Consider the following 111,628-nt stretch of genomic DNA (forward strand, 5'->3'; position numbering starts at 1 on the left):
CCAGCAGGCCGCCCTCTTCGGCCAGACCTGCTTCGACGCCGGCGACGCCAAGAACACCTACGGCACCGGCTCGTTCATGCTCATGAACACCGGCGGCGAAGCGGTCACGAGCGAACACGGGCTGCTGACGACGGTGGGGTTCCAGCGCTCGGGCGAACCCGTCCAGTACGCTCTCGAAGGCGCCATCTTCATCACCGGCGCCGCAATCGAGTGGCTCGAAGAGGTCGACCTCATCGAGGACGCGGCGGACACGGAGGCGATGGCCCGGTCGGTCGACTCGACGGACGGCGTCTACTTCGTCCCCGCGTTCACCGGACTCGGCGCGCCGCACTGGAATCAGCGCGCCCGCGGCACCATCGTCGGCATGACCCGCGGGACCGAACGCGAGCACCTCGTCCGGGCGACCTTAGAGTCCATCGCGTTCCAGACCCGCGACGTCGCCGAGGCGATGGAGGAGGACTCCGGCATCGACCTCTCGACGCTCCGCGTCGACGGCGGCGCGGTGAAGAACAACTTCCTCTGCCAACTCCAGGCCAACATCGTCGGCACCGACATCGTCCGGCCCGTCGTCGACGAGACGACGGCGCTCGGTTCCGCCTACGCCGCCGGTCTGGCCGTCGGCTACTGGGAGACCGTCGACGAACTCCGCGACAACTGGCAGGTCGACCGCGAGTTCCCCCCCGAGGACGACGCCGAGAACGTCGAGAAGCGGTACGGGCGGTGGCAGGAGGCGGTGGAACGTTCGCTGGACTGGGCACAGGAGGGTGGTGACTGATGCCGCTGGCCGACCTGTGGGCCGTCGAGTTGCTCATCGCCGCCTTCGCCGGCGGCGCGTTCGGCGCTGCGCTCGGCGCCCTCCCGGCGTTCATCTTCACCGGCTTCATGGTCATCGCCGGAGAAGCGGCCGTCGTCGCCAACGTCGACGCCGGTTCGATCACCGGTTCCGTCGCGTTCGGCGCGCCGTTCTCCCCGGCCATCAGTTTCGCCGGCGGCGCCGCCGCGACGGCGTACGCGGCGAAACGTGGCTACATGCAGTCGGGCTTCGACTACCACAACGCCAAGGACATCACGTTCGCCCTCGGGACGAAGCCGGACGTCCTCGCCGTCGGCGGGGTGTTCGGCATCCTCGGCTACTGGCTGACCGTCGCGTCCTCCACGTTCGCGCTCCCGTGGGATCCCATCGCGATGGGCGTCACGCTGTCGGCCCTCGCGCACCGCGTCGCCTTCGGCTACCCGATAATCGGCGAGGTGCGCGGCGACGGCCTGCTCGACATGTCGCCGTTCGAACGCGAGGAGATGCGCGTGATGGGAGAGAGCGCGACGAGTGACGCGACGGCGGGCGACGCCGCGACGGACGGGGGAACCGCGAGCGAGGCTGACGGTTCCTCGTCGGAACCACGGTCCGACGGTGGGACGGCGACGGGTAACCGCCTCGCGGTCGAACCGTGGCTCCCCCACCAGTACAAGTGGGGTAACGTCGCCGCGGTCAGCCTCGTCGCCGGCCTCCTCGGGGCGTACATCGCGATGGCGACCGGCAGCGCGTTCCTCGCGTTCGGTATCAGCGCGGCGTCGCTGCTGTTCCTCAACCTCGGCGTCGAGCGCATCCCCGTCACCCACCACATGACCATCATCGGGAGCGCCGGTGCGCTCGCGTCGGTGGGCGGTGCCGACGGGTCGCTCCTCGTCGCACTCGTCGCCGGCGGCATCCTCGGGACGGTTGCCGGCCTGTTCGGCGAGTTGTTCCAGCGCATCTTCTACGCGCACAGCGACACCCACTGGGACCCGCCGGCGGCCGCCATCGTCTTCGGGTCGTTCCTCATCGCGGTGCTCTACATCGCGGGCGTCTTCCCGGGTGCGTCGTACGTCCCGACGCTGGGATTCTGACGCGCGAGGCGACGGCAACCCCTCCACTTTTCCGCCGACTCACGCCGTAGCGTAGCGGCGGTCCCGGAAACCGCCGGTTCGGGTCGGTTCAGTTCAGTTCAGCTTGCGGTACTCGCGTGCGCCCTCGGCCGACTCGACCACGGAGTCGAGCGTCGCCTTCGAGGAGGTGGACTCGACGGCGGCTTCGAGCGCTCCTTCGAGGATGGGGGCGTCGGCGATGACCGCCTCCGTGTCCGTCATCTCCATGGCGAGTTCGGTGTTCATGACGGCGCTCCCGAGGTCCACGAGGACGACGACGCCGTCGCCGTCGTCCGCCGCCTCGAGGGCCTCCTCGATTCGGTTGGCGTTGGTGCCGACGCCGCCGTCGCCGTCGCCGCCCGCGGCCTCGATTCGCGCGTTCCCGCCGCCCATCTGCGCGGCGATGTCGCAGATGCCCTCGGCCGCCTTGTCGCTGTGCGAGACGACGACCAGCCCGATCATTGGGCCTCCTCGGGGTCCTCGTCCGGGACCGACTCGGCCGCCGGCGCCACGTCCGTCTCGCCCTCCAGATACTCCTCGGCCGTCGCCAGAATCTCCTCCATGATGAACAGCGTGCTGGTCGCGCCGGGGTCCTGGTGGCCGACCGACCGCCACCCGAGGAACGAGGCGCGCCCCTTCGTCGCCTTTATCGGGACGGTGAACGCGACGCCGCGTCTGGCCCCCTCGACGGCCTTGGCGAACGCCGTCAACGGCGGCAGGTCGTCGTGTTCGATGGACTTCTTGTACGTGTGGACCGCGGGCACCAGTGCGTCCACCATGGTCTTCGCGCCGATCGGCGCGTCACCCCTGTCCTGCACCTTGTCGAGGTACGCCTCGGCGAACGCGACGGACGTCTCCGTCGTGATTCCTCCCTCCAGTTCCTGACTCGCGGTCATGAGCGACCCGCCGTAGAGGGGGCCCGCCGCGCCGCCGACGTTGCCGATGATGGTGGTCCCCACCGTCTTCACCACCTCGGCGGGCGACATCTCCTCGAACTCGTCGGTCTTCTCGGCGACGGCGCTGAACCCGCGGTACATGTTGTTCCCGTGGTCGGCGTCGCCGATAGCCGAGTCGAGGTCGGTCAGATGCGACTTCTCGTCTTCGATGCGCGCCGCCACGTTCTCGATGGCTGTGATGAGTGCCTCACGCTGGACGGATTCGTCGGCCATACCGACACACACGGCGGCTGTTGGCTTGAAACTACGGCGAGAAAAACGGGTGGTGTCAAGGTCCGCTCGCGGCCGTCGGCGGCTACCTCACCGCTTCAGCGCGGGGGTGTCGACCGCGGCGCCGAGCAGTTCCTTCAGTTCGTCGTCCACGCGACAGACCGTGACGGAGCAGCCCATCATGTCCAGCGAGGTCATGTAGTCGCCGACCCACGCGTCCCACGTCTCCAGGCCGCGGTCGTCGAGTATCTCCTGCACCTTCCGGTTCACGATGAACAGTTCCGACAGCGGCGTCCCGCCCATGCCGTTGACGATGGAGACGACGTCGTCGCCGTCGTCGGGGTCGAGGTCCGCGAGGACGTTCTCGGTGAGGTGTTCGGCCACCTCGTCGGCGGTCATCATCTCGGTTCGCTCCGTTCCGGGTTCGCCGTGGATGCCGATGCCGAGTTCTATCTCGTCCTCGCCGAGGTCGAACGTCTCCTCGCCCTTCTCGGGCGTGATGCAGGAGGTGAGCGCCATCCCCATCGTCCGCACGTTGTCGATGACCTTCTCGCCGACCGCCTGCACCTCCTCCAGCGACCCGCCGTCGGCCGCCTTCGCGCCGACGGCCTTGTGGACGAGGATGGTGCCGCAGACGCCGCGGCGGCCCGAGGTGTACAGCGAGTCCTCGACGGCCACGTCGTCGTTGACGACCACCTGCGCCACCTCGACGTCCTCCATCTCGGCCATCTCGGCGGCCGTGTCGAAGTTCATCACGTCGCCCTCGTAGTTCTTCACGACGCAGAGGACCCCCTCGCCGGCGTCGCAGGCCCGTACCATCTCGTTCAGTTCGTCGGCCGTCGGTGAGGTGAACACCTCGCCCGCCGCCGCGCCGTCCAGCATCCCGTCGCCGATGTAGCCGGCGTGTGTCGGTTCGTGTCCGCTCCCGCCTCCGGAGACGACGCCCACCTTGCCGTCGACCGGCGCATCCGACCGAACGAGAACCTTGGTGCCGTCGAGTCGACGGACTCTGTCGGGATACGCCGCCACCATTCCCTCCAGCATCTCGTCCACGTAGTCCGATGGGTCGTTTACCAGTTTCTTCATGGTCCAAAATGATAGACGGCCGATTCCGTCAAAAGTGTTAGCTGTGGTTCACCTGAACGAACCGGGGTCACGTCGGGCGAAAATCGCCGGCCGTCGGGGCTACTCCGTTCGCGTGACGCCGATGACGATGGTGACGCCCTCGACGTCCCACTCCTCGGTCAGGTCGGCGTCCTCGCCCGCCGCGTCGAGGGTGGTCGCGCGGACCTCCTCGGCGACGAGGCTGTCGTGCCGATTCACCAGGTCGGCCACCCGGTCGTCCTGCACGTCGAGGCTGACCGCTATCTCCTCCTCGACGTCGAGGTCCAGGCGCTTGCGCATCTCCTGGATGCGGCGGATGACGTCGCGGGCGTAGCCCTCGGCCTCTATCTCCTCGGTGAGAGAGGTGTCGACGTAGACGACGCCGCCGTCGGTGCCGTCGGTCGCGTCGAACTCGGCCGCGTAGACGTTCTCGGGCGGTTCGGCGCGGTACTCGACCATCTCGTCGGTGAGTTCGACCGCCTCGCCGTCCACCTCGACGCCGGATTCGACCGCCTCGCGGGAGGCTCCCTTCACCGCCTGCATCACCTTCTGGGCGTCCCCGCCGAAGGCGGGGCCGATGACGCCCATCTGCGGGTCGGCGTACTCGACGAGTTCGTCGAACGTCTCGACCACCTCGACGGACCGGGCGTTCACCCGGTCGGCGAGGAGGTCGGACAACGCCTCGACGGCCTCGGCCACCTCGTCGTCCTCGCTGGCGACGACGACGCGCTGGACGGGCCATCGAAGCTTACGTTCGCCCTGCTGGCGGGCGTTGGCGGCCGCCTCCTCGACGTTCCGCAGGACCGCCATGTTGCGTTCGAGTTCCTCGTCGCGCCACGACTCGTCCACCGTCGGGTAGTCGAGGGCGTGGACGGTGGTCTCGCTCCCGTCGAGGTGCTGGTACATCCGTTCGGCGACGTACGGCGTGAACGGCGCGACGAGTCGCACCGTCTCGTTCAGGACCGTCGCCAGCGTCGCGTACGCGCCGCGTTTGGACGCGGAGTCCTCCTCCTCCCACATCCGTTCGCGGATGGCCTTCACGTAGAAGCGCGAGACGTCGCCCGTCACGAAGTCGATGACGGCGTTGAGCGCGTCGGACACCTCGTAGTCGTCCCACGCCGCGGCCACCTCGGCCTTCACAGTCTGCAGGCGCGACAGCACCCACTCGTCCACGACGGTGAGTTCGCCCGCGTCGAGGTCCGGGTTCGACGGGTCGTAGCCGTCCAGTTCCATGTACGGCAGGGGGAACCTGAACACGTTCCAGAAGATGTTCAGGTCCGACTGGGTGTCGTCGAGGCCGTCCCACTCGAACGAGAGGTCGACGCCCTGTTGGTCGTGGCTCAGGAGGTACGCGCGCAGGGGGTCCCGCCCCGCGCGGTCGATGGCCTCCTCCGGCGTGACGATGTTGCCCAGCGACTTCGACATCTTCCGGCCGTTCTCGTCGTTGGCGAACCCGTGCATGAGGACCTCCTTGTACGGGATCTCGCCGAGCGCGGCGGTTCCCATGCCGAGTTGTGACCAGAACCACCCGCGGGTCTGGTCGTGCGCCTCCACGATGAGGTCGGCGGGCCACAGTTCCTCGAACGCGGCCGTCTCGCTGGGGTAGTCGAGCGTGCCCCACGTCGCCACCGAGGAGTCTATCCAGACGTCGAACACGTCCGGGACGCGTTCGTAGGTGGTGCCGTCCTCGGTGATGGTGAGGGGGTCCACCGAGGGGCGGTGCAGGTCCAGTTCCTCGGGGTCGACGTCCTGGTCGGCGCGTTCGGCCAACTCCTCGCGCGTGCCGACGACGAGGAAGTCGCCGTCGTCGGACTGCCAGATGGGCAGCGGAATGCCCCAGTAGCGCTGCCGGGAGATGTTCCAGTCGGGGGCGTCGGCGACGAAGTCGCGGAAGCGGTTGTCGCGCGCCCACTGCGGGTGCCACTCGGAGTCGGCGATGTTGTCGAGGAGTTCCTCCTTCACGTCGGTGACGGTGATGAACCACTGGTCGGTGGCGAGGAAGATGATGTCCGTGTCGCACCGCCAGCAGTGCCCGTAGCGGTGGCGGTGTTCGCCCGAGTGCAGGAGGTGGCCGTCGGCGTCGAGGTCCTCGACTATCTCGGGGTTGGCGTCGCGGACGAACGTCCCGGCGTAGTCGCCGGCCTGCTCTGTGAACTCGCCGCGACCGTTCACGGGGACGAACACGTCGAGTCCGAGTTCCTGCCCGCGGGCGAAGTCCTCCTGCCCGTGGCCGGGCGCGGAGTGGACCAGTCCGGTCCGGTCGGCCTCGACGTAGTCGGCGGTGTACACCTCGCCGGCGCCCTCGAAGTCGGCGAACTCGGTCAGGCGGTCCGCGAGTGGGTGGTCGTACTCCCAGCCGACCATCTCGTCGCCGGACAGTTCCTCGACGACTTCGTAGTCCTCGTAGCGGCCCTTCTTCAGCACGTCCTCGACGCAGGGTTCGGCGACGTACAGCACCTCGCTCTCGCCGCCCTTCTCCGCGCGGACGGCCTGATAGGTCATCTCGCCGTCGACGGCGACGAACGTGTTGGCGGGGATGGTCCACGGCGTCGTCGTCCAGATGACGAGGCTCCCCTCCCTGCCTTGCAGGGGGAACTTCACGTAGATGGACGGGGACTCTATCTCGTCGTACTCGACTTCGTTCGCGGCGATGGCGGTCTGACACCGCGGGCAGTAGTTGACCGAGCGCTTGCCCTGTTCGACGAGTCCGCGCTCTGCGACCTGCTGGAACGCCCACCAGGCGGCCTCCATGTACTCGGGCGAGAGCGTCTTGTACGGGTCGTCCCAGTCCATCCAGACGCCGATGGACTGGAAGTCCTCGTCCATCGCCTCGCGGTTGCGTTCGGCGAACGACTTGCACTCCTCGATGAACGACTCCATGCCGTACTCCTCGATGTCCCGCTTGGTCTCGAAGCCGAGTTCCTCCTCGACTTTGACCTCGATGGGGAGGCCGTGCATGTCGTAGCCCGGCCGGTCCGTGACCCGGTGGCCGGTCATCCGCTTGTAGCGGACGATGGCGTCTTTCAGCGTCTTGTTCCACGCCGTTCCGAGGTGCATCTGACCCGACGTGTACGGCGGCCCGTCGACGAAGAAGAAGGCCGGGTCGTCCGCGTGCGCCTCCTTCGTCGCCTCGTAGGCGTTCTCCTCGTCCCAGTAGTCGCCGACCGCGGACTCCAGGTCCGCCGGCGTGTACTGGTCGCTTAGGTCGTCCATACAGGAGGACAATTCGGGAACGTATATCAAGTCCGTGGAACCGTGCGAACGGGTCGACGGGCGACCGACCGACCGACGCGCAACCGACCCCTGTCGACCTGCGGCCGGACCCCGAGGGCCGGCCTCCACCCGCACCCGCCCGCGTTCCACCGGACCCCGCCGACCTACGACCGGCGTCGCGGCGTCGCCGTGTGCCGTCCGATTCGGTCGCCCGTCTCCTCGTCGTAGACGGTCACCACCGCCGTCGACGGCGTGGCCTCCGCCTCGTACCGCGTCAGCGTCGTGGCGATGACCGCTTCCACGTCGTCGTCGAACGACAGCGACTCGGGGTCGCGCGGCGACCGGACCGTCGGAACAGAGACGGTGTCCCACCCGGTCCAGGCGAGTTCGCCGTGCAGTATCGTCGGCTGGACGCTGTACGCCTCCTCGACGGGCATCTTCGCCTCGAACAGGAGGAGGAAGCCGTTCGAGTAGTCGTCGTTCCGCACGTCGTTGTCCATCGACTGCTCTCGCTTCGGGTAGTGGTCGGTGAACAGGTCGTCCACGTCCGCGGGCGACTCGGTGAACAGTTCGGTGTGGGCGGTTCCCCGCGACGCCGCGGAGAGGCCGCCGACGAACCACGGTTCGTCTGCGGGGTGGAACACCGTCGTCGCGTGGTCCATGTCGATACGACCGCTCACCCGTCGCCGGACGGTCCCGAGACAACCGGTGAGGCCGGTGAGCGAGGCGGCGGACGCCGCGAGGAGGGCTCTGCGCTTCACGTCGTCAGCTGTCGTTCTGTCGATAAATAACTGCGGGTCCGGTCCGGCTCTTCGAACGCCGACGTGTCGTCGGCCGCCTCGTACTCGGTCTTGCTCGGTGCGCTACGGACGGTTCGCGTGAACCTTCGAGTCGGAACCGACGTCTTGGATATCGGTGTCGAACCCCGCTATCGTGTTCGATATCAGCTTGTTGTTCTCGCCGACGTTCAGGACGCCGACCGCACCCAGGTCCGAGTTCTCGTCACGGAGTTCGTTGTTCACGAGTTTGTTGTTGTTCACGCTGGCGAGGTACGCCCCGACGATCGCCTCGTCGACGCGGTTCCGCACGAACCGGTTGTTCTCCGCGGCCGCACTCGCCACCCCGATGTCGCTGTTGCGCACGTCGTTCCCGCGTACCGCGACCCCCGAGGAGGCGAAGACGAGGACCCCCGCCGACGTGGCCGAATCGTAGCTGTCACCGTACCGGTTGTCGGCGACGAGGTTGTCCCGAACCGTCCCGTCCGCACCGAACCCGATTTGAATCCCGTTCGGGCCCCACGCCTCGCCGACCCCACCGCCCGCTTCGACGGTGTTTCCGACCACGTCCACCGTCGGTGCGGGGTGGGTACCACTGTCCCCGTTCGCCCCGATGCCCGTCCGTTCGTACTCGCGCACCTCGTTCCCTCGAACCGTCACGCTGGAATCGCCGTAGGCGATAACGCCGAACGTCTCCTTACCCCCGACACCCATGTTCCGGACGGTGGTGTCCGAGACGCTACCCGAGACGTTCCGGACCAACACGCCGACGGAACGGTCGTCGGGTTGCCTGTCGTCGCCGTCGATTTCGAGTCCGGAGACGGTGACGGTCACCGCGTCGGAACCGGTCACCACACCACCGCTCTCGGTTCCACCGTACGCGAACACCACCGGTTCCCACTCGTTTCCGCTCTCGGGAACCGCGAACGCCGCCGGCGACGACGGGGCGCGAATCGTCGGGTCGTCTACCCCACGCAGGTGGAGACTCGTGTCGACGACCACCTGTTCGACGTAGGGGCCTCCGCTCCCCCTCACGCACACCGTGTCGCCGGTACTGGCGGCGTCGACGCCCGCCTGAACCGTCGGTTCGTCGTCAGGGACGACGACATCGCATCCCTTGGTTCCCGGCGGCCCACCACCGCGTCCCGGACGCGCACTCGCCGTTCCACCCAGACCAGCGACGGTCAGCCCACTCAGCCCGACGCCTTTGAGAACGCTTCGTCTGTCCACCAGTCGCCTCGATGACTCGTTCGACATCCCGCATAGCTATTGACTCACCGACACTTAGTTTCTCGTGTGCCTCGCTCGGCCGCGCGTTCTCCGACATTCGCCGCCTCAACGGTCGCACGGCAGACTCGTCGCTCGAAGCGTAGGTGACGTACTCGGCGACAGAGACGGTGGCCTCTCAGAAGTCCGGCAGGTCGTCGGGCGCCTCGTACTCGGACTCCCAGTCGATGTAGTCGTCTTTCAGCACGTCGCACACCGTCTGTCCCAACTCCGTCAGGCCGGCGTTGATGCTCGAAACCTGCTTCCACGAGGCGAGGTCGGGGTGGACCTCCCGTTCCTTCCAGTCCTGCGGGAGGCCCGGCGCGTGGTAGCCGACGCGTCCGGCGAAGTCGTCCCAGAAGAAGTCGAAGTCCGACCCGAGGCCGAGGTCCGTGACGATGGCCCACTCGCCGGCCGTCACCTGCGTCTCGGCGGCCCACTCCGCGAACGCCTCGGCCCACGCCCCCTCCCGGAGGAACGCGCCGAGTTCGTCGCGTCGGTAGTCGTTGTCGTCGCCGACCACGTCGGCGTCGTCGTACTCGTTCGGGTCGACGGACGGGCTGAGTTCCGGCGGCGTCGGGGGTTCGGCGTCGAGTGCCATGTCTCCCGGTTGGGCGGGCGAGGGTAAAAGCGGCGCCCCGCGACGTCGGCGACACGGCGTCGACGACGCGGCGGAGCGAGTGGGCGGGCGACCGTCGGCCGTCTCTCAGAACTCCGCGTCGTCGGGGCCGTCGGAGGGTTCCCCGAGGTCGAAGCGTTCCGGCGGTTGGCCGGCCTCGTCCAACACCTCGTCGGAGACGACGATGGGGCAGTCCACGCGGACCGCGAGGGCGACGGCGTCGCTGGGGCGGGCGTCGAAGACGAACTTCTTCGGTTCGCCGTCGTCGTAGCGTTCGGCGTCTATCTTCGCGAAGAACGTCCCCTCGGCCAAGTCGTCGATGCGGATGCCGTCGATGGCGCCGCCGAACTCCGTTATCATGTCCACCAGCAGGTCGTGGGTCAACGGTCGTTCGAACGGTTCGCCGGAGAGGGCGAGTTGGATGGCCTGCGCTTGGTCGGAGGTGATGACGATGGGGAGGAACTCCTCGCGGACTTCGAGGATGACCGCCGGAACGCTCCCGCCCTCGGCGTCGACGCCCACGCCGATTCCTTTCACCTCTGCCCGGTGGTTCATGTGGCACGGTTGGTCGGCGAGGTATGAATAGCTAGGCCACGCCGGAGCGGTCCGCCTCAGTCGCGCCGGAGGTACCAGACGACCGACCAGACGAGGAGGACCGAGAGGCCGCCGAGGAAGAAGAGGAGTCCGGGCGGCAGACCCGCGGCGGTGGCGGCGTCGTCGGCGACGCGCGCGGCCTCCATCGTCGTCGCGTCCGCGGACTCGGTCGCGCCGCCGGTCTGTCCGACGAACGGGAACCCGGCGACCAGCCACTGGACGAGGAGGCTGGCGACGGCGACGACGCCGACTGCTCCGAGGAGGCGACGGAGCGCACTCATCACGCCGGTCGTCCCCTCGCGGTCGGCCGCGACGACGACCAGCGGTCTGTCCGAGGGCGCGTACACCTTCATCTCGCGACCCTTCTCGGAGTAGACGGTGTCGACCACCTCGACGGCGCCGGCGTCTTCGAGGCGGCCGAGGTGGTACTGGACGTTCTGCAGGGAGGTGTCGACGGCGTCGGCGAGGGCGGCCGCGTTCGCGGGGTCCTCGTGGAGGGCCGCGAGGATGCGCCGCGCCGTCGCCGAGGAGAGGGCCGACAGCAGGTCGTCTGCCGCGTCGTCGTCGAGACCGATGACGCGGGGGGAGGCGTCTCCCTCGGCCGACGACGTGGAGGGCAGGAGGCGTGCCATGCGCCGGGCTACGCCGTCACGGGATACAAACTTGTTGTTCGTTCGGGGACGGAGCCGAATCCCCGACGAACGGTGATTTCGACGGCCGCGACCGGGGCCGGACCGCTACGAGAGGAACGTGGCGACGTCGGTAGAAGAGACCATCCCCACGTAGTCGTCGTCCACGACCGGGAGGTGTTTGATGCCGTACGTGGTCATCATCGCGGCCACCTCCTCCATGTAGAGGTCCGGCGACGCCGTCTCCACGTCCGTCGTCATCACGTCCGACACCTGCAGCGTCGACACGTCCTCGCCCTCGGCGACGGCGTCGAGTACGTCCGTGCTGCTGATTATCGCCCGCGGAGAGGTCTGAACGACGAGCGCGTTGATCTCCTTCTCACGCATCCGCCGCGCGGCCTCCATCACGGTCGCGTCCGGAGCGATGGTTTCCAGCGGCGTCGACATCACGTCTGCGACGGTGACTCTGTCTGCAGAACTCATACCGTGACGGACGGGAGCGAACGGTATAAAGGTAGGACGACGAGAGACGGCGACTCAGACGTCGTCGTCCGCCGGGGCGTCCACGACGGCCACGCGCAGGTCGTTCACGTTCGTGCCCGTCGGGCCGGTCTGTACCAGACGGCCCCGTTCCCGGAGGAACGGGAGCGCGTCGTTGTCGGCGAGGGCCGCCGCCGCCTCGCTCTCGTCGGACCGAGTCTCGACCGTCGCCGCGTCCACGACGGCGCCCGCCACCGCCGTCCCGCCGTCCTCGCCGTCGCTGTCGATAGCGGCGACGACCGCGTCGGTCCCGAGTTCGCGCGCGGCCGACAGACAGTACTCGAGGTTCGGCCCGCCCTCGCCGTCGCCGTCGACGGTGACCGTGCACTCGCCGCCGGTGAGGACGACGGCCGGCGCGTCGAGGGGGTCGCCGGTGGCCGCCACCTCCTCGGCGACGGCGACGTGCGTCTTCGCCGCCTCGCGCGCCTCGCCGCGGACCCGCGAGGAGAGTATCGTCGGCTCGTAGCCGCGGTCCCGCGCGGTCTCGCGCGCCGCCGAGAGCGCGGCGTGCGCGTCGGCGAGGACGTGGTTCGTCACCCGGTCGAACGCCGGGTCGTCCGACTTCGGCGTCTCGTCGACCGCGCCGCGAGCGCCGCGTTCGAGCCTGTCGCGAACGCTCTCGGGCACGTCGAGGTCGTAGCGGGCCAGCACCGACAGGGCGTCGTCGAAGGTGGTGTCGTCGGGCGCGGTCGGACCCGACGCGACGACGCCGAGGTCGTTGCCCACCACGTCGCTGAAGACGAGTCCGACCACCGTCGCGGGCGCGGCGAGACGGGCCAGACCGCCGCCCTTGAGCGTCGAGAGGTGCTTTCTGACCGCGTTCAGTTCGCCGATGTGCGCGCCGGAACGGAGGAGGGCGTCCGTCGTCGCCTGGAGGTCAGACAGCGAGATTCCGTCGGCGGGCGTCGGAATCACCGCGCTGGCTCCCCCGGTGACGACGGCGAGGACGAGCGTCCGGTCGTCCGTCTCCGCGAGGAGTTCCACGATTCGCGAGGCGCTCTCGACGCCCGCCTCGGAGGGGACGGGGTGTGCGCCCGGCAGGCGGTCGATTCGCTCCCCGCGGCCGGGGGCGGGCGTGACCACGACGCCGCCGTCGATTCGGTCGCCGAGGACCGCTTCGAGGGCGTCGGCCACGCCGTCGCCGGCCTTCCCCCCGCCGACGACGAGGACGCGGTCGAACCGCCCGAGGTCGTACGTCGCGTCCGCGACGCGGAGTTCGTCGCCCTCGACGGCGACGGCGTCTCTGACGACGCGGTCGGGTAAGACGGCCGCGACGGAGTCTCTGAGACACGCGATGGCCGTCTCGTGCGCTCGCGTCGGCGTGTCGGCGTCGAACGAGATACTGGTCATACCCCGAGATGCTCCGACAACGGTAAAAAGCGTGGGCGGAAATCGAAGGTAATGAGTCAGGAAGCGGCCGGCGAGGGTCGCGTCCGCGTCGTCGGGACGGCCCACGTCTCCGAGGACAGCGTCCGCGAAGTCGAAGCCGTCGTCGCGGAGGAACGCCCGGACGTGGTCGCCGTCGAACTCGACGAGGGACGGTACCGCCAGATGAAGGGCGGCACGCCCGACGACCTCGAACCCGGAGACCTGCTCCGCGGCAACACCGTCTTCCAGTTCATCGCCTACTGGATGCTGTCGTACGTGCAGGCGCAACTCGGCGAGAAGTTCGACGTGCAACCGGGCGCCGACATGCTCGCGGCCGTCGAGACGGCCGAGGAGTTCGGCATCGACGTGGCCCTCGTGGACCGCGACATCAACGAGACGATGCGGCGCTTCTGGTCGCGGATGTCGTTCGTCGAGAAGCTACAGATGGTCGGCGGCCTCGCGTTCGGACTCGGCGACAGTCGCGGCGTCGGCGTCGTCCTCGGCCTCCTCGTCGGACTGCTGGTCGGCCCGGTGGTCGGCCTGTTCGGTGGGTCGGTCGGCGTCGGCCTCCCCCTCCTCGCCCGCGTCACCGGCGGCGCACTCGTCTTCGCCGCCGTCGCGGCCGTCCTCTGGGTCGGGTCCGCGTCGCTCCTCGACACGGAGGACCGCCTGTTCCTCGCCCTCGGCGTCGGCGTCGCCGCCGGGATGGTCGGCGGCGTCGGACTCGGCGTCGCCGCCCCCGTCGTCGACCGACTGAGCCCGTTCGCCGTCCGCGTCGTCGGCAGTCTCTCCCTCGGCATCGGCGTCGGTCTGTTGCTCGCCGGCCTCGCCGCGACGCTCGCGACGGCGTTCGGCATGGGTCCCGACGAGGACGTCGAGGAGATGGACGAGATGGACATCAGCGCGATGACCGACACGGACGTGGTCAGCGCGATGATGGAGGAGTTCCGCGAGTTCTCCCCCGGCGGCGCGCAGGCCCTCATCGACGAACGCGACGCGTACATCGCGCACCGACTGGTCGGACTCCGGCAGTCCGGCCTGCACGTCGTCGCCGTCGTGGGCGCGGGCCACCGCGAGGGCATCGAGCGCTACCTCGCCAACCCACAGGAGTTGCCGCCGATGGAGTCGCTGACGGGGACGCCCTCCGGCGGCCTCCCGTGGGCGAAGATAGTCGGCACGGGCATCTCCGTCGCCGTCGTCGCGTTCTTCGGCCTGTTGGCGCTCTCGACGGCCGGTAACGACACGCTCCTCCGCCTGTTCGGCGCGTGGTTCCTCGTCAACGGTGCGTTCGCGGCCGGACTGGCGAAGGCGGCGGGCGCGCGGTGGCCCTCGGCCCTGGTCGGCGGCGCCGTCGCGTGGATGACCTCCATCAACCCGTTCCTCGCTCCCGGGTGGTTCACGGGCTACATGGAACTGCAGTACCGTCCGGTCAACGTCGGCGACATCAACCGCCTCAACGAACTGCTGGCCGACGAGGAGACGCCCCTCGGCGAACTCGTCGGCGACATGTTCGACGTCCCCCTGTTCCGACTCATCATGGTCGTCGCGGCGACGAACATCGGCAGTATCGTCGCCTCGGCGCTGTTCATCGGCTACGTGCTCCCGCTCTTCGCCCTCGACCTGGGCGGTCCGTCGGGCATCATCGACCTGATGTTCGAGGGCGCGCGCAACGGCTGGGACATCCTCGTCGGCCTCGTCTGACGGCGTCCCCGCGCACCGGCGAGGACGGCCGAACCCGCAAGGCCCATCCCGCCGCCGACCGAACGGTCGGCGACGCGAACACATGAGTACGAACACCTCGCTCAGTTTCAGCTCCAGTGAACTCCGTGACCTCGCCGTCGCGTGGGTCGCCCTCGGTCTCGCCTTCGCCATCTTCTTCGCCGGCGGCGGCATGCGCGCCATCGCCAACGTCGTCGGCGGCGGACTGGTCGGTCCGTTCCTCGTCAGCCTCCTCACCGCCGGCATCGGCTTTCTCCTGCACGAACTCGCGCACAAGGTGGTCGCCGTCCGCTTCGGCCAGGTGGCGGAGTTCCGCGCGGACTACGGCATGCTGTTTCTCGCCGTGATGAGTTCGCTCGCCGGCTTCATCTTCGCCGCGCCGGGAGCCGTCTACCACCGGGGCATGCTCACCGACCGCGAACACGGACTCATCGCGCTGGCGGGCCCCGTCACCAACCTCCTCCTCGCGGCGTTGTTCCTCCCCGTCCTCCTCGTCGGCGTCCTCGGCGGGTCGGAGTTCGTCGGCCTCGTCGGCTCCCGCGGCGTCACCATCAACGTGTTCCTCGCCGCGTTCAACATGCTGCCGTTCGGCGCGCTCGACGGCAACACCGTCGTCTCGTGGAGCAAGACGGTGTTCGTCGCCGTGTTCGTCCCCTCGGTGCTGTTGACGCTCGGTCTGTTCGTCTTCGGCGGCGGCCTGTTCTGACGGGTCACCGCTGGGTTTCGTTCGCCCGACGGTCGACGGCAGAGTGATAGTCCTCCCGCGAGAGACGCCGCCACGGGCCGTCGAACGACAGACGGCATGGACCCCCTCGAACTGCTGGGCAACGAGATTCGCATCGACGTCCTCCGCGAACTCGCCGAGGCGAACGCCCCGCTCTCCTTCACCTCACGAGACTCTGCGAGTACTTCGTCCGCGACGTGCCCGAGGGGTACGAGTTGGGCCACGCCGGGACGCGCGTCGTCGACGTCGCGGGCGGCGAGGGGACGGGTGCCCGGGACGCGGCGTCGGCGGACTCGGAGTCGGAGACGAGAAGCGAAACGTCGGACGCAACGAGGTGTCCGGTCTGCGACGACGACTACGAGAAGCTCTTTCACGCCCATCTGACGCCGCCGCGGGAGTGACGCGCGGCGCGAGCGGTGGGAAACGCCGTGCGAGCGGCGGGAATCGGTAAGTAGCGGCGGGAATCGGCGAGTAGCGGCGCGTGGCGGTGGACGAACGACGGAGGGGGGGACCTGTCGCGCCGAGAGGCGCGACGTTCGCGCGTGACGGTGGTGGGTAGGTTAGCGTCGTCAGTCTCGACCGTAGCCGTGGCCCGCGACGAGGGCGAACAGGTTACAGGCGAGCAGGCCCGCGAAGCGGAGCATCTCCGCCTGTTCGAGTCCCCCGGCGAGGAGGGGGAGGTACGTCAGCGGGAGCAGGATGGCCGCCCAGAACGTCACCGTCTCCGCGGAGCGGAGGGTGAGGCGGGCGGCGGAGTTGGCGAGGCCGATGCTACGTCGGACGGACGAGTTTTCGAGGGTGGAGGGGACGCTTGACATCGTTGGTTACCGTCAGCGATTCCTACGTGTCGACCCCACATATAATCGACAGAGACTTACCGTTATTTTCGGACCGTTCACAGTACTGTCGGACGTTTCACCGACGTTTCACGAACGCCTCAGAAATCCTTAGACCGTTTACGAACGGTTTTGCGTTAGTTTCTCAGAATCGTGTCAGCCCGTGTCGTGACGCGGTTCCGAAAGCGAGTTTCAGAGTGCCTAGCCGGGTAGTTGGAGCCGCGTACCAAAGACCCCTCCACGGGCCGTCCCCGGTTCGGTCACCGGTCGGGTCTGGCGCGCGGCGACGGGGCGTCTCGCGCGCGGTGGACGGGCACCTTTTTCCCCTCCGACCGCGCGCCTTCGGACATGACCGGGAACGACGCGGGCGAGGGCCCCGCGGACGAGGCTGACGAGGAGGAACTGACCTACGCGGACGCCGGCGTCGACATCGACGCCAGCGAGGCGGCGACGGCGGCACTGGTCGGTGCCGTCGGCGAGAGCGAGGGCGACTACGCCGGACTCCTGGACATCGGCGACCGCTACCTCGCCCTCGCGACGGACGGCGTGGGGACCAAACTCATCGTCGCGGAGGCACTCGACGACTACTCCACCGTCGGCATCGACTGCATCGCGATGAACGCCAACGACCTGGTCGCGGCGGGCGTCCGGCCCGTCGCGTTCGTCGACTACCTCGCCGTCGACGCCCCCGACGAACGGTTCGCCGAACAGGTGGGACGGGGCCTCTCGGCGGGCGCTGAGGCGGCGGGCGTCGAACTCGTCGGCGGCGAGACGGCCGTCATGCCGGAGGTCATCAAGGGACTGGACCTGGCGGGCACCTGCGCGGGACTGGCGCGCAAGGACGCCATCTTCCCCGGCGAGGCGGAGGAGGGCGACGCACTCGTCGGCTTCCGCTCCTCGGGTATCCACTCGAACGGGCTCACACTCGCCCGGGAGGCGGCGACGCGCGACCACGAGTACGACGACGACTGCCCGTTCGAGGGCTACGACACCGTCGGCGAGGCGTTGCTGGAACCCACGCGCATCTACACCGACCTGCTGGACCCGATGCGCGAACACGGCGTGCACGCGGCGGCCCACGTCACCGGCGGCGGGTGGACCAACCTCGAACGCATGGGGTCGTTCCGCTACGTCGTCGAGGACGCCTTCGACCCGCACCCGGTGTTCGAGTTCGTCCAGCGCGCGGGCAACGTCTCCGACGAGGAGATGCACCGCACGTTCAACATGGGTACCGGGTTCGTCGCGGCCCTCGCTCCCGAGAACGCCGAGGAACTGGCGGCGGCGACGGACGGCCGAATCGTCGGCCGCGTCGAGTCGGGGTCCGGCGTCGCCGTCCGGAGTCTGGAACTCTGACCGCAGGGCCGTGACTCCCCCGAGACCGCCCGCACCCGATGGTCTGCCCGTCCTCGGCAACACCGTGGCCTTCGCTCGGAGTCCGTTCTCCTTCACCGACGCCGCCGTCGCGGAACACGGCGACGTGGTTCGCCTCTCCATTCTGGGGAGCGACCGCTACATCGTCGCCCACCCCGACCTGTTCGAACGCGCCCTCGTGACCGACCGCGAGGCGTTCGCGAAGACGGACGACTTCCGCCTCGCGTTCGGCGACAGCGTCCTCGCCGTCGAGGGCGACGCGTGGCGCGAACAGCGCGACCTGCTGGACCCGTTCTTCTTCTACCGGCGGGTCGCGGAGTACGTCCCCGCGATGCGCGAACAGGCCGCCCGGCGCGCGTCGTCGTGGACGCCGGGCGAGACGTACTCGATGGTCGACGAGATGAAGGGCCTCACGTTCGACGTGCTGGCGGCGACGCTGCTCGGATTGGACCGCGACGGCGGCGGCGACGCGTTGCGGCGGGCCGCCGACGACCTGAACGCCCGCTTCGCACCAACGTCGTGGGCGCTGCCGGACTGGCTGCCGACGCCGAGTCGCCGGCGGTTCGACCGCGCCGTGACGACGTTGCGCGAGGAGATAGACCGACTCGTGCGCGCGGACCACGACGACGACTCCCTGCTGTCGGTCCTCGCGAACGCGCGCGAGGGCGAAGGCTACCCCCGGTCGGACGCCGCCGTGTCGGACCAACTGGTCGGCGTCATCTTCGCCGGCCACGAGACGACGGCCCTCGCCCTGACGTTCGCGTGGTACCTCCTCGCGCGAAATCCGGGCGTCAGGGAACGGGTCGAACGCGAGGTGGACGAGGTGGTCGGCGACGACCCCGTCCGGACGGACCACCTTTCGGAACTCACCGTCCTCGAACGGATCTTCCGGGAGTCGATGCGGCTGTATCCGCCGATTCACACGCTCCCGCGGGAGACGACGCGCGACGTCGAACTGGGCGGCTACCGGATTCCCGCGGGGTCGGAGGCGTTGCTCTCGGTCGTGAACGTCCACCGCGACGCCCGGTTCTTCGAGAGACCGGACCGGTTCGACCCGGACCGGTGGGACCGCGACGACCGACACGACTACGCCTACGTCCCGTTCGGGGCGGGGCCGCGGCGGTGCGTCGGCCGGACGTTCGCGACGATGGAGGCCAAGGCGGTGATGGCGGCGGTGATAAAGCGGTACCGACTGGAGTGGGCGGGCGACGGCGAGCTGGGTCTGAACCCGCAGATGACGACGCAACCGCGCGGCGAAGTGCCGATGACGGTGCGAGAGCGGTAGTCGGTCGAGGCGGCGGCGACGGCGGAGGAGGTGGAGACGACGGCGGAGGAGGCGGCGGCAATGGGGCCAGAGGAAGCGGAGGCCGAGAGAGACGGAGAGAGGCGGCGGCGGAACTCAGAGGCGGGCCGCGACGTCGGCTTCGGTGATGATGCCCACCGTCTGTCCGCCCCCGACGACGAGGACGGCCGAGTGGTGGTCGAGCGAGGAGTCGATCTCTTCGAGGGTCGCCTCGGGTTCGACCGTCGTGATGGCCTCGCGCATCACTTCGGCGACCGGGAGGTCACCCACGTCTTCGTCCTGCACACGCCTGATGTCCCCGTTCGAGATGATGCCGACGGGGCGGCCGTCGCGGATGACCGGCAGTTGCGAGAACCCCTCCTCGAGCATCCGGTCGCGGGCGTCGCGCACGGAGTCGTCGGGCGAGACGCTGACGACGTTCGTGTTCATCAGGTCGTCCGCGCGGACGACGCTCCCCTCCGCCTCGTCGAGTGCGTTGACGATGCGCCGGAGGGTGGAGAGGCGCGGGTCCACGTCGCCGCCTTCGATTCGCGCGATGAGTGGCTGGGAGACGCCCGCCATCTCGGCGAGCGTGCTCTGCGTGAGGTCGAGTTCTTTCCGCCGTTCCCGGAGGTCGTGCGGGGTCGGGAGTTCCATACTCCACGATAACCGCAGGTTATATGAAAAAGGTTCCGGACGGTCAGGCCGCGGCGTCTTCCTCGTCGGCTTCCGTCTCGACGACGTCGATGACCGACAGCGGAACGTCGCGAAGCGCGCCGCCGACTTCGCTCTTGGCGATGCGGGAGGCGTGCTTCTCGCCGTCGGCGTTGAACACGTCGATTTCGAGCAGAAGCCCGACGAGCGCCGTGTCCGCGGCGATGAACGCCGAGTCGAACGGTTCGCCGCAGGCGGGACAGCCGGTGACGCCGACTTCCACCTCGACGTACTCCTTGTCCTTCTCGTTCAGTCGCTTGCCCGCCTCGCTGACCGCGACACCGATGGCGTCGTCGATGTCCTCGACGTCGCGGACCAGCCACGCGGCCTCCATCGCGACGAGATAGTTGCTCATACCCTCCAGTAGCGCCACGGGGTTTCGTGTCTTGTGGTTCGTCCGGCCCCGTGACAACCACAGTTATTCATCAAAGATGATGATATTCTTCCGCGTACGGAACGGAAATCTACGCCATAAGTTATACAGACGAGGGGGAACTGGGACCGGATTCCTACGCCGTGAGCGGCGCCGAGACCAGTCGAGTTGTCACCGAAACAACTCCAGTTTAATCGGCAGACAGCGTCGGGGTATTCGAATCGGAGCGGTCGTAACGTATATATACACCCGGCTCGCCCGCTCAGCTAACGCGATGCTCAACGCGATGCACCGGTCAGTCACGTTCGCCCTCTACCAGTTCACCCTGGCACTCGGCATCCTGCTCATGCCGGTCGCCCTTCTCGCACGTCGGGCAGGCCTCCACCTGCCGGTCGACCGGGCGGTCGAAGCCACGGGTGCAGCGTACGAACGCGCGGGTGGGAACGCACGGACGAACTGACGCCTCCTCGCGGTCCGTTTTTCACGCCCCCGAGCGACCGCGCCGTCGACGGTCACTTCGGCGGTACCGAGGCGCTACGGGGCCGCTATACGCGGAACGGGCAACAGCAGGGGGAAGGGTGGCATTTATCAGCGCCGGGGCTCAAAAAGGGGTAATGCGTACTCCCACGAGCGACGACATCTCGGGCGGTCTCGACCCCCTGAACGGCGACCACTCCGGTGTGTTCGCCCCGGAACTCGGCGAGTTCCCCAACGCCGAACAGCGCGCGGGCGAGTCGACGGCACAGGAGACGAAGACGGGGACGACGACGGTCGGTCTGAAGACCGAAGACGGCGTCGTGCTGGCGACCGACATGCGCGCCAGTCTCGGCTACATGGTCTCCTCGAAGGACGTCCAGAAGGTCGAGGAGATTCACCCGACGGGCGCGCTCACCATCGCCGGGTCCGTCTCGGCGGCGCAGTCGCTCATCCGCTCGATTCGCGCGGAGGTCCGACTGTACGAATCCCGTCGCGGCGAGGACATGAGCATGCAGGCGCTCTCGACGCTCCTCGGTAACTTCCTCCGCTCGGGCGCGTTCTACGTCGTCCAGCCCATCCTCGGCGGCGTCGACGAGGAGGGACCGCACATCTACAGCATCGACCCCGCGGGCTCCATCCTCGAAGAAGAGTACACCGTCACGGGCTCCGGGAGCCAGTACGCCCTCGGCGTCCTCGAACAGGAGTACAGCGACGACCTGTCCATCGAGGAAGCCAAGCGCATCGCCGCACACGCCGTCGAGAGTGCACTCGAACGCGACCTGGCCTCGGGTAACGGCATCAACATCTGCGTCGTGACCGAAGACGGCGTCGAGATAACCCAGCACAAAGAGATCGAAGACCTGCTGTAGGTCGGAGCGTCGCGGCCTCTCCTCTCCGTTCTCTTCGCCGTCCAGCGGCGCGTCCGCGCCGAAAGCGGCGGCGCCGGCAGTTACAGCCAGTCCGCGAACGTACCTTCCAGCAGCGTCTCGGTCTGGTTCCCGATGTACTCGCGTTGCATGGCGAAGACGGCCTCGGCGAAGTCCTCGCCGTCGTCGAGGTGGCTCTCGACGCGTTCGACCTTCCACCCGGCGGGCGTCCGTCCCGACGCCGCGCGGACGCGGAGCGGTTCGACGTACCGGTCGGCCTCCGCCTGCGAACACCCCGCCGACTTCAGCCCGTCGACGGCGTGCGCGAGGATGTCGTCGTACACCTCGGCGGGGTCCGTCGTCTCGTGGCCGTCGTTGGCTATCCACCGCTGCTCGCCGTCGAAGCCGTCGCGCATGGCCGTGTAGAAGTTCTCCTTCGCCGTCTCCCAGTCCTGGTCGACGACCGGGTGCTGGCGCTTCGGGAGGCTCTCCATCAGGCCAGCGAACGCCGCCTGAAAGGCGATGGAGTCGCGGACGGTCGGCTGTGCGGCGATGGGGCGGAACTCGATGCGGGCGTTCGCCGACGACCGCGTCGCGCCGTCGAACACCGGGCGAACCCACCGCCAGAACGTCCCGTGCTTGCGCCGGAGCGTGGCGAACGAGTCGTCGAACCGGTCGCCGCGCGGGACGGGCATCGGAACGACGCTCGGGTCGGTGGCGACTCTGTCCACCGCCTCCGCCACGTCCGAGAGGTCCTCGGGGAAGCGGACCTTCTGTGCGTCTTTGCCGTTCAACACGGACTCGAAGACGGTGATGCGGTTCCCCATGTAGCCGTCGGCGAGGATGTCGCGCGGGTCGGCGTCGTCGTAGAGGTCCGGCGGGAAGAACGGCGAGTTGACGCCGAGGGCGAGGAGTGGCCCGGCGACGCGGAGCGCGTAGTTGAAGTAGACGGGCAGGTCGGCGGCGTGAGCGACCTGATAGTGCGGCTGGATGGAGGTGATGAGCGACTCGGGCATCACCGTATCGGCGTCGAGTTCGACGTGCGGGGCGTCGAGGCCCATGTCGTCGGCCGCGTACTGCCCGTTGGCCATCGCGTGGTAGCGGACGGAGTCGCTCATGTTCGTCGCGATGCGGATGCCGTCGTCCTCGATGCTGTCGGTGAGGTACCCCCGGGCCGTCTCGCCCGTCGGCGGGACGGTCCAGAGGCCGTCGCTGACGAGGCGCATCCCCTCCGAGGAGGTGCACTGGAGGGCGGCGGTGAGACGGGCGAGCACCTCCGATTCCTGCGCCCTGAGGCCGTGCGGGTTCAACGGCTGCGGACTCGTCGTCATCTCGGCGTTGTGGAGGCCGAGTTCCTTCTCGAACCCGATGAGTTCGAGGAGGCGACGGGGGACGCGCATCAGTCCGTTCGCCATGTCGTCGTCGGCCGAGGACCACCGGCCGTCCGCGACGGCGTAGAACTCGTACTCCAGCCCGACGATTGACTGGTGGTTGTCGAACGTGCCGGCCGCCAACTCGGATTTGACCACCTCGGCGTCCGCCTCCGCCTGCGCCTCGTACTCCTCGGCGTCGACGGCGAGCACGTCTCGAACCCGGTCCGCAAGCTCGTCGCTCATACCCTCCCGTGTGCGTCCGTGCGGCTTGAATCCCGCGGCTCCGTCGTCCCGTGGCACGCCCTCCCGAACGAGGGGTCGCACGGCTTCGAGGACCGCGGGCGGCGACCGATTCGGCGGACTTTTTTCCGCCGGGAGTTCAGAGACCGACGATGCAGTTCGCCGAGTTCGCCGCCCGAGCGTCGGAGATGGAGACCGAACCCGCGGACCTCGCGACCGTCGCGTTGGTCCGTGACCTGTTCTGCGACGCCGGAGACGACCTGACCGTCGTCGTCCGCTTCGTCCAGGGCCGCGTCTTCCCCGCGTGGGACTCCACGACGCTCGACGTCGGCCCCCGACTGCTCCGGGAGGCCATCGCGCGCGCCGCCGGGCAGAACGTCACGGCCGGAGACGTGGAGGACCGACTCGCCGACGCGGGCGAAATCGGCGCCGTCGCCGCGGGCTACGACTTCGGCGGCCAGCGGGGACTGGCGGCGTTCGCTGGCGGGGGCGGCGACGGCCTCTCGGTGCGCGAGGTGGACGAGACGCTCCGCGAACTCGCCGCCGCCTCGGGGGCCGGCAGCGAGGACCGGAAACTCAACACGCTGTTCGGCCTGTTCAACCGCGCGAGCCCGGAGGAGGCGAAGTACCTCGCCCGCCTCGTCCTCGGGGAGATGCGCATCGGCGTCGGCGAGGGTACCGTCCGCGACGCCGTCGCCGAGGCGTTCCTCGCGGGCCCCGAGGTTGACGACGACGAGGGCGACGAAGACGACATCGCGACCGGCGGAGACGCCGACGACGACGCGGAAGACGGCGCGAGCGGTGACGGGACAGACACCGCGGCGGAGGAGTCGGTGAGCGACAGAGCAACCACGCACGCGACGGCCGACGAACTCGCCGCCGTCGAACGCGCCCTGCAGGTGTCGAACGACTACGGCATGGTCGCGCGAGTCGCCCGCGAGGAGGGCCGCGACGGCCTCGAAGCCGTCCGCCTCGAAGTCGGCCGACCCGTGCAGGCGATGCTGGCGCAGGCCGGGACGGTGACGGACGCTCTCGAGGCGTGGGACGAGGCGGCGGTCGAACGCAAGTTCGACGGCGCGCGCGTGCAGGTCCACGTCGCGAGCGGTGACGAGGAAGAGGGGGCCGCCGCCGACGTGTCGCTGTTCTCCCGCAACATGGACGACGTGACCGACGCCCTCCCCGAAGTCGTGGAGTTCGTCGCGGACCACGTCGACGCGCCGGCCATCCTCGACGGCGAGGTGGTCGCCGTCGACGACGACGGGGAGCCGTTGCCGTTTCAGGAGGTGCTGCGCCGGTTCCGCCGGAAGCACGACGTCGACCGGATGCGCGAGGAGGTCCGCGTCGAACTCCGCGCGTTCGACTGCCTGCACGCCGGCGGCGAGGACTTGCTCGACGCGCCCGTGACCGAACGGCACGCCCGCCTGTCGGAGTTGGTCCCCGAATCGGCCGTCTCCGGCCTCCTCGTCTCCGACGACGAGGGAGAGATAGCCGCGTTCGAGGAGGCGTCGCTCGACGCCGGCCACGAGGGAGTCATGCTGAAGAACCCCGACTCCACCTACTCGCCGGGGGACCGCGGGAAGAACTGGCTGAAGCGCAAGCCCGACGTGGAGACGGTGGACCTCGTGGTGACGGGCGCCGAGTGGGGCGAGGGCCGCCGCGCCAACCACCTCGGCACGTTCCTGCTGTCGGCCCGCGACGGCGACGACTACGCCACCATCGGGAACGTCGCCACCGGCATCACCGACGAGGAGTTGGCGGACCTGTCGGCCCTGCTGGAGCCCGAAATCGTCAGCGAGGACGGACAGACGGTCGAGTTGAACCCCGCCGTCGTCTTCGAGGTGGGCTACGAGGAGATTCAGCGCTCGCCGACGTACTCCTCGGGGTACGCGCTCCGCTTCCCCCGGTTCGTCGCCGTCCGCGAGGACAAGACGCCCGCCGACGCCGACTCGCTCGAACGCATCGAGCGACTGGCCGAGTCCCAGTAGCGGCGGAGCGTCGCCGGTCGGCGTCCCCGTCCACGTCCGAGTCCGGAGCCGTCGCCCTCGGGGTCAGACGTACCGCGACAGCGCCTCGAACGCGCGTTCGGCCGCCTCGTCCGGCCGGTCCGGGTAGGTGTACAGTTCGAGCGTGACGAACCCGTCGTAGCCGACGCCGTCGAGGGCGTCGAACACGGCCGCGAAGTCGAGGTCGCCGTCGCCGGGGACGAGGTGGTAGTGCTTCCCGCGGACGCCGCCGGCGATGTCTTCGAGGTGGACGCCGGTGATGTGACCGGCGGCCTTCTCGATGCTCTCGCGGGGGTCCTCGCCGTAGACGGCGGCGTGTCCCACGTCGAGGTTGACGCCGAGTCCGTCGCGGCCCACGTCGTCGATGAGCGTCAGCACCTCGTCGGTACTCTCGACGAGGAGTTCGGGTTCGAACTCGATGCCGACGTCCACCCCGCGCGGTTCGGCGTAGTCGAGGATGTCGTGCAGGGAGTCCAGCAGGTGGTCGTACGCCGTCTCCGGCATCGTCCCCGGGAGGGGGCGACCGCTGGCGAGGCAGACGGCCGGCGCGCCCGTGGCGTCGGCCAGGTCGACGGCGCGCTTCGTGTAGTCGACGCGCCACGCGCGCAGGTCGGCGTCCGGGTTGACGACGCTCGGTTCGAAGAACGACGACGGCGGCGCGTCGTCGTAGTAGCCCGTCGCCGTGTTCGCGTTGACGTTCGAGACGGCGACGCCGGTGTCGTCGAGGGCGTCGGCGAGGGCCGCCTCGTCGTCCGCGTCGAACTCCGGGAAGTACGCGTGGGGCGCGTCGCCGAGTATCTCGACTCCCGCGTAGCCGTGGCCGGCGATGCGCCGGACGGCCTCGGGGAGCGTGTGGTTCGTGTAGGCGTTCGTCGAGAATGCGAGTTTCATCGTTGGGTCGTCAGCTCACGTCGAAGTATCTGGACAGCACCGTGGCGGGGACGAGGAACGCGGCGGCGGCCGCGGCGAACGCCGGCCCCGCGACGACGGCGACGGCGGCGTCGAGGAGGACGATGCCGAGGACGCAGGTGCCGACGGCGGGACCGACGTTCGCGGGCGTCGGGTCGGCCATGGCCGGGGCGAGCGCTCGCCAGTCCCACGCGAGGAAGCACGCGGCGACGACGGTGGCGAGGAGGCCCGTCGCCGTCGTGCCGAGGAGGGTGGCGACGACGGCGACGACCATCGCGGCCAGCGTGGCCGCCGCGGCGGTGAGTGCCACGGCCGACGCCTCGCCGCCGCCCGTCTCGGCCTCCGCCATCCGGGTCAGCGCGGCGACGTAGCCGACGACGGCCGCCGGGAACAGGAGCGCGACGCCGCCGAACGCGGCCGCTCCGGCGACCGACAGGCCGAGGGCGACGTTCAGTCCGCGGGCCGCGCCCATGGCGAGGAACCCCGCGGGGCCGCCCTTCAGGAGGCCGTCGTAGAGGGCGACGGCGAGGGCGAGCGTCGCGGCCGTCGCGCCCGGGACGGCCCCGCCGACGGCCGTCGCGAGGACGACGCCGGCGAGGAGGAGTCCGACCCCGAGCGAGAGCGCCTCGGTCCGCCCGACGCGACCCGAGGGAATCGGTCGGTTCGGGCGGTGTCTGCGGTCTTCGGCCGCGTCGGCCACGTCGTTGAGCGTCGTGCCCGCGGCGTAGACGAGGACGGACGCGAGACAGAGGCCGACCACCGTCGGGAGCGACGCCGTCGCGCCGAGGGCGACGGCGAGGGCGACGCCCGCGAGGACGTCCGGCGGGGCGGTGAAGACGTTCGGGAGTCGAATCAGGTCGGCGTAGTCGCTCGCGACTCGCCGGACCGACTCGACTCCGAGTGCGTCTCCGACGCCCGTCGCCATCCGTCAGGCCCACCCGTGGTCGCGGAGGTAGTCCATCGCCCCCTGCGCCGTCTCGGCGGCCGTCTCCTGGTACGGGTAGAGTTCGACCGTCACGTAGCCGTCGTAGCCCGAGTCCTCGACGGCCTGCAGGAAGCCGTCGATGTCCATCGCGCCGTCGCCGAGTTGGGTGTGTTCGTGCGTGCGGTCGGCGGGGATGTCTTCGAGGTGGTAGTGCCGCGTGTACGGCGCGAGCGTCTCGACCAGTTCCGCGGGGTCCTCGCCCACGCAGAACAGGTGCCCCGCGTCGAAGTTGCAGGTGATTCGGTCTGAGTCCACGCGGTCCATCAGGTCGAGGAACTGGTCGGACGTCTCTATCAGGAGGTCGGGTTCGGGTTCGACCATCACGTCCACGCCCACGTCCTCGGCCTTCGCGGCGAGTTCGTTCAGTCCCTCGACGAACGTGTCCGTCGCCCACTCGCGGGACTTCCCCTCGGGAATCGGGCCGCCGGGTTCGATGGATATCTTGTCGCAGCCGAGTTCGGCCGCGGCGTCCAGCGAGTCCAGCGTGTAGTCGACGCGGCGGCGGCGGTAGTCCTCGTCTACCTCGACGAACGAGGGGTGGTGGAAGTCCTCGATGGCCGTCAGCATGAACGCGTTACAGTTGCTGATCTCGAGGTCGTTGGCGTCGAGGGCGGTTCGCACCTCGTCGTACTCCTCGCCCGTCGCCTCGGGCGGGTAGAGGAACGGCTGGTCGAACAGGAGTTCGATGCCGTCGTAGCCCGCGTCCGCGACGGCCTCGATGGCCCCGACGGTGGAGTACTCCCGGAACGCGTTCATCGAGAAGCCGAACTGGAGCGACATGGGTCACTCGGCCTCTGCGCCCTGCGGGGGGTTCTCGTCCGCCGACTCCGCCGCGACGGCGTCCGCGTAGTCGAAGTGCGGCGACTGCGAGAAGAACTCCAGGGGGTTCTCGAACAGCAGTTTGCGCACCTCCTCGCGGTCCCAGCCGGCGTCTATCATCGCGTCGCGGGCCTTCGGGACGGCGAGTGGGTCCGAGTCGTCCCAGTCCGCCGAGGAGTTGATGATGCGTCGGTCGGTGCCGTACTCCTCGAGCAGGGGCATGACCTCCTCGATGGATATCTTGCCGGGGTAGAGCGTGAACCCGAGCCAGCAGTCCGTCGCCGCCGTCGTCTCCATCGTGTCCGGTTCGTTGTGGTCGATGATGATGCGCTCCTGCGTGACGCCCATCTCCTCGATGATGTCCACCGTGCGTTCGGCACCTTTCGGCTTCTCCGTGTGCGGGAGGTGGATGATGACCGGCTGTTCGTGTTCCTCGGCGAGTCTGAGTTGCTCGCGGAAGGCCCACTCCTCCTCGTCGGTCTGGAGGTTGAAGCCGATCTCGCCGACGCCGACGACCCGGTCGCGTTCGAGGTACTCCGGCAGGCGGTCGATGACCGCCTCGGACATCTCGCGGTCGACGGCCTCCTTGGGGTTGATGGAGACGGTGACGTAGTGGTCCATCCCCGCCACCCGGTCGGCGCGTTCGGTCTCGAAGTCGATGATGTGCTCGAAGTAGTCGAAGAACGATTCGGGATACAGCTTGTCCGACCCCGACCAGAACGAGGGTTCGATGACGCACTCGATGCCGGACCGTCGCATCTCACGGTAGTCATCCGTGGTCCGCGAGGTCATGTGCGCGTGTGAGTCGATGAGGCGCATGGGCCACACTCCGGACCAGTCGGGCTTTGTTACCGGCATCCTACAGGTTTAGGCGCCGAGAAAGCTCGTGATACGCCCCCGGTAGCAGTCGGTTAACGAGCCGTTCGAACGAGGGTATTCGACCGATTTCGGCGGCCTCCCGCGTGAAGCAGACGCATAACTAACCGCGTTCCGTCCGCCGTCCAGTACATGACGCGAACGCGAACGGGTGTCTGGTTCGTCGGCGCCCGCGGCAACGTCGCCACCACGGCCATCGCCGGGGCGCGCGGCATCGCCCGAGACACGACGGACCGAACCGGGATGGTCACCGCCCGGGAGCCCTGTACCTCACTCGAACTCCCACCGGTCGAGGGGTTCGTCTTCGGCGGCCACGACATCGCCGACAGACCCCTCCATCACACCGCGACCGAACTCGCCGACTCGGACATCGTCGACAGGCGGACGCTCGAAGCCGTCGCCGACGACCTGCGGGAGATAGACGACCGCATCGAGACGGGCACCGCCCAGAACTGCGGGAGCGCCGTCTCCTTGGCCGACGGCGACACGCTGGACCGCGACCACACCGTCGGGGAGGTGGTCGAGCAGATTCGCGCGGACTACGCCGACTTCGTCGCCGAGACGGGCGTGGACCGTCTGGTCGTCGTCAACCTCGCCTCCTCGGAACCGCCCGTGAGCGAACCCGAGCGGTACGACACGCTGGCCGCCTTCGAGGAAGCCGTCGAGTCGGACGACGCGGACCTGCCGGCGAGTTCGCTGTACGCGTACGCCGCCCTCTCGGCGGGCCACCCCTACGTCAACTTCACGCCCTCCACCGGGAGCGAACTCGGCGGCCTGCGCGAGTTGGCCGAACGCGAGAACGTCCCGCACGTCGGCCGCGACGCCAAGACGGGCGAGACGCTCCTGAAGACCGCGCTCGGGCCGATGTTCGCCGGCCGCAACCTCGACGTGATGTCGTGGGACGGCTTCAACATCCTCGGCAACGGCGACGGCAAGGTGTTGGAGGACGACGAGAACAAGGCCGGGAAACTCCAGAGCAAGGGCGGCGTCCTCTCGAACATCCTCGGGTCGGAGATGCACAACCGGGTTCGCATCGACTACACTCCCTCCCTCGACGACTGGAAGACGGCGTGGGACCACGTCCACTTCCGCGGGTTCATGGGGACGGAGATGAGCCTGCAGTTCACGTGGCAGGGCGCGGACTCCTCGCTGGCCGCCCCCCTCGTGTTGGACCTCGTTCGCCTCGTCGCCCACGCCGACGAACGCGGCGAGGGCGGCGTCCAGACCCACCTCGCCTCGTTCTTCAAAGAGCCGATGGACGTGGACGAACACGACCTCTCCCGGCAGTTCGCCATGCTGGAGGCCTACGTGAACGACCACGCCGACGGCGCGAACCCCGACCCGGCGACGCCCGTGCGGACGGACGGCGCCGGCGGTGACGACAACACGACGGACGGAGACGACGACGCTCCCGACGACACGGCCCGCGGCGACGCGGGGGGCGAACGATGACCGGGACCGACCGCCCCGCAGAACGGGTCGTCGTCCTCGACGTGGTCGGCCTGCAACCCGAACACGTCGACGGCGAGACGACGCCGAACCTCGCCGGCCTGTTCGGCGACGGCGCGACGACGGGCGTCGTCCCCCCGTTCCCGTGCGTGACGATACCCTCGCAGACGACGCTCGCGACCGGCCTCTCGCCGTCGACCCACGGCGACGTGTCGAACGCCGAGTACGACCGAGAGCGCGACGCGGTCGAACTCTGGGGTCGCGACAGCGGCGACCGACGGCGCGTCTGGGAGATGCAGGGCGACAGCGGACTCACGACCGGCGCGCTGTTCTTCCAGCACCTGTACGGCACCGACGTCGACGTGGCGGTGACGCCGAAACCCATCGAGGACGAGAACAACGACCTCATCGAGATGAACTGCTGGACGAACCCCGACGGGTTCTACGACGAACTCCGCGAGGAGTACGGCCACTTCCCGCTTCACAACTACTGGGGGCCGGCCGCCAACGCGGAGAGCACGAAGTGGATTCTCTCGGCGGCGCGCGAGGCGACCGACCGCTACGACCCCGACATGCTGTGGGCGTACGTCCCCCACCTCGACTACGCGGGACAGAGTCACGGGCCGAATTCGGAGGCGTTCGCCGAGGCCCTCGCGGAGGTGGACGAACTCGTCGGCGACTACCTCGACTTCCTCCGCGGGACCGACCGCTGGGAGGAGACGGCCGTCGTCGTCGTCAGCGAGTACGGCTTCCACGAGGTGTCGACGCCCGTCTTCCCGAACCGAGCGCTCCGCGAGGCGGGCCTGATGGCGACGCAGGAGGCGGCGGAAGGCGGGCTGATTCCGGACCTCGCGGCCTCCGAGGCGTTCGCCGTCGCGGACCACCAAGTCGCGCACGTCTACTGCGACCAAGACGCCGTCGAACGGGCGCGCGAGGCCCTCGAACCGCTCCCGGGCATCGAACGGGTCCTCGACGGCGACGACCAGACCGCCTACGACATCGACCACGCGAACGCGGGGGACCTCGTCCTCGTCGCCGACCCCGACGCGTGGTTCACCTACTACTGGTGGGACGAGGGCGAGGACGAAGCGATGCCGCCGTACGCCGACAGCGTCGACATCCACGAGAAACCCGGCTACGACCCCTGCGAACTGTTCCTCGGCGAGGACGGCTTCGTCTCGACGGACCCCTCGAAGGTCCGGGGGTCCCACGGGCGCGTCGACTCCGAGACGACGCCGTTCTTCGGCGTCGGCGGCCCCGCCGCGCCGTCGCTCTCGCTGGACGGCGACATCGACATGCGTCAGGTCGCGCCGACGGTGCTCGACCTCCTCGGCGTCCGCGACGACGTGGCGATGGAGTTCGAGGGCGCGTCCATCCTCGCGGCGTCGAACGCGCTCGGACCGGCCGACGACTGACCGGTCGGGGACGCGAGGCCGGGCGAGTCGACTTCCCGTAGGGCCCGAACGCATCGCGGCCGCCTCGAAGCCGAAACTCGTTATTCCCCGGGCGCGCTACGGTATCGTATGACCGTCTCCTTCCGGAACCTCGACGTCTCGTGGCTCGGCTACGCCACGGCCAGAATCGAGTCGGAGTCGGGGTACGTCGTCTACCTCGACCCCGGCCGCTACGGCGTGCTGGACGACTACTACGCCCGCGACGGCGACCTGATCTGCGTCACCCACGACCACCACTACGACAGCGACGCGATACGCTCGGTGGCAAAGGAGGACGCCACCGTCGTCGTCTTCGAGGCGGTGGACGCGGACAACATCGACCGCGACGTCGAACCGGTCGCGGACCTCCCGTACGAGGTGGTCCGCGTCGGCGAGGAGGAACACCTGACGGTCGGCCCCGTGGACCTGTGGACGGTCGCCGCGTACAACGAGGCCGACGGTCCGCACACCAGAGACGACGGGAGCCTCGTCCACCCGCCCGGGTTCGGCTGTGGGTTCCTCCTGTCGGTGGACGGCACCACGGTGTTCTGGCCCGGCGACAGCGACGCTCTCGACGGCTTCGAGCGGTTGTCGGTCGACCTCTTCCTCGCCAACATCGGCGGCAGCGTCGTGATGGACCGCCACGAGGCCGCCGACCTGGCCGAGGCCCTGAACCCCGGACTCGTCCTGCCGATTCACTACGACACCATCGACCTCCTCTCGACCGACCCCGAGGCGTTCGCGGCCGACGTGGCCGCCCGCGGCGTCCCCGTCGTCCTCGAAGACCCGACGGACCACGCGGTCTGAAGTGCGGGTCCCGCGGAGGGCGTCCCGAGGTGTGGCCGCCGAATCCGCGGCAACCGTTTTGCCCCGTCCGCCCCTCGGGTAGGAGACGATGACGCCGCTCACCCCGACCGTCGACCACGGCCACCTCGAACGACGCATCCCGTACTACCGCGCCGGCGACGGCCCGCGAACGCTCGTCGTCCTCCCCGGACTGAGCGACGCGTTCGCCGGCCGGCCGAACCGGGCGACGGCGGAGTACCTCGCCCGCGTGACCTACGCCGGACTCACCGACGAGTTCACCGTGTGGACGGTCGGCCGACCGAAGCGTCTCGACGCCGAGACGACGACGCGGGAACTCGCCGGGTCGGCCGCGACGGCCCTCGACGAACTCGACGGCGGCCACGTCGTCGGCCACTCGATGGGGGGACTGCTCGCCCAACACCTCGCCGCCGACTACCCGGACCTGGTGGACCGACTCGTCCTCGCGTCCTCGGCCGCGCACGTCGGCGACGCCGGCCGGGCGATTCTCGAAGACTGGCAGACGTGGGCGCGGACGGACGCGTGGGGGAACCTGTACGCCGCCTCGGCGCGCGAGTCACACACCGGGTGGCGACGGCGAGCGTACCCCCCGCTGTTGCGCGCGGCCGGGTCCCTCCTGTCGCCGCCGTACCCCGGCGACGTGGAGACGTCCATCCGGGCCTGCCTCGACCACGACGCCTCGGATAGACTCCCCGACCTGACGACGCCGACGCTGGTCGTCGGGGGCGACGAGGACCGCCTGTTCCCGCCGGCCCTGTTGCGCGAGACGAAGGCGATGCTCCCGGATGCGACGCTCGCGGTGCTGTCGAACACGGGGCACGCCGCCGTCTCCGAACGGCCGAAGACGGTCAACCGACTGCTCTCGCGGTTCCTCCGCGGCGAGTCGCTCTGAGCCTCAGATGACGCCCATCGCGTCCAGTCGCTCGGGCAGGTAGGTCTCCGTCACGAAGTCGAGGCCCCGGGAAGCGAGCGCCTGCTGTTCGGCCTTCTTGTCGATGTCGAGTTGGAGTTCTATCTGCTCCTCCCAGTAGTCGGTCATGAACCGCGGGTCCTCGAGTTCGGATTCGAGGGCGTTCACGTCGGAGTCCGACAAGGGGTCGGTCGGCAGGTCGTACTCGACGATGTCCTCCGGTTGGATGCCGACGAACTTCGCCTGCGGCGTGGCGAGGTACTCCGAGAGGTGCGCGGACTTGATGGAACCGTACGCGACGGAGCCGTAGATGCGGTACGACCACGGGTCGCCGTCTGTGAAGACCACGACGGGCAGGTCGAGTTCGTCGTGGAGGCGCTTCGTGATGCGGCGCGTCGCCCGCGCGGGTTGCCCCTTCAGGTGGACGACGAGACAGCCGTACTCCTCGTCGAAGCCGTTCTCGATGAGACGGTCGCGCATCCCACCGGTCTCCACGCAGAGGACGAAGTCGATGTCGTGGTCGAGGAACTCGATGGTGTCGGGGTTGTTCGGAATCTGGTAGCCGCCCTCGCCGACGTCCTCCTGACAGTGTATCTCGCGCTCGCCGCGACGGGTCTGCTCGCGGAGTTCCAGCGGCCCCATCAGGGTCGCGCCCGACTCCTCCGGGCGCATGTGGAAGTCCTCGCGGGTGACCTGCGAGACGATTTCGAGGTCCTCGATGAGCTGGTTCGACTCGTCTTGGTCGTTGAACTGCGCCTCTTCGGTGTCCCAGGACTCCGAGAGGTAGTACAACTCACGGAGGGTCGAGGAGCGGTCCTCCTCCAACTGGTTGACGAGGAACTCGATGGCGTACGTCGCCTTCAGCAGTTTGCGCGCGCCGCGGACGCTGTTGGCCGACCGGGTGGACTTCCGGTCGCCGTACACCCACACCTTCGACTCCTCGTCGAAGACGATGTTGCTCTTCGTCCGCGTCGGGATGTCCATGTGCGGGATATCGCCGTCGGCGAACTGGTCGTAGAACTCCGCGGCGAGGTCGATGAGTCGTTCCTGCGCGAGTTCGTCGTTCTGTTTCGTGCTCATTGTTGGTCGGGTTCAGGTGTTGACTGTCAGTTTCTCCGCCTCGACGCCGTCGACGTTGATGTCGAACGACGCCTCCGAGGACACGGTGTAGGTGAGTTCCGCGGTGTCGCCCGCCGACACCGACGGGTTCCACTTGACGAACCACTCGCCGTCCAAGTCCACGACGGTGGCGTCGTCGGGCACGTCCGTCGGTTCGACGGTGACGATGTCGGTGATGTCGGGGGTCTCCGAGCGGTCGGAGTGGTTCTCGACGACGAGGGTGACGGTGTCGCCCTCGACGTGGCGTTCGACGCTCACGTTGTTCATGATGCGCGCGAGTGCGCCGTCGATGTTCGGCCGTTCGCGGTGGGTCACCTCCGCGAGTTTGTCGGCCATCTCGGGCAGGATGCGCCCGAGGACGTCCTGTTTCTTCCGGCGCTTCTGCATCGACCGGCGCTTGTTCAGGTACGACTTCAGTTCGCGCGCCGCCTCGCGGATGGCGAGTTCTATCTCGTCCTCTATCTCGGGGATGTTCGCGAGGGCGTCCTTCGACTCGGAGGTGAACGGCACGTTCGTGGACGCGACGTGGACCATGATGACCGCCGGCCCACTCGGCATGCCGGAACCGCCGGGTTGGTCCAGCCCGTAGTTGCGCCAGCCGATTCGCTTGACCACGTCCGTCGTCGCGCACGCCCCGCGCTGGTAGACGAGGGGGACGCGGTTGGCGAAACGGAGCAGGTCGACCGACCCCTCGGACGCCAACTCGCCGCCGTAGGCGATGCCCGCCTCGACGATGAACGGGTCGCCGCCGTGGACTTCCGCGTCGCGCGTCGCCGCGGCGTAGAAGTCGGCGTCGTACTCCTTCCGGAGGCCGGCCTCGACCAACTCGGCGCTGATGGGCGACAGGCAGTTCGTCGGCGGCGCGAGGATGTCCGCCTCGCGCATCCCCTCCAGCAGTTCGGAGGCGGTGTCTCTGTCGTCGGCGACTTCCCGCACCTTCGGCACGTCGTCGGGGACGGTGCGCATGACCGCCCAGAGCGACTCGCAGACGTTCTCGCGGGCCGTGTCGCCGAACGACACGTCGTCGGAGACCAGCAGGTCCGCCGACCGGTCCACGTACTCGCGGACCTGCTTCTTCGTCGCGCGGTGGACGGGCGAGGCGTCGAACTTCTCGGCGACCCGTTCGGCGAGTCCGTGGACCGTCTCGTCGTCCTTCCGCGTGCTCGTCGCCTCGTCGACGAGGGCGTACAGGTCCGACGTGCGGTCCGTCGTCAGCGTCGCCCACGCCGCCTCGACGGCGTTCTCGCGGACGGTGTCGCCGAACGTGACCCCGAACTCGTCTTCGATGTCGTCGGCGACGGTGTCGACGATGTCCGCGACTTCGAAGTGCGTCGTCCGTTCGCGGTTCCTGAGCGTGTCGCCGACGCGCCCGGCGAACGTGTCCGTCGCCTCGGCACCCTTGTTGGCGACGGCGTCGGCGATGGCGGCGTCCACGTCGGTGTCGTCGTCCTCGGGGACGCCCCACCCCATCTCGCGGCCGAAGTGTCTGTCGCGGAAGTTGTTCAGAATCTTGTCGGCCGTCTTCGCGCCGACGCGGGTGAACTCCTCCTGCAGGAAGCCCGAGACTGAGTACGACTCGGTGCGCGAGAGCATCTTGATGAGCGTCCCGAGTTCGACGCCGTGCGGGTGCGGTCGAATCTCCTCCGTCTCCGCGGGGAGGTCCGCCCCCTCGACGCGTTCGTAGCGGAGCGGTTCCTCCAACCCCGGTTCGTCGAGGACCAGTCGGGCGTGCGGGTTGACGACGGCGGTGTGCTTGACGTAGTCGTGGAGTTGCTGGCGGGCGCGCATGTTCGCCTCCATCTCCACCTCGATGCGCGTGCCGTGCGTCGGGGAGAGGTCGGACTCGCCCGGTTCGAGTTCGCGTTCGACCTGAATCTCCGGTTCGTTCGTGTCCGTGTCGATGATGAGTTCGAAGTACTGCGCCGCACTGTCGCCCTGCGTCCGCGAGGTGACTTTCGCGGGCTTGCCCGACGTGAGTTGCGAGTAGAGAACCGCCGCGGAGATACCGATACCCTGCTGTCCGCGCGACTGTTCGCGCGCGTGGAACCGGGAGCCGTACAGCAGTTTCCCGAACACCTTCGGAATCTGCTCTTTGGTGATGCCCGGCCCGTTGTCCTCGACGACGAGCGTGTAGTAGTCGCCGGACTCGCGAATCTCGATGGAGATGTCGGGCTTGATTCCCGCCTCCTCGGTTGCGTCGAGGGCGTTGTCCACCGCCTCCTTCACGGCGGTGACCAAGCCTCGCGCCCCCGAGTCGAACCCGAGCATGTGCTTGTTCTTCTCGAAGAACTCGGCGATGGAAATCGCGCGTTGGCTCTCGGCCAACTCCTCTGCGATTCCCGCGTCCTCGCCGAGCGTCGACTGGAACGAGGTCATTCTGTGGGGGAAGGTTCTGGACGGGCGCTTAAGTACTGTTCGGGAGTGAGGTGAAAGTGAAATCCGGCGCGACGAGCGCCGAAAGAACTACGTTGGTGAACGAGAGCATGTCACACGAATCGGGTGACGCGGTGGAGACGTGGGCGCGTGCGCACACACCGCACCGCGTTCTCACCACTTTAGTAAGTTCTCACGCGGGCGCGCGTGCGAGGGTTTAAGGGGGGAGATGGCTAAGCCGGAACCAGATAGTATGTCACGCGAAAGTGAGTACGGGGCCGGGCAGATTCAGGTCCTCGAGGGCCTCGAAGCCGTCCAAAAGCGCCCGGCGATGTACATCGGCTCCACCGACTCACGGGGGTTACATCACCTCGTCTACGAAGTCGTGGACAACTCCATCGACGAAGCTCTCGCAGGCTACTGCGACGAGATTCGAGTGGAGGTCCACGAAGACGGTTCTGTCTCCGTCTCGGACAACGGCCGGGGGATTCCGGTCGACACACACGAACAGTACGACCGACCCGCCGTCGAGGTCATCATGACCGTCCTCCACGCCGGCGGCAAGTTCGACAACAAGTCGTACCAGGTGTCCGGCGGCCTCCACGGCGTCGGCGTGAGCGTCGTCAACGCCCTCTCGGAGTGGTTGGAGGTCGAGATAAAGCGCGACGGTGCCCTCTGGACGCACCGCTTCGACCACGGCGAACCCGTCGAGGGCGCGTTCGAACGCGTCCGCGACCTCGAACCCGACGAGGAGACGGGGACGACGATTCGCTTCCGTCCGGACGACGAGATATTCGAGACGCTGGCGTTCGAGTTCTCCACGCTGGAGAACCGCCTGCGCGAACTCGCGTTCCTCAACTCCGGCGTCGAGATCGGGCTGGAGGACGAGACCACGGACGAGACGAACGCCTTCTACTACGAGGGCGGCATCCGCGCGTTCGTCCGCTACCTCAACGAGACGAAGTCCACGCTCCACGACGACGTCGTCTACTACGACGACGAGGACCAGAACATCGAGGTCGAAGTCGCCATGCAGGCCACCGAGGAACTGCAGGGCTCCATCCACGCCTTCGCCAACAACATCAACACGCGCGAGGGCGGGACGCACCTCACCGGGTTCAAGACGGCGCTCACCCGCGTGGTCAACGACTACGCGCGGAACAACGACCTGCTGGACGACCTCGACTCCCTGAAGGGCGAGGACATCCGCGAGGGCCTCACCGCCGTCATCTCCATCAAACACCCCGACCCGCAGTTCGAGGGGCAGACGAAGACCAAGTTGGGCAACAGCGAGGTCCGCGGCATCGTCGAGTCCGTGACCCACGAACGTCTCGGGACGTACTTCGAGGAGAACCCCGGGACGGCGCAGGCCGTCGTCATGAAAGCCGTCGAGGCGGCGAAGGCCCGCCGGGCGGCCAAGAAGGCCGAGGAACTCACGCGTCGGAAGTCGGCGCTGGAGTCCACCGCCCTGCCGGGCAAACTCGCCGACTGTCAGAGCAAAGACCCCTCCGAGTCCGAACTGTTCATCGTGGAGGGCGACTCCGCGGGTGGCTCCGCCAAACAGGGCCGGGACCGACACTTCCAGGCCATCCTCCCCCTGAAGGGGAAGATTCTGAACGTCGAGAAACACCGGCTGGACCGCATCCTCGAGAACAACGAGGTCCGTGCGCTCATCACCGCCATCGGCGCGGGCATCGGCGAGGAGTTCGACATCGACGACGTGCGCTACGAGCGCATCATCATGATGACGGACGCCGACGTCGACGGCGCGCACATCCGGACGCTGCTGTTGACGCTTCTGTACCGGCACATGCGGCCGCTCATCGAGGCGGGCTACGTCTACGCGGCCCAGCCCCCCCTGTACCGCGTCCGTTACCGCGGCGAGACGTACGACGCGATGACCGAGGCCGAGCGCGACCGAATCGTCGAGGAGAAGTGCGACGGCAACCCGACGCAGGTCCAGCGGTTCAAGGGTCTCGGCGAGATGAACCCCGAGCAGTTGTGGGACACGACGATGAACCCCGAGAACCGGGTCCTGAAGCGCATCACGCTCGACGACGCCGCCGCCGCCGACCGGATGTTCAACATCCTGATGGGCGACGCCGTCGAACCGCGGAAACAGTTCATCAAAGAGCACGCCACGGAAGCGGAGTGGGTGGACATATAGATGAGTTCTGACGCACCTGACGAGTTCCGACCGGACGCGGGCATCGCCGCGGAGGTCAAGACCGCACGTATCGAACAGGAGATGGAGCAGTCGTACATCGACTACGCGATGTCGGTCATCGCGGGGCGCGCGCTCCCCGACGTGCGCGACGGCCTGAAACCCGTCCACCGCCGCATCCTCTACGCGATGGACCAGGCGGGCGTCACCCCCCGGTCCTCGCACCGGAAGTCCTCGTCCATCGTGGGCGAGACGATGGGTGACTACCACCCGCACGGCGACAGCGCCATCTACGACGCCCTCGCGCGCATGGCGCAGGACTTCTCGATGCGGTACCCCCTCGTGGACGGCCAGGGGAACTTCGGCTCCATCGACGGCGACCCGCCGGCGGCGATGCGGTACACGGAGGCCCGCATGTCGCCAATCGCCGAGGAACTCCTCGCCGACATCGACAAGGACACCGTCGACTTCCAGTCGAACTACGACGACCGCAAACAGGAACCGGTCGTCCTCCCCGCGTCGTTCCCGAACCTGCTCGTCAACGGCTCTTCGGGCATCGCCGTCGGGATGTCCACGAACATCCCGCCGCACAATCTCGGCGAGGTCATCGACGCGACGACCCACCTCATCGAGAACCCCGACTGTACGGTCGAGGACCTGATGGAGTTCGTGCAGGGGCCGGACTTCCCGACGGGCGCGAACATCGTCGGCCGGAACGCCGTCCACAAGGCGTACAAGACCGGCCGCGGCCGTATCCGCGTCCGCGCCGAGTTCGAGGTCGACGACCAGGGCGACAACATCGTCATCAGCGAACTCCCCTACCAGGAGAACAAGGCGCGCCTCATCGAGCGAATCGCCGACGACGTGAACGAGGGGAAGATAGAGGGAATCCGCGACCTGCGCGACGAGTCCGACCGCGACGGTATCCGCGTCGTCGTCGAACTCAAGCGCGGCGCGAACCCCGACGTGGTGAAGAACCAGTTGCTCGAACACCACCTCGAATCCACGTTCGGCGTCATCAACCTCGCCCTCGTCGACGGGCAACCGCGGGTGCTCACCCTGAAGGAGACGCTCACGGAGTACCTGAAGCACCGACGCGAGGTCGTCCGCCGTCGCTCCGAGTACGAACTCTCCGAGGCCGAGGACCGCGCGCACATCCTCGAAGGCCGCCTGAAGGCCCTCGACAACATCGACGACGTGGTGGAGACCATCCGAAACTCCGAGAGTCGCGACGACGCGAAGGCCGCACTCCGCGGGGAGACGACCGTCGAAGTCGACGGCGAACCGCTCCCGACGTTCGACTTCTCGGAGGAGCAGGCCAACCACATCGTCGCCATGCAACTCGGCTCGCTCACCTCGATGGAGGCGGCCGAGATAGAAGAGGAGTACGAGGACGTCCAGGCGACGATAGAGCGCCTGAACGAGATTCTGAGCGACACGTCCGAACTCGACGCGGTCATCGAGTCCGAGTTGGAGGAGATAAAGGAGGAGTACGCCGACGAACGGCGCACCTCGTTCATCGAGGACACCGGGACGGTGACCCACGAGGACCTCATCGCCGAGGAGGACGTCGTCGTCGTCGTCACCGAGGACGACTACATCAAGCGGATGTCGTTGGACTCCTTCCGCGCCCAACACCGCGGCGGCAAGGGCATCATCGGCACCGACCTGAAGGAGGGTGACCGGGTGTCGTCCGTCTTCGTCGCGAGCACGCACGACTACCTGCTCTACTTCACGAACCACGGGCAGGTGTACAAGCTGAAGACGTACCAGATTCCGGAGATGTCCCGGACCGCCCGCGGGAAGTCCGCCGTGAACCTGCTGGAACTGGACGACGGCGAGGAGATAACCGCCGTCGTCAACACCGCCGACATCGACGAGGAGACGGACAAGTACCTCACGATGGCGACGCGGAACGGCTACGTCAAGCGCACCAGCGTCGAGAAGTTCCAGAACATCCTCTCGACGGGCATCATCGCCACGAAACTCGACGAGGACGACGAACTCGCCGACGTGGAGGTGACCGACGGCGACCACGACCTGATACTCGCCTCGAAGGAGGGGATGTCCATTCGGTTCGACGAGGACGACGTGCGCGCGATGGGTCGGTCCGCCCGCGGCGTCCGCGGGATGAAACTGGAGGGCGACGACGAACTGGTCGGCGTCGCCGCCGTGAACGAGGACCTGCACAACTGGGTGCTCACGGTCACGCAGAACGGGTACGGGAAGCGGACCGACATCGAGCGCTACCGCCGCCAGTCCCGCAACGGGAAGGGTCTCATCGACATCAAGACGAACGACAGGAACGGCCCCGTCTGCGCGATGGAGACGGTGGGCTACGGCGACCACCTGTTCGTCATGAGCGAGTCGGGACAGATTCTCCGCACGCCCGTCGAGGACATCTCGACGGTCGGTCGCAACACGATGGGCGTCATCGTGATGGAGATGGACCCGGGCGACCACGTGGCGAGCGTGGACGTCCACCAGGTCGGGTCCGACGAGGTGGACGCCGAGGCAGCGGAATCCGCAGAGGACGAGGCCGCCGACGCGGCCGACACCGACGACGCGGACGAGTAGGCTCCGGTCGACGGACTGCGGCGCTCTTTTCGCGTGTCGACCGACCGAAACGTCGAGTAACCGCCGGCGACATTCACCGGAAACCCGGTGTGTTCGGCGTTACAGGATGCGCTTGCCGAGCCCACTGGCCGCGAGTTCGGTCGCGAGGGCGGCCGTCTCGTTGTGTTCGTCGAGGATGGGGTTCACCTCGACCACTTCCATCGACCGGAGGGCGTCCGTCGCGGCGACCCGTTCGAGCGCGAAGTGCGCCTCGCGGTAGGTGACGCCGCCGCGGACGGGCGTTCCGACGCCGGGCGCCTCGCGGGGGTCGAGCCAGTCGAGGTCGAGGCTGACGTGGATGCCGTCGGGGGCCGAACAGGCCACGTCGAGAGCGTCGTCGACGACGGCGTCGATGCCGCGTTCGTCGATGTCGGACATGGTGTAGGCGGTGACGTCGCTGTCGTTGATGGCCTCGCGTTCGGTCGGGTCGAGGTCCCGGAGGCCGACGATGGCGACGTGTTCCTCGCGCAGGCCGTCGGCGTTCGCCCACGGCGTGTCGGCGAAGTCGCCGACGCCGAGGAGGGCCGCCAGCGGCATGCCGTGGACGTTGCCGGAGGGCGACGTGCTCGGCGTGTTGAAGTCGCCGTGCGCGTCGAACCAGACGAGACCGATGTCCGCGTCGCGCGCGGACCCCGTCACCGACCCGATGGCGACGGAGTGGTCGCCGCCGAGGACGAGGGGGGTCTCGCCGGCGTCGAGTGCGTCGGTCACGCGGTCGGACAGGGCGGTGACGACTTCGCGCGTCTCCCGGAGGAACTTCGCGTCGCCCTCGGATGGGGCCTCGGCCTCGGGGTCTCTGACCTCCGCGCGGGGGGCGGCCACGTCGCCGTCGTCCGAGACGGAGACGCCCGCGGCCGCGAGTTCGTCCGCGAGTCCGCCGTACCGGATGGCGGAGGGGCCCATGTCCACGCCGCGTCGGTTCGCGCCGTAGTCGGTCGGTGCGCCGATGATTCGGACGGGTCGCGTCATGGTCGCACCTGCGAGGACCGCCCGGGTAGTGGTTGCGGTTCAGCGCCCGAGCGCGGCCCCTCCGAACGGACCGGCGACGCCGAACGCGCCGAAGCCACCCGACGGTTCGATGTCGGCGGGACCGACAGCACCGACCGGCGGGTCGGTCACCTCATCGCGGACGAGTCCGGTCGCGCGGTCGTACAGCGCCGAGAGCCAGCGGACGAGGCGGGGGGACTCGGTGCCACCGGATTCGGCGACGGCGCGCTGGTAGTCGAGCGTGTGGACCTCGACGGTGACCGCCTGCCCGGTGCGCTGTCGCAGTCGCTCTCGCACGTCGGCGGCGAGGTCCGGGTGGACGGCGTCCGCGTCGCTGGCGACGGTGACGGTGACGCTCTCGGGCGAGCGGAACAGCCCCGGATCGTCGTACTGGGTGGCGACGCCGACGAGTTCGAGGCTCCGGTACTCCTCCTCGGAGAGCGTCGTCTGTACCCCGGCGTTCACCTCCTGTTCGAAGGTGACGTGGGTGTAGGTGGCGGCGGCAGTCGCCGCCGCGACGGCGACGAACGCGACCACGACGAGCGCGTACGCGCCGGTTCGGAGGCTCGGTCCCAGGTCGCGCCACGTGTCGGCGACGACGGAGGAGCGGTAGCCGAGGGCGACCAGCGCGACGTACGCGGCGATGTTGATGAACACGATGTTCATCAGGAGGAGGACGACGGCGCCGAGGACGAGGACGGGCTGGAACCAGACGGTGCCGATGGCCGCCGCCGCGACGGAGGGGACGATGGCGGCGGCGACGGCGACGCCGGCGATGGAGACGGGGAGGTCGGTCGCCAGCGCCAGCGCACCCGCGGCCCCCGCGGCGACGGCGACGGCGAGTGCGAGCAACGACGGCGTGACGAAGAAGCCGACCTGCTGGACGCGCGCGACGGCGAGCGTGGCCGGGACGAACAGCGACTCGCGGACGGCGTAGGTGACGACGACGGCGCTGAGGTAGGCGGCGACGAGGCCGAGACCCTGCGAGACGACGCTGCGGACCAGCATCCCCCGGTCGTCGATGACCGCGCCGACGGAGGCCGACAGCGACGACCCGGCGAACGGCGCGATGACCATCGCGCCGACGACGACGATGGCGGAGTTCAACAGCAGTCCGGCGGTCGCCAGCGTCGCCGACAGAGCGGCGAAGGCGAGGTAGGTCGCCCGGCCGGGCGTCAGGTCCTCGGCTCGCTCCCGTATCTCGGGGTGGGAGATGCCGCGGTTGCCCTGCGGCCCCTCGACGAACTGGTCGTCGAGGTGGTCGTTGACGGTCTGCGAGGCGTCGGCGTCGACGACGACGGTGTAGGCGTCGGCGTCCAGACCGCTGTCGCGGAGGTGGGCGAGGACGGCGTCGACGGCGCCATCGGCGACGGGGAGTTCGAGGAACGCGCTGTCGACGCGTTCGTCGTCCGGGAGGAGAGCGTACTCGGCCTCCAACTCGTCGAGGGCGGCGACGACCGAATCCCGGTCGGCGTCGGCGAGACGGGCGCGGATGAGTCGCACAGAAGAGAGACGCGTGCGCGACCGTTGAGCGTTCTGGCCGAACCGGGCGTTCGCGGCGGAGACGCCCGGACGGCCGGAGGCCCGGAACGGTCGGAGACGCGACGGCTCGGTCGCTGCGGCGAGTCGCAGCGGACGACATCGCCCAGCACCCTCAAGACGACGACCCCCGTTCGTGAACTCGATGCGGTTGATTAAGCTCCTCGTCGCCGAGGAGTCCCGGTCGACGGTTCTCGACGTGCTGGAGTCGGAGAACATCGACTTCGTCGTCACGAAGGACGCGTCCGAGCGCGGAGACGACGTACTCGTGGAGTTCCCCCTGCCGACGCAGGCCGTCGAGTACGTCATGACCGAACTCCGCGAGGCGGGCGTTGACGACCGCGAGTACACGGTCATCGCCAGCGCGGAGACGGCGAAGACGCGCAACTACCACGAACTCGAAGACCGGTTCGTCGCCGGCGTCGAGGAGGACGACGCCGTCGCCCGCGAGGAGATTCGGGCGAAGGCGCTCGACATGCACCGGAACAAGCTGACGTACTACTCGATGACGCTGTTCAGCGCGCTGGTCGCCGCCGCCGGACTCCTGATGGACTCCCCCGCCGTCGTCGTCGGCGCGATGGTCATCGCCCCGCAGGTCGGCTCCGCGCTCATCGCGGGCGTCGGCATCTCGCTGAACGACCGGCGCATGATTCGCATGGGCTTCACGCAGCAACTGTTCGGCTTCGCCGCGGCCATCGCCGGCGCGTTCGTCCTCGGACTCGTCCTCCAGTCCGGGCAGATAGTGACCGCCGTCCTCGACGTCTCGACCATCGGGCAGATAACCAAACGCATCTCGCCGGGGTTGCTCTCGGTGCTGGTCGCCCTCTGTGCGGGCGCGGCGGGCGCGTTCGGTCTGGCGACGGCCCTGCCCGTCTCGCTGGTCGGCGTCATGATAGCGGCGGCGCTCATCCCCGCCGCCGCGGCCGTCGGCATCGGGATGGCGTGGGGCCTGCCGAGCGTCGCCCTCGGCGCGATTCTCCTGTTGGTCGTGAACGCCGTCGCGGTCAACGTCTCGGCGTTCCTCGTCCTCTGGTATCTCGGCTACCGGCCCGAGGCGTGGGCCCCGGAGGAACGGGCGGCGACGGACGGCACCGAGGCGACGACGACGGCAGATGGGGGAGACGACGGCGGCGACGGGTTCGGCGCGTACGTCCCCGCGGCAATCGCCCTCGCGTCCCTCCTCGTCGTCTTCGTCGGCGCGGGCGGGATGCTCGCCGGACAGGTCGCGTTCGACAACGCCGTCAACACCGCCGTCGAGGACGCGATGGAACAGGAGGAGTACGCGGAACTCGAACTCGCGTCCGTGCGGACGGAGGTGGGCATGATTCGGTTCCTCGACCGGACGCCGGAGGTGAGCGTCGTGGTCAGACGGCCCGCCGACGTGCCGTACCCAGACCTCGCGGAGTCTGTCAGACAGCAGGTCCAACAGGAGACGGACCGCGAGGTTCACGTCTCCGTCGAGTTCGTGGAGGGACAGACCGCGGGCGACCAACGGACGCGCGTCCGTCGGCCGTCGGCCTTACCGGACGCCGCGTCGCGGCCGCGAGTCGCGCCGGCTCACTTGTAGGGGTCGCAGACGCGGGAGACGCCCTCCTCGAACGAGATCTGCGGCTCCCAACCGGTCGTCTCGCGAATCTTCGTCGCGTCGGCCTTCGTGTCGTGGACGTACACGTCGAGGGGGTTCTCGACGTACGTCGGTTCAACGTCGGTCCCCAGTTCCTCGTTTATCATCTCGACCATCGTGTTGAAGTCGTACGACTCCCCCGTGCCGAGGTTGTAGATGCCCTGGAGTTCGTGGTCGCCGGCGAGTTCGATGCCGCGGACGATGTCGTCCACGTGCGTGAAGTCGCGCGTCTGCGACCCGTCGCCGAACAGTTCCGGCCGTTCGCCGTTCGCTATCTGGTGGGCGAACTGCGCGACGGTGTTGGCGTACTCGCCCTTGTGTTCCTCCGCGCCGCCGTAGCCCTGATACACCGAGAAGAAGCGCAGGCCGGCCAGCGTCATGTCGTAGTGGTGGTGGAAGTACTCCCCGTACTGTTCGCGGGCGAGTTTCGACGCCTCGTAGCACGTCCGCGCCTCGACCGGCAGGTCCTCCGGCGAGGGGTCGGTCCGAGAGCCGTAGATGGAGGAGGTGGAGGCGTAGACGACGGTGTCACAGCCGTCTTCGCGGGCCTGTTCGACGGCGTTGACGAACCCCTCGACGTTCACCCGCGTCGCCTCGCGCTTGTTCTCCTCCGCCATCGTGTACGAGGAGTACGCCGCGAGGTGGAACAGCACGTCGACGTCCTGCGTCGGCAAGTCGTCCTCCAAGACGCTGGCGTCGACGAACTCGACGGCCTCCGAGAGGTTCTCGGGCGTCCCCAGATGCAGGTCGTCCACGGCCACCACGTCGTTCTCCGCGGCGAGGTGGTTCGCGAGATTCGAACCGATGAATCCGGCACCCCCGGTCACCAGTACGCGTTTGTCGTGCATACGGCAGGGAGGTGCGGCGAGACACAAAGCAATACCGAAACGAAGGGTCCGCATCCGGGCCGTCTCGTTCCGAATTTGTGAAAATAGCACACGGTAGTGGACGAAAATTATGGTACGGCGACGTGATTACACGAACTATCCATCGGATTTAAGGACGTATGCGGCGAACGTTCCTGCATGTCATCTATCGAACTGACGTCCAGTCAGAAGACGATTCTGACGGCACTGATCAACCTCTACAGGCAGACGGAGGACGCTGTCAAGGGAGAGGACATCGCCGAAGAAGTCAACCGCAACCCGGGCACCATCCGAAACCAGATGCAGAGCCTCAAGGCCCTGCAACTGGTCGAGGGGGTTCCGGGTCCGAAGGGCGGGTACAAGCCGACGGCGAACGCCTACGAGGCACTCGACGTCGACCAGATGGACGAACCCGCGACGGTCCCCCTGTTCCACAACGACGAGGCCGTCGAGGGCGTCAACGTGGACGAGATAGACCTCTCGTCGGTTCACCACCCCGAACTCTGCCGCGCCGAAATTCACGTTCAGGGGTCGGTCCGCGACTTCCACGAGGGCGACGAGGTACGCGTCGGCCCGACCCCCCTCTCGAAACTCGTCATCGAGGGAACGGTCGACGGCAAGGACGACACCAGCAACATTCTCATCCTCCGCATCGAAGACATGCGGGCACCCGAAGGCGAAGCGTCTCACTGAGGCTCTCCTCTCGAAGCGCTCGAATCGAGCGTTCTCTCTTCCGCCAGCGTTAGCTCTCTTCTCACGACCCGTCGACGCTCGCCGTCTCGCCGGTCGTCCGCCGCGGGCGGACGGTCGTGGCTCTCCGAGCGACTCGTCTGCGGAGGTCGGCGAAGAGACGAGTGACTGGTGAGCGAAAGAGCAGGAGCGACTGGCGAGCGAAAGAGCAGGAGCGACTGGCGAGCGAAAGAGCAGGAGCGACTGGTGAGCAGAAGAGAGGAGAGAAGAGAGAGAGAGAAACCGCGTCGGCTACCGTGCGGTCGCGTCCGCGTCTACAGACTCTCCCACGCGTCGATGGCGTGGCGAGCGTCCGTCACGTCGGCGATCCACTTCGCGGCGATGCCCTTCTTCAGCGACCGGGCGGCCGGGCCGCCGAAGACGTTGATGGGGAGTTTGCCGACGCCGGGGACTTTCACCGCGTGAGCGACGGCGTCGTCGCCGACGGAGACGACGGTGCCGCGGTCCTCGTGCGTCCACGTCTTCAGCGGCTGCCCCTTGACGGCGCGCGCGACGTTCTCGCCCGCCACGTCCGCGGCCTGCCAGGCGGCCTGCGCCGTCGGCGGCGCGACGGAGTCGGTGCCCTGTTCGACGAGGGCGGAGTCGCCGACGGCGAACACGCGTTCGTCGCTCGTCCGGAAGTCGGGTTCCGTGAAGATGCGGTTCGAGCGCTCGTCCTTCTCCACGTTCGCCTCCGCGACTTCCTTCTGACCCGTGATGCCGCCGGTCCAGATGAGGACGTCGTAGTCGAGTTCGTCGGGGTCTTCGTCCTCGCCGCCGCCGAGGTAGACGTTCTCCTCGTCCACCTTCGAGATGAACTCGCCGGTGAGGATGTCGATGTCGAGCGCTTCGAGGCGCTTGCGGAGGGCCCCCTGCAGTTCGCGGTCGTTGCCGGGGAACACCTCGTCGAGGCCCTCGACGAGAGTGATGTCGATGGGCGCGCGCTGTTCGTCGCGGTACTCGGCTATCTCGCCCGCCGTCTGGATGCCGGAGAGACCCGCACCGCCGACGATGACCTTCGCCGGGTCGTCCTGCGAGGCGTCCTCGGCGGCCGCCTTCACGTCGCTGTGAATCTCGCGGGCGTCGTCGAGACTCTTCAGTTCGAGGGAGTACTCCTCCAGTCCGTCGATGCCGTAGAAGGCCGTCGCGGACCCGAGGCAGACGAGGAGGTAGTCGTAGTCGACCTCGCCGTCTTCGAGTTCCACGGTTCGCTCGTCCACGTCGACGTTCTCGACGTGGCCCTTGACGAACTCCGTCTCGGGCGCTTTGATGTCGTCGATGGGGATGGCGACCTTCGACTCGGCGCTCGGGTCGCGGATGCAGCGGTGCACCTCGTGGAGGACGAGGTGGTAGTCGTTCTCAGAAACCCAGGTGAGTTCCGCGTCGGGACCGAGTTCTTCTTCGAGTCGTTTGACGGCACCGGTGCCTGCGTAGCCGGAGCCGAGGACGACGACCTGCGTGCTCATGCGAAACTGTCCGTAGGCATCGGATAAATGGCCTGCGAAACGTCCTTCACCCCAAATCGACAGACTGCGACGCGGCGCGGCCAAAATTGCCGGTGAATCGCTGTCGGATATATCGTGCCACTCGTGACCACGACTCGACCGACGGCGCGCCGGTACGTCGTCGGCCGCGGCGGGTCCCTCCGGTCGCCGGCCTCGCGTCGTGAGCGGTCGGGTCGCGGACCCGTCGCCCCGTCAGTCGAGCGACAGGCCGGCGTGCCAGCGGTCGACGCCCGCCTCGCGCTTTCGCTCGTCCATCTTCGCGAGGAGGTGGACGGCGAGACTCGCCGTCTCGGCGGCGCGGGACTCGCCCTCGGTGCGGAACTCCCCGGTGACCCGGTTGGCGTAGACCGAGCAGACGGCGCCGGCGCGCAGGCCGTAGACGTTCGCGATGGTCAGGAGTGCGGCCGCCTCCATCTCGATGTTCTTCACGTTCGCCTCCCGCAGTTCCTCGACCAGTGACTCCGACCCCGCGGCGCGGAACCCCTCGAACCCGGGGCGACCCTGCCCGGCGTAGAAGGAATCGGCGCTCATCGTCAGGCCGACGTGGTAGTCGTAGCCCAGTCGTTCGGCCGCGGCGACGAGGGCCGAGACGACTTCGTGGTCGGCGACGGCCGGGTAGTCCTCGCGGACGTACTCCTTGGAGGTGCCCTCCTGCCGGACGGCACCCGAGGTGATGACCAGGTCGCCCACCTCCATCTCGGGCTGAATCGCGCCGCAGGAACCCACGCGGATGAACGTCTCCGCGTCGACGCGGGCGAGTTCCTCGACGGCGATGGCCGCCGACGGACTGCCGATGCCGGTGGAGGTGACGGAGATGGGCGTCCCCTCGTAGGTTCCCGTCGCCGTGCGGTACTCGCGGTGGTACGCCTTCTCCTCCGCGTCGTCCCAGAGCGCGGTCACCTTGTCGACGCGTTCGGGGTTCCCCGGCAGGAGGACGGCGTCCGCCACGTCCTCTCGCGTCAGTTCGATGTGGTACTGGACCTCGTCGTTGGGGTCCTCGCTGTCGTCCATACCCTCACCTGCGCGGAGCGTCGTTGAAGGGTTTGTGCTTCCACGCGTCCGCCGGGGCTCTCATTCCCGGTTCGCCTCGGCCGCCTCCAAGGTGTCCAAGGAGATGGTGTTCGGCAGGAGTTCGCCGAGCGCGTACTCCGTCGTCTCCTCGCCGCCCTCGTCGCAGACGACGACGAGGTCCTCGTCGCAGAACTCCGCGAGCGTCTGCCGGCACATCCCGCACGGGGTGACGCCGTCCCGGGCGCCGGAGGAGACGGCGAGGCGGTCGAACTCGCGGTGACCGTTCTTCACCGCCTCCGCGACGGCGACTTCCTCGGCGTGCAGGCTGTTCGAGTAGTTCGCGTTCTCGATGTTACAGCCGACGAACACCTCGCCGTCGACCGTCCGGAGGGCGGCACCGACCGTGTACTCGGAGTACGGGACGTACGCCTGTTCGAGGGCTTCGCGGGCGCGCGTGACGAGTGATTCGGGCATGCGAGGCGGGTTTCGGTGGTGGACGTTTGTAGTTTGCCGTGTCGGGTCGCGTCCGGTCGACCGGTCCCGTCCGCTCGTCGGTTCGACTGCGACCGTCGTCGGTGACTCGTCGTCACCGGCCGCGGCCGTCAGTCGTCTCCGGCCCCGGCGCCGACGTCGACGGTATCGACTTCGATGCTACCCATGTCGGGCGTGCCCCGGTCACCACGAGCGGATTGAATCTTGCCCAACGCGACGGCGCAGACGTAGATGCCGACGGCGACGAGGACGATGATGCCGCCGGCCGTGACGCCGGCGTAGAAGGCGACGGCGATGCCCAGCAACACCGCGAGTTCCGCGAGGACGACCGAAACCACCAGCGACTCCGAAAAGCTCCTCGACACCTGGGTCGCGCCCGCGACCGGAACCACGAGCATCGCCGCGACGAGGATGACGCCCATGATCTGCATCGCGCCGACCACGACCATCGCCGTCAGCATCACCATCACCCGGTTGTACCAGTTGACGGAGATGCCGGAGACGGCGGCCGCCGTCTCGTCGAAGGTGACGTACAGGAGTTGGTTGCGCGTCAGGGCCACCGTCCCGACGATGACGGCGAACAGCACCAGGAGAATCGCCGCGCTCTGGGGCGACACCGTGGAGAGGTTGCCGAAGAGGAACTGGTTGACCCCGACGGCGAGTCCCCCCGCGTTGAGGCTGATGAGCGTCGTCCCCAGCGCGAACCCCGTCGACAGGACGATGGCCATCGAGACGTCGTTGTAGGCGTCGGTGACCTCGGAGATGAGTTCGATGAACAGGGCTGCGATCATCGCCACGACGACGGCGGTGAGATACGGCGACACCCCGAGGTCGATGACGGCGTTCAGGAACAGGCCGACGGCCACCCCGGCGAACCCGGTGTGGGCCAGTGCGTCGCCGATGAGTGCGAGCTGGCGGTGGACGAGGAACGTCCCGATGAGCGGCGCCATCACGCCGACGCAGAGGCCGACGAGGATGGCCCGGTGCATGAACCGGTAGCGCGGACTCAGCATCTCGAGGTTCGTGAGGTAGTACGTCCAGTCCATCAGCCAGTACCACTGCTCCAAGAGCCACAGGAGGACGCCGAAGACCGGGTCGCCGACGGAACCGCTCTGCATCGGGAGCAGCAGCGACGGGTCCGCAGCGGCTGTGGCGCTCGTCACGAGCGTGGCCGCGACACCTGCGCTCATCCGTCCACCTCCGCGAGGAACCGCGCCTCGGTTCCGAACGCACGGGCCAGCGCGTCGCTGTCGACGAACTCGTCGGTCGGCCCGTCGAAGTAGACCTCGCGGTTCAGGCAGACGACGCGGTCGGCGTGTTCGACGACCGCCCCGAGGTCGTGTTCGATGAGTACGACGGTGATGCCCTCGGCGTTGAGTGCCGCCAGCAGGTCGTAGAACGCGTCGACCGACTCGGCGTCGACGCCGACCGTCGGCTCGTCCAGTACGAGCAGGTCGGCCTCGCTCGCCAGCGCTCGCGCGATGAACGCGCGCTGGCGTTGGCCGCCCGAGAGGTGCGTGACGCGCCGGTCGGCGAACGCGCTCATGCCGACGGTCTCGAGTGCGTCGTCGACGAGCGTCCAGTCCCCGCTCGACAGCCGGCCGAACCCGACGTGGGGGAATCGGCCCATCTTCACCACCTCGCGGACGGTGATGGGCATCTCCTTCGCGGCGCTGGCCTGCTGGGCGACGTAGCCGATACGCTCGCCGTCGTCGAAGCGGACGGCGCGTTCACCGAACAGGCGGGCAGTGCCCGTGTCGGGGGCGAGCAGGCCCAGCATCAACTGCATCAGCGTGGACTTTCCCGAACCGTTCGGTCCGACGATGGCGACGTACTCGCCCGGGTCGATGGCCAGCGAGACGTCCTCGACCACGGGCGTCGCCGTGTAGCCGAAGGTGACGTCCGCGAGGTCGACGACCGGCTCGCTCGCCGTGGCGTCCGTGTCGGTCTCGGTGGCCGTCCCCTCGGCCGTGCCGCCCGTCTTCGCGGGGTCGGTATCCTGCGTGCTCATATCGGTTCGAAGTTCCGCCACTCTTCGAGCCAACTCTCGGAGGGGGCCGCCTCCTCGGGCGTCTCGTTTCCGAGGACGATTTCGAACGTGGGCATGTTGATGTTGTAGGCGATCTCCTCGTAGCCCCAGTTCTCCTCGACCCACTCCTCGCGAACGCCGGCGTAGGGCGTCACGGGGAAGTACGCCTCGACGGCCGTCTCGCGGACGAGCTGCTGGGCGGGGCGCTGGGACTCGAAGACGCCGTTGGCGATGTATTCGATGTCGTTCTCGCGGATGACTCTCGCCGCCTCGCTGATGTCGGCGGGCTTGACGTCGCCGCTCGCCGCGAGACTCGTCACCAGCGGCCGCATCCGCACGCCGTAGCGCACCCCGATGTACTGGAAGGCGTTGTGCGCGGCCAGTTGGACGATGTCGCGGTCGGCCCGGTCGAAGATGGCCTCGTAGTCCGAGTCGATCTGGTCGAGCACCTCGGACTTGTACGTCTCGGCGTTCTCGCGGAAGGCGTCGGCGTGTTCCGGGACGAGGTCGGCGAAACCGTCGGCGATGTTGTCCACGGACTGCTTCGCGCGCCGAGGGTCGAGCCAGAAGTGCGGGTCCTTCCCGCGCTGAGCCCCGACGCCCTCCTCATCGCGGTCGAGTGACGCGGCCAGGTCCACGAGGTCGATGCCCTTCCGGGCGTTGATGAGCGCCGTGTCGACGTCGTCCCCCTCGAGTGTCTGGATGGCGCGGTCGGCCCACGGCTGGAAGTCTTTCCCGACGTGGACGAACGCGTCCGCCTCGACGATACGCTGGGTGATGCTGGCGTTGGGCTCCCAGCCGTGGCCGTGTAGCCCCGTCGGGACCAAGTTCTCCACCGTCAGCGGGGTTCCGTCGGCTATCTGCCGGCCGAAGTCGAAGAAGCTGAAGAACGAGGCCACGGCGACCGGTCCGTCGCGGCCGTCGTCGCCGTCGCTCCCGGCCAGTCCCGGCGCGCTCGGCAGCGCCGTGCACCCGGCCAGACCCGCGAGCGCCGCGGCACCGCCGGCTCGGAGCGCGTCTCGTCGCGTCACCGCCCGATGTTGACGCAGTTTTCGTGTCATCTGTGTTCACCGAAACTATCGATTAGACGCATCTAATTCTTTGTTTCATGGAGACATACTTGTAGGTTGTGCTCTCAAAACTGTAGTGAGCCGTCCGTACGGGCGCTGGAGAGAGTCGGCTTCCGATTCGGCGCGTCGGCCGACCGAAGTGGGGTGCGAATTGGACCAGACCGAACCGGACCGGAAGGGGAAGCGACAAGCCTACCCGCCACGTACTCGGAGTGTGCCACCGGAATCCGAACCAGCCGTCGAGACGCCGGCCGGCCGGGAGGGACTCGGGCGGTCGATTCTCCTCGCCGTCGGCGTCGGCGTCGTCGCCATCTCCGGACTGCTCGGCTTCTTCATCGGGAGCAACGGCGCGGAAGCGGTCCCCGAGGCCAACCTCCTCGGCGGACTCCTCGTCCTGCCGACGACGCCCCTGTCGATGACGCTGTACGGCGTCGTCCTCTCCACCGTCGTCCTCGCCGTCCTGTTCGGACTCGTCGAACTCGCCTCGCGGATGGAAGACGAGCGTCGATAGCGGGTCGGCGTCGCCGCGACGCCCCGAGAGGCGCGGCGCTTTTACGAGTGCGCGACCGACCATCGACCATGCGCAGTTCCGCCACCGCGTCCGCGGACGACGACAGCGAGGAGGCGGCGTTCGACGACGAGTTCGACCCCGACGACCCGTTCGACGGCGAGGACCCCCTCGAACCCGACGCCGGCGGGAAGAATCGAAAGCGCGCCGCGTTGGCCGTCTTCCCGTTCCTCGCCATCGGCCTCGGGAACGTCGTCCTGCTCCTCGGGTGGGGAATCGAACCGCTGTGGGCGTTCGCCATCCTCCCGCCCATCCTGTTCTGTTCGGTCCTCGCGTACATCGTCTTCAGCACGGACTTCCTCGACGACCGGACCTGACGCGGACCCGGTGCCCCGTCCCGTCCCCGGCGTCTACCCCCCGGTGTCGTACTTGTACGTCGTCTCCTCGGGGTCGATGCCGAAGTCCTCGGCCGTCTCCTCTATCTCCACCTCGCCGGGGTCGGGGGTGTCCGCGGGCGTGGCCGTCTTGAACCGTTCCCGCAGTTCCTCGGGCATCCGGAACCGCCCGGGTTGGACGCGCATGGCGATGGCGTCCTCGCCGCGTTCGGCGCGGACCGTCTCCAGTCGCTCCCGGAGCGTCTCCGGCAGGTCGTCGCTGTCGACCGGTTGGAAGCCGAACGTGAGGAAGTAGTCGGGTTCGACCGTGAACGTGTAGACGCGGTCGAACGACTCGTCGCTCGCCTTCGCCAGCAGACGTTCGACGACGTGCGCGCCGACGCCCTGGTCGCGCCACTCTTCCAGCGTGAAGACGAACGCGAGTTCGCACCACTCCTCGTCGTCGACCTTGTGGACGCGAATCCGGCCGAACCCGGCCTTCCTGTTCGTCCGTTCGTCGAGGGCGATGACGTAGTCGCGGGAACGGAACGCCGGGTCTTCGAGTCCCGACTCCTCGATGCGGTCGAGTAACCAAACCTCTTCGCGGTTCTTGGCGTCCCGTACGTACATAGCGGGAGGTAGGCGGGCGGCCGGAAAAGGATTTGTGGGGCGTCGGACGCCCCGGCGAGCGCCTCAGTAGGGGATGAAGATGAGGCCGACGGCGAGGAACGGAATCAACAGCAGCAGCATCGTGACGCCGTAGCCGAACATGTCGCGGGCGCGGATGCCCGTGATGCCGAGGAGGGGGAGCGCCCAGAACGGTTGCAGGAGGTTGGTGTGCGCGTCGCCGACGGCGTAGGCGATGGTGGCCTGCCCCGCGGGCACGCCGAGTTCGTTCGCCGCCTGGAGGACGGTGGTGCCGATGACCGTCCACTCGCCGCCGCCGGAGGGGACGAAGACGTTGATGACGGCGGCCGTCATCCACGCGACGGCCGGGAACGTCGCCGGCGTCGAGAGGGAGACGAGCGCCTCGGCCATCGTCCCCGAGAGCCCGGAGTTGTTCATCATGCCGATGATGCCGGCGTAGAGGGGGAACTGGAGGACGATGCCGCCCGTGGAGGTGATGGCGTCGTAGAACTGCTCTTGGTACGCCTTCGGCCGCGTGTAGAGCGCGAGGCCGAGGAACAGGAACAGGAAGTTGACGATGTTGAGGTTCAGCGCCGAGAGCCCCTGCGTGGCGAACGAGTAGGCGGCGAACGCGACGCCCGTGAGGGCGATGACGCCGCCGACGACCCGACTCTGATTTATCTTCTCGCCCAGCGTCGAGGGAACCGTCGCCGGCCCCGCGTCCGCGCCGACGGCGTCCGGGTCGGTGACGGCGGCGTCGTCGCCGCCGTCGGCGGCCGAGTCGAACAGTTTCGACTCGGCGACGTAGTTCGTGATGCCCTCGGCGTTCGACGGTTGGGGCGCGAGGAGGTAGAGGACGAGGGCGGTGTAGAGGATGCCGGTGACGACGAGCGTCAGCGTGTACGGGTGGAACACCGTCTCCGAGGTGGGAATCAGACCGGAGACGATGCCCTGTTCGACGAAGACGTTACCCGGCGTGTTCATCAGGAGGGGCGCAGACCCCGCGAGTCCCCAGTGCCACGTCAGCCCCATGCCCATGTAGCCGGCCAGACAGAGCAGCGGGTAGTGGACTCGCAAGTCTCGTTTGGCGGCCTGTCGGCCCATCTCGCGAGCCATCACCGCGCCGACGATGAGGCCGAGCCCCCAGTGGACCCACGCGACGACCATCGAGATGAGGCCGACGAGGACGACGGCCTGCTTGCCGTCGTTCGGCACTGCGGTCAGCCGTTCGATGCCTCGCTGGACGAGCGGGTGGTACGCGAGCGCGTAACCCGTCACGAGGATGAGCACCATCTGCATCGCGAAGCTGAGGAGCACCCAGAAGCCGTCGTACCAGTACGTCACCATCGCCGCCGGGTTCGCCCCCTCGACGACCACGCCGCCGACGAAGACGACGTAGCTCAGGAGGATGGCGAACAGGAACGGACTCGGCATCACCCGCTCGACGACGTTCGACATCCGGGCACCGAAGCGCTGAATCGCGGAGCCGGAACTCGTCTCTGTGGACATAACGGCAGGAATGGTGGACGAAACCTAGATAAACGTTCCGGATAAATTCGAGAGTCGGATTAACGTTCGGGAAAGTTACTTCCCACGACGCGGACAATCAGGGTACGTCATGGAGATACCCGACACGGACGAGGTCGTCCACGAACCGTCGCAGGAGTTCGTGGAGTCGACGAACGTCCACGCGTTCATGCAGGAGTACGGCATCGACGACTACGACGAACTGATTCGGCGCACCTGCACCGACGTGGACGGGGTCGCCGAGTCGGGCGTGGACTGGTTCTGGGACGAACTCCCCGACTACCTCGGCATCGACTTCTACTCTGACTACGACACCGTCCGCGACGACACGGACGGCCCGCAGTTCTCCGACTGGTACCCCGGCGGCACCATCAACGTCGCGCACAACGTCCTCGACAGGCACGCCGCCCCCGACGCGGCGGCGCGGAACGACGTGGCCCTCATCTGGGAGGGTGAACCCGGCGACGAGCGCAAGATAACGTACCACGACCTGCACCGGGAGGCCAACCGCGTGGCGAACGTCTTGGAGTCGTACGGCATCGAGACGGGGGACACGGTGGGCCTCTACATGCCGATGATTCCCGAGGTGGTGTCCATCCTCTACGGCTGTCTCAAAGTCGGCGCCATCGCCGTCCCCATCTTCTCGGGGTTCGGCGTGGACGCGACGGCGACGAGAATCGAGGATTCGGGCTGTTCGGTGCTGTTCACCGCCGACGGCTTCTATCGCCGCGGCGGCGAGGTGACGCTGAAGGACGGCGCTGACGCCGCCATCAAGCAGGCCGGGCAGGTCGAACACACCGTCGTCTACGACCGACTGGGCATCGCGGACAGACAGGACGAGTTCATCAAGTGGACCGGCCGCGACGACTGGTGGAGCGAGACGGTCGAGGAGGCCGACAGCCACTACGAGACGAAGGAACTCCCCTCCGCGCAGGAGTCGATGCTGCTCTACTCCTCGGGGACGACGGGCGAACCGAAGGGCATCGTCCACACGCACGCGGGCGTCCTGCTGCAGACGGCCAAGGAGATACACTTCGGCTTCGACCACAAGCCCTCGGACCGCTTCTTCTGGGTGTCCGACATCGGGTGGATGATGGGGCCGTGGACGCTCATCGGCAACCACGCGTTCGGCGGCACCGTGTTCATGTACGAGGGCGCGCCGGACCACCCCGAACCCGACCGGTTCTGGCAGATGATCGAACGGCACGGGCTCACCACCTTCGGCATCTCGCCGACGGCCATCAGAGCGCTCAGGAAGTACGGCGACAAGTGGTTGGACGACTACGACCTGTCGTCGCTCCGCCTCCTCGGGTCGACGGGCGAACCGTGGGACCCCGAGTCGTGGATGTGGTTCTACGAGAACGTCGGCGGCGGCGACACGCCCATCATGAACATCTCCGGCGGCACCGAGATATGCGGCTGCTTCCTCATGCCGATGCCGACCCAACCGCTGAAGCCGTGTTCGCTCGGGGGGCCGGGACTGGGGATGAACGTCGACATCGTGGACGAGACGGGCGAGAGCATCGCCGACACGCACGAACGCGGCTTCCTCGTCGCCCGCGACTCCTGCCCGTCGACGACGAAGAGCCTCTGGTCCGGCGACGAACGCTACCTCGAGGAGTACTGGTCGACGTTCGAGGACCCACCGCTGTGGGACCACGGCGACTGGGCGCAGAAGGACGAAGACGGCTTCTGGTTCCTCCACGGGCGCGCCGACGACGCCCTGAACGTGGCCGGCCGGAAGGTCGGTCCCGCGGAGATAGAGAGCGTCCTCATCGAACACGACGCCGTCAACCGGGCCGCCGTCGTCGGCGTCGACGACGAGACGACGGGCACCGCCGTCGTCGCCTACGTCGTCCTCGAAGACGGCGTCGAATCGAGCGAGGAGTTGCGCGAGGAACTGCGCGAGTTGGTCGGCGACGAACAGGGCAAGCCGTTCCGCCCGCGCGAACTCAAGTTCGTCTCGGAGTTCCCGAAGACCCAGTCGGGCAAGATAATCCGCCGCGCCATCGCCGCCGTGCACCAGGGCGACGACCCCGGCGACCTCTCCAGCATCGAGAACCCCGACGCACTGGACGAGATACGCGAGGCGCGCTGAAAGGGGCGACGGCGCTCCGCGAAACGAGGCGAGAGCGCACGACGGCGGTTCGCGAAACGAGGCGAGACTCGGGGGGCGAACGCCCGGTCCTCAGAGCACGTCCGCGACGGCGATAGACCGCGCTTCGGGACCCGTCCCGACGCTCACGTCGCCGACCGTCCCCGCGTCGGGGAACACGACCACCGCGCCGGCCAGAATCGGCGCGAGGAGGCCGGCGGCGACGACGCCCGGTCGGTCGAACGAGTCGCGGACGACCACCGCGTCGCCGGGGGCGACGTCGCACCCTTCGACGACGGCGACGGCCGCGTCGAGGAGGTCCGCGTGGGCGTACGTCCGTCCGTCGGCCCGGAGGACGGCGTCCGACGGCGACACCTCCGACGGGTGGACCGCGGGGTTCTCGCTCCACACCTCCTTCTCCCAGTGCGTCGTCTCCGGTCGGTCCGGCGCGCCGCCGTAGACGGCGAGTTTGTGTCCCGGCGGGAGGTCGAACTCGGCCTCGCGTTCGACGCCGACCACCGTCGCCCGCGGGGGCGACGACGCGTCCGCGCCGAAGGCGGTGACGGCCCCCAACTGCGCCGCGCCGTAGAACGTGAGGACGGGTTCCGGGAGGAAGTCGGGGGCGACGGCGACCCCGTCGCCGGCGCGGACGCCGAGGTAGCGGAGGACGTTCCCCGCCTTGTACGTCGTCGTCACGAAGTCGTAGTAACTGTACGAACGGCCGGAGGCGTCGTCGCGGAGGGCCGGCGCGCCGGTCCGGCGGTCCCGGGCGACCAGGTCGCCGACGACCCTCGCGTCGGCCACTCGCTGCGGCGGTGCGTCGGAGGTCACGTCCGCAGAGAGGGCGGCGACCGGCAAAGGTCCGTCGTCCCGCCGCGGCGGTCCGATTCGGCCGGAACTATCGAACGGACTACGTGTCCCGGTCGGCGCGCGGGGTGCCGATATACTCGGCGAATTGACAATCTCCTTCGAGCGTAAAATGACATAATAGGAATAGCTCCCCAGTATCGTGTGGTGGCATGACATGTCAATGAGAGCCGTGGTCTATCAGGGACCGAAGGACGTAGCGATAGAGGAAGTCGACGAACCGGAGATAGAACACCCGAACGATGTCCTCATCGACATCACGACGACGGCCATCTGCGGGTCGGACCTCCACATGTACGAGGGTCGGACCGCCGCGGAACCGGGCATCGTCTTCGGGCACGAGAACATGGGTATCGTGACCGACGTCGGCGACGGGGTGGACACGCTGAAGGAGGGGGACCGCGTGGTCGCGCCGTTCAACGTCGCCTGCGGCTTCTGTGAGAACTGCGAGGACGGCTACACCGGCTTCTGTACGAACGTCAATCCGGGCTTCGCCGGCGGCGCGTACGGCTACGTCGCGATGGGCCCGTACAAGGGCGGACAGGCGGAGAAACTCCGCATCCCGTACGCCGACTTCAACGCGCTGAAACTGCCGGAGGGCGACGAACACGAGGACTCGTTCTCCCTCCTGGCGGACATCTTCCCGACCGGGTGGCACGGAACCGAACTCGCCGGTCTGGAACCGGGCGAGTCCATCGCCGTCTACGGGGCGGGACCGGTGGGTCTGATGGCGGCCTACAGCGCCAAGATAAAGGGCGCCGCCGAAATCTACGTCGTCGACCGGGTGCCGAGTCGCCTCGAACTCGCCGAGAAGCACTGCGACGCGACGGCCATCAACTTCGAGGACGGCGACCCCGTCGAGCAGATAATCGACGCTCACGGCGACGAAGTCGACAGAGGCGTCGACGCCGTCGGCTATCAGGCCATCGACCCCGAGAAGGTGCGTGACTCCGACGAACCGTACGACCCGGCCAAGGAGAACCCGGCCGTCGTCCTCAACCAACTCATCAAGACCGTCAGGCCGACGGGCCAACTGGGCATCCCCGGCCTGTACGTCCCCTCTGACCCCGGCGCGCCCGACGAGATGGCCGCGCAGGGTCGCCTCGGCATCGACTTCGGGAAACTGTTCGAGAAGGGACAGCGTCTCGGAACCGGTCAGTGCAACGTCAAGCAGTACAACCGGGAACTCCGCGACCTCATCATCCAGGGTCGCGCGGACCCGAGTTGGGTCGTCTCACACCGCGTCGGCCTCGACGAGGCACCCGAGATGTACGAGGCGTTCGACAAGCGCGAAGAGGGCGTCACGAAGGTACTCCTCGAACCGTAGCGTCGTCCGCGTCAGCGTCCGCACCCGCGATTTTTTCGCTCGGTCTCAGGCCCGCACCCACGCCTTCGGGTGGTCGTCGCGCAGGTGGTCGTGGTACATCTCGACCATCTCCGGATACGTCGTCGTGAGGGCGTGCCACTCGCAGTGGTCGCACTTGCCTCTCACGACTGCACGGTAGCCTGACAGCATCTGTTCGGTCATCACCTGCAACAAATCGCAGTCGGTGATATAGTTTTGGGTGAGAATGTCAGCCGTGAGAACTGATGCCGCGGGTGTCGGGGGCAATAGCCATGTTCGTTCGGTGAGAAGACGGGTCCAACATGTGTCTCTACTGCATGATGGACGAGGGTTGGTCGCGCCTCCTGGAGTACGACGACGTCTACCAGTCGGCGCAGGCGGCCGCCGCCGAGAGGGAGTCGAACTACGGCTTCGAGGAGGAGTGGGACGAACTCCGAGAGCAGGTCACGCCGTCGGGAACGGGTCGCTGAACGCCGCCGCGTCGGTCTCTTCTGTCGCCTCCTCGTCGGTCAGGAGACAGCCGTCCAGTTGCTCGCGAATCGCCGCCTCGTCTAACTCGGTGCCGATGAAGACGAGTCTGGTCGCCGGGTCGTCCTCGGCCCGCCACTCGCCGATGGGGCCCGCCGTGACCGACGGACCGGCGCGGTTCAGTCCCATCACCGTCTCCGGGCGCGTGGCGAGGAGGAAGAAGCCCTTCGCGCGGTAGACGCCGGACGGCCACTCGTCTATCCACGCGTCGAACCGTTCGGGGTGGAACGGACGGGTCGTCTCGTAGCAGAACGAGGAGACGCCGTGACTCTCGCCGTCGGCGTGGTCGTGGTCCGCGTGGTCTCCGCCGGTGTGGTCGTCGTGGTCACCGTCGGCGTGGTCGTGGCGCTCCGCGAGATGTCGTTTCCACCCGGCGGAGCGTCTGACGGCGTCGAAGTCGAACAGGCCGGTGTCCAGCACCGTCTCCGGGGAGACGTCGGCGTGCGTCGTCCGGTGCAGTTCCGCCCGCGGTTGGAGTTCCCGGACCACGTCTTCGACGTCGTCGAGGGCGTCGTCGGGGACTAGGTCGCACTTGTTCAACAGGAGGACGTCGCAGAACTCCACCTGGTCCACGAGGACCTGCGCGAGTTCGCGGCCGCCGGCGTCGCTGGCGTCCGGGCGGTTCGTCTCCGGGTCGAACTCCTTCCAGAAGCCGTACGCGTCGAGGACCGACACCAGCGTGTCGAGGCGGTACCGGTCGCTCACCCGGTCTTCCTCCAGAAACGTCTTCGCCACGGGGTACGGTTCGCTGATGCCCGACGCCTCCACGAGGAGGCAGTCGAACTCGCGGTCGTCCGCGAGGCGGACCACCTCGTCGGCCAAATCGTCGTTCAGCCGACAGCAGATACAGCCGTTCGTCAGGTCGACCACGTCGCCGTCGGCGTCGCCGGCGACCAACTGAGCGTCCACGTTGACCTCGCCCATGTCGTTGACGAGGACGGCCACCTCGTAGCCGGCTTCGTTCCGCAGGACGCGGTTCACGAGCGTCGTCTTCCCCGCGCCGAGCGTTCCGCTGACGAGTGTCACGGGAGTTCGGTCGTCGCTACCGGCGGTCATCAGCGCACGTTGGGAGAGGAGCGAAATAACGTTCGGGAGCCGTCGGATTCGAAGAACCGACCGGGAGCGACGGCGTCGCGAGCGACGACGCCCGACGCGTCGCCGACTCGCGGCCGCACCGCGGGCGGCCTCTCGGGAGTCGGTCTACGGCGCGCCGACCACGACGAGCCAGCTCTCTTCGGAGCCGTTTCGAAGCTGTCTCGTGGCGTCGGGCGAGACGCGCACGGCGTCGCCCTCGCTCAGTTCCACCTCGTCGTCGTCGACGACCAGCGTCGCGTGACCGCGCGTGAGGTAGTACACCTCTTCGTGACCCTCGTCCGCGTGGTCGTGTTCCATACCGACCCAGTCCGGTTCGGCCTCCACGAGGGTGAACCCGAGGTTCTCGGCGTCGAGTTCGTCGCGCATGAAGTGCATCGCGTCGCTCTTGGCCTCCACGTCCCCGTAGTTCGCTCTCGTGTAGGACATACGTGCGGTGGTACGAGTGGCGGCCATTTGCAACTACTGGCACCGCCACGATAGGTGACCGGTCGACGCGAGAGAGTGTCGCGGACGGCGAGAAACGCGAACGGCGAGCGAGGTGCGGTGATTACAGCGAGTTCTTTATCTTCTCGAAGAAGCCCTCTTTGACGTTCACTTCCTCGCCGCCGGCCTCCGCGAACGCTTCGAGCGCCTCGCGCTGTTCGCTGTTCAGGTTCTCCGGCGTCACGACCTGGACCTGCACGTGCAAGTCGCCGCTCCCGCGCCCGCGCAGGTGCGGCATCCCCTCGTCGCGGATGCGGAACGACTCGCCGCTCTGCGTCCCCTTCGGCACCTCCAGTTCCGTCGTCCCGGTGACGGTGGGCACCTCCACCGTCGCGCCGAAGACGGCCTGCGGGAAGGAGATGGCGAGGCGGTGGTACAGGTCGTCGCCGTCGCGTTCGAAGTCGTCGTGCTCGCTGATGGACACCTCGATGAGCAGGTCGCCGTTCGGGCCGCCGTTCTCGCCGGGCGCGCCCTCGCCCTCCATCCGGAGGGTCTGCCCGTCGCGGATGCCCGCGGGGATGGTGACGGTCAGCGTCGCCTCCTCGCGGACGACGCCGTCGCCGTCGCACCGCGAACAGGTCTCGCTGTACGTCTGCCCCTCGCCGCCACACCGGCGACAGGTCTGCGTCTGCTGGACGCGGCCGAGGGGCGTGTCGCGGACGGTGGTGGTCTGCCCCTGTCCGTTACACTGCGGGCAGGTGTTCACCTCGGCGTCGTCGGGGTGGCCATCGCCGTCGCACTCGGGGCAGCGTTCGGGCCGGGTGACGGAGAACTGCTTCTCGACGCCCTCGTACGCCTCTTCGAGGTCCAGACTCACGCGGGTGCGGAGGTTCTGGCCCTGCCGCGGGCGGTTGCGCTGTTGGCCCTGCCCGCCCATGCCGCCCCCGCCGCCGAAGAACTGGTTGAAGATGTCCTCGAAGGGGTTGCCCTGCCCGCCGCCGGCACCGCCGAACGGGTTGCCCTGTCCCCCCATCCCGCCGGCGCCGCCGCCGACGCCGCCGCGCTTCTCGGCCTGTTCGAACCGCTCGTGGCCCATCTGGTCGTACTGCCGGCGCGTCTGTTCGTCGGTGAGGACCTCCTTGGCCTTCTTCACCTTCTTGAACTTCTCCTCCGCGTCGTCCTCGTCGGAGACGTCCGGGTGGTACTCTGCGGCCTTCTTGCGGTAGGCCTTCTTGATCTCGTCCTCGGATGCGTCGCGCGAGACGCCGAGTACGTCGTAGAAGTCCTCGCTCATTCGTTATCTGGGTTACTCGATTGAACTACTTCAAAAGAACGGGTCGGTGGCGACAGAATCTCGGTTGTCGGTGTCGGCGAGGCGTCAGTTCTCGTCGTCTTCGTCCTCGTCGTCCACGTCCTCGAAGTCGGCGTCGACGAACTCGTCGTCGTCGCCGTCGGGACCACCGTCCTGACCGCCCATGCCGCCCATACCGCCCATACCGCCCGCGCCGCCGGGTCCGGCACCACCGGGTCCGGCGCCGCCGCCGGCCTGAGCGCCCTGGGCCTGCGCCTGCTGCTGGTACATCTGCTTGCCGATCTCCTGGAGTTCCGTCGAGAGCGCCTCCGTCGCGCCTTCGAGGTCCTCCTTCGTCGCGTCCTCGTCCTCGAGCGTCGCCTCCACGTCGTCCATCGCGGCTTCGATGTCCGCGCGCAGGTCGTCGTCTATCTGTTCTTCGTTCTCTTCGAGGAGCGTCTCGGCGCGCTGGACGGCGCTCTCGGCCTCGTTGCGGGCCTCGATGCGCTCGCGGCGCTGCTGGTCCTCTTCGGCGTGCTGCTCGGCCTCCTCCTGCATCTGGTCTATCTGCTCGTCGGAGAGGCCCGCACCGCCCTCGATGGTGATGGACTCGGCGTTGCCGGAGCCCTTGTCCTCGGCCTCGACGTTGACGATGCCGTTCTCGTCGATGTTGAACGTGACCTCGATCTGCGGCGTTCCGGCGGGCGCCGGCGGGATGCCGGTGAGTTGGAACTCGCCGAGCAGTTCGTTCTCCTCGGCTATCTCGCGTTCACCCTGGAAGACGCGCACCTGCACGGAGGTCTGGTTCGCGGCCGCCGTCGTGAATATCTTCGACTCCTCCGTGGGGATGGTCGTGTTCTTCTCGATGAGACGCTCGAACAGGCCGCCCTTCACCTCGATACCGAGGCTGAGCGGCGTCACGTCGAGCAGGACGATGTCGTCCACCTCGCCGCCGAGGACGCCGCCCTGAATCGCGGCGCCGAGGGCGACGGCCTCGTCGGGGTTGACGTTCTTCTTCGGCTCGATGTCGAGCATCTCCTCGACCTGCTCGTGAACCTGCGGCATCCGCGTCGAACCGCCGACGAGGATGACGTCGTCGATGTCCTCCTTCGTGTAGCCGGCGTCGTCGAGGGCCTGCTCCGTCGGACCGACGGTGCGCTCGATGAGGTCCGAGGTGAGCGACTCGAACTTCGCGCGGGTGAGCTTCTCCTCGAGGTGGACCGGCCCGGAGTCCGTCGCCGTGATGAACGGCAGGTTGATGGTCGTCTCCTTGCGCGAGGAGAGCTCTATCTTCGCCTCCTCGGCGGCGTCCTTCAGGCGCTGGAGCGCCTGCCGGTCCTCGCGGAGGTCGATGTTGTGGTTGTTCTGGAACTCCTCGGCCAGCCAGTCGATGATGGCCTGGTCCCAGTCGTCGCCGCCGAGGCTGTTGTCCCCGTTCGTGGCGACGACTTCGTAGACGCCGCCGCCGAGGTCCAGGACGCTCACGTCGAACGTCCCGCCCCCGAGGTCGTAGACGAGGACGGTCTGGTCGGAGTCGTCGTCCAGCCCGTACGCCATCGAGGCGGCGGTCGGTTCGTTGATGATGCGTTCGACCTCGAAGCCGGCGATTTCGCCGGCGTCCTTCGTCGCCTGTCGCTGTCGGTCGTTGAAGTACGCGGGGACGGTGATGACCGCCTTCTCCACCTCGTCGCCGAGGTAGTCTTCGGCGTCGCGCTTTATCTTCTGGAGGATCATCGCCGATATCTGCTCCGGCGTGTACTCCTCGCCCTCGATGTCCACGGTGTACCCGTCCTCACCCATGTGCCGCTTGATGGAGCGGATGGTGTGGTCGGGGTTCTGAATCGCCTGGTTCTTCGCGGGCTTGCCGACGAGACGCTCGTCGTCGTCGGTGAACGCCACCACGGAGGGAGTGGTGCGGTCGCCCTCGGCGTTCACGATGATTTCGGGGTCGCCGCCCTCCATCACCGCGAATGCGCTGTTCGTGGTACCGAGGTCGATACCGAGAATCTTGTTGCTCGCCATCTTGACGGCAACTACTGGTCTAAATCGGTTAAAGGTTACTAGACGGGAGCGTCGGCGTCGCTCGGGTGGGTCGCCGCCGTCGGTCGGTTTTTTAGTTTCCGCCCGTGCGATGTGACAGGGTTTTTTATCGAACCGCAGTCAGTCGTTCTCGTTCGACACGTTACCGTGTGCCGAGGGTGAACGGCCGCCGGGACGCGGCGACGACGCCGACACGCCGCGGTGCGGAGTCGACCCGCCGCGGTGTGGAATCGACTCACCGAACGGCCGCCGGCCCCTCGTCGAGGGCGGCGAGAACGTCGTCGAGGACCGCCTCCCGGCCGGACGAGGCGAAGAACTCGTGTCCGCCGTCGTACGCGCGGAGGTTGGCCGCGGGCGTCCGGTCGCCGATGGCGCGGACGCCCACGACGCGGTCCGAGAGGGTGCAGAACACCACGTCGCCCTCGCGGAACGCGGGCAGTCTCGCCTGCGCGTCCACGACGGTCCGCAGGAACGCGGGCGAGACTCCCCGCGGCCCCTCCTCGAACTCGGCTTCGGACTTCAGGTCCCCGATGGCCGAGACGTCGCGGTCCACCGTGAACAGTCGTCGCGCGGTGGGGAGACGCAGGACGTACGGCAGTACCACGGACTCGAACCCCTCGTTCGGGGCCGTCCCCCACCACGGACTCAAGAAGACGTTCCGCGGGGGGTCGTCCACGCGTTCGGCGAGGTGTGCCGCGACGAGTCCGCCCGTGCTGTGACTCAGCACCGCGTCGAAGTCGCCGTCCTCGTAGTACGACTGCACGGGGGCGAGATACTGGTCCTCGAAGTCCCACCCGTTCGTCGGGATGGTGACGGCGTGGACGCGGTACGTCTCGCCCAGTCTGTCCAGCAACCACGAGACGTGCTCGTGGTCGGGTTCGTTCCCCCACCCGAGGACGAACAGCAGGTCTTCGTCGCCGTCGCCGTGGACCGAAAAGCGGATGCGGGGCGTCTCGCGGAACCGATTTCGAAACGGAAGTCGCACGGCGAGTGGGTGACAGCGAGCGGACAAAATAGTACGCCAAGCGGCCAGTCTCGGTCGACCGAAGCGGCGCTTACTCCTCGTCGCCGGTGCTGACGGTAATCTGCGCCTCGCGGATGACTTTCTCGGCCATCTCGTAACCCGGTTGGTAGACGTCGGCGACGGTGCCCTCGGGTTGGTCGCTCGCGACGCGCATCATCACCTCGTGACGCGTGGGGTCCACGTCGGTGCCCGGTTCGGGGTCGATGGTCGACACGTCCTCCGTCGCGAGGATGCGGTCGAACTCTTCGAGAGTGGACTCGATACCCGGTCGGATGTCGGCGTCCTCGTCCTGGTCGAGGGCGCGGACGAGGTTGTCGCGGACGGTGACGACGCGTTCGACGAAGTCTTCGGTGGCCGTCTCGCGAATCTGGTCCTGCCGCTTCTTCGCGCGCTTCTTGTAGTTCTGGAAGTCCGCCTGCGTCCGCTTGAGTCGGTCCTGGAGTTCGTCCGCCTCCTCGTCCTTCTCGGCGAGTTCGGTCTCCAGTCGCGCGACGCGGCTCTCGAGTTCGGCCACCTCGTCGGCGAGTTCCTCGTCGTACGCCGCGACCCGCGACGAGACGCCGTCTTCGGCGCCCGCCTCGGCGGCCTCGTCGTCCATCGCTTCGCCGCCCGCCATCTCGCCGTCCGTCGCCTCCGCGCCCACGGCCTCGGCTTCCCCGTTCCGTTCCGCCTCTGCCGCGGCGTCGGCGTCTTCACTCTCGGAAACACGGCCCTCGGGGGACTCGTCGGTCATGTCTGACCAAAACGGGTGACGCGGCTTAAGGTTGTACGACTCGGCCGACGCTTCGCCCGCACGCCCTCACTGATACATCCGGAGCGGTTGCGCCTGCGTGCTCTCCTCGTCGGCCTGTTGCATCCGCCGCGCGAGCTGTTCTTTCGCGTTGCGAATCTCCTCGGCCCGTTCGACGAGGTTCTCGACCGGCACCTCGACGCCCGTCAGCGGTTCGATGCCCTGCTTGATGACGACGCGGGACGCCTCCGGGTCGGGGAACCGCGGGTCGGACTCGACGACCAGCCCGATGGCCGTGCGCTCGTTCTCGATGGCGTGGTGCAGCAACGCGCCCGTCGGCCCGGAGATGAGGCCCATCTCGTCGGGGGCGTCGAGGCCGACGTCGGCGAGTCGGTCCGCGCCCGCGCCCGCGGCGACGGCGTGGAGCGCCGGCACCTCGTCCGTCTTCTCCGTCGGGAGGCCCGAGAGGAACAGCGGGGTGACTCGCATCTCGTCGAACCAGTCGGAGAGGCAGGTAGCCAGTTCCGTCGCCGCCCCCGGCGCGATGGGCACGTCGGCCTGCAGGACGAGCATGTCGTGCTCCTCGTCGGCGTAGATGCGGACGGGCGTCGAGAGCGACGGGTCGTCCTCGTGGTAGACGGCGACCTTGGGGACACCCTGGCAGTAGACGTTCGCGTAGTGCACCATGTCGAACGCCTCCACGAGGTGGTCGGCGGCTATCTTGCCGACCAGACCGACGCCCGGCAACCCTTCGACCATCGTCGGTTCGGTGAGCGACACGCTATCGTCGAGGACGTCTATCTTGGCCATGGTCGGGTCTTGGCGCGCGCCTGACGTAAAACCGCGGTGGGGCGGCGTCTCGGACGCCGAACCCCACGCCGGCCGGAGTCACCGACGGGACGCGCGGTCCGAAACCCACAAGCGCCCCCCTCCGGTACGGGTGGGTAATGAACCCCTTAGAGCGGTACGCGCCGCTCGTGGACGACGAGGAGGCGTTCTTCGCCGCCTGCGACCGGTCGCTCCCCTCGGTCGTCCGCGTCAACACCATCAAGACGACGGTGGACCGCGCGCGTACGGCACTCGACGCCGAAGACGTCGGCTACGAGGTCACCGACTGGCACCCCGGCGTGCTGAAACTCGACGAACGCGGCCCCGGGACGACGTGGCCCTACTTCCACGGCTGGCTCCACGGGCAGGAGGAGGTGTCCGCCCTCCCGGCACTCGCACTCGACCCCGACCCGGGCGACGTGGTCTGGGACGCCTGCGCCGCCCCGGGGAGCAAGACGACGCAACTTGCCGACCTGATGGACGACACCGGCGTCCTCGTCGGCAACGACAACAACCTCGGCCGCCTGTCGGCGCTTCGGCACAACGCCGAACGCCTCGGCGTGAGCAACCTCGTCGTGACGAATCAGGACGCGCGGAACTACTCGCTGAAGCCGTTCGGCGAGGGGACGGACGACCCCGCCGCCGTCGACGCCTTCGACCGGGCCCTCGTGGACGCCCCCTGCTCCTGCGAGGGGACGATTCGGAAGAACCCCGACGCCCTCGACCGGTGGACGATGAACCACGTCCACAGCGTCGCCGGCATCCAGAAGGGCATCCTGCGCCGCGCCGTGCAGGCGACCCGTCCCGGCGGCACCGTCGTCTACTCGACGTGCACGTTCGCGCCCGAGGAGAACGAGGCGGTTCTGGACCACGTCCTCGGCGAGGAGGACTGCGAACTCGTCGAGTGGGACACCCCCGAGGGGTTCGAGACGGCCCCCGGCGTGACCGAGTGGGAGGACGACGAGTACGACCCGTCGGTCGAACTCGCCCACCGCGTCTACCCGCACCACAACGACACGGGCGGGTTCTTCTGCGCGAAACTGGAGGTGACGGCATGAGCGACGAACGGAGCGGCGAGGACGAAGTCGGCGCGGAGACGACGGACCAGACGCCCGAGAACGACGGCCAGCGCTTCGACCGCCTCCCCGCGACGGCCGCCGAGCGCGTCGTCGCCGGGCGACCAACCCGCGAGGAAGTCGTCGAGTGGTGGGAGCAACGGTACGGCGTCCCCCCGGAGACGTGGGACGGACACACGTTCTGGGAGAAGGGCAACGGGAAGATATGGGCGTTCGCGGCGGACGTCCCCTCGCCCTCGCCCGTCGAGGGACTCGGCCTGCGAATCCTCCGCGCTCGTCAGGAACACTGGAAGCCCTCGACGAACGCCGTCCAGCGGTTCTGCGGCGAGGCGACCGAGAACGTCGTCGTCCTCGACGACGAGGAGGCCGAGCGGTTCGTGCGCGGCGAGGACCAGGAACTCGAACGGTGGGACGGCGACTGGGGCTACCTCGTCGCCGCCCACGAGTTTGAGGGCGCGACGGAGCCCATCGGCGTCGGCCTCTACCTCCACGGCGAACTGCGCTCGACGGTGCCGAAGGGGCGGCAAGAGGACCTCTCCTGACCGGACGGTCGCCCACCTCTCGTAGCCGCCGGCCGGCCCTCAGCCCTCTTCTTCCGGCAGGTTCGCCCACACGTCGCCGTTCTCGTCGACCGTCACCCGCGTCTCGGCGAACCACAGGCTGAGCGAACACGCGCCGTCTCCGTTCGGCGGGAACAGTGCGTCGAGGGCTTCGGGGTCCACCGTCCGTCCCAGCGGTGGCAGGTCGACTACGTCGACGCCTCTGAGCGCCGCCACGCAGTGCAGCAGTCGAGACGTGACGCTCTCGTCTGTCTCACTGTCGTTCGGCGAGTGGACCTCGCCGCCGGAGGTGCGTTCTATGTCCATCGACGAGGTCAGTCATCCGCTCCTCCCATGCTTCCGGCGCAAACGGTCGAGGGCGGCGACGCGACGTCCGGAGAGATATAGTCCGAGAAGACGCCCTGAGAGACACGGTCGCCACCGTCCCACGAGACGAGGTCCGCGTCGGCCAACTTGGGGAGGTGGACGTGGTGGAGTCGCGCCCGGGTGCGCGCCAGTTCGGCGGCGTCGGCGTCCCGTCCACCCGCCAGATACCGGACGAGTTCGTCGAGCGACGTCGGTCCGTCCGTTTCCACGACGCGCCGGTAGACGCGTCGTCGCTGTTCGTCCGCCAGCGTCCCGAGAATCGTGTCCCACTGAACTTCGCTCTCCCTGCTCATACACGTACGAATGGGAAAGATTTCAGTAATACCCACCCCCTGTTATTTCAGGCGATTAAAGAGGGAGAGGCCGTAATATACGTCACCTATTTGAAGTCATCGGCCGAGCGTGGAAGCAACACCTTGGTCAGTACACTGTTCGCGCCGCGGCGGACGTTCTCCGAGGCGGACTGTTCGGAGATGCCCAGTTTCTCGCCGACGTCGGTGAGCGTCGTCCGCCGCGGAACCTCGAAGTATCCTCCCTCGACGGCGGTGACGAGTGCGTTCCGCTGGGCGTCGGTCAGTTCGAACGCGTACCCGTCCGGTTGCTCGTCGGCCAGCGTGTACACCCGGTTGAGCGTGAACGTGATGTCGTTCTCCGAACAGAAGTTGTGGAACGCCGTCAGTCCGGAGTGGTCGTCGAACCGGATGCGGAAGAACCAGCTCTCGTCGCCGCGGGCTTCCAGAATCGTCGCGTCCGTCTCCGCCATCCCGTAGAGGAGACTCTCGATGTCGGCCTCCCACTCGACGCGGTAGAGCGCTCTGTCGCCGACGACGTCGAGCGTCTTGAGTTGGCGGACGTAGTCGCTGGAGCGAACCGACTCCTCGAACGCCCCGAAATCCGGGCCGTGCATCCAGATGTACGGCATGACCCGGCCCGACGCGGGGACGATACGCTCCATCTCGACGTGGGTCCCCGGGTGGCGAGCGAGAACCTGTCCGAGGATGAACTCGTCGGAGTCGATAGTAAACTCGGCGATGACGACCATGGGAACGGGTACGACTCCGGGCGGTATGAATGCAGGTGAGACGGGGAGAAGCACGTCGAGAGAGGGAGAGGCGGTCCCCGAGACGGTGGGGAGCGTGCGACGGCGTCGAGCGCTCCCCGCCGCGGCGTCCGGACTCACTCCTTCCGTCTGAGCGTCCCGCCGCCCAGTCCCTCCCACTCGACGCGATAGCCGAGGCGGGAGAGGACCGCGGAGGCGTCCGTGAGTCCACGCGCCGTCAGCAGTTCCTCGGCGTCCGACAGCGACGTGCCGGCGTCGAGTTCGTCGCCGATAGCGTCCAGCACCGCGGGCCGGACGAGCGTCCGTCCGACGAGTTCGTGGTCGGGGAACGACACCGCGTCGAGAGCGTCCTCGCTCACGCCGTACGAGTCGGCGAGGGCCGAGAGCGACACCGCGTCGGCGTCCGGGGAGAGTTCGGCCGGCAACGCCGCGGCCGCCGCCGCGACCAACTCCGCCTCGTAGGCGCGGAGGACGTCCACCACGTCCTTCACCCGGACGGACCCCGAGTAGGTGACGACGCGGTGGTCGAGTTCGGCCACGTCCTCCGCGACTGCCAGCGACTCGTCGACGGCGACGACGAGTTCGACGTCGTCGTCGACGGTGGCGAACTGGTCGAGTTTCTTCTCGACGTATTCGGGCGTCCAGAAGCCCATTATCTCGAAGAAGACGCGGAAGGGAGATTCGTCGCCCGACGCGCCGATATCAGCGTCGTCGTCGCCGGGACGGTAGACGAACGCGAAGTCGGGAATCATCGCCCGCGCGCCCGCCGCGAGCGGTTCGGGTTCCCGCACGAGGTCCCAGTCGAGGTCCAGCCCCTCGAACCGCGCGGCGAAGTCGGCCTCCACCCCGCTGTCGTACGTGGGTTCGGTCACCGGTTCGACGTCCGGCACCGACACGTCGGCGTCCGAGAGCGTCAGTTCGCGTTCGGTGCCCCGGTCGTCGATGGTCGCCGTCAACCGCCACTCGGCCGTCCCGGCGACGGTCCGGAGCAGACGCGCGAACACCGTCCCGTAGCGACGCGTCCGACGGAACAGCGCGTCGGGGCCGGTGACGACGAGTTCGCGCGTCTCGCCGTCGCGGCGAATCTCGTACATCAGGCCGAGGCGCTTGACCGCCGAGACGAGGCGCTTCGGGTCGGAACTGCGGACGCGGACCTCAGTGGCGTCGAACAGCGCCGTCTGCGCGAGCGAGAGGTCGTACTGCGTCAGGAGCGAGTCGGGCGACCACCGCGCGTCGAACTCCGTCAGCACCTCGTTGACCTCCCGGTCGGCGTACAGCGACCGCTCGACGGCCGCCGAGTCGGTTCCGAGGCGGTCCGCGACGCGTTCGACGACGGCCGTTCGCGCCGCTTCCGTCGTCGGCACCCCGGCGGCCTCCGCCTCCTCGAACGTCGCCCGGCGGACCCGGACGGGCGGGAGGGGGGCCGACACCTCGAACGTCGCCTCCCTGTCGAGGAGGGCGGCGAACCCGCGGACGAGTTTGAAGTCGTCCGCCTCGCGTTCCAGCGACGAGAGGGCGTCGTCGAGGCGGTGGCGGGGTTCGCCGACGTGCCCCTGATAGACGCCGAGGACGCGCGCGGCGAGGGGCCGCGACTCCCGGCCCACGAACTGCGGGTGGTAGCCGCCGCCCGCCCGGGAGACGCGGAGGAGGTCCTTCGTCAGCACGGCCGAGCGTTGGCGACGCCGCGACAAAAGCCCGACGACGACGGGTCCACGACGGCCCGAACCCGGCGACGCGGCGAAGGGGAAGGCTCATGCCGCCGGGCGAGATGTCCGCGTACATGGAGACTCGCCGCGCCGTCCTCTCCGCCCTCTCGGCGAGCGTCCTCGCCCTCCTCGGCGGGTGTCTCGGGTCGCCCCCGCGCGGGACGGGCCCCCGACGCCCGCCGGACCCGCCCGCGGGGCAGTCCCGCCGGACGCCGGACAGGCCCGACCTGTACGTGGAGACGTTCGACTTCGAGGCGACCGAGAGCGGTGCCCTCCGCGTGTTCGGCGACGTGGGCAACCGCGGCGGCGTCGAACGCTCGGCCACCGTCCGAGTGCGCGCGACCGTCGGGGGCGAGACGTACACCCGCGAGACGACGCTGTCGGTGCAACCGGGCGAGACGGCGTCGTTCTCGGTGACGCTGTCGGTGTCGCAGGAGGCGTTCCTCCGCGGCGGCGAACTCGACGTGAGCCTCGTCTGACGCTCGCTCGCCTCACCGGCGGCGGTCGGCCACCCGTTCCTCTGCGGTCTCGGCGCTGACGAGTTCGTACAGTATCGCGGTCCTCCCGTCGGTCTTCGGGCGGAGGATGCGCCCCAACCGCTGGGTGAACTCGCGTTCGGACCCGCTGCCGGCGAGGAGGACGGCGACGTTCGCGTCGGGCACGTCCACCCCCTCGTCCAGCACGTTCGCCGTGACGACGCGCGAGTACGTCCCGTCGCGGAAGCGCTCCAGCAGTTCGCGTCGCTCCGCCGCGCCCGTCTCGCTGGTTATCGCCGGGAGCAGGTAGCGCTCGGAGAGGCGGTAGACGAGGTCCGTGTGCGCGGTGAAGACGATGACCCGGTCGTCGCGGTGTCTATCGAGGAGGCGACCCAGCGTCTCCACCTTCTCGTCGGCGTTCATCATGATGCGCCGGGCGCGTTGCTTCGCGAGGAGTGCCTCCCGCGCCCGCGGGTCCGACCCCGACCGCATCACGAGTTTCCGGTAGTCCGCCCCCGATGAGAAGGAGAGGTTCGACCGCTTGAGGTAGTCCACGAACGTCCCCTGCGCCTCCTCGTACCGGTCGCGTTCCTCGGGCGTGAGGTTCACCTCGACGCGCCGCACCTCGTAGTCGGCGAGGTGTTCGCCCGCCAACTCCTCTACCGTCAGGTCGTACACCTTCGGCCCGACGAGTTCGGCGACGGCCTCGTGTGCGCCGTCCGGCCGTTCGAACGTCGCCGTCAGGCCGAGGCGGGCGGGTGCGGTCAGCAGTCGGGCCACGTCGCGGTAGCCCTCGCCGCCGAGGTGGTGCACCTCGTCGAAGACGACGAGGCCGAAGTCGCCGCCGACGTCCTCGGCGCGCAGATAGGCGGAGTCGTACGTCGAGACGGTGACGGCCTCCTGCGTCTGTTCGCCGCCGCCGAACTGCCCGACGGGCACGTCGAACTCCGTCGCCAACTCGCGTCGCCACTGGTCGAGGAGGTCCACCGTCGGGACGACGACGAGGGTGGGGACGCCGAGTGCGGCGATGGCCGCGACGGCGACGACGGTCTTTCCGGCCCCGGTCGGCAGTTCGAGGACGCCGCGGTCGCCGTTCTCGCGCCACGCGTCGAGTGCGTGCTGCTGGTAGTCGCGCAGGTCGTAGGCGTGCGAGAGGTCCAGACGCGTCGCCGGGCGGACGCGGTCCTCGTAGGCGAGGTCCCGGGCGTCGAGTTCGGCGCGGAGGTCGGCGTAGCGGTGGGCCGGCGCGCGGGCGACGAGTCCGCGGTCGTCCCACGTCACGCCCGGGAGGGCCGCGGCGGCGACGGCGGACTCGTCAAGGCCGCCGACGCGGACCGTCCCGTCCTCGAACGTCAGCGTGAGCACACGCGGTTCTCGGGCGGCATCGGATATAAACGAACGGACGCGGAGGCGGCGGACCCGCGGAACCGGCTACGGGGGGAGGAGTCGGCGTCTCTCTCGGAACTCTCGGCAGCGGATAGGTCTGGTGTGCGAGAGACACCGCGCGTCTCGCTCACGCGTGGTGCTCGTCAGCAGTCGTGTCTCCCGGTCGCTCGTGGTCGCCCGTCTATATTCCGAGCCACTCGTCGTTCCGAACCTGATATCCGTTGGCCCGGCAGAACTTCGCCGCCTGACGGCGTACCCCTCGGGACGACGGGAGCTTCTCTTTGTCGTGGATCTGCTCGGTGACCCAGTCGCTGATGGCTCGAATCCCTTCGTCGTCGTCGTCGGCGTCGATCGCTTCGAGTTCCTCGAACGTCGTCTCGTACGCTTTGCGCTGTGACCAACTGAACTCCGTATTCGAGAGCGTCTTGCTGGCTTCCACGATCCGTTTCATCGCCGCGGCAACTGTCGGTCGTTGGACCAGCACTCGGACGGCGTCCGGGGAGTCGAACGTCTCCTCGTCCGTCTCCGGTATTAGTTCCCCGAGAGTGTAGCTCTCCTCGACCGATTCGATCGTTCGGTCGCCGACCGCCGCGACGATATCGCGTCCCGTCGCCGGGAACGTCAGCACTTCGAGTTCCGCCTCCAGATCGCCGAGTTCCCCAGCGTCGACCGGTGGCTGTACTTCGTCGCCGCGCTCCAGCTCTGCGTCTATATCGCGCTCTCGTTGGCGTCGCTCGGCGTCTCGTGCTTGCTTGTCTCGGCCGCTCTTGTTGTCTGCCATCCGTTAACTAGGGTCTCTGGACGCATAGTCCTGTGGTCGGTTCCAGCGACTCTCGGACGGGACCGCAAGCAACGAAAACCGAATTCAGCGAACACCCCCAACAGGGCTAGTGAGTCATCGAAACAAGGGGTACCGGTGTTCGAGTGCTGCGTACACGCTCTGTCGCCAGTTCCGCCGAAACTCGGCGCCGGTCGAGGGAGTCCGACAGCGTCGCGCCGGCGGGACGGCGAGATCCTTTTTATCCGCCGGGCAGACCTTCGAGTATGGCAGACGAACTCGAAGACGCGGTGGCGACGTTCCTCTCGGACGTGGACACGGCGCACGGCGAGTACGAACGGGGCTACGTGGACGCCGACGCGACGCTGGAACTGGTCATGAACCACGTCGAGGACCTTCGCGAGGCGTACGAGGAGTGAGAGGAACGGGCTGACTCGACTCAGAGGAACAGCGCGGGTATCGTCTTCCGGAAGATGTTGAGCGAGATGACGAACAGGAGACCGACGACGAACCAGTTGAACCGCCGTTCGTCCACCTCGACGCGCCGGAGGTACGTCCCTCCGAGGAGGCCGACCAGCGTCACCACGGCGACGACGCACCCGAGCCACAGTCGGTAGGCCGTCAGGAGGCCGGTGAACAGCGCCATCTGGACGATGCGGACGGTGAAGACGAGGCCGAGCACCATCGACAGGCCGCCGATGTAGCGCTCGGCGTCGCGTTCGAACGTGTGGAAGTAGGCGGGCAGGAGCGGTCCGAGGTTCGAGACGGCCAAGAGGAATCCCTCCAAGAAGCCCGCGGTGGAGAGGGCGACCGGGTGGTGCGCCTCCTCGACGGTGACGAAGTTCCCCAGCAGTTGGAACAGGACGTAGCCGAGGATGACGAGGCCGATGAGGAACGGGACGATGGGACCGGCGCTGAACTCGGCGAGGAAGAAGACGCCGAGGACGGCGCCGACGCCGGCCAGGAGCATCAGCGCCCACTCCTCGCGGACGAACGCCAGTCCCGTGTCGGTCTCGCCGATCTGGAACATGTTTATCATCCACGGCGGGACGGCGAGGACGACGACGGCGAGCGTCGGGTCGATGACCGACGCGAAGATGGGCGTGGCGACCAGCGCGTACCCGAACCCGAGCATCCCCTTTATCGCCCCCGCGAGGACGGCGACGACGACGAACAGGGCGAGGGTCGCCGCGCCGACGTCCGCCTGAACTCCCTTCGTGACGTTCGCCGCGCCGGGGAAGAGGACGACGGCGCCCGCGAGGACGGCGAGTGCCGCGAGCGCCATCGTCACCTCGCGGTAGCGGAACGCGCGGAGGTTGGCGAGGAACTGTGCCGGGTCGACGTGCGTGTCCTGTGTGGCCATGCGTTCGGGTCCCCAGTTGCCACCGCTACGGTCCGCACGCCCTTTCAGTGCGCGACGGCGGCCGGAGTTGTGTCGAGACGAGTCGGAACCGAAGCGGCGATGTCGCGGCGTCGTCACCGCTGGGCCGACGCGACGCGGAGAGCGACGAATCCCGCGCGTCACACGTAGCAGCCGACGTTGCCGGTTCTCGGGCGACCCGGACGAATCGTGTGAGGGAAGAACTATCCCGGCGGGCGACGCGGGAGAGAGTATGTCGGAGTTCTCAGACCGAATCGAGAAGGTGTCGATAAGCGGAATCCGCGAGGTGTTCGAGGCCGCCGGCGAGGGTGCCATAAACCTCGGCCTCGGCCAACCCGACTTCGCCGCGCCCGAACACGCCCGGCAGGCCGCCATCGAGGCCATCCGGGACGGCCGCGCGGACGCCTACACCGAGAACAAGGGGATGCTGTCGCTCCGGGAGGCCATCGCCGCCAAGCACGAACGCGACCAGGGAATCGACCTCCACCCCGACGACGTCATCGCCACCGCCGGCGGTTCCGAGGCCCTCCACATCGTGATGGAGGCGCACGTGGACCCCGGCGACGAGGTCATCATCCCCGACCCCGGGTTCGTCTCCTACGACGCGCTGACGACACTGGCGGGCGGGACGCCCGTTCCGGTCCCCCTCCGCGACGACCTGACGCTCGACCCCGCCGCCGTCGAGGAGGCCATCACCGACGACACCGCGGCGTTCGTCGTCAACAGTCCGGGCAACCCGACGGGCGCGGTGTCGCCGCCGGAGGACGTCCGCGAGTTCGCCCGCATCGCCGACGAACACGACGTGCTCTGCGTCTCCGACGAGGTGTACGAGTACACCGTGTTCGACGGCGAGTTCCGCTCGCCCGCCGAGTTCGCCGAGACGGACAACGTCGTCGTAGTCAACTCCGCGTCGAAGCTCTACTCGATGACCGGGTGGCGGCTGGGATGGGTGTACGGCTCCTCCCGGCGGGTCGAACGCATGGTCCGGGTTCACCAGTACGCGCAGGCGTGCGCCGCCGCTCCGTCGCAGTTCGCCGCCGAGGCGGCGCTGACCGGCCCGCAGGACATCGTCGGCGAGATGACCGAGTCGTTCCGTCGGCGCCGCGACCTCGTCGTCGAGGGTCTCGAAGACATCGGCCTGACGGTGCCGACGCCGAAGGGCGCGTTCTACGCGATGCCCGAGGTGCCCGAGGGCTTCGTGGATGCGTGTCTCGAACGCGGCGTCATCGTCGTCCCCGGCGACGCCTTCGGCGCGAACGGCGAGGGCTACGCCCGCCTGTCGTACGCCACCGACGAGGACTCCCTCCGCGAAGCGCTGGACGTCATGGCCGACGCGTACGACGCCGTCGTCTGAGCGCACCCTCGGCCGGCGATAGTATCCGCATAATCGCCGCCCGCGGGGCCCCTGCCGGGTCGCTCGACGACGGGATTAATCTGAATCAAAACGCGTCGTTCGTTTTACCGTGAAAGTTTTCTCAAATTACCACAGTAGAGAGAGTGTATACAGAGAAAGAACGAACCCTAACCGGTTAGGCCGTACACTGATGCGCGAACCACCGTTCCGTACAGGTGATGGCAGACGGGGCCTAACCCCGTCGCCGACCACCACGAACGATGACCGACACAATCGCAACCCTCGCTGACTCCGACCGACGCACCGTGCTGTCCTGCCTCGACGACTACTACACCGCCGTCGACATCGAATCGCTGGCGGTCGACGTCGTCGCCGCCCGGGACGGCACGCCTCGCACCGAAGTGAGCGAGGAGGAACGCGAGAGCGAACTCGTCCGCCTCCACCACGTCGACCTCCCCAAACTCGACGAGGCCGGATTCGTGGCGTTCGACCACGAGGCCGGAACGGTCACGCGTCGCCGTGGTGACGCCGTCACCGCCTCGCCCGTCTTCTCGGACTGAGGGCGTCGAGGTACACTTATACGCCATCGACGCGAAATAGCGCGTAGCCGGGGCGTACGCAGGACTCTGCCATGGACACGTAGGTCCTCGACTCGGCCCGGTTTTCCGTGACGGTGACCGCCCAGCGACTGCGCTCGGCGTCGTCGCCTCCGCGTTGGTGTCGACGCGGACGACTCCCGCGCACCGTTCGTCCTCAGTTCGCGGTGCTGACTATCTTTATCACGTCGCCCTCCTCCAGTTCGTGGCTCTCGGAGATGCGACGGGCGGACCGAGCGTCGACGGCGTGCAGGTAGCCGTCGCCGATGTCCGAGTGGACGGCGTAGGCGAGGTCCTTCGGCGTCGACCCGCGTTCGAGGAGGAAGGCGTCGGGGAGCATCTCGCCCGCGCCGTCGGTCCACTTCGTCTCGTTCTGCACCGGGTAGGCCGTCACCATGTCGAGAACGTCGTAGACGGCGGTGTCGATGGCCTCTTGCACGCCCGTCCCGCCGTTTTCCTCGACGACCGTTCGAATCTTCTCCAGGCCGTCCGCCTGCGCGTCGGAGACGTCGCCGACGATGTCGAAGTCGCCGTCGCCGGGCAGGTAGTCGACGACGCCCGCCTCCGCGGCGCGGCGCAGGGCGAGTTCGCCGTCCGCGGTGGCGGCGACGACGGGTTTGTCCGACTCGCGCAGGCGTTCGAGGTTCTCCTCCGGCGCGACGTCCGCCTTGTTCGCGACGAGGACGATGGGTTTCGTCCGTGCACGCACGTCACGCGCGAGTGCCACCCGGTCCTCGTCGGTCCACTGCTGGGGGTCGTCGGGGTACTCCAGCGACCGGAGCGAGGCGGCCACGTCGTACTCCGTCGCGCCGAACCCCGTCAGCATCTCCGCGAGGGCCTCGTCGATGTCGAAGTCCGGCGACCGGGACTTGCGGACGACGGACTCCCAGTTGCCCTCGATGATGCCCGCGAGCCACTGCTCTAGCTCCTCCTCGACGAAGTCGGCCTCCTCGACGGGGTCGTACGTCCCCACCTCGACGGGTTCGCCCTCCTCGTTCGTCCCGCCGGAGGCGTCGACGACGGCGAGGATGACGTCCGCGTTCGTGAGGGCGTCGAGGAACTGGTTGCCCAGTCCCCGGCCCTCGTGGGCGCCGGGGACGAGTCCGGCCACGTCCAGCAACTCAACGCCGACGTAGCGGACGCCCCCCTCGCAGTTGCCGCACCGTTCGTCCCTGTCGAGGCAGGGGCATCGCGTCCGAGCGTAACTCACGCCGCGGTTCGGGTCGATGGTGGTGAACGGGTAGTTGCCCACGTCCACGTCGGCCATCGTCGCCGCCCTGTAGAAGGTGGACTTGCCCGCGTTGGGCTTGCCCGCGAGAGCGATAGAGAGCATGGTCGAAAGAGGACCGACTGCCGGAACATCCTTTCGGTCGAAACAGGTGGCGGACCGGGCGGGAGTTCGGTCGCCGAAGAGCGCGGTGGACGCTACTGGTGCGGGAGCCAGCGCTCTCGGTAGCGGTACGCCACGCCGCCGACGAGGGCGACGGGGAGGACGAACGCGAGGACGTACGGGAGAGCGTACGCGACGCCGACGACGAGGGCGCGGGCGACGACGACGACGCCGTCGACGGACTGCAGGAACGCCGAGAGGACGGGCGTGTCGTACCAGCGGTCGGGGGCGACCCGGTTCGGCGTCGGCCGGGGTTCGCGCAGTTCGACCGTCAGCGTGGAGTAGGCGACGCGGTCCTCCAGGGACTGTTTCTGCGCCTCCAGACGCTCGATCTCGCCCTGCACGCCGGAGAGTTCGCGCTGGACGGCCAGCACGTCCTCCGTGGTGTTCGCCTGTTCGTACAGGTCACGGAGTTGGTCGCGTTGCGCGCGGAGGTTCTCCAGTCGCGCTTCGAGGTCCACGAGGCGGTCGGTGACGTCCTCGGTGTTCGTCTGGACGACTTCCACGTCGCCCTCGGCCTTCGCGTCCTCGACGAGGGCGTCGAAGTCTTCGGCGGGGACGCGCAGGACGAGTCGGCCCGTCGTGTACGTCTCGTTGCCGACGCCGTGACGCTCCTGCGTCGTGTCGGAGACGAACCCGCCGTAGCCCGCGACGGCCGCGGTCAGGTTCGCCTTCGACCGCTGGAAGTCGTCGACTTCGACGCGGACGGTGCCGGTCTTGATGAGCGCGCGGTTCTGGACGTTCGCCTGCACGGAAGCGTCGCCGCCGGACCCGCCGGACCCCCCCGAGGACGTCGCCTCGGGCGCGGCGGTGGCCGACACGGCCGCGCCGCCGTCTGCCCGTTCCATATCGGCGCTGCCGCCGGCGTTCCCCGCACCGTTGCACCCGGCGAGGGCGACGAGTGCGACCACGGCGACGAGGAGGAGCGTTCGTCTCTGTGACATTCTGTCGAAGCGTACGGCGACCCGTCAAAAAGAGTTGCCGTAGGGACAAGTGACCGTTTGAGCTTAGCTCGGGTCGGGAGACGACGACACGGCCTGTGGTCTCGCCGTGTCGGGAAACGACGACGCGGCCCGCCTCACTCCGCGTCGCGGGACACGTCGGCGCGGACGATGCGCATGTCGCCCTTCGCCCGCATCGTCCCGTCGACGGCGGCGTTCTCGTGGAGTTCGAGTTCCGAACAGGAGACGTCGCCGAGGATGCGCGCGTCGCCCTCGATGGTGACGGTGCCGTTCCGCGTCGTCACGTCGCCGTGGATTCTGGTGCCGGGGCCGACGGTGATGTCGCCGCGGGCGCGGAGACTGCCGAAGATGTTGTTGTCCTCGCCGACGGTGATGGACTCCGCGCGCAGGTTGCCGTGCAGGCGGCAGTCGTCGCCGACGTGGGCGGGGGTCGACGCCCGCCACGCGTCGTCGGAGACGGTCGACCCGCGCGGGACGACGAGTGGGTCAATCTCGCTGTCGCCCGTCAGCGACTCCGCGAGTTCGTCGGCCGCCTCGTTCTCGCCCAGTCGGAGCAGTTGCGAGAGGACGATGAAGTAGAAGACGAGCGTCGGCACCGGGTTCCGGATGACGATCCATCCGCTGGCCTCGAACCCCTCCTCGATGTCCACGTCGTCGCCGATGTCCAGGTCGCCCGAGACCATCAGGCGGCCGCCGACGTGGACGCGTTCGCCGAGGTACGCGTCCTGTCCGACGAGGACGTTGCCGGCCACGTCGCACCAGACGTCGAGGCGGCAGTCGCCCTCGGCCTCGATGTCGCCGCCGAACTGGACGCGTTCGCCGGCGAAGACGTTCCGGCCGCGGACCCCGAACTCGACGGTGCTCTGTCCCCCGACGATGACGTCGCCGTCGGTCACCAAATCGTGCTCTTCGACGGTGGTTCCGTCCGGAATTTCGAGCGCGTCGAGCGGGTCCGAGCCGAGTGACACACTCCCCTGTGATGCGTCCTCCATTATAAGCACCTCGCAAGACAGGCGTCTGACGCGACGGACGGCGCGTTTTTGTACCTCGCCGGACTATCCGTCCTCATGACTGTTCTGTCGGTCGACGACAAGGGCGTGGACGTCGAGTACGAGGGGACCGAGTTCCGCCTGGAGAAGTCGCTCATCGAGGACGCGACGGGGAAGTCCTACCCCGACGTGACGGACCACGAGGTGCTGAAGATAGTCGAGAAAAACCCCGCGCTCAGCGGCGAACCGCGTCGCATCGGCGACATCATACGCGCTTGAACCGCGCCGCCGACGCCGCCCGAACCCACCCGCCGTCCGCCGAGGCCGCACCGGCGGCGAGACGACGGGCGCGCCGCGGACGGCGACTCACGCCCGGACGTAGATTGCGGTATCGGGGAAGAACTCCGCCCACGCGAACCAGAACATCGGCGACCGGTCGTTCGCCCGCGTCAGCGTCGTTCCCGCGTGCGGGCCGTCCGTCGCGCGGCCGGTGAGGAGGTTCCACCGCGACCCGCCGGCCGCGAGCACGTCGGTTCCCGACTCGCGGTCGAACGAGAGCGCCGACCCGTCGACTCGGCGGTCGTAGGCGACCAGCGTCCCGCCCGTCGTCGCGGCGACGACGACGGGGAGTCCGCCCACGTCGTCGGTGACGAGGGGCGTCTCGGAGACTGCCGAGAGCGGGTAGGCCACCGCCTCGCCGCCGTGGGCGACGCCGAGGACGCGCGTCTTGGGGTGGAGTCGGTCGTCGACGTCGTCGTTGTAGCCGATTCCGATCCGCGAGGAGGCGTCGTAACCACGGTACGGGTCGCGGTCGTAGTCGCGGGTCACCCGGCCGGTGACGGTGTCGGAGAGGGGCGGAGGGAGGAGCACCGACGTGTCGGGGTGGGACGCGCGCCACTCCCCCCACGAGGTGGTCGTCGCCGGGAGGAGGTCCAGTTCCGTCCCCGTGAGAGGGCCGCGGATGGCCGTCGCCAGCACCTGACTCCACAGCGAGTCGGACTCGCGGTCGTACATCACGAGGTCGGAGTGCCAGAGGTAGCCCGAGACGCCGAACGTCCGCGTGTCGCCCGCGACGACCCGTTCGGCGACGACGGCGCTCCCGCAGAGCGGACAGTAGGTGACGAGAATCGGCCGGTCGAACGCGTCGTTGACGATTTCGTGCCAGTTCAGGACCGCGAGCGGGTACGCCCGTGCCTCGCCGCCGAGTTCGACGCCGACGACGGGTTCGACGTCGTCGAGCGTCGCGTCCACGTCCGACCAGTCGGAACCGAACTCCGGGTCGACGATGGCCGGGATACCGTCCTGCCGCGCGCCCCGGTTCAGTTCGTCCTCCGACACCGGCAGCGAGACGTTGCCGAACGCGACGGGGTTCACGTCGCCGTCCGCGTCGGTGGTTTCGAACCCGTCGGTGGGTGCGGACGCCCCGCCGGACGTGCCGAGACAGCCCGCGACGCCGACGCTGGCGGTCGTTCCGAGCGCTGCGACGAAACGGCGACGATTCATGCCAGAGACTGGCACGCCACGACGTATGAGGATACGGGGGTCGGGTGAGGCGAGGGCACAGCCGGTTCTCGCGGGAAAATCGTCGGCGTCGGCGGAGAGACCGGTCCTCCGGTCAGCGAAGGCGCTCTTCCAGACAGACCGTCACGATGGAGGCGGCTATCTCCGCGCCGCCGCGGAACGGGTCGAGTTTGGTCTCGCCCGCGCGTTCGCGGTAGGGAATCGGAACTTCGGTGATCCGATAGTCGCGCATCAGGGGGCGGACGAGGAGTTCGGCCGAGAGGCCGGTGTTCTCCGTCCACTCGATGTCGTGCAGGAGTTCGCGGCGGTACGCGCGCATGCCCGTGGTGGTGTCGTGGACGCGGCGACCCATCAGGAGCGACGCGAGGAGGGCGAACGCGGCGTTGCCGTAGCGGTTCAGCGTCGGCATCGCCGCCGCCCCGGGCGAGATTCGGTCGCCCGAGACCACGTCGTACCCCTCGTTGATTCGTTCGAGGAACTCCGGCAGCATCTCCATCGGGTAGGTGTCGTCGCAGTCGGTGGTGACGACGACGGGGCGGTCCGGCGTCAACACCGCCTCGCGGACGGCGACGCCGTAGCCCTGCGGTTCCTGCTCGATGACCGTCGCGCCCATCTTCCGCGCGATTTCCGGCGTCCGGTCGTCGGAACCGTCGACGCAGACGACTTCGGCCCGGCCGTCCGTGACCCGGTCGATGTCGGCCAGCACCGGGCCGATGGCCTGTTCCTCGTTGTACGTCCCCATGACGACTGCCACGTCGTCGAAAGTGAACTGCTCGGTCACAGTCGGGATTTCGTGGCCGCCTATTTGAGAGTTAGGTTCGCCAAAAAGTCTAGCTCAGGCCGCGGTCGTCCGGACGCTCTTCGAGTTCCGCCGCGCGGTCGATGAGGTAGTCCATGAGGCGCTTGGCGGAGTCTTCGACCGTCTTCAGGTCGTCGTCGGACCGGCCGCTCACCCGAACCGAGAGTTGGTAGAGACCGAGTTCGACGTTCGGCACGGTGTCGTCGTAGCCGTTGTTCAGGTCGGCTTCCGCCTCGTCCTCGCCGTCGACGGGTTCTGTGTCGGCGTCCGCGTCCGCGTCGGCCGCGGGGGCCTTCTCGCCCGTCTCGGACTCCCCGTCGGGGTCGACTACCTCGTCGGCGTCCGCGTCGTCGGTCATGTCCGCCGCCTATCGCGGACGGTACAAAAGAGTCTCGCCTCCCGTTCGGCGCGTCACTCCTCCGAGACGGACCCGGCGGGTCGGTCCGCCGCCCCGTCCACGAACTGACCCAGCGAGTCCTCGTGGAGCGACTCGACGACCACGTCCATCAGGTTCGACAGGTTGGCCGTGTCGTCGCGGTTGTACGAGACGAGGGTGTCGAGGGCGTCCTCGTCGCCGTCGCGTTCGTACCGGTGCCACAGGCGGACCGCGTCGCGGCCCGAGAGGTCCGGTCGGTCGCGGTCGATGCCGACCGCTCGCTCGATGGCTTTCAGCCCGCCCGTCAGGTCGAGACGGCGGCAGGGGTACATCAGGTCGACGTGGGGGGCGTCGACGGAGACGTCGAAGTTGTCTTCCAAAAAGGGAACGTCGAAGCGCTTGCCGTTGAACGACGCGACGAGAGCGGCGTCGGCGAACTGTTCGCGGAGGGCCTCCGCGGTCAGGTCGTGACCGCGGACGAGCGTCGTCGTCTCGCCGCCCTGGTGGAACGACACGGTGGTGACGTCGTTTCGCGCGGCGTCGAGTCCGGTCGTCTCGATGTCGAAGAAACAGGTCTCCTCGCGGAAGTTCTCGTAGAGTCGCCAGCGCTCTCCGGAGGGGAACACCTCGCCGAAGTAGCCGGCGTCGCCGTCGTCGAGTCGTTCGAGGGCGTCGGCGACGAACGTCTCGATACGCTGCCCCGTCGTCTCGCCGACGGGGGCGGCCGAGGGGTCGAACGCGTCCCACGTGAGGACGCCCGCCTCCCACAGGGACCGTTCCGTCCGTTCGCCCACGCCGCGGACGGGGATGAAGCTGTTCTCGATGCGCATGTAGCGGAGGGAGGTACGCCGACGCCTAAAGCCTTCGAGTGCGCGTCCCCCGAGACTGGACGACGGACGCGCGTGCCGCAGCGTTTTGTCCACGGCACGCCTACCGACCGGCATGTGTGGCCGGTACAGTCTGTTCACCCCGCGCGAGGAACTCGAAGAGCGGTTCGACGCGACGTTCGAGACGTCGCCGGAACCGCGGTACAACTGCGCGCCCGGGCAGCGACTCCCGGTCGTGACGAACGACGACCCGGGGGCGTTTCGGTCCCTCAAGTGGGGGCTCGTCCCCCCGTGGGCGGACGACCGGAAAGTCGGGAGCAACCTCATCAACGCGCGTGCGGAGACGGTGCGGGAGAAGCCGAGTTTCCGCGAGGCGTTCGAGCGTCGCCGGTGTCTCGTGCCCGCCGACGGGTTCTACGAGTGGGTCCAGACCGAGGGCGGTAAGCAACCCTACCGCGTCGCGTTCGAGGACGACCGCCCGTTCGCGATGGCCGGCCTGTGGGAGCGGTGGAAGCCGCCGCAGACGCAGACCGGACTCGGTGACTTCGCGGGCGGCGGGGCGGCCGACGCGGAGGCGGAGACGCTGGAGACGTTCACCGTCGTCACGGCCGAACCGAACGAACTCGTCTCCGACTTGCACGGCCGGATGTCCGTCATCCTCGCGCCGGACGAGGAGGAGACGTGGCTTCACGGCGACGGCGACGACGCCGCGGCACTCCTCGACACGTACCCCGACGACGAGATGCGCGCGTACCCCGTCTCGACGCGCGTCAACAGTCCCGCGAACGACGATTCGAGCGTCGTCGAACCCGTGGAACGCTGAACCCGCGGAGGTGCGCTCTCCCACTCGTGTCGCCTTCGAGAGGACGGATTTTGGAACGTATTGTGTATAGCGGCATGTAGTTTAGAAGTCCGCTCGCGGACACGGACGCATGTCGTGTGGTAGCATTTCAGATTTCGCTGCTCTCGGCCACCGTTCCATATCACAGGACGTGATTTACGGAGCGAGACGCCGGAGAGTCGGAAGCAGGTGGCGTCGCAGTCGCTTGCGGAGATACCGGCGGCGAGAGTGAGCTTCATCGTGAGTCTCGAACGACGTGATACCGACCCCGAGGCACGACCGAAGCAGTACGACGAACCGAGGTGGAGAAGACGCGAGGACCGGCCGTCGCCACTGAGGGGCGGGTGCGAGTGAACGCGACGCTGACGCCGCAAAGAGGCGAGGCCACCGACGGCTGAAGATGCACGCAGAGACGAACTCGCCGAAGAGCGCTCAACGAGGACGCCCGAAGCACGGGAATTCGCAGTCGCGTGTCCTCCTACCCGCCGGCGCTGTCGTCGTCCTCGTGTTCGCTGTTAGGTCCGCGCATCGCGCAACCCTCATCCCGGTGGAGTCGACCCGTCCGAACGCACGCCGAACGACGACGGTCGACGACGACACGGTGGTCGATTCGGTCCGTTCCGGAAATCGACACAGAACGAACACTGCCCCCGTATCGTCGCAGGCGTGCATCGGCCACTTGGAACGAGCCCCCGTTCGACGGTCCGCCGTCACGTCGACCGAAGCGCGAGCGACTTCACGACCGTCTGTCACGGTGATGCTGTCGCTTCGGTCACGGCGGTGACAACGATGTCGACCGTCGGTCGCTCGACACCCGGAAACCGGTCACTGCATCTCGACCGACCACCCACTCACGAAGATGACGAGAACGGGAGAGACTCTGTCCGTCCCCCGGCAACAGATTCCGAGTTGCGGCAACGAATGCTGGTTTCTGGAGAGGTGTTTCGGCGACGCAACCCCTGGGGTAGACAGGGTGAACAGGCGCTCCATTTCATATAATTACACGGGAACGAACTCTGTATCATATTTCGTTGGCGACCGCAAAAATATCAACTACATATTACTTTTCTGGTAGGATCGTCGTCTTTCAGGACATTCTCCGACGAGAACCCGAAGACCAGCCGGGATGGAGAGGTAGAAAAGTTATTTGTGTGTGTGCTAAGTAAAGGACCACGAGGGAGTCATAGATACAGATAAAGTAAAAAAATTCACCAGTTCAGAGCAATATAAGTAGGGTTATGCTGAATAGTGATGTGTTCCGATGAGCGATCGAGAGAATCGAGAGAGACTCCAAAAGAATGAGTAGTTACGAGTGTCCCCTGTCGATCTGCCCTCGTTCTTTTGAGACAGCAAGCAAAGCAGAAGACCATTGTGCCCGAAGACATGGAATCGTCAAAGATGAATTAGACTGGTTCAACGACACCTACGAACCTCCAAAAGACCGTGCCAGCGTTCGTCCGGATTCAATTGGGACGGCGGTTAACTTCGAATACGTAAAATGTGAAACTTGTGGTGCGTCTAAGACCCTCTCAGAATATGAGAAAGCAACCCGAGACGTTACGTTTTGCTCTAAAAAGTGTCGGTCAGCATATTTCTCAGAAAGATTCTCCGGCTCCAATCATCCCAACTGGAAAGAGGACCCCCGTCAACACTACTACGGGGCAAATTGGGAGGAACAGAGATCCAAGAGAATCGCTCTAGATGGTAGAGAGTGTTTTTCCTGTGGTATTTCGGATAAGAAACATCAGAACATATATTCAAATAGTTTGCATGTTCACCATATCGTTCCAAGAAGTGAATTCAGAGGCGAAGGACGGTTAGACTGGGAACAGGCAAACAAATTGACGAATCTAGTAAGTTTATGCAGTTCTTGCCACTCGCGATTAGAAGGAAAGCAAGAAGAGTTCTTCGAGGAAGCTCAAAAATTGGCCGATGACAGCAAGTAAATATGACTGAAGAGAAGACGGAGCGAAAGACGGTGATGACGTACGTTCCCGCGTATCAGAAAGAGCGGTGGAAGACCCACGCCGAGCGACTCGGGATGAGTCAGAGCGAGTTCGTCAGGACGATGGTCCAGGCGGGGCGGCGCGACTTCGAGATACCGGACCGAACGCACGCCGACGAAGCGGCCAGCGACGACGGAAGCGGCGGCGGCAACGAGTTCGAGGGACGCGTCCTCGACGCCCTCTCGGCGGCGGAACACCGGTCGTGGGACGAACTCCTCGACGCGTTGACCGACGACATCGAGGACAGACTCGACGAGACGCTACAGGACCTCCAGGCGGCGAACCGGGTGCAGTACAGCGGCCGGCACGGCGGGTACGCGCTCGCGCCGGGCGCGTTCGAGGGCGACGATGGCCGTTGAGACGGCCGACGGCGAGGTGGTCGAGGACCCCGTCGCGTACTTCCTGCAGGACATGACGTACCACGGGAAGACGGAGCGAACGAAAGACGCCTACGAGCGCGTTCTGCGGCGCTTCGAGGCGTTCCTCGCGGACCCGGAGGCGAACCCGATGGACGCCGAGAAAGCCGTCTCGGGGGCGTCTCATCGCGACTGCATGGCGTGGATTCACTCGCTCCGACAGGCCGACGCCGCCGACAGCACCGTCGCCACGTACGCCTCCTACCTCCACCGGTTCTACGCCTACATGACGCAGGTCGGTGCCTTCGAGGCCAACCCGATGACCCTGGTCATGGAGGAGATGGACGAGCAGATAGACACGAACCCCTCGCGGCGCGAAATCACCGTCGCCGAGATGCGCGCGTTCCTCCGCGAGGTGCACCATCCGCTGGACCACGCGGTGATGTTCACCCTCCTCAAGACGGGGATGCGCGTCGGCGAACTGTGCAACCTCGACTGTCGCGACGTCGTCCTCGCGGACGATACACCGCTGGGTGATGTATCCAACCGGGCGCAACTCGACGGCCGCGGGCCGTCGCTGTACATCTCGGTGGAACCGTCGGCGGGAGCGACGACGAACGGCGAACGCCGGACGGCGTCGAACAAGCGCAAGCGGTCCACCGTCGTCCCCGTCGACGAGGAGTTAACGACCGTCCTCACCCGGTGGTTGGCCGTCAGACCGGACGTCACCTCCCCCGCGAACCCGCTCTTCGTCAGTACGTCGGGCAGTTGGGGCGACCGGTTGACGACCGACATGGTCCACCACCTCGTCGAACGCCACGCGGCCGAACGCGGGTGGCACCGCGCCGGCGCCGACAGCGAGGAGAACGTCACGCCGCACTACTTCCGGCACTTCTTCACGACCCACCTGCGCGACCGAACCGGTGACCGCGGCATCGTGAAGTACCTCCGCGGCGACGTCGGCGGCGACATCATCGACACCTACACCCACAACTGGGGTGACCGGGTCCGAGAGACGTACGAGCGCAACATCTACTCGCTCCTCTGACGTTCCTCGCGCGTCTGTTCTCGGACTCGTAAATCATATAGTGCTATATCGAATTGGAGAGTCGAATTCTCCGTCGTGTGGTGGTCGGGAGGCGGCGGCGTTGCACCGAATCACGGGTCGTCACCCCCGAGACGGCCGAAGTCGGGCACCGACTAAGTCGCCGGCGACCGAACACCGGACCCGTGACCGACTCGCCGCCGCGGTTCCAGGAGAGAGAGACATGAGCGCGTACCCACCGACGCGACCCCTCGCTCACGTCTACGACTCGGCCTACCAGAGCGTCCCGAACTGGGACATCGGACGGCCGCAGCGACCGTTCGTCTACCTCGTCGAGGCCGGACTCGTGAGGTCACCCGTCCTCGACGTAGGTTGCGGGACCGGCGAGCTCTCGATGTTCCTGGCGCGACAGGGATACGAGGTGCTCGGTATCGACATCGCGCCGTCTGCCGTCTCCCGGGCACGCGAGAAGGCGCGGTGGCGGCGCATCGACGCCGCGTTCCTCGTCTGGGACGCGTTGAACCTCGGCCGACTCGCCGAGCGAGGGTTCTCGTTCGCGACGGTGCTCGACTCGGCCATGTTCCACGTCCTCCGCGACGACGAACGCGACAGACTCGTCGACGGCCTCGGGACGATAGTCGAGAGGGGAGGTCTCTACTGCGTCCTCGGCGACGCGCGCGGCGACGACCGGACCGAGTACGGCATCACGCCCGAGGAGATTCGCCGCCGGTTCGAACAGGCGGGCGGGTGGTCGGTCGAGTTCAGTTACCGGACCGCGTTCGAACGGCGGTACAGCACCAACGACGCCTACTTCGTCGGGGTTCGCCGGCGGTGAGGCGGTGCGACGAGCGCAGGAATCGGCCCGCCGGTTCACCCGCGTCGGGCAGTAGCTATTTGCGGAGGTGGCTGGATTCGATGGTATGAGCGCCGGATTAGCGTCCGCTATCGAACGGCGACGAATCGGGTGGTGGCTCGTCGCGGCGGCGTTGGCCTGCGTCGTCGGCCTGTTCCTGTTCTCGTTCGTCGGGACGTTCGTCTTGGGACTGTTCGTCTACTACGGGGCGCGGCCGGTGAACCGTCGCATCCAGCGACGCGTCGACTCCCGGGGCGTGGCGGCGACGGTCACGCTCCTGTTCATCGTCCTACCGACGCTGACGTTGCTAGGGTACGCCAGCTTCGTCGCGCTCAGAGAACTCACCGCGACGCTCGATTCGCAGACGGTGACCCTGCTGTTGAATCGGCTGCCCGGGGACCAGCAGTCGCTCGCCGGCGTCTTTCGGGACTTCCCGCAGTTCGTCCAGCAACTCGGGCAGGCGTCGCAGTTCCAGCAGGTGCTGCAGACCCTCGCGGGCGTACTCGGCGCGGCGACGACCGGACTGCTCCACCTGACGCTGGCACTCGCGCTGGCGTTCTTCCTCTACCGCGACGGTCACCGGCTGCAGGGATGGTACCGAGAGACCGTCGGCGGCCGCGACACCGCCGCCTACTCCTACCTCGCCGGCGTCGACACCGACCTGGAAGTCGTCTACTTCGGCAACGTCCTCACCGTCCTCGCGGTGACGCTCGGTTCGATGGTCGTCTACAACGGCTACAATCTCCTCGCACCGCCGCCGGTCACCCTTCCGTTCCCGACGCTGTTGGCCGTCCTCACGGGGATGGCGACGTTCGTCCCCCTCGTCGTCGGAAAGCTTGTGTACGTGCCCGCGACGGCATACCTCGCCTGGCGCGCGGTGCAGGCCGACGGGAGCCTCCTCGTCTACCCCGCCGGGTTCCTCGTCGTCGTCTTCCTCCTGCTCGACGTCCTCCCGCAGTCGGTCGTGCGACCGTACATCTCGGGGCAGACGATGCACGAGGGGGCGGTGCTGTTCGCCTACATCCTCGGCACGGCGCTGTTCGGCTGGTACGGACTGTTCCTCGGGCCGTTACTCCTCGTCGTCGTCGTCCAGTTCGCCAACGTCGTGCTGGAGGACCTCGTCTGGGGCCGACCGTTCTCGCCGGAACCGACGGACGCCACGGGCCTCGGCACGGACCCGACCGAGCGGAAAGCCGACACCGTCGACGGCGCGCCGGACGGCGGAGCGACGCCGAGCGACGACGCCGCGGGCGAACGAACGGGCGAGGAGAGCGAGAACTGAAACGGAACCCGGTTCGATGGGGTGTTCCCACCGCATCCGCGTCCGCGGCCGGTCGGTCGCGACCCGACTCAGACGACGAGTTCGGTCTCGACGTCGGGGCCGGTGATGGCGCGGGCGACGCGTTCCGCCGTCTCGGTCGTCTCGGCGGCGTTCTCCATCAGTACCGTCTCGGAGGGGAACAGGTGTTCGCCGAGGACGAGTCCGTAGTCGCGGGCGGTCGACCCGGTCATCGTGAGGTAGACGCCGAGACCCACGTCCGCGATGGCGGCCTCCTCCTCTACGGCCTCTTCGGGGTAGGCGAAGGAGACGTTCTCCAGCGGTCGGGTCCCGAGGACGGCCTCCACGAGGCGTTCGTAGCGCGGCGAGATGCAGAGCGGACCCTCGTAGTCGGCGACGAACTCCCGGTCGAGGTCGGCACCCGGCGGGAGAACCTCGGGCGTGGCCATCAGCGTGTGGTAGACGGTGTCGCCGAGGCCGGAGACGACCCGCACGTCGGTGTCCATCGGGTCGATTCGGGCGTTGATGTCCGCGAGCGAGCCCACGCCCTCCGCTTCCAGTTGGACGACCTCTTCGAGAACGAGGTCGGCGCTGTCGAACCCGAGCGCGAACTCGTGAGTCCTGAGCGCGCGGAACGGTTCCTCGCGGCCGACGAGTTGGACGGGAACGCCGTCGACGTCGATGGTGACGCTGTCGAAGACGACGCGTCGGGGCATTCCCTCCCGGTCGTCGCGGAGGAGAGTGTACTCGGGAGCCGCGGGGTCCGAGAGGTCCGAGTGACGCGCGAGGCGGTCGTACACGTCGTGGTCCGGATGCGCCGCGCCCTTGGTGACGGCCTTCTCGTGACGAAGCGTCGAGGTGATGTCGTCTGCGACCTGCGCCGCGTCGGCACTCGCGGCGAACCGATCGAGCACGGCTTCCAGCGGTCGCCCCTTGCGCGGAACGGCGACGCGCACCGTCTCAGTCATTGTGGGATGCACGAACGGCGTCACTAAACAGGTTGCGCTTCGGCCGGATACTGTCGGTTTGTGGGTCTGTGACGCACGTTCGGCGAGACGCGGTCGCCGGCGGGGACGCTCTCAGCGCCTCACTCGCCGGGGCCGAACGCGTCGTTCAGGCGGTCGCGGAACTGCATCAGCACCTCGATGTCGTCTTCGAGGCTCTCGATTCGCGCGTTCACCTCGTCGAGTTCGTCGAGGTCCGAACGGACCGCGGCCACGTCGTCCGCCAGCGACTCGCGGGTCGAGACGATTTCGCCGTCGAGGTCGGCGATGTCCTCGCGCACCTCGCCGAGTTCCTCGTCGAGGCCGGCGGCCGCCGAGGCGGTCTGACTCAGGTCCTCGGACAGTTCCTCGATGTCCTCGTTGACGGCCTCGACCCGGTCGTCGAGCGTGGAGTTCAGTTCCTCGACGCCCGCGACGGCCTCCGAAGCCCGGTCGTCCACGTCGGACAGTTGCTGTGCGGTGTCCTCGACGCGTTCGTCGAGGGCCGCGAGGTCGCCTTCGAGCGTCGAGACGTCGTCGCGGATGTCCGCGCGGTCGCTCTCGGCGTCGTCGAGTCCGGCCTCCACCGCGGCGAGGTCGTCGCCGAAGGTGTCGAGTTCCTCGTCCAGCGCTTCCACCTCGCGTCGGAGGCCGTCCACTAGTTCCTGTCCGGTCCCCTCCTCGTCGATGAACTCCGCGAGGGCGTCGCTGTACGCCTGCAGGTCGTCCATCTTCGCCTGCAGACGCCGGATGCGCACGTCGGCGCTCCGCGGCAGGCCGAAGTCGAGTTCCGTGCGGAGGACTTCCACGTCCTCCTCGGGCACGTCGCCCGCGCGGAGTTCGGCGGCGAGTGCGGCAGCGACTGACCCGGAGGCCGCGGCGGCCGCCGACGCGTCGGCGTCGTCGGCGTCCGCGACGGAGTCGCCGATGTCCACGTAGTCGTCGGCGTCGGCACCCGTCTCGTCGGGGTCGACCGACTCCGCGTCGGCAGCGACACCCTCGTCCGCGTCGGCGGGTTCGCCCTCGTCCGCCTCGGCCGCGTCCGCGCCGTCGGCCACGTCGGCGGCGTCCGGAACCGTCTCGGCGACGGCCGCCGCGTCGGCCTCGACCGCCGCGTCGGCCGCCTCCGCCTCCGTCTCACCGGACCGCGTTATCGCGGGCGTCGTCTCCGCCGACAGGTCACGCGGGCCTGCGCCCTCGTCGTCAGCCCCGTCGAAGGCCGCCTCGATGTCGGCCGCGGATGCGCCGTCCTCGACGGCGGCCTGCACCTCCTCCGGACCCGTCTCGTCGACGGCTTCGACCGGCACGTCGTCGGCGTCGGCCTGCGCCTCGTCGAGTGGGTCCGCGAGGGGGTCGCTCCCCGTGTCCGCCTCCGCCTCCAGAACCGCGCCGGCGGCGTCTTCGGCCGCGGCCGCGTCGGCCTCGGGGTCGCCGAGGTTACCGTTCCCCTGCAGGGCGTCGCGGACGAGTTGACTGCGGTCCTCCCCGAGGATGTCTTCGACGCCGTCGTCGTCGTGCTCGTCGTCCTCTTTCGGCACCGGCGGGCGTTCGAGGACCGGTTCGGTGAGGAACGAGTCGGCCTCGCTCACCTTGTCGAGGCGGACGCCGTACACCGTCTCGACGGACTCGTTCGGTTCGAGCGTGCGTTCGTACTCGACGCGGTGGTCTTTGTACGCCGCCCAGTTGTCGCTCTCGAAGTCAGGGTGGAACCCGACTCCCTCCATCGGGAAGTCGTCCGGAATCTGGTCGACGATGCGGACGTGCGCGGACTCCTCGCTGTCGGATGTGATGCGGAACTTGATTGCGGGTACCGGGAACTCGTCGGCGACGAACGACTTCTCCACCTGAACGTCTCCGTTCGAGACGTACACCGGCCCCCCAACGTCGGACTCACGACTCATGTCGGTTCTTACCGAAAGGGGTGACATAAAACAACCGGGGAAAATATGATATTTGAGAAAGGGATTCTCCGCGCCGTCGACTACAGTTCGACCCGGTCGCCTATCTCGACCACTTCGAGGTGCTTCGGATACTCGTAACTCTTCGCGTGGTGGTGGAGCACCGTCGGGTCGGCGGTCATGCCCTTCCACATGTCCCAGTGACTCGGGAGGAAGCGGTCGAACTGGAGGTCTGAAGCCGTCTTCACGGCCTCGTTCTCCGTCGAGTACCACTTCGTGCGGACCGGTTCGCCCGTCTCCTTGTCGTCGATGTTGCCGACGGCGCCGAACGCGAGGACGCCCAAGTCGATGTCGTACGCCTCCCCCAGCGTCTCGAACTCGTCGGACGGTTTGGTGTCGCCGCCGTGGAAGAACGTGCCCGACTCGTGTTCGACGACGTAGGACACCGGGTGCGTCGAGTCGGGGTCGTGCGCGTGTTCGACGTGAATCGTGAACTCGCCCACCTCGAACGTGTCGCCCTCCGCGACTTCGGTGAACTGCCCCTCCCCGACGTCGTAGTCGTCCGTCCACGCCTCGTCCTCGAAGATCACGTCGAGGGAGTCGTCGGGGGCGTAGAACTGCGCGCCCGTCGATTCGAGGATGGGCGCCTGACTCGGCCCGTGGACGTGGTCCGTGTGCTCGTGCGTCGCGAGGACGGCGTCCATCTCGGTCACGTCGGCGGGGTCGAACGGCACCGGTATCATCCGGACGGTGCGCGGCGGGTCGCCGTGGCCGACGTACGGGTCGATGGCGAGCGTCGTCCCGTCGCTACCCTTCAGGAAGAAGCCGTTACAGCCGAGGTACCAGATGGACACCGTGTCCGGCGACGCGTCTTCGACCGCGCGCGGGAGCCAATCGCTCCAGTCGCTCACACTCATGTCGGTGGCTGCGTCCGGGCGGAGGCTAAGTGTTGCGGACCGGACGAACCGCTCTCAATCGGCACGAACACTCATGTGCGACGAGTGCGAACTTGGATGCGCCAGTGAGACCGACAGTAGTGTCAGTTCACAGTCGGGTTCGGGCGTCCGAACCGTCTCGGAGCGGTAACTGTGCCCAACGAACGCAACGTTCGTTGTTGGTAGCACCTCCATAACCGATAAGTGTCTAAATAATCTACCTACCACTACCGGTTAGCAAACCAATACCCGGCACAAGCTATTTATTCTTCACCCGTGTCGTTCGTCGTGTAATGTCAGTTCATCATAGACAGACCGCCGACTTCTCGGAGATGGACGCGACGATGCGCTTACTCGGGTCGTGGGACCCCGAACCCCCGGCCTCCGACCTCGACTGAGCGCGTTCGGTCGGCGACGCCCGCCCCCGCTCTCGAACCGCCCCCTCACAGACGCCGCACTCGCGGCACGTGCCGACGAACTCGGCCGTCGGTTTTTCGACTCGGTCGAACGAAACACGTACCAGCGACGCCGCCGACCGACAGCCATGCGAATCAGTATCATCGGCGGCGGCACCGTCACGGACGATGCCCGGGAGACGGCGGCCCAGACGGGTCGCGTCGTGGCCCGGCGAGGACACACCGTCGTCTGCGGCGGCCTCGGCGGCGTCATGGAGGCGGCTTGTCGCGGCGCGAAGGCGGCCGGCGGCGACACCATCGGCATCCTCCCGACGGACCGCCGCGCCGACGCCAACGACTACGTCGACACCCCCATCGCGACGGGCCTCGGCCACGGCCGAAACGCGCTGGTCGTCATGAACGGCGACGCCGCGGTGGCCATCGACGGCGCCGGCGGCACCCTCTCGGAAATCGGGTTCTCGCTCGTCTTCGACCGACCCGTCGCGGGATTGGGGACCCACGAGGTGCGCGGCGTCGAGGCGTGCGAGACGCCCGCTGAAGCCGTCGAGTACGTCGAGAGCGCGGTCGACGGCTGAGCGAACGCGGTCCGGGAGCGAGCGTCTTCGGTTCTGGCCGCTGACACCACGAACGACAGAACCGAGACCCGAACCGAACGAAACGGTGACGGAGACGACAGAAACGTCGCGAGAACTAGCGCGCCGCGGGCGTCAGCCTCGGCGTCGCTCCCAGACGCGCGCCGCGATGGCGCCCATGCCGAACGTCCCGAGGACGAAGTTCGTGAGGTCGCTGACGACGGGAATCGCCGTCAGCAGGGCGACGACCACGGCGCCGACGGCGACGCTGGTCCACAGCGACGACCCCTCGGACCACCCGGTGGCGACGGCACCGACGGTCACCGTCGCGAGGACGTTCGCGACGAGGCCGACGATGGCGAGGAGGAACGCGCCGGGGACGAGGACGACGAGGCCAATGATGGTGATGGCGAGCAGAACCGCCACGACGAGAGTCGCTATCAGCGTCGCGATGCCGAAGACGAACGACTCGACCGGTTCCGAGCGGATGCGCCGGACGATGGCTTCGGAGTAGTCCGGGGCGACGCCGACGACGATGGCTCCGAGGACGAGGTTGACGGCCAGTCCGGCGACGAAGGCGAGGACGGGGCCGAAGACGGGTCGGCGCGGCGTGTCGGGAATCGACTGGGCGGCCGCCGGGTCGGCGACGAGGCAGCCGAGTCCGACCGCGAGAGCGGCCGTGAGCGTCACTATCGAGCGTCTGTGTGTACTGGAGGGCACAGACGGAGAGACCGCAGAGGGAGATAAAGAGCTTGTGGAGCTCTCAGCGAGCTACCAGGTGCCGTGGAACGTGTCGAACTCCAGCGCGTCGAGGGGTTCGTCGCCGACGGCGATGCGGTACTCCTGCGGCGTCAGCATCGGCTTGTGGAAGCGCGGACCGTCGTCGGTGGTGATGCGCGGACAGCCGGTGTTGACGAACGCGTCCATGTCGAAGTTGCGGAGGCGGTCCGGCGTCACCTCGTCCATCGTGATGAGGTAGGCGTCGTCGTTGTCCGCGATTATCTGCTCGGCTATCTCCATGCGGCCCTGACCGATCTTCGTGCAGAAGATGACGCCCCACTTCTCGGCGTCCATCGCCTTGTGGACGGAGGCGTAGCGCTGCTTCATGAACTTCTCCGTGTCGGCGATGGTGACGACGTTGTTCACGGGGTCGGCGATGACCACCTTCTTGTCGGGGTGTTCCATCGCCAGTCCGAGCGGGTGGAACTTCCCGCCGCCGACGTACAGCACCTGGTCGGCGTCGATGTCGGCGGAGGCGTAGTTGCAGCCGAGCACCTGCCCCTCGTGGGAGAGTCGGTCGTCGCCGCGGCGCGTGTGCACGTCGTAGCCGCGCTCTTCGAGCCAGTCGCACATGTCCTCGAAGCGGTTCATGTGCTGGGCCGTCGTCACCAGTCCCACCTCGTCGCCCTCCAGTTCCGCCAGCGACTCCTCGAGGATGGGGAACGGGTCGACGTTCGAGAACAGCGGGACGTAGATTATCTTGTCGGACTCCTTCATCGGCGAGTGCCCGAAGTGGACGAACACGTCCGTCCGGCGCATCAGATAGGTGTCGAGGTCGCAGGCGCCGTAACAGGGCTGGCCCGACAGCATGAACGTCACGTCGTCGTCGCACAGGGCGCGCAGGTCGTCTGCGACCGCCGGGCCGCGGCGCTTCAGTCCCTCGGGGAACTGCAGGCCGACGCGACTCGCGTCGCGCTCTTCGACTTCCTCGACGATTCGCTCGAGTTCGTAGTCCCACTCGCGGTCGTGCCGCAACGACATCCCGGTGTTTCTGAGGTCCCCCTCCGACGTCGCGTCTTGACTCATTGCACCTCTCTTGCGAGTCGGGAGGGATAACGTCGGCGGTTCCACCCCTCCGCGGCCCGTTCGGAGACGTGTGCGGCGGGCGCAGGACTCGCGACAGTTTATATCGTGGTAGGAAGTACCATAGTGTATGTCGTCAGAAGAACACGAACACGAGGGGGAGCACGAACACGAGGACGAGGAAGCGCTCACCGAGTGTCCCGAGTGCGGGGCGGAGATAACGGGCGAGGAGAGCCTCGAATCGAAGACGGTGCCCGAACTGCGCGTCGACTCCGGGTCGGTGTACGCCAAGGGCAAGAACGACCTCTGGCTGTGTAAGGGCTGCCGCGCGACGCTCGGCGTCAAGTTGCGGGAGCGCTAACCCGAACCGCCGCCCGCCGACGGCGAACGGCGTCTCGACGCGGACGTGGTCAGTCCGGCGCGGACGTCGTCGCGTTCGCAGTCGTCCGGCTCTCGGTCGCCGGCTCCGTCGCGGTTCCGTTCCCGCCGGTTGCCGCGTTTTCCGTCGTCTCGTTCTCCACCGTCGCGTTCTCCGTCGTCTCGTTCTCCACCGTCGCGTTTTCGGCCGCCCCGTCAGCGGTCGTCGAACCGGACACGGGCACGCCCGCCGCCGCGTCGGGGGCCGTCGCGTTCACCGCGCGGTCGTACCACCGAGGGCGCGAGACGGTCACCGCGTCCATCGACGCGTACTCCATCCGGTAAGACACCTCTCGCGTCTCGTCGCCGACGGTCCGGTCGTAGGAGACGATGAGCACCGACACGAAGCCGTCGGACCCGACGGACGCCTCGGCCCGGTAGTCGCTCACGTTCGCCGCGCGCGGAATCGACTCCGGCGTGCCGGTGGCGACGACGCGGAACGGGTAGCGAGTGTCGTCCACGCGCGTGACGCGGGTCCGGGAGGCGTTCAGGTATCGCTCGACGGCCGACGACGCCCGTTGCTCGAACAGGCCGTGACCGTTCTCGTCTATCCGGACGGGGTACCGGTAGAACGACTCGTTCCGCCCGTCGACCCGGACGAATATCTGCTCGCCGTCGGCATAGGCGGTGTACTGGACCAGTTCGTCGCCGTCGTCGTCGGTGTCGGTCGCGGGCGTCTCACCGGACCTCGACTCCGCCGCCCGGTCGCGGGCGTAGCCGGTGACCGTGTAGCGGAAGTGCCGGGGGTCCTCCACCTCCGCCTGTTGCCAGACGCCGCGCCAGACGCGCCCGCTCCAGTCTTCGGTTCCCGACTGCCTGAGGACGATGCGGTACGAGCGCCCGGCGACGGCGTCGGCGTGCGCGTCGGCCAGCGTCTCGGCGTCCGTCACGCCCGTCGCGCCGATTCCCGGCGGGAACAGCGTCGTCTCCGCGCCGTCGTCGGTGGGGACGGACGCGCCGACGACGACGGGGCCGGACTCGGCCTGCGCGGCGTCGTTCGCCGCCGGCGAGACGCCCGGCCCGAACGGCCCGAGAAGCGCCGCGACGACGAGTGCGACGATGACGACGGCGGCGACGCTGGCCGCCGACACGTCGCCGACCCCGGCGAGGGTGCCGTCGTCGTCGTTCCCGGGGACCGGCCCGGCGACGACCGGCGACGCGTCGAAGTGCGTCGCGAACAGTCGCTCGGCGTCCCGCCGGTCGATACCGTAGAGCGCCAGGTTCCTGAGGTCCGCGGGACCGACGAGCGTCAGGCCCTCGCGGGCGGCCAGTCGGTCGATGCGCGGCGTCGGACGCGCCGCGACGACAGCGTCCGCGTCGGCGGGGACGCGCGGGTTCCTGAGTCGCCACGCGCTTGCGACGGGTGCCAGCACGCGCCCCTCGTCGGCGAGGACGACGGCGCCGTCGTCGCGGACGGTCACCGCTCGGCCCCGACTGGCGTACAGGTCCGCGACGAACGCCGTGAACGCGTCTTCGCCGAGGCGGCGGAGCCACCCCTCGAACGTCCGCACCGGGACGGCTGGCATGTGCTCACGTAGCACGCCGAGCGCAACGACTCTTTCCCCTCTCGACGGGCGCGCGTCGCCGCCGACCGGGACCGGGCGGGTGTCGCGTCCCGGGGACGGTCTGTCAGTCGTCCCGGGGACGGTCTGTCAGTCGTCCCGGGGACGGTCTGTCAGTCCACCCCGAACGGTCGGTCAATCCATCTGCGTACGGCCGGTCAGTCCAGATGCGCCGGGCGGCAGGCGAAGTGACGGCTGCGATTGTCCGCGACGTACCGGTACACGCGGCGGCCGACCGACTGGACGGGTCCGCGAGACATCACCCACGCCAGCGGGTGGAACAGGCGGTTCTGTCCGAGCAGTTCCCGGAAGGCGTCGTAGCCCTCGTAGGTGTCGACCCCGTCGAACACGAACATCGCGCGCTCGAAGTCGACGCCCGGTCGGGACGCGTACTCGTCGGGCGCGTCGTACTGCGTGTAGAAGGTGACCGAGTCCGTCACGTCCAGCAGTTTGACGGGGTACAGCGACCGCGCGCAGAACAGGCAGTGCTCGTCGAAGACGAGGTCGAGGTCCCGGTCGACCGCGAGTCGGGCGTAGGCGCGGTCGAAGGCGGCGAACAGCGCCAGGAAGAACAGGTTGTCGACGAAGAAGATTCCCAGCAACACCACGTTCGACAGGGTGAAGGCGACGAGACCGAGGACGAACGGCGTGACGGAGAGGCCGGCGAGGACCGCGGCGAGGAACCCGAGTTCGAGGACGAGCGTCCCCACCCCACCCAAGACGCCCAGAAGGGGGTACTCGACGACGGCCAACTGGACGTCGTGCCAGGGGTAGACGTAAGACCGGACGAGGACGAGTCGTGCCAGGTTGTCGGGGGCGACGAAGCCGAGTCCGCCGCCGTCGACGACCTTGCTCACGCCGGTGCTGAAGAACAGCAGCGCGAGCGTCAGCAGCGCGTACTTCAGCGCCGGCATCCGGTACCGGCGGTCGTCCTCGGACTGCAGGAGGTCGACGAGCGAGTCGAGCGAGCGGGTCCGAACCGCTCGAAGCCCGTCCACCGAGAGCGCGTCGTCGTCGGGGTACAGGGCGAAGAACAGCAGGAGCACCGAGCCGATGAACAGGCTGTCGACCTCGCCGGTGTTGACGAGCGTCGAGCGGACGGTGGCGAGGTGGGCGAGCAGGAACGAACTCGCCACGCCGGTGACGCGAAGCCGGTAGCCGACGACCACGAGCAGCACCAGTCCGACGAGGAGCCACTTCTCGACGGTGAGCAGCCAGGGCATCCCGGTCGGAATCGCCCACTCGTACCGCGGGTTCGCCATCGCGCGGAACGGCACGTCCAGCACGCCGGCCCAGTCGTACCAGACCGTCTTCCAGACGAGCCAGCAGCCCAGCAGCAACCGACCCGCGGCGAGGTTGAGCGGCGAGGAGCGGCCGTCGTCGTCGAAGTAGTTGACGAACATCAGACGCTCACCCCCGACGGGGCGAGACTGCTCCGGTTCCCCGACCCGGTTCGGTTCATCGAGCGCGTGGGAGCCGAGCGGTTCGACGGCGGCGCCGGTGCGGCCTCACCGGAGGGGAACGACTCGAACACCAGCGTCTCGTCGTAACGGACCACTTCGGTCCCGTCCGGCGAGGTGACGAACGTCATCTCGTACATCCGCACCCCCACGAACCGGTCGTAGCCCTCGAGTAACGACGGCGTCCACACGCTCGTCAGCCCGTGGTGGGGGAATCGCAACGCGTCCGTCTGCCCGCTGACCACCTCGGCCCGGTACGCCCGCGCCTGCTGGAGGAGGTGCCGCGCCGCGGCCTCGTCGCCCGTGTCGCTGTCGTCGCTCCGTATCTGCCGAATCATCGGCCCGGTCGACACCGCGTCGAACTCGAGCGTCATGCGGTCGTCCATCTTCACCTCGTTGCCGGACGCGTCGACGATGCGTATCTCCGTGTACGTCTCCACCTCGGAGGTCGGTTCCGAGAAGTGACCCCACGAGACGAACGGGAGCGGCGCCATCGGGACGACGAAGTTGACCACCACAAGCCCGGCGAAGAAGCACCCGACAAACGCCTGCCGCGAGCGCCACCTGTCGCCGAGGGCGACGGCGGCGGCCGCGGCGATGAAGAAGCCGAAGAAGACGCCGGGCAGGATGTACGACGCGTACGGGCGGAGGAGGACGACCAGTTCGGACGGGGAGACCCACAGCGGGGTCGGCGTCGGACTCGTCACGGGCACCCCCCCGTCGCGGTGCTCGCCGCGATGTTCGGTCGTCGGTGCCGTTCGTCGCCCCGGTCTGTCGTGTCGCCGCTCCCACGCCCAGTCATGCTCGTTGAGACGGAATCACACTCTCCCTACATTGGTACTGTCCGTATAACTGACCTATAATCGGACGATACAGTCACTGGCGTCTCCCGCACCGCCCCGCTCCGTCACGCCGGCGCGTCCGACCCGGGCGGCGGTACGCGCGGCGGCGCGACCGACGCGCGACCGTTCCGCCTCCGGCAAGTTCAAACGAATCGGCTCCTAACACCGTCTATGAGCATCCAGACGGACCGACTCGACGAACTCGGGCAGGAACTCGGCGAGGCCATCGCGGCGACGCCCGAGTACGAGGCGTTCGAGGAGGCGAAGGCGGCCGTCGAGAACGACGAGGAGATACAGGCGGAGATTCGGAAGTTCCAGCGTCTCCGCGAGGAGTTCATGATGTCGCGCCAGACGGGGGAGGCGACGCAGGAAGCCCTCCAGAAGGTCCAGTCCGCACAGCAGGACCTGCACTCGAAGCCGGTGATGGCGGAGTATCTCGAGGCGCAGGCGGACCTGCAGGAACGACTCGAAGCCGTCAACGAGGCCATCTCCGAACCGCTCGCCGTCGACTTCGGCGGCGAGGCCGGCGGTTGCTGTCAGGACTGAACCGGGCGCGCTCGACGCGGCCACGACTTTTTGTACGGTGAGGGGACCAGACGCCCCATGCTCGCGATAGCCGGCGGCAAGGGCGGGTGCGGGAAGACGACGACGACGCTCGGACTCGCCGCCGCCCTCGACGGTGCCACCGCCGTCGTCGACGCCGACACGGACATGCCGAACCTCCACGCCCTCGCGGGCGTTCCGCGCGACGCCCCGTCGGACCGTCGCGGACACCCCCACCCCGACGACGAGAGCGTGACCGTCTACCCGGCCCCGCCGACCGGGGACGAGGGACGCGAGGCGCGTTCGCGAGACGCCGAGGCGCGCCTGCGACGCCTCCGGGACGTGCCGACGGAGGCGACGTTGCTCGACTGCCCCGCCGGTGCGGGCCCGGACGCCGCCGCCCCCCTCCGCGAGGCGGACGCCGCACTCGTGGTGACGCCGCCGTGCGCGCCCGCCCTGCGCGACACGGTGAAGACCGTCGCGATGGCCGACGCCCTCGGCACGCGCGTCGTCGGCGCCGTCCTCGTCCGGTCGCGCGTCGTCCCCTCGGGCGTCGAATCGCTGCTCGGCTGTTCGGTCCTCGGTACCGTCCCGCCCGCGGATCCGCCCGTCCTCGATGCCGACGCCGTGCGTCGCGCCTACCGGAACGTGGCAGAAAAGTTACAGGCTAGCAAAGAGCTATGAACCCTGACAGTCATACTCTCTGTCGTGTCGGACAGACTCTCGACTGGCATCACGGTTCTCGACCGAGAACTGGGCGGCGGCCTCCCGGCGGGGAGCATCGTCTACCTCGACGCGGACCCCGCGAGCCAGTCGGAACTGTTCCTCTACGAACTCACCGCCGTCCGCGGGACGCTGTACCTCACGACGCTCCGGTCCGACCAGGCGGTGCGGGACGCCATCGACCGGACGCTGGGACGGGCGGGGTCGCCAACCGTGCGCAGCGTGGGCGGCGAAGCGCCCCTGGACGTGGCGAATCGACTCGTCCACGACCTGCCGGAACGGGCGAACCTCGTCGTCGACGTCGTCGACGTGCTGGAGGCGTCCGACGCCGTCCGGTATCGCGCGTTCCTGAACGACCTGCAGACGCACATGGTCAACACGGGGGGACTCGCCATCCTCCACGGCATGAAGGGCGAGGACCCCTCCAACCGGAAGTACACCAAACACATGGCGGACGTGGTGTTCGACCTCCGGACCGCCGTCGACGGCGCGGAGATAGAGAACCGCCTCGCCGTCCCGAAGTTCCGCGGCGGCCGCGCCCCCGAGGAGACTATCAAACTCCGCCTCGCGGACGAAGTCGCCGTCGACACCAGCAGGGACATCGCCTGACCCGCCGGCCGCCGCCTACACCGCGTAGTAGAGTATCGTTCCGAGCGTCACCGCGAGCGTCAGCGCCGACCAGTTCCGCACGGTGTCGAACGCCCCGAGGTCGAGGCGGCGCGTGAACACGGCGGCGAAGTACGGGACGAGAGGAAGCAGGCGGACGACGTACGGCGCGTCGCGGGCGAGGACGAACCGGAGGACGAGCGTCAACCCGACCGTACACGCCGCGGCGACGGCGGCCACCTTCAGGTCGTCGGGCACTGCGAGCGTCGCGGCCGAGTCGTCGGACATCGCTGTCGAGTCAGTCGTCGCGACCGGCAAAAGAATGCGTGGATTCGCCCGCGGGGAGTTACTCTTCGTCGCCTTCGAGTTCTTCGACGAGTTCGTCGGCGTCGACGTCGACGTCCTCGATGGCTTCCTCGATGTCCTCGGCGTCGGCGCCGCCCGCGCCGCCCATGCCGCCCATCATACCGCCCATGCCGCCCATCATGCCGCCCATGCCCTCGATGGTCTCCTGGACGATGACGCGGTCGAGGTCCAGACGGTCCATGAGGTCCTGCGCAATCTGCTGCTTCGAGAACATCCACTGCTGGTTCATCGTCATCTGCTGGGTGGCCTCGATGTACAGCGTCTCCTTCTCGACGGTGACCGTCTCCGTTTCGGGTTCGGAGTCGTCGTCCTCGTCGTCGGATTCGACGACCTGCTCTTCTTCGACCTCGTCCGTCTGGATCCAGACCTCGGGTACCTGCTGGAGGTACATCCCGAGCAGACCGCCGGCCTGCTCCTCGCGGTCCTCGACGAGTTCGAGAATCTCGTACTCGTACTCGAGGTCCTCGCCAGCGAGGGGATGGTTGAAGTTGACGCGGGCGCGGCCGCCGATGATGGTCTCGACGCGGCCCTGGTCGCCGTCGACCTGCACCTGCGCGCCGGGGTAGCGGTCGTCCTCGTCGATCTTGTTCGCGCTGACCGTGCGAACCTCGTCGTCGTCGAACTCGCCGAACGCCTCGGCGGCGGGGATGTCGACCGTGCCCGTGTCGCCGACTTCGGCGCCGATCAGTTCGTCGTCCACCGACTCGAAGATGTGGCCCGCACCGACGATGATGGTTCGCGGTTCGAACTCGTACTCGTCGGTGTCTATCTCGGCCTCTTCGGCCACCGCTTCGTCGGTCGTGTCGACGACGGTGTCGTCTTCGACCGTCCGGACCGTGTAGGCGAGTCGGACGAAGTCGCCGTCCTGAATTCCGCCCTCGGTCTCCTCCTCGGCGACCTCTTCTTCGACGTCCTCCGTTGCATCGGCGTCTGCCTGCTCTTCGGCTTCCGCCTGCTGTTCGTCACTCATACGCGGTACATCTCTCGTGCGACCCTTAAGAATCACGTTTCGCCGATTGCCGATCCGGCCGAGTTCTGGCGGGTCGAACGCCCGTTTCCGAGCCGCTACCGCCCGCCCACCGCGTTCGAGTCCCGGTGTGCGACGAGCGAACGGTTTATGATGGATACCGAACAATCGTTCGTGATAGGTGAGTGTTGACATGGCGCAAGAATCGCTGGTGGTCAGCTTCGCACTCGGGGTCGCGCTGATAGCCGCCGTCGTCGCCCTCACGGGCCGGGGGTGGCGGCAGTACTCCGTCGCCGGCGGGTCGACGACGGGCGGGGGTCGGTCGGTGGTGAGTCGCGGCGCGGACAGTCCGATGGTGTGGACCGTCGCGTTCCTCGTCGCCGCCCTCGCGTTCGGCGGCGCGACCGTCCTGTTCGTCGGCGGCGCGGAGGTGTCGGGGATGGCCGGCCTCGGCGGCGGCTTCCTCCTCGCGGCGACGATACTCGTGTTCTCGTCCTACGTCTTCTACGGGACGTTCGTCTCCGCGCGGAACCGCGGACTGAAGAACGCGCAGGCCGCCCTCCTCGGCGCGTGGGCCATCGGGTCGCTGTTCGTCCTCGCCGTCGCCCTCAAACTGTTCGGAGCGTTCTGACGCGCCGGCACGCCGATGTCTCGCCCCCTCGTTCGCGCGCTCCGCCTCTGCGCCGTCGTCCTCGGAGCGGCGACGCTCTCCCGCCCGGTGGTGGCGCACGCCGGGTCCCTCGCCGGGTCGCTTCGCACGGTGCCGGCGCCGTTCTGGTTGGTCCTCCTCTCCGGCGGCGGCGTCGTCGGCGTCTCCTTTCTGTTCTCCAGTTTCGTCACCGACACCGAGACGCTCGACGCCGTCGCGGCGCGTCGCCTGCGACTCGGACTCACCGCCGTCGCCGACCGATTCCGCCCGGTCGTTCGCTGGGCGGGCGTCGCCGTCCTCGCGGGCGTCGTCTGGGCCGGTCTGACGGGGCCTCGAATCCCACTCGCGAACCTCGCCGTCCTCACCGTCTGGGTGGGGTGGTGGGCGGGGTTCACGATGTCCACCTACCTCGTGGTGAACCTCTGGCCCGTCGTGAACCCCTGGCGCACGCTGGCGCGCGGCGTCCGTCGCGTCGTCGGCACCGAACCGCGCTCTCTGCCCGAACGCGCGGGGGCGTGGCCGGCCGTCGTCGGACTCGTCGTCCTCGTCTGGGTGGAAGTCGTCAGCCCCGTCGCCTCTGACCCGCGCGCCCTCGCCGTCGCCGTCCTCGGGTACACCGCCGTCACCGTCACCGGCGCCGTCCGGTACGGACCGTCGTGGTTCGAGCGCGTCGACCCCGTCGCGCGCGTCTTCCGTCTGTACGGCCTCCTCGCGCCGATTCAGCGGACGGACGCGGGGCTGACCCTCCGCGTGCCGGGGTCGGCGCTCGTGCGCTATCCCGACTCGATGGACGGCGACGACGTGGCGTTCGTCGTCGCCCTCCTGTGGGTGACGACGTACGACGGCGTCGTCGCCACCGTCGCGTGGCAGGCGACGCAGGCGCGCGTCGCCGCCGTCGGCGTCCCGGCGTGGCTCTACAGCCTCGTCTTCGCGTTCGTCGGCTTCGCCTGCTTCCTCGCCGTCTACCGCCTCGCGGCGCGTCTCGCCCGAGCGACGGCGGACACGTACGTCACCGCCCGGTTCGTCGCCGGGTGGTTCGCCCCCGCCCTCCTGCCCATCGCCGCCGGCTACCACCTCGCGCACTTCCTCGGCTACTTCCTCGGCCTCTCGCCGGCACTCGTCGCCGCCGCGTCCTCGCCGCTGTCGCCGCCGGCGGCCGTCCCCGTCCTCGCGCTCCCCGCGTGGTTCGGCGGCGTCCAACTCGCCCTCGTGGTCGGCGGGCACCTCGTCGCCGTCTGGGTGGCGCACGCGCGGTCGTTCGACGCGTTCCCCGGCCGACTCCAACCGCTCCGGAGCCAGTACCCGTTCGTCGCCGTCACCGTCGCCTACACCGTGACCAGCCTCTGGGTCGTCGCCCAACCCGTCGCGCAGTCGCTGACCTGAACGAGAACCATGAACCAGACACAGATACAGCCCGAAACCGCCCTCGAACCGGACGAGACGCCCGTCTCGACCTGTCCGTACTGCGAGCGACCGTTCCGAACCGACCGGCTCCGCGTCCTCCACGTCGGCGAGGCGCACGCCGACGAGTGGACGCCCGCGGACCGGGCCGCCTACGAGGCGGCGCGCGAGGAGGAGGAGGACGACCTGTTCCTCTACCACCTGAAGGTGGTCGCGGCGCTCGGAAGCGTCTACGCCGCGTTCGTCATCCTCGGCATCGTCGGCTTCAGCATCGCCGGCTGATGCCCGCCTCAGTGACCAGTCTCGCCGTCTTCGGGATCCGGCAGGCGCGCGACGTGCGCGGTGAGGATACCGACGCCGGCGAGGGCGACGACGCCGCCCACCGGAACGGCCGTCTCCGTGAACCCGGCGTACTCGCCGTAGAGGAGGACCACGAGTCCGGCGCAGGTGAGGGCCATCGACGTGCCGACCGCGAGTGACTCTCCGTCCATGTCTGTGTGGTGTGTTACCTCGTAACTACAAAAGCGCTACTCCGGCTCCCCGCCCGTGGCGGCGACGGCGACGAGGGCGAAGACGGCGACGGCGACGGCGAGTCCGGGTCCGAAGACGAGAGGCGTCGAGAGCGGTCCGCCCACCACCTTCAGCATCATCACAGTGATACCGACGGCCATCGGCACCGAGAACAGGAGGGCGTAGCCGAGGGCCGTCCGGTCGAATCGGCTCCGTCGCGTCCGGGCGTTCGCGGTCATGGTCACAGGATGGAGTACGACGCCGCGAACGTGAGCGCCAACGCCGCCGCGAGGCCGATACCGACGAGGTACGTGAGAGAGCGCGGTTCCCACCGCAGGTGCTGGAAGTAGGCGGCGACGAGCACCGCCTTCATCGCCGACAGCACCATGATGAGACCGAACGCCGTCCAGTACGCGAACCCGGCGAACTCGACCAGCACCTGAATCGTCGCCGAGACGAACAACACCACGTAGATTGCCGTGTACAGTTTCGTGTTCATGTCTTGTCACCTCACAGGATGTAGAACAGCGGGAACAGGAACAGCCAGACGATGTCCACGAAGTGCCAGTAGAGCCCGAAGTACTCCACCGAACTGGCGTCGTCGAGGTACGCCCCCCGCCAGGCGCGCGCGACGAGGTAGAGCGTCACGATTAGCCCCACGACGACGTGCGCGGCGTGCAGGCCCGTCGTGAGGAAGAACGTCGACGCGCGGATGTTCGTCGAGAGGCCCAGTCCCTCGTGGAACAGGTGGTTCCACTCGATGCCCTTGTTGACGAGGAAGCCCACGCCGAGGACGAACGTCGTGACGAGGCTGGCGACCACCCCCCACCGACTCCGCTTCTCCGCGGCGACGAGGGCCAACACGACGGTGAAACTGCTCGTCAGGAGCAGGTAGGTGTTCACCAGTCCGGGCACGGGGTTCGAGGGAATCGGCTCCCACGCCGTCCACCCGAACGCGACGCGCGTGAAGACGTACGCGCCGACGAACCCGCCGAACAGCACCACGTCGCTGGCGAGGAATATCCACATCCCCACCTTGCCGTACTCCAGTCCCCCGAACGGCCACGCCTCGCCCTCGACGAGTTCGGGCCCGTGGAACGGTTCCAGCGCCATGAAGACGAGCGACCCGAGGGTGACGGTGCCGCCGAGGACGGTGGCCCCGAGGTAGACGCTCCCCATCGCACCCTCCGGGAAGGCGGCGTCGCGGAGGCCCGAGAGCCCGAAGAACAGGAAGAAGACGCCGAGGCCGACGACGAACGGCCAGATGCTGGCGTGACTCGCGTGTTCTTCGTCGTGGTGGGCGTCCGGCGGCGTCGCCGTCGCCGTCGCGACGCCGCCGTCGGACCGAACGTCCGACGAGGCTCGGGACTCGTCGGTGGTCGTCTCACCGCCGTCCGTCGCCGCTTCGGCCTCTCCGCCGTCCGTCGCCGCCCCGCCGTCCGCCGACGCCGACGACTCGCCGCGGAAGCGGAGCGACCCGTCGCGATACGTCGGCAGTCCGGGGAAGTTCTCCAACGGCGGCGGCGAGGGGACGGCCCACTCCGCCGTCGTCGCGAACTCCCAGGGGCAGTCGCCGACGGGTTCGCCGGAGAACGCGCTCTTCGTCAGGTTGTAGAACATGACGACGAACGAGAGGCCGAGGACGAACGCGCCGACGGTGGCGAGTTGGTGCCATATCTGGAGGCCGGCGGAGTAGTCGAACACGCGGCGAGGCGTCTCCCAGGCGACGAACAGCGGGAAGTAGAGCAGGTTGAAGCCGACGAAGTAGATTCCGAAGTGGAGTTTCCCGAGGAACTCGTCGTACATCCGGCCCGTTATCTTCGGGAACCAGTAGTAGAGGCCGCCGACCAGCGCCGTCACCCCGCCGACCATCACGTAGTGGAAGTGCGCGACCACCCAGTAGGTGCCGCGGAACTCGTAGTCCAAGACGATGGCCCCGAGGAAGACGCCCGTGATTCCCCCGATGATGAACAGCAACAGCGCGCCGAACACGAACAGGAACGGCGTGGTGAAGCGTATCTTCCCCTTCAGCATCGTGTAGATGAGCGCGAACACCATCAGGTCGAACGGCAGCGAGATGCCGATGGTGGTTATCATGAACAGCGTCTTTATCTGGAGGTTGATGGTCGTCAGGAACATGTGGTGCATCCAGACGACGAAGCTCTGCAGGGCGACGAGCACCATCGCCGCGATGAACCACTTGCG

The 111,628-nt window shown here is 68.0% G+C and carries 113 protein-coding genes (1 of these 113 cut by a window edge); 44 read left to right on the forward strand and 69 right to left on the reverse strand.

Annotated features, from left to right (window positions below):
- Nucleotides 1-775: FGGY family carbohydrate kinase (locus BM310_RS18170; RefSeq protein WP_245778545.1), on the forward strand; the 775-nt coding region annotated here is incomplete at its 5' end.
- A complete protein-coding gene (locus tag BM310_RS18175; protein WP_089810463.1) occupies nt 775-1,884 on the forward strand; it encodes a hypothetical protein in 1,110 nt (369 codons plus the stop codon). The genes BM310_RS18170 and BM310_RS18175, both read left to right, overlap by 1 nt.
- A gap of 93 nt (nt 1,885-1,977) precedes the next feature.
- On the opposite strand, the gene dhaM is transcribed toward BM310_RS18175, so the two are convergent.
- From dhaM to BM310_RS18230, 11 genes are all read right to left on the reverse strand, one after another.
- Nucleotides 1,978-2,364, reverse strand: coding sequence for a dihydroxyacetone kinase phosphoryl donor subunit DhaM (dhaM, locus tag BM310_RS18180; protein WP_089810464.1), 387 nt, complete (start codon nt 2,362-2,364; stop codon nt 1,978-1,980).
- Nucleotides 2,361-3,071, reverse strand: a complete 711-nt coding sequence (gene dhaL, locus BM310_RS18185) for a dihydroxyacetone kinase subunit DhaL (RefSeq protein WP_089810466.1) — start codon at nt 3,069-3,071, stop codon at nt 2,361-2,363. Before dhaL ends, dhaM begins: the two co-directional genes overlap by 4 nt.
- An 87-nt stretch (nt 3,072-3,158) precedes the next feature.
- The gene (dhaK, locus tag BM310_RS18190) at nt 3,159-4,154 is read right to left on the reverse strand and encodes a dihydroxyacetone kinase subunit DhaK (RefSeq protein WP_089810469.1); all 996 of its coding nucleotides are present in this window, start codon (nt 4,152-4,154) and stop codon (nt 3,159-3,161) included.
- Nucleotides 4,155-4,253: 99 nt separating this feature from the next.
- Nucleotides 4,254-7,385, reverse strand: coding sequence for an isoleucine--tRNA ligase (gene ileS / locus BM310_RS18195; protein WP_089810471.1), 3,132 nt, complete (start codon nt 7,383-7,385; stop codon nt 4,254-4,256).
- A gap of 164 nt (nt 7,386-7,549) precedes the next feature.
- Nucleotides 7,550-8,146, reverse strand: coding sequence for a hypothetical protein (locus BM310_RS18200; protein ID WP_089810473.1), 597 nt, complete (start codon nt 8,144-8,146; stop codon nt 7,550-7,552).
- 102 nt (nt 8,147-8,248) lie between these two features.
- A complete protein-coding gene (locus tag BM310_RS18205) occupies nt 8,249-9,391 on the reverse strand; it encodes a right-handed parallel beta-helix repeat-containing protein (RefSeq protein WP_177232698.1) in 1,143 nt (380 codons plus the stop codon).
- A gap of 175 nt (nt 9,392-9,566) precedes the next feature.
- Nucleotides 9,567-10,028 carry a hypothetical protein gene (locus BM310_RS18210; protein ID WP_089810477.1) on the reverse strand — a complete coding sequence of 154 codons (462 nt, stop codon included), beginning with the start codon at nt 10,026-10,028 and terminating at the stop codon, nt 9,567-9,569.
- A gap of 105 nt (nt 10,029-10,133) precedes the next feature.
- Nucleotides 10,134-10,601: a bifunctional nuclease family protein gene (locus BM310_RS18215; RefSeq protein WP_089810479.1), complete on the reverse strand. Its 468-nt coding sequence runs from the start codon at nt 10,599-10,601 to the stop codon at nt 10,134-10,136.
- Nucleotides 10,602-10,657: 56 nt separating this feature from the next.
- Entirely contained in the window at nt 10,658-11,272 is a 615-nt protein-coding gene (locus BM310_RS18220; protein WP_089810481.1) for an ArsR/SmtB family transcription factor, read from the reverse strand.
- A 105-nt stretch (nt 11,273-11,377) separates the two neighbouring features.
- The gene (locus tag BM310_RS18225) at nt 11,378-11,752 is read right to left on the reverse strand and encodes a CBS domain-containing protein (RefSeq protein WP_089810483.1); all 375 of its coding nucleotides are present in this window, start codon (nt 11,750-11,752) and stop codon (nt 11,378-11,380) included.
- Nucleotides 11,753-11,806: 54 nt separating this feature from the next.
- Nucleotides 11,807-13,159, reverse strand: coding sequence for a glycerate kinase type-2 family protein (locus BM310_RS18230; RefSeq protein WP_089810485.1), 1,353 nt, complete (start codon nt 13,157-13,159; stop codon nt 11,807-11,809).
- 51 nt (nt 13,160-13,210) lie between these two features.
- Between BM310_RS18230 and BM310_RS18235 the strand changes: the two genes are divergently transcribed.
- The 3 genes from BM310_RS18235 (at nt 13,211) to BM310_RS21665 (ending at nt 16,021) form a co-directional block, all read left to right on the forward strand.
- The gene (locus tag BM310_RS18235) at nt 13,211-14,878 is read left to right on the forward strand and encodes a TraB/GumN family protein (RefSeq protein ID WP_089810487.1); all 1,668 of its coding nucleotides are present in this window, start codon (nt 13,211-13,213) and stop codon (nt 14,876-14,878) included.
- A gap of 82 nt (nt 14,879-14,960) precedes the next feature.
- Nucleotides 14,961-15,602, forward strand: coding sequence for a zinc metalloprotease (locus tag BM310_RS18240; protein ID WP_089810489.1), 642 nt, complete (start codon nt 14,961-14,963; stop codon nt 15,600-15,602).
- Nucleotides 15,603-15,817: 215 nt separating this feature from the next.
- Nucleotides 15,818-16,021: a hypothetical protein gene (locus BM310_RS21665; RefSeq protein ID WP_218156497.1), complete on the forward strand. Its 204-nt coding sequence runs from the start codon at nt 15,818-15,820 to the stop codon at nt 16,019-16,021.
- Nucleotides 16,022-16,189: 168 nt separating this feature from the next.
- Here BM310_RS21665 and BM310_RS18250 read toward each other — a convergent pair whose 3' ends face one another.
- On the reverse strand, nt 16,190-16,438 hold the full coding sequence (locus BM310_RS18250) for a hypothetical protein (RefSeq protein ID WP_089810491.1): 249 nt from the start codon (nt 16,436-16,438) through the stop codon (nt 16,190-16,192).
- Between the two features lie 366 nt (nt 16,439-16,804).
- Between BM310_RS18250 and purM the strand changes: the two genes are divergently transcribed.
- Together purM and BM310_RS18260 are read left to right on the forward strand one after the other, a co-directional pair.
- Nucleotides 16,805-17,809: a phosphoribosylformylglycinamidine cyclo-ligase gene (gene purM, locus BM310_RS18255; protein WP_089810492.1), complete on the forward strand. Its 1,005-nt coding sequence runs from the start codon at nt 16,805-16,807 to the stop codon at nt 17,807-17,809.
- Between the two features lie 10 nt (nt 17,810-17,819).
- Nucleotides 17,820-19,112 (forward strand): cytochrome P450, encoded by a 1,293-nt coding sequence (locus BM310_RS18260; protein ID WP_089810494.1) that lies wholly within the window; start codon nt 17,820-17,822, stop codon nt 19,110-19,112.
- 114 nt (nt 19,113-19,226) lie between these two features.
- Here BM310_RS18260 and BM310_RS18265 read toward each other — a convergent pair whose 3' ends face one another.
- Nucleotides 19,227-19,766, reverse strand: coding sequence for a CBS domain-containing protein (locus tag BM310_RS18265; RefSeq protein WP_089810496.1), 540 nt, complete (start codon nt 19,764-19,766; stop codon nt 19,227-19,229).
- Between the two features lie 43 nt (nt 19,767-19,809).
- Nucleotides 19,810-20,178, reverse strand: a complete 369-nt coding sequence (locus BM310_RS18270) for a DUF555 domain-containing protein (protein WP_089810499.1) — start codon at nt 20,176-20,178, stop codon at nt 19,810-19,812.
- Between the two features lie 292 nt (nt 20,179-20,470).
- Here BM310_RS18270 and BM310_RS18275 point away from each other — a divergent pair, with 292 nt between their 5' ends.
- Both BM310_RS18275 and psmB read left to right on the forward strand, forming a co-directional pair.
- A complete protein-coding gene (locus BM310_RS18275; protein WP_089810501.1) occupies nt 20,471-20,656 on the forward strand; it encodes a hypothetical protein in 186 nt (61 codons plus the stop codon).
- A 154-nt stretch (nt 20,657-20,810) separates the two neighbouring features.
- Complete coding sequence (gene psmB / locus BM310_RS18280) at nt 20,811-21,542, forward strand: archaeal proteasome endopeptidase complex subunit beta (protein WP_089810503.1); 732 nt, start codon at nt 20,811-20,813, stop codon at nt 21,540-21,542.
- 80 nt (nt 21,543-21,622) lie between these two features.
- On the opposite strand, the gene BM310_RS18285 is transcribed toward psmB, so the two are convergent.
- Complete coding sequence (locus tag BM310_RS18285; protein ID WP_089810505.1) at nt 21,623-23,155, reverse strand: hypothetical protein; 1,533 nt, start codon at nt 23,153-23,155, stop codon at nt 21,623-21,625.
- 149 nt (nt 23,156-23,304) lie between these two features.
- Between BM310_RS18285 and ligA the strand changes: the two genes are divergently transcribed.
- A complete protein-coding gene (gene ligA / locus BM310_RS18290) occupies nt 23,305-25,137 on the forward strand; it encodes an ATP-dependent DNA ligase LigA (RefSeq protein WP_089810507.1) in 1,833 nt (610 codons plus the stop codon).
- Between the two features lie 63 nt (nt 25,138-25,200).
- Here ligA and BM310_RS18295 read toward each other — a convergent pair whose 3' ends face one another.
- Genes BM310_RS18295 through BM310_RS18310 form a run of 4 tightly spaced genes read right to left on the reverse strand, consistent with a single transcriptional unit; the run spans nt 25,201 to nt 28,687 of the window.
- Nucleotides 25,201-26,046 (reverse strand): sugar phosphate isomerase/epimerase family protein, encoded by an 846-nt coding sequence (locus BM310_RS18295; RefSeq protein WP_089810509.1) that lies wholly within the window; start codon nt 26,044-26,046, stop codon nt 25,201-25,203.
- A 10-nt stretch (nt 26,047-26,056) separates the two neighbouring features.
- Complete coding sequence (locus tag BM310_RS18300) at nt 26,057-26,989, reverse strand: UbiA family prenyltransferase (RefSeq protein WP_089810511.1); 933 nt, start codon at nt 26,987-26,989, stop codon at nt 26,057-26,059.
- A 3-nt stretch (nt 26,990-26,992) separates the two neighbouring features.
- Complete coding sequence (locus tag BM310_RS18305; RefSeq protein WP_089810513.1) at nt 26,993-27,829, reverse strand: sugar phosphate isomerase/epimerase family protein; 837 nt, start codon at nt 27,827-27,829, stop codon at nt 26,993-26,995.
- A 3-nt stretch (nt 27,830-27,832) separates the two neighbouring features.
- The gene (locus BM310_RS18310; RefSeq protein WP_089810514.1) at nt 27,833-28,687 is read right to left on the reverse strand and encodes a TatD family hydrolase; all 855 of its coding nucleotides are present in this window, start codon (nt 28,685-28,687) and stop codon (nt 27,833-27,835) included.
- 189 nt (nt 28,688-28,876) lie between these two features.
- On the opposite strand from BM310_RS18310, the gene BM310_RS18315 reads away from it, so the two are divergent.
- The 4 genes from BM310_RS18315 to BM310_RS18330 all read left to right on the forward strand — a co-directional run bounded on the left by BM310_RS18315 (nt 28,877) and on the right by BM310_RS18330 (nt 33,343).
- Nucleotides 28,877-30,196, forward strand: a complete 1,320-nt coding sequence (locus BM310_RS18315; protein WP_089810517.1) for an inositol-3-phosphate synthase — start codon at nt 28,877-28,879, stop codon at nt 30,194-30,196.
- On the forward strand, nt 30,193-31,608 hold the full coding sequence (locus tag BM310_RS18320; RefSeq protein WP_089810518.1) for an alkaline phosphatase family protein: 1,416 nt from the start codon (nt 30,193-30,195) through the stop codon (nt 31,606-31,608). The genes BM310_RS18315 and BM310_RS18320 overlap by 4 nt, the downstream gene beginning before the upstream one ends.
- Nucleotides 31,609-31,716: 108 nt before the next feature.
- Nucleotides 31,717-32,433 (forward strand): MBL fold metallo-hydrolase, encoded by a 717-nt coding sequence (locus BM310_RS18325; RefSeq protein WP_089810520.1) that lies wholly within the window; start codon nt 31,717-31,719, stop codon nt 32,431-32,433.
- Between the two features lie 88 nt (nt 32,434-32,521).
- Nucleotides 32,522-33,343, forward strand: coding sequence for an alpha/beta fold hydrolase (locus BM310_RS18330; protein ID WP_089810521.1), 822 nt, complete (start codon nt 32,522-32,524; stop codon nt 33,341-33,343).
- Nucleotides 33,344-33,346: 3 nt separating this feature from the next.
- Here the strand turns inward: BM310_RS18330 and BM310_RS18335 are convergent, their stop codons facing one another.
- On the reverse strand, nt 33,347-34,441 hold the full coding sequence (locus BM310_RS18335; RefSeq protein ID WP_089810523.1) for a DNA topoisomerase IV subunit A: 1,095 nt from the start codon (nt 34,439-34,441) through the stop codon (nt 33,347-33,349).
- Between the two features lie 12 nt (nt 34,442-34,453).
- Nucleotides 34,454-36,856 carry a DNA topoisomerase VI subunit B gene (locus tag BM310_RS18340; RefSeq protein WP_089810525.1) on the reverse strand — a complete coding sequence of 801 codons (2,403 nt, stop codon included), beginning with the start codon at nt 36,854-36,856 and terminating at the stop codon, nt 34,454-34,456.
- Between the two features lie 250 nt (nt 36,857-37,106).
- Here BM310_RS18340 and gyrB point away from each other — a divergent pair, with 250 nt between their 5' ends.
- Both gyrB and gyrA read left to right on the forward strand, forming a co-directional pair.
- Nucleotides 37,107-39,020 (forward strand): DNA topoisomerase (ATP-hydrolyzing) subunit B, encoded by a 1,914-nt coding sequence (gene gyrB, locus BM310_RS18345; protein ID WP_089810527.1) that lies wholly within the window; start codon nt 37,107-37,109, stop codon nt 39,018-39,020.
- The gene (gyrA, locus tag BM310_RS18350; protein WP_089810529.1) at nt 39,021-41,594 is read left to right on the forward strand and encodes a DNA gyrase subunit A; all 2,574 of its coding nucleotides are present in this window, start codon (nt 39,021-39,023) and stop codon (nt 41,592-41,594) included.
- A 99-nt stretch (nt 41,595-41,693) separates the two neighbouring features.
- Here gyrA and rocF read toward each other — a convergent pair whose 3' ends face one another.
- Both rocF and BM310_RS18360 read right to left on the reverse strand, forming a co-directional pair.
- Nucleotides 41,694-42,602 carry an arginase gene (rocF, locus tag BM310_RS18355; RefSeq protein ID WP_089810530.1) on the reverse strand — a complete coding sequence of 303 codons (909 nt, stop codon included), beginning with the start codon at nt 42,600-42,602 and terminating at the stop codon, nt 41,694-41,696.
- A gap of 39 nt (nt 42,603-42,641) precedes the next feature.
- Nucleotides 42,642-44,123 (reverse strand): DUF389 domain-containing protein, encoded by a 1,482-nt coding sequence (locus BM310_RS18360; protein WP_089810533.1) that lies wholly within the window; start codon nt 44,121-44,123, stop codon nt 42,642-42,644.
- 181 nt (nt 44,124-44,304) lie between these two features.
- Here BM310_RS18360 and BM310_RS18365 point away from each other — a divergent pair, with 181 nt between their 5' ends.
- Nucleotides 44,305-45,726, forward strand: a complete 1,422-nt coding sequence (locus tag BM310_RS18365; protein ID WP_089810534.1) for a TIGR00341 family protein — start codon at nt 44,305-44,307, stop codon at nt 45,724-45,726.
- Here the strand turns inward: BM310_RS18365 and BM310_RS18370 are convergent.
- Nucleotides 45,717-46,631 carry an NAD-dependent epimerase/dehydratase family protein gene (locus tag BM310_RS18370; protein ID WP_089810536.1) on the reverse strand — a complete coding sequence of 305 codons (915 nt, stop codon included), beginning with the start codon at nt 46,629-46,631 and terminating at the stop codon, nt 45,717-45,719. The two genes, BM310_RS18365 and BM310_RS18370, sit on opposite strands and share 10 nt — an antisense overlap.
- Before the next feature lie 177 nt (nt 46,632-46,808).
- Between BM310_RS18370 and BM310_RS18375 the strand changes: the two genes are divergently transcribed.
- Entirely contained in the window at nt 46,809-47,342 is a 534-nt protein-coding gene (locus BM310_RS18375; RefSeq protein WP_089810538.1) for an Rrf2 family transcriptional regulator, read from the forward strand.
- A gap of 311 nt (nt 47,343-47,653) precedes the next feature.
- On the opposite strand, the gene BM310_RS18380 is transcribed toward BM310_RS18375, so the two are convergent.
- The 6 genes from BM310_RS18380 to BM310_RS18405 form a co-directional block, all read right to left on the reverse strand.
- Nucleotides 47,654-48,844, reverse strand: coding sequence for an NAD(P)/FAD-dependent oxidoreductase (locus tag BM310_RS18380; protein ID WP_089810541.1), 1,191 nt, complete (start codon nt 48,842-48,844; stop codon nt 47,654-47,656).
- Nucleotides 48,845-49,075: 231 nt separating this feature from the next.
- The gene (locus BM310_RS18385; protein WP_089810542.1) at nt 49,076-49,894 is read right to left on the reverse strand and encodes a nucleoside phosphorylase; all 819 of its coding nucleotides are present in this window, start codon (nt 49,892-49,894) and stop codon (nt 49,076-49,078) included.
- Nucleotides 49,895-49,954: 60 nt separating this feature from the next.
- On the reverse strand, nt 49,955-50,368 hold the full coding sequence (cdd, locus tag BM310_RS18390; protein WP_089810544.1) for a cytidine deaminase: 414 nt from the start codon (nt 50,366-50,368) through the stop codon (nt 49,955-49,957).
- A 128-nt stretch (nt 50,369-50,496) separates the two neighbouring features.
- A complete protein-coding gene (locus BM310_RS18395; RefSeq protein WP_089810546.1) occupies nt 50,497-51,576 on the reverse strand; it encodes a metal ABC transporter permease in 1,080 nt (359 codons plus the stop codon).
- Entirely contained in the window at nt 51,573-52,397 is an 825-nt protein-coding gene (locus BM310_RS18400) for a metal ABC transporter ATP-binding protein (protein ID WP_089810548.1), read from the reverse strand. The genes BM310_RS18395 and BM310_RS18400 overlap by 4 nt, the downstream gene beginning before the upstream one ends.
- Complete coding sequence (locus tag BM310_RS18405; RefSeq protein WP_089810549.1) at nt 52,394-53,446, reverse strand: metal ABC transporter substrate-binding protein; 1,053 nt, start codon at nt 53,444-53,446, stop codon at nt 52,394-52,396. Before BM310_RS18405 ends, BM310_RS18400 begins: the two co-directional genes overlap by 4 nt.
- Before the next feature lie 253 nt (nt 53,447-53,699).
- Between BM310_RS18405 and BM310_RS18410 the strand changes: the two genes are divergently transcribed.
- Both BM310_RS18410 and BM310_RS18415 read left to right on the forward strand, forming a co-directional pair.
- Nucleotides 53,700-53,996: a DUF7520 family protein gene (locus BM310_RS18410; protein WP_089810551.1), complete on the forward strand. Its 297-nt coding sequence runs from the start codon at nt 53,700-53,702 to the stop codon at nt 53,994-53,996.
- A gap of 68 nt (nt 53,997-54,064) precedes the next feature.
- Nucleotides 54,065-54,370, forward strand: a complete 306-nt coding sequence (locus BM310_RS18415; RefSeq protein WP_089810554.1) for a hypothetical protein — start codon at nt 54,065-54,067, stop codon at nt 54,368-54,370.
- Between the two features lie 33 nt (nt 54,371-54,403).
- Here the strand turns inward: BM310_RS18415 and BM310_RS18420 are convergent, their stop codons facing one another.
- Together BM310_RS18420 and BM310_RS18425 are read right to left on the reverse strand one after the other, a co-directional pair.
- Nucleotides 54,404-54,997: a GNAT family N-acetyltransferase gene (locus BM310_RS18420; RefSeq protein WP_089810556.1), complete on the reverse strand. Its 594-nt coding sequence runs from the start codon at nt 54,995-54,997 to the stop codon at nt 54,404-54,406.
- 63 nt (nt 54,998-55,060) lie between these two features.
- Nucleotides 55,061-56,503 carry a short-chain fatty acid transporter gene (locus tag BM310_RS18425; protein WP_089810558.1) on the reverse strand — a complete coding sequence of 481 codons (1,443 nt, stop codon included), beginning with the start codon at nt 56,501-56,503 and terminating at the stop codon, nt 55,061-55,063.
- A 109-nt stretch (nt 56,504-56,612) separates the two neighbouring features.
- On the opposite strand from BM310_RS18425, the gene BM310_RS18430 reads away from it, so the two are divergent.
- Nucleotides 56,613-58,619: an AMP-binding protein gene (locus tag BM310_RS18430; protein WP_089810560.1), complete on the forward strand. Its 2,007-nt coding sequence runs from the start codon at nt 56,613-56,615 to the stop codon at nt 58,617-58,619.
- A gap of 90 nt (nt 58,620-58,709) precedes the next feature.
- Here the strand turns inward: BM310_RS18430 and BM310_RS18435 are convergent, their stop codons facing one another.
- Nucleotides 58,710-59,447 carry an AMP-binding protein gene (locus tag BM310_RS18435; protein WP_245778546.1) on the reverse strand — a complete coding sequence of 246 codons (738 nt, stop codon included), beginning with the start codon at nt 59,445-59,447 and terminating at the stop codon, nt 58,710-58,712.
- 199 nt (nt 59,448-59,646) lie between these two features.
- Between BM310_RS18435 and BM310_RS18440 the strand changes: the two genes are divergently transcribed.
- Nucleotides 59,647-60,810 carry a glutathione-independent formaldehyde dehydrogenase gene (locus tag BM310_RS18440; RefSeq protein ID WP_089810564.1) on the forward strand — a complete coding sequence of 388 codons (1,164 nt, stop codon included), beginning with the start codon at nt 59,647-59,649 and terminating at the stop codon, nt 60,808-60,810.
- Between the two features lie 45 nt (nt 60,811-60,855).
- On the opposite strand, the gene BM310_RS21555 is transcribed toward BM310_RS18440, so the two are convergent.
- Entirely contained in the window at nt 60,856-61,011 is a 156-nt protein-coding gene (locus BM310_RS21555) for a hypothetical protein (protein WP_177232700.1), read from the reverse strand.
- A gap of 119 nt (nt 61,012-61,130) precedes the next feature.
- Here BM310_RS21555 and BM310_RS21560 point away from each other — a divergent pair, with 119 nt between their 5' ends.
- On the forward strand, nt 61,131-61,298 hold the full coding sequence (locus BM310_RS21560) for a hypothetical protein (RefSeq protein ID WP_177232701.1): 168 nt from the start codon (nt 61,131-61,133) through the stop codon (nt 61,296-61,298).
- On the opposite strand, the gene BM310_RS18445 is transcribed toward BM310_RS21560, so the two are convergent.
- From BM310_RS18445 to BM310_RS18475, 7 genes are all read right to left on the reverse strand, one after another.
- Complete coding sequence (locus tag BM310_RS18445) at nt 61,273-62,412, reverse strand: CobW family GTP-binding protein (RefSeq protein WP_089810566.1); 1,140 nt, start codon at nt 62,410-62,412, stop codon at nt 61,273-61,275. The two genes, BM310_RS21560 and BM310_RS18445, sit on opposite strands and share 26 nt — an antisense overlap.
- A 144-nt stretch (nt 62,413-62,556) precedes the next feature.
- A complete protein-coding gene (locus BM310_RS18450) occupies nt 62,557-62,877 on the reverse strand; it encodes a cupin domain-containing protein (RefSeq protein ID WP_089810568.1) in 321 nt (106 codons plus the stop codon).
- Between the two features lie 121 nt (nt 62,878-62,998).
- The gene (gene dnaJ / locus BM310_RS18455; protein WP_089810570.1) at nt 62,999-64,168 is read right to left on the reverse strand and encodes a molecular chaperone DnaJ; all 1,170 of its coding nucleotides are present in this window, start codon (nt 64,166-64,168) and stop codon (nt 62,999-63,001) included.
- Between the two features lie 84 nt (nt 64,169-64,252).
- Entirely contained in the window at nt 64,253-66,187 is a 1,935-nt protein-coding gene (gene dnaK / locus BM310_RS18460; protein ID WP_089810571.1) for a molecular chaperone DnaK, read from the reverse strand.
- Between the two features lie 253 nt (nt 66,188-66,440).
- The gene (locus BM310_RS18465) at nt 66,441-67,148 is read right to left on the reverse strand and encodes an alpha/beta fold hydrolase (RefSeq protein ID WP_089810905.1); all 708 of its coding nucleotides are present in this window, start codon (nt 67,146-67,148) and stop codon (nt 66,441-66,443) included.
- Nucleotides 67,149-67,260: 112 nt separating this feature from the next.
- Nucleotides 67,261-67,962 carry a nucleotide exchange factor GrpE gene (gene grpE / locus BM310_RS18470; protein WP_089810573.1) on the reverse strand — a complete coding sequence of 234 codons (702 nt, stop codon included), beginning with the start codon at nt 67,960-67,962 and terminating at the stop codon, nt 67,261-67,263.
- Between the two features lie 66 nt (nt 67,963-68,028).
- The gene (locus BM310_RS18475) at nt 68,029-68,769 is read right to left on the reverse strand and encodes a proteasome assembly chaperone family protein (RefSeq protein WP_089810575.1); all 741 of its coding nucleotides are present in this window, start codon (nt 68,767-68,769) and stop codon (nt 68,029-68,031) included.
- Between the two features lie 137 nt (nt 68,770-68,906).
- Between BM310_RS18475 and BM310_RS18480 the strand changes: the two genes are divergently transcribed.
- Together BM310_RS18480 and BM310_RS18485 are read left to right on the forward strand one after the other, a co-directional pair.
- Nucleotides 68,907-69,845, forward strand: coding sequence for an RsmB/NOP family class I SAM-dependent RNA methyltransferase (locus tag BM310_RS18480; RefSeq protein WP_089810578.1), 939 nt, complete (start codon nt 68,907-68,909; stop codon nt 69,843-69,845).
- Nucleotides 69,842-70,405 carry a DUF7122 family protein gene (locus BM310_RS18485; RefSeq protein WP_089810580.1) on the forward strand — a complete coding sequence of 188 codons (564 nt, stop codon included), beginning with the start codon at nt 69,842-69,844 and terminating at the stop codon, nt 70,403-70,405. The genes BM310_RS18480 and BM310_RS18485 overlap by 4 nt, the downstream gene beginning before the upstream one ends.
- A 39-nt stretch (nt 70,406-70,444) precedes the next feature.
- Here the strand turns inward: BM310_RS18485 and BM310_RS18490 are convergent, their stop codons facing one another.
- The 4 genes from BM310_RS18490 to BM310_RS18505 form a co-directional block, all read right to left on the reverse strand.
- Complete coding sequence (locus tag BM310_RS18490) at nt 70,445-70,729, reverse strand: HalOD1 output domain-containing protein (RefSeq protein WP_089810582.1); 285 nt, start codon at nt 70,727-70,729, stop codon at nt 70,445-70,447.
- Nucleotides 70,730-70,737: 8 nt separating this feature from the next.
- Nucleotides 70,738-71,082, reverse strand: a complete 345-nt coding sequence (locus tag BM310_RS18495; RefSeq protein ID WP_089810584.1) for a DUF7344 domain-containing protein — start codon at nt 71,080-71,082, stop codon at nt 70,738-70,740.
- Between the two features lie 86 nt (nt 71,083-71,168).
- Complete coding sequence (locus BM310_RS18500) at nt 71,169-71,831, reverse strand: helix-turn-helix domain-containing protein (RefSeq protein WP_089810586.1); 663 nt, start codon at nt 71,829-71,831, stop codon at nt 71,169-71,171.
- A gap of 134 nt (nt 71,832-71,965) precedes the next feature.
- The gene (locus tag BM310_RS18505) at nt 71,966-73,513 is read right to left on the reverse strand and encodes a DUF790 family protein (protein ID WP_089810588.1); all 1,548 of its coding nucleotides are present in this window, start codon (nt 73,511-73,513) and stop codon (nt 71,966-71,968) included.
- 116 nt (nt 73,514-73,629) lie between these two features.
- Here BM310_RS18505 and BM310_RS18510 point away from each other — a divergent pair, with 116 nt between their 5' ends.
- The gene (locus tag BM310_RS18510) at nt 73,630-74,034 is read left to right on the forward strand and encodes a proline-rich domain-containing protein (protein WP_177232702.1); all 405 of its coding nucleotides are present in this window, start codon (nt 73,630-73,632) and stop codon (nt 74,032-74,034) included.
- 12 nt (nt 74,035-74,046) lie between these two features.
- On the opposite strand, the gene BM310_RS18515 is transcribed toward BM310_RS18510, so the two are convergent.
- Nucleotides 74,047-75,396: a DEAD/DEAH box helicase gene (locus BM310_RS18515; RefSeq protein ID WP_089810591.1), complete on the reverse strand. Its 1,350-nt coding sequence runs from the start codon at nt 75,394-75,396 to the stop codon at nt 74,047-74,049.
- A gap of 202 nt (nt 75,397-75,598) precedes the next feature.
- Nucleotides 75,599-76,198, reverse strand: coding sequence for a DUF5789 family protein (locus BM310_RS18520; RefSeq protein WP_089810593.1), 600 nt, complete (start codon nt 76,196-76,198; stop codon nt 75,599-75,601).
- Nucleotides 76,199-76,461: 263 nt separating this feature from the next.
- Between BM310_RS18520 and BM310_RS21565 the strand changes: the two genes are divergently transcribed.
- Nucleotides 76,462-76,614, forward strand: coding sequence for a hypothetical protein (locus tag BM310_RS21565; RefSeq protein ID WP_177232703.1), 153 nt, complete (start codon nt 76,462-76,464; stop codon nt 76,612-76,614).
- Between the two features lie 20 nt (nt 76,615-76,634).
- Here BM310_RS21565 and BM310_RS18525 read toward each other — a convergent pair whose 3' ends face one another.
- A complete protein-coding gene (locus tag BM310_RS18525; RefSeq protein ID WP_089810595.1) occupies nt 76,635-77,558 on the reverse strand; it encodes a sulfite exporter TauE/SafE family protein in 924 nt (307 codons plus the stop codon).
- A gap of 250 nt (nt 77,559-77,808) precedes the next feature.
- Between BM310_RS18525 and BM310_RS18530 the strand changes: the two genes are divergently transcribed.
- Together BM310_RS18530 and BM310_RS18535 are read left to right on the forward strand one after the other, a co-directional pair.
- Entirely contained in the window at nt 77,809-78,930 is a 1,122-nt protein-coding gene (locus BM310_RS18530; protein WP_089810597.1) for a pyridoxal phosphate-dependent aminotransferase, read from the forward strand.
- A gap of 260 nt (nt 78,931-79,190) precedes the next feature.
- A complete protein-coding gene (locus tag BM310_RS18535; RefSeq protein WP_089810599.1) occupies nt 79,191-79,490 on the forward strand; it encodes a DUF7344 domain-containing protein in 300 nt (99 codons plus the stop codon).
- A gap of 193 nt (nt 79,491-79,683) precedes the next feature.
- Here BM310_RS18535 and BM310_RS18540 read toward each other — a convergent pair whose 3' ends face one another.
- The 3 genes from BM310_RS18540 to BM310_RS18550 form a co-directional block, all read right to left on the reverse strand.
- Complete coding sequence (locus BM310_RS18540; RefSeq protein WP_089810601.1) at nt 79,684-80,859, reverse strand: redox-regulated ATPase YchF; 1,176 nt, start codon at nt 80,857-80,859, stop codon at nt 79,684-79,686.
- Between the two features lie 92 nt (nt 80,860-80,951).
- Nucleotides 80,952-81,860 (reverse strand): DUF4349 domain-containing protein, encoded by a 909-nt coding sequence (locus BM310_RS18545; RefSeq protein WP_089810603.1) that lies wholly within the window; start codon nt 81,858-81,860, stop codon nt 80,952-80,954.
- 134 nt (nt 81,861-81,994) lie between these two features.
- Nucleotides 81,995-82,846 (reverse strand): polymer-forming cytoskeletal protein, encoded by an 852-nt coding sequence (locus BM310_RS18550; protein ID WP_089810606.1) that lies wholly within the window; start codon nt 82,844-82,846, stop codon nt 81,995-81,997.
- 99 nt (nt 82,847-82,945) lie between these two features.
- On the opposite strand from BM310_RS18550, the gene BM310_RS18555 reads away from it, so the two are divergent.
- Entirely contained in the window at nt 82,946-83,146 is a 201-nt protein-coding gene (locus tag BM310_RS18555; RefSeq protein WP_089810608.1) for a DUF5800 family protein, read from the forward strand.
- An 87-nt stretch (nt 83,147-83,233) separates the two neighbouring features.
- Here BM310_RS18555 and BM310_RS18560 read toward each other — a convergent pair whose 3' ends face one another.
- The 4 genes from BM310_RS18560 to BM310_RS18575 form a co-directional block, all read right to left on the reverse strand.
- Nucleotides 83,234-84,370, reverse strand: a complete 1,137-nt coding sequence (locus tag BM310_RS18560) for a DUF3179 domain-containing protein (protein WP_089810610.1) — start codon at nt 84,368-84,370, stop codon at nt 83,234-83,236.
- Nucleotides 84,371-84,482: 112 nt separating this feature from the next.
- On the reverse strand, nt 84,483-85,130 hold the full coding sequence (locus BM310_RS18565; RefSeq protein WP_177232711.1) for a dolichyl-phosphate hexose transferase: 648 nt from the start codon (nt 85,128-85,130) through the stop codon (nt 84,483-84,485).
- 88 nt (nt 85,131-85,218) lie between these two features.
- The gene (locus BM310_RS18570) at nt 85,219-85,545 is read right to left on the reverse strand and encodes a hypothetical protein (RefSeq protein WP_089810614.1); all 327 of its coding nucleotides are present in this window, start codon (nt 85,543-85,545) and stop codon (nt 85,219-85,221) included.
- Between the two features lie 53 nt (nt 85,546-85,598).
- Nucleotides 85,599-86,393, reverse strand: coding sequence for a ribonuclease H-like domain-containing protein (locus BM310_RS18575; RefSeq protein WP_089810616.1), 795 nt, complete (start codon nt 86,391-86,393; stop codon nt 85,599-85,601).
- Between the two features lie 112 nt (nt 86,394-86,505).
- Between BM310_RS18575 and BM310_RS18580 the strand changes: the two genes are divergently transcribed.
- The 6 genes from BM310_RS18580 (at nt 86,506) to BM310_RS18605 (ending at nt 92,773) form a co-directional block, all read left to right on the forward strand.
- Nucleotides 86,506-87,213, forward strand: coding sequence for an SOS response-associated peptidase (locus BM310_RS18580; protein ID WP_089810618.1), 708 nt, complete (start codon nt 86,506-86,508; stop codon nt 87,211-87,213).
- 1,316 nt (nt 87,214-88,529) lie between these two features.
- Nucleotides 88,530-89,177 carry an HNH endonuclease gene (locus BM310_RS21955; protein ID WP_089810620.1) on the forward strand — a complete coding sequence of 216 codons (648 nt, stop codon included), beginning with the start codon at nt 88,530-88,532 and terminating at the stop codon, nt 89,175-89,177.
- 2 nt (nt 89,178-89,179) lie between these two features.
- A complete protein-coding gene (locus tag BM310_RS18590; RefSeq protein WP_089810622.1) occupies nt 89,180-89,596 on the forward strand; it encodes a DUF5805 domain-containing protein in 417 nt (138 codons plus the stop codon).
- On the forward strand, nt 89,586-90,641 hold the full coding sequence (locus tag BM310_RS18595; protein WP_089810624.1) for a tyrosine-type recombinase/integrase: 1,056 nt from the start codon (nt 89,586-89,588) through the stop codon (nt 90,639-90,641). Before BM310_RS18590 ends, BM310_RS18595 begins: the two co-directional genes overlap by 11 nt.
- A gap of 220 nt (nt 90,642-90,861) precedes the next feature.
- Nucleotides 90,862-91,473, forward strand: coding sequence for a class I SAM-dependent methyltransferase (locus tag BM310_RS18600; RefSeq protein WP_089810626.1), 612 nt, complete (start codon nt 90,862-90,864; stop codon nt 91,471-91,473).
- Nucleotides 91,474-91,558: 85 nt separating this feature from the next.
- The gene (locus BM310_RS18605) at nt 91,559-92,773 is read left to right on the forward strand and encodes an AI-2E family transporter (protein ID WP_089810628.1); all 1,215 of its coding nucleotides are present in this window, start codon (nt 91,559-91,561) and stop codon (nt 92,771-92,773) included.
- 68 nt (nt 92,774-92,841) lie between these two features.
- Here the strand turns inward: BM310_RS18605 and BM310_RS18610 are convergent, their stop codons facing one another.
- From BM310_RS18610 to BM310_RS18620, 3 genes are all read right to left on the reverse strand, one after another.
- Nucleotides 92,842-93,738: a hypothetical protein gene (locus BM310_RS18610; RefSeq protein WP_089810630.1), complete on the reverse strand. Its 897-nt coding sequence runs from the start codon at nt 93,736-93,738 to the stop codon at nt 92,842-92,844.
- Between the two features lie 119 nt (nt 93,739-93,857).
- Nucleotides 93,858-95,654: a coiled-coil domain-containing protein gene (locus tag BM310_RS18615; protein WP_089810632.1), complete on the reverse strand. Its 1,797-nt coding sequence runs from the start codon at nt 95,652-95,654 to the stop codon at nt 93,858-93,860.
- An 80-nt stretch (nt 95,655-95,734) separates the two neighbouring features.
- Complete coding sequence (locus BM310_RS18620) at nt 95,735-96,568, reverse strand: MBL fold metallo-hydrolase (RefSeq protein ID WP_089810634.1); 834 nt, start codon at nt 96,566-96,568, stop codon at nt 95,735-95,737.
- A gap of 562 nt (nt 96,569-97,130) precedes the next feature.
- Here BM310_RS18620 and BM310_RS18625 point away from each other — a divergent pair.
- A complete protein-coding gene (locus BM310_RS18625) occupies nt 97,131-97,577 on the forward strand; it encodes a TIGR00725 family protein (protein WP_089810636.1) in 447 nt (148 codons plus the stop codon).
- Between the two features lie 132 nt (nt 97,578-97,709).
- On the opposite strand, the gene BM310_RS21080 is transcribed toward BM310_RS18625, so the two are convergent.
- Together BM310_RS21080 and dph2 are read right to left on the reverse strand one after the other, a co-directional pair.
- Nucleotides 97,710-98,294, reverse strand: a complete 585-nt coding sequence (locus tag BM310_RS21080) for a hypothetical protein (protein WP_143105190.1) — start codon at nt 98,292-98,294, stop codon at nt 97,710-97,712.
- Between the two features lie 51 nt (nt 98,295-98,345).
- Nucleotides 98,346-99,380: a diphthamide biosynthesis enzyme Dph2 gene (gene dph2, locus BM310_RS18635; protein WP_089810641.1), complete on the reverse strand. Its 1,035-nt coding sequence runs from the start codon at nt 99,378-99,380 to the stop codon at nt 98,346-98,348.
- A gap of 127 nt (nt 99,381-99,507) precedes the next feature.
- Here dph2 and BM310_RS18640 point away from each other — a divergent pair, with 127 nt between their 5' ends.
- Nucleotides 99,508-99,738, forward strand: a complete 231-nt coding sequence (locus BM310_RS18640; protein ID WP_089810642.1) for a hypothetical protein — start codon at nt 99,508-99,510, stop codon at nt 99,736-99,738.
- A gap of 49 nt (nt 99,739-99,787) precedes the next feature.
- Here the strand turns inward: BM310_RS18640 and BM310_RS18645 are convergent, their stop codons facing one another.
- The 3 genes from BM310_RS18645 to BM310_RS18655 form a co-directional block, all read right to left on the reverse strand.
- Nucleotides 99,788-101,320, reverse strand: a complete 1,533-nt coding sequence (locus BM310_RS18645) for a hypothetical protein (RefSeq protein WP_089810644.1) — start codon at nt 101,318-101,320, stop codon at nt 99,788-99,790.
- 194 nt (nt 101,321-101,514) lie between these two features.
- Nucleotides 101,515-102,759, reverse strand: a complete 1,245-nt coding sequence (locus BM310_RS18650; protein ID WP_089810645.1) for a DCC1-like thiol-disulfide oxidoreductase family protein — start codon at nt 102,757-102,759, stop codon at nt 101,515-101,517.
- Entirely contained in the window at nt 102,759-103,523 is a 765-nt protein-coding gene (locus tag BM310_RS18655; protein WP_143105191.1) for a hypothetical protein, read from the reverse strand. Before BM310_RS18655 ends, BM310_RS18650 begins: the two co-directional genes overlap by 1 nt.
- Nucleotides 103,524-103,829: 306 nt before the next feature.
- Between BM310_RS18655 and BM310_RS18660 the strand changes: the two genes are divergently transcribed.
- From BM310_RS18660 to BM310_RS18670, 3 genes are read left to right on the forward strand one after another with little or no spacing between them, the layout of a single operon-like run.
- On the forward strand, nt 103,830-104,204 hold the full coding sequence (locus tag BM310_RS18660) for a YlbF family regulator (protein ID WP_089810649.1): 375 nt from the start codon (nt 103,830-103,832) through the stop codon (nt 104,202-104,204).
- 57 nt (nt 104,205-104,261) lie between these two features.
- A complete protein-coding gene (locus tag BM310_RS18665; RefSeq protein WP_089810652.1) occupies nt 104,262-104,885 on the forward strand; it encodes a MinD/ParA family ATP-binding protein in 624 nt (207 codons plus the stop codon).
- 24 nt (nt 104,886-104,909) lie between these two features.
- Nucleotides 104,910-105,533 (forward strand): RAD55 family ATPase, encoded by a 624-nt coding sequence (locus tag BM310_RS18670; RefSeq protein WP_089810654.1) that lies wholly within the window; start codon nt 104,910-104,912, stop codon nt 105,531-105,533.
- A gap of 15 nt (nt 105,534-105,548) precedes the next feature.
- On the opposite strand, the gene BM310_RS18675 is transcribed toward BM310_RS18670, so the two are convergent.
- Together BM310_RS18675 and BM310_RS18680 are read right to left on the reverse strand one after the other, a co-directional pair.
- Nucleotides 105,549-105,818, reverse strand: a complete 270-nt coding sequence (locus tag BM310_RS18675) for a hypothetical protein (RefSeq protein WP_089810657.1) — start codon at nt 105,816-105,818, stop codon at nt 105,549-105,551.
- 58 nt (nt 105,819-105,876) lie between these two features.
- A complete protein-coding gene (locus BM310_RS18680) occupies nt 105,877-106,866 on the reverse strand; it encodes an FKBP-type peptidyl-prolyl cis-trans isomerase (RefSeq protein ID WP_089810659.1) in 990 nt (329 codons plus the stop codon).
- A gap of 178 nt (nt 106,867-107,044) precedes the next feature.
- Here BM310_RS18680 and BM310_RS18685 point away from each other — a divergent pair, with 178 nt between their 5' ends.
- The 3 genes from BM310_RS18685 to BM310_RS18695 are packed head-to-tail and all read left to right on the forward strand — an operon-like array spanning nt 107,045 to nt 109,195.
- On the forward strand, nt 107,045-107,494 hold the full coding sequence (locus tag BM310_RS18685) for a hypothetical protein (protein WP_394328074.1): 450 nt from the start codon (nt 107,045-107,047) through the stop codon (nt 107,492-107,494).
- Nucleotides 107,495-107,509: 15 nt separating this feature from the next.
- Nucleotides 107,510-108,895 (forward strand): hypothetical protein, encoded by a 1,386-nt coding sequence (locus BM310_RS18690; RefSeq protein ID WP_089810663.1) that lies wholly within the window; start codon nt 107,510-107,512, stop codon nt 108,893-108,895.
- Between the two features lie 9 nt (nt 108,896-108,904).
- A complete protein-coding gene (locus BM310_RS18695; RefSeq protein WP_089810665.1) occupies nt 108,905-109,195 on the forward strand; it encodes a DUF7410 domain-containing protein in 291 nt (96 codons plus the stop codon).
- An 8-nt stretch (nt 109,196-109,203) separates the two neighbouring features.
- Here BM310_RS18695 and BM310_RS18700 read toward each other — a convergent pair whose 3' ends face one another.
- The 4 genes in view from BM310_RS18700 to BM310_RS18715 are tightly spaced (at most 36 nt apart) and all read right to left on the reverse strand, a layout consistent with a single transcriptional unit that may run on beyond the window.
- Nucleotides 109,204-109,404 carry a hypothetical protein gene (locus BM310_RS18700; RefSeq protein ID WP_089810668.1) on the reverse strand — a complete coding sequence of 67 codons (201 nt, stop codon included), beginning with the start codon at nt 109,402-109,404 and terminating at the stop codon, nt 109,204-109,206.
- Between the two features lie 36 nt (nt 109,405-109,440).
- The gene (locus BM310_RS18705) at nt 109,441-109,668 is read right to left on the reverse strand and encodes a hypothetical protein (protein ID WP_089810670.1); all 228 of its coding nucleotides are present in this window, start codon (nt 109,666-109,668) and stop codon (nt 109,441-109,443) included.
- On the reverse strand, nt 109,665-109,922 hold the full coding sequence (locus BM310_RS18710) for a cytochrome C oxidase subunit IV family protein (RefSeq protein WP_089810672.1): 258 nt from the start codon (nt 109,920-109,922) through the stop codon (nt 109,665-109,667). The genes BM310_RS18705 and BM310_RS18710 overlap by 4 nt, the downstream gene beginning before the upstream one ends.
- An 11-nt stretch (nt 109,923-109,933) precedes the next feature.
- Nucleotides 109,934-111,628: the 3' portion of a cbb3-type cytochrome c oxidase subunit I gene (locus BM310_RS18715; RefSeq protein WP_394328075.1), read on the reverse strand. It continues 813 nt past the right edge of the window; the window shows 1,695 of its 2,508 coding nt (coding positions 814-2,508); the start codon falls outside the window, past its right edge; its stop codon occupies nt 109,934-109,936.

Origin of the sequence: Halogeometricum rufum (assembly GCF_900112175.1) — an archaeon.
Lineage (GTDB): Archaea > Halobacteriota > Halobacteria > Halobacteriales > Haloferacaceae > Halogeometricum > Halogeometricum rufum.

Coding starts and splice junctions, on each gene's coding strand:
- BM310_RS18175 (WP_089810463.1), top strand. CDS start 775: ATGCCGCTGGCCGACCTGTGGGCCGTCGAGTTGCTCATCGCCGCCTTC.
- dhaM (WP_089810464.1), bottom strand. CDS start 2,364: ATGATCGGGCTGGTCGTCGTCTCGCACAGCGACAAGGCGGCCGAGGGC.
- dhaL (WP_089810466.1), bottom strand. CDS start 3,071: ATGGCCGACGAATCCGTCCAGCGTGAGGCACTCATCACAGCCATCGAG.
- dhaK (WP_089810469.1), bottom strand. CDS start 4,154: ATGAAGAAACTGGTAAACGACCCATCGGACTACGTGGACGAGATGCTG.
- ileS (WP_089810471.1), bottom strand. CDS start 7,385: ATGGACGACCTAAGCGACCAGTACACGCCGGCGGACCTGGAGTCCGCG.
- BM310_RS18210 (WP_089810477.1), bottom strand. CDS start 10,028: ATGGCACTCGACGCCGAACCCCCGACGCCGCCGGAACTCAGCCCGTCC.
- BM310_RS18215 (WP_089810479.1), bottom strand. CDS start 10,601: ATGAACCACCGGGCAGAGGTGAAAGGAATCGGCGTGGGCGTCGACGCC.
- BM310_RS18220 (WP_089810481.1), bottom strand. CDS start 11,272: ATGGCACGCCTCCTGCCCTCCACGTCGTCGGCCGAGGGAGACGCCTCC.
- BM310_RS18225 (WP_089810483.1), bottom strand. CDS start 11,752: ATGAGTTCTGCAGACAGAGTCACCGTCGCAGACGTGATGTCGACGCCG.
- BM310_RS18230 (WP_089810485.1), bottom strand. CDS start 13,159: ATGACCAGTATCTCGTTCGACGCCGACACGCCGACGCGAGCGCACGAG.
- BM310_RS18235 (WP_089810487.1), top strand. CDS start 13,211: ATGAGTCAGGAAGCGGCCGGCGAGGGTCGCGTCCGCGTCGTCGGGACG.
- BM310_RS18240 (WP_089810489.1), top strand. CDS start 14,961: ATGAGTACGAACACCTCGCTCAGTTTCAGCTCCAGTGAACTCCGTGAC.
- BM310_RS18250 (WP_089810491.1), bottom strand. CDS start 16,438: ATGTCAAGCGTCCCCTCCACCCTCGAAAACTCGTCCGTCCGACGTAGC.
- purM (WP_089810492.1), top strand. CDS start 16,805: ATGACCGGGAACGACGCGGGCGAGGGCCCCGCGGACGAGGCTGACGAG.
- BM310_RS18265 (WP_089810496.1), bottom strand. CDS start 19,766: ATGGAACTCCCGACCCCGCACGACCTCCGGGAACGGCGGAAAGAACTC.
- BM310_RS18270 (WP_089810499.1), bottom strand. CDS start 20,178: ATGAGCAACTATCTCGTCGCGATGGAGGCCGCGTGGCTGGTCCGCGAC.
- BM310_RS18275 (WP_089810501.1), top strand. CDS start 20,471: ATGCTCAACGCGATGCACCGGTCAGTCACGTTCGCCCTCTACCAGTTC.
- psmB (WP_089810503.1), top strand. CDS start 20,811: ATGCGTACTCCCACGAGCGACGACATCTCGGGCGGTCTCGACCCCCTG.
- BM310_RS18285 (WP_089810505.1), bottom strand. CDS start 23,155: ATGAGCGACGAGCTTGCGGACCGGGTTCGAGACGTGCTCGCCGTCGAC.
- ligA (WP_089810507.1), top strand. CDS start 23,305: ATGCAGTTCGCCGAGTTCGCCGCCCGAGCGTCGGAGATGGAGACCGAA.
- BM310_RS18295 (WP_089810509.1), bottom strand. CDS start 26,046: ATGAAACTCGCATTCTCGACGAACGCCTACACGAACCACACGCTCCCC.
- BM310_RS18300 (WP_089810511.1), bottom strand. CDS start 26,989: ATGGCGACGGGCGTCGGAGACGCACTCGGAGTCGAGTCGGTCCGGCGA.
- BM310_RS18305 (WP_089810513.1), bottom strand. CDS start 27,829: ATGTCGCTCCAGTTCGGCTTCTCGATGAACGCGTTCCGGGAGTACTCC.
- BM310_RS18310 (WP_089810514.1), bottom strand. CDS start 28,687: ATGCGCCTCATCGACTCACACGCGCACATGACCTCGCGGACCACGGAT.
- BM310_RS18315 (WP_089810517.1), top strand. CDS start 28,877: ATGACGCGAACGCGAACGGGTGTCTGGTTCGTCGGCGCCCGCGGCAAC.
- BM310_RS18320 (WP_089810518.1), top strand. CDS start 30,193: ATGACCGGGACCGACCGCCCCGCAGAACGGGTCGTCGTCCTCGACGTG.
- BM310_RS18325 (WP_089810520.1), top strand. CDS start 31,717: ATGACCGTCTCCTTCCGGAACCTCGACGTCTCGTGGCTCGGCTACGCC.
- BM310_RS18330 (WP_089810521.1), top strand. CDS start 32,522: ATGACGCCGCTCACCCCGACCGTCGACCACGGCCACCTCGAACGACGC.
- BM310_RS18335 (WP_089810523.1), bottom strand. CDS start 34,441: ATGAGCACGAAACAGAACGACGAACTCGCGCAGGAACGACTCATCGAC.
- BM310_RS18340 (WP_089810525.1), bottom strand. CDS start 36,856: ATGACCTCGTTCCAGTCGACGCTCGGCGAGGACGCGGGAATCGCAGAG.
- gyrB (WP_089810527.1), top strand. CDS start 37,107: ATGTCACGCGAAAGTGAGTACGGGGCCGGGCAGATTCAGGTCCTCGAG.
- gyrA (WP_089810529.1), top strand. CDS start 39,021: ATGAGTTCTGACGCACCTGACGAGTTCCGACCGGACGCGGGCATCGCC.
- rocF (WP_089810530.1), bottom strand. CDS start 42,602: ATGACGCGACCCGTCCGAATCATCGGCGCACCGACCGACTACGGCGCG.
- BM310_RS18365 (WP_089810534.1), top strand. CDS start 44,305: ATGCGGTTGATTAAGCTCCTCGTCGCCGAGGAGTCCCGGTCGACGGTT.
- BM310_RS18370 (WP_089810536.1), bottom strand. CDS start 46,631: ATGCACGACAAACGCGTACTGGTGACCGGGGGTGCCGGATTCATCGGT.
- BM310_RS18375 (WP_089810538.1), top strand. CDS start 46,809: ATGTCATCTATCGAACTGACGTCCAGTCAGAAGACGATTCTGACGGCA.
- BM310_RS18380 (WP_089810541.1), bottom strand. CDS start 48,844: ATGAGCACGCAGGTCGTCGTCCTCGGCTCCGGCTACGCAGGCACCGGT.
- BM310_RS18385 (WP_089810542.1), bottom strand. CDS start 49,894: ATGGACGACAGCGAGGACCCCAACGACGAGGTCCAGTACCACATCGAA.
- cdd (WP_089810544.1), bottom strand. CDS start 50,368: ATGCCCGAATCACTCGTCACGCGCGCCCGCGAAGCCCTCGAACAGGCG.
- BM310_RS18395 (WP_089810546.1), bottom strand. CDS start 51,576: ATGAGCGCAGGTGTCGCGGCCACGCTCGTGACGAGCGCCACAGCCGCT.
- BM310_RS18400 (WP_089810548.1), bottom strand. CDS start 52,397: ATGAGCACGCAGGATACCGACCCCGCGAAGACGGGCGGCACGGCCGAG.
- BM310_RS18415 (WP_089810554.1), top strand. CDS start 54,065: ATGCGCAGTTCCGCCACCGCGTCCGCGGACGACGACAGCGAGGAGGCG.
- BM310_RS18420 (WP_089810556.1), bottom strand. CDS start 54,997: ATGTACGTACGGGACGCCAAGAACCGCGAAGAGGTTTGGTTACTCGAC.
- BM310_RS18425 (WP_089810558.1), bottom strand. CDS start 56,503: ATGTCCACAGAGACGAGTTCCGGCTCCGCGATTCAGCGCTTCGGTGCC.
- BM310_RS18430 (WP_089810560.1), top strand. CDS start 56,613: ATGGAGATACCCGACACGGACGAGGTCGTCCACGAACCGTCGCAGGAG.
- BM310_RS18440 (WP_089810564.1), top strand. CDS start 59,647: ATGAGAGCCGTGGTCTATCAGGGACCGAAGGACGTAGCGATAGAGGAA.
- BM310_RS21555 (WP_177232700.1), bottom strand. CDS start 61,011: ATGACCGAACAGATGCTGTCAGGCTACCGTGCAGTCGTGAGAGGCAAG.
- BM310_RS21560 (WP_177232701.1), top strand. CDS start 61,131: ATGTGTCTCTACTGCATGATGGACGAGGGTTGGTCGCGCCTCCTGGAG.
- BM310_RS18445 (WP_089810566.1), bottom strand. CDS start 62,412: ATGACCGCCGGTAGCGACGACCGAACTCCCGTGACACTCGTCAGCGGA.
- BM310_RS18450 (WP_089810568.1), bottom strand. CDS start 62,877: ATGTCCTACACGAGAGCGAACTACGGGGACGTGGAGGCCAAGAGCGAC.
- dnaJ (WP_089810570.1), bottom strand. CDS start 64,168: ATGAGCGAGGACTTCTACGACGTACTCGGCGTCTCGCGCGACGCATCC.
- dnaK (WP_089810571.1), bottom strand. CDS start 66,187: ATGGCGAGCAACAAGATTCTCGGTATCGACCTCGGTACCACGAACAGC.
- grpE (WP_089810573.1), bottom strand. CDS start 67,962: ATGACCGACGAGTCCCCCGAGGGCCGTGTTTCCGAGAGTGAAGACGCC.
- BM310_RS18475 (WP_089810575.1), bottom strand. CDS start 68,769: ATGGCCAAGATAGACGTCCTCGACGATAGCGTGTCGCTCACCGAACCG.
- BM310_RS18480 (WP_089810578.1), top strand. CDS start 68,907: ATGAACCCCTTAGAGCGGTACGCGCCGCTCGTGGACGACGAGGAGGCG.
- BM310_RS18485 (WP_089810580.1), top strand. CDS start 69,842: ATGAGCGACGAACGGAGCGGCGAGGACGAAGTCGGCGCGGAGACGACG.
- BM310_RS18490 (WP_089810582.1), bottom strand. CDS start 70,729: ATGGACATAGAACGCACCTCCGGCGGCGAGGTCCACTCGCCGAACGAC.
- BM310_RS18495 (WP_089810584.1), bottom strand. CDS start 71,082: ATGAGCAGGGAGAGCGAAGTTCAGTGGGACACGATTCTCGGGACGCTG.
- BM310_RS18500 (WP_089810586.1), bottom strand. CDS start 71,831: ATGGTCGTCATCGCCGAGTTTACTATCGACTCCGACGAGTTCATCCTC.
- BM310_RS18510 (WP_177232702.1), top strand. CDS start 73,630: ATGGAGACTCGCCGCGCCGTCCTCTCCGCCCTCTCGGCGAGCGTCCTC.
- BM310_RS18520 (WP_089810593.1), bottom strand. CDS start 76,198: ATGGCAGACAACAAGAGCGGCCGAGACAAGCAAGCACGAGACGCCGAG.
- BM310_RS21565 (WP_177232703.1), top strand. CDS start 76,462: ATGGCAGACGAACTCGAAGACGCGGTGGCGACGTTCCTCTCGGACGTG.
- BM310_RS18525 (WP_089810595.1), bottom strand. CDS start 77,558: ATGGCCACACAGGACACGCACGTCGACCCGGCACAGTTCCTCGCCAAC.
- BM310_RS18530 (WP_089810597.1), top strand. CDS start 77,809: ATGTCGGAGTTCTCAGACCGAATCGAGAAGGTGTCGATAAGCGGAATC.
- BM310_RS18535 (WP_089810599.1), top strand. CDS start 79,191: ATGACCGACACAATCGCAACCCTCGCTGACTCCGACCGACGCACCGTG.
- BM310_RS18540 (WP_089810601.1), bottom strand. CDS start 80,859: ATGCTCTCTATCGCTCTCGCGGGCAAGCCCAACGCGGGCAAGTCCACC.
- BM310_RS18545 (WP_089810603.1), bottom strand. CDS start 81,860: ATGTCACAGAGACGAACGCTCCTCCTCGTCGCCGTGGTCGCACTCGTC.
- BM310_RS18555 (WP_089810608.1), top strand. CDS start 82,946: ATGACTGTTCTGTCGGTCGACGACAAGGGCGTGGACGTCGAGTACGAG.
- BM310_RS18560 (WP_089810610.1), bottom strand. CDS start 84,370: ATGAATCGTCGCCGTTTCGTCGCAGCGCTCGGAACGACCGCCAGCGTC.
- BM310_RS18565 (WP_177232711.1), bottom strand. CDS start 85,130: ATGGGGACGTACAACGAGGAACAGGCCATCGGCCCGGTGCTGGCCGAC.
- BM310_RS18570 (WP_089810614.1), bottom strand. CDS start 85,545: ATGACCGACGACGCGGACGCCGACGAGGTAGTCGACCCCGACGGGGAG.
- BM310_RS18575 (WP_089810616.1), bottom strand. CDS start 86,393: ATGCGCATCGAGAACAGCTTCATCCCCGTCCGCGGCGTGGGCGAACGG.
- BM310_RS18580 (WP_089810618.1), top strand. CDS start 86,506: ATGTGTGGCCGGTACAGTCTGTTCACCCCGCGCGAGGAACTCGAAGAG.
- BM310_RS21955 (WP_089810620.1), top strand. CDS start 88,530: ATGAGTAGTTACGAGTGTCCCCTGTCGATCTGCCCTCGTTCTTTTGAG.
- BM310_RS18590 (WP_089810622.1), top strand. CDS start 89,180: ATGACTGAAGAGAAGACGGAGCGAAAGACGGTGATGACGTACGTTCCC.
- BM310_RS18595 (WP_089810624.1), top strand. CDS start 89,586: ATGGCCGTTGAGACGGCCGACGGCGAGGTGGTCGAGGACCCCGTCGCG.
- BM310_RS18600 (WP_089810626.1), top strand. CDS start 90,862: ATGAGCGCGTACCCACCGACGCGACCCCTCGCTCACGTCTACGACTCG.
- BM310_RS18605 (WP_089810628.1), top strand. CDS start 91,559: ATGAGCGCCGGATTAGCGTCCGCTATCGAACGGCGACGAATCGGGTGG.
- BM310_RS18610 (WP_089810630.1), bottom strand. CDS start 93,738: ATGACTGAGACGGTGCGCGTCGCCGTTCCGCGCAAGGGGCGACCGCTG.
- BM310_RS18615 (WP_089810632.1), bottom strand. CDS start 95,654: ATGAGTCGTGAGTCCGACGTTGGGGGGCCGGTGTACGTCTCGAACGGA.
- BM310_RS18620 (WP_089810634.1), bottom strand. CDS start 96,568: ATGAGTGTGAGCGACTGGAGCGATTGGCTCCCGCGCGCGGTCGAAGAC.
- BM310_RS18625 (WP_089810636.1), top strand. CDS start 97,131: ATGCGAATCAGTATCATCGGCGGCGGCACCGTCACGGACGATGCCCGG.
- dph2 (WP_089810641.1), bottom strand. CDS start 99,380: ATGAGTCAAGACGCGACGTCGGAGGGGGACCTCAGAAACACCGGGATG.
- BM310_RS18640 (WP_089810642.1), top strand. CDS start 99,508: ATGTCGTCAGAAGAACACGAACACGAGGGGGAGCACGAACACGAGGAC.
- BM310_RS18645 (WP_089810644.1), bottom strand. CDS start 101,320: ATGCCAGCCGTCCCGGTGCGGACGTTCGAGGGGTGGCTCCGCCGCCTC.
- BM310_RS18650 (WP_089810645.1), bottom strand. CDS start 102,759: ATGTTCGTCAACTACTTCGACGACGACGGCCGCTCCTCGCCGCTCAAC.
- BM310_RS18660 (WP_089810649.1), top strand. CDS start 103,830: ATGAGCATCCAGACGGACCGACTCGACGAACTCGGGCAGGAACTCGGC.
- BM310_RS18665 (WP_089810652.1), top strand. CDS start 104,262: ATGCTCGCGATAGCCGGCGGCAAGGGCGGGTGCGGGAAGACGACGACG.
- BM310_RS18675 (WP_089810657.1), bottom strand. CDS start 105,818: ATGTCCGACGACTCGGCCGCGACGCTCGCAGTGCCCGACGACCTGAAG.
- BM310_RS18680 (WP_089810659.1), bottom strand. CDS start 106,866: ATGAGTGACGAACAGCAGGCGGAAGCCGAAGAGCAGGCAGACGCCGAT.
- BM310_RS18690 (WP_089810663.1), top strand. CDS start 107,510: ATGTCTCGCCCCCTCGTTCGCGCGCTCCGCCTCTGCGCCGTCGTCCTC.
- BM310_RS18695 (WP_089810665.1), top strand. CDS start 108,905: ATGAACCAGACACAGATACAGCCCGAAACCGCCCTCGAACCGGACGAG.
- BM310_RS18700 (WP_089810668.1), bottom strand. CDS start 109,404: ATGGACGGAGAGTCACTCGCGGTCGGCACGTCGATGGCCCTCACCTGC.
- BM310_RS18710 (WP_089810672.1), bottom strand. CDS start 109,922: ATGAACACGAAACTGTACACGGCAATCTACGTGGTGTTGTTCGTCTCG.